Consider the following 110675-nt stretch of genomic DNA (forward strand, 5'->3'; position numbering starts at 1 on the left):
CCAGCATCGCATCGAAGATCGACTTCAGCGCGTCCTGGTGGCTGTCCTGCACCTTGCGGCCATGCTCGAACATCTGGTTGAGCGCATCGAGGCCGATAGAGCCCGGTCCCGTCTCGCCGGAGGGCGCCGGCTGCTCGGGCTCCGGCTCCGGTTCCGGCTGGCGCCGCTGCGGTGCGGGCTTGGCCCCCTCCTGCGACGGCTGGCCGCCGCCGAACATGCCGGTCAGAATCTGGCCGAAGATATTGCCCATATCGGCCGGGTTGCCGGGCATCGGCGCGCCGCCGAACGTGCCGCCGCCTTGCGCCTGCCCGGCCGCCGGCGTCTGACCGCCGAACAGGCCGCCGAGAATCGCTTCGAGCGGGTTGCCGGGGCTGGCCTGCATGCCCGGCTTCGGCTGGCTCGGCGCCTGCCCGCGCATCATCTCGGCGAACTGGCCGAGAATGCCGCCGAGCCCCTGATTGCCGGCCGATCTGGACAGCCCGCCCATCACCATCGCGGCGATCACCGGCAGCATCTGCTTCAGAATCGCCTGGCCGACGCCGCTGGTCGCGGCCGCCTGGGCGGTGATGGCATTGCTGACCTCCTTGGAGCCGAAGAGCTGGCTCAGCACATCATTGCCCATCGGCGCCGCGGAATCGGGAATGCCGTCGCCATCGGTATCGTACATCTGGCCGAAGGGCGTCGCCGTCATCATCTGCGCGAGATTGCCGAAGGCGTAGGGGTTCTGCGTCTGGCGCTGCAGCCCCATCGAGAAGGCCGGCAGCAAGGCGTCGAGCGCGGCCTGGGTCTGTTGCTGGGAGAGGCCGTATTGCCGCGCCAGGTTCTGCATGGCCTGGCCGTTCTGAGCCGACTGCATCATCTCGAACAGGTTCATCATGGCATGCTCCCTTGCGGGTTCGGTCCCGCCACCGGCGCGCTTTCCGTTCGACCGGGATCGGTCGAACCGTCGGAGTTCGCGCCAGCCATTGCCCGGACGATATCAGCCGGGTGGCATCAGGCAAGCGAGGCCGTCTGTGCCGCCGCCCGCCGCTCCAGCTTGCCGATCGCGCGATAGGCGAAGACCAGCGCCAGCACGCCGAACAGCACCGCACCGAGCGCGACCCCGGCGAGTGCGCCCTTCGGCCCGGCATAGTGTGCGCCGATGAACGCCATCGGCACGGTGCCGAGCGTTGCCCGGCCCCAGCTGAACACCGTCGAATAGAGCGGCATGCCGAGATTGTTGAAGGCGGCGTTGGCGACGAAGAGCGCGCCGACGAAGAGCCACATCGGGCCGGAGATCAGGCAGAAGAACACGACGATCTCCGCCGTCTCGCCGCTCGCATCGAACAGGGTGGTGAGCGGATGGCGCAGCAGCACCAGCATCAGCCAGGCGAGGGCGACGCAGCCGGCGGCGAAGCAGACCGAGTCGGTCAGTGCCCGGCGCATCCGGTCGAAGCGCAGCGCCCCCCAGTTCTGGCCGAGGATCGGCCCGATCGCCCCGGACAGAGCGAACAAGGCACCGAACGCCACCGGCACGAGCCGGTCGATGATCGCTGTGGCGGCGATCGCCTGGTCGCCGAAGCGGGCGATGATGCTGGCGAAGAAGGCGTTGGCGATCGGGGCCGAGAGATTGGTCAGGATCGCCGGCGCGGCGATCGACAGGGAGCGGCCGATATCGGCGCGCACCGCGGCAAGCGTCGGGCGCGCCACGATGCCGTGGACCTTGACCGCGCCATGATAGCCGACCGCGACCAGGACCAGCCGCGAGATCACTGTCGCCATGGCGGCGCCGTCCGGTCCGAGCCCGAGACCGAAGATCAGCAGCGGATCGAGTCCGGCGATGACGATGCCGCCGGAAAGCGTGACATACATCGCCCGCCTGGCGTCGCCGACGGCACGCAATATGCCGGAAAAGCCCATGCCGAGCGCCATCAGCACGTTCGCCGGCAAGGTGATCCACAGGAAGGAGTGGGCGACGGCATAGGCCTCGCCCTGCGCGCCGAGCCGTGTCAGCAGCCAGGGCAGCAGCGGCATGATCAGGCCGCTCAGCGCAAAAGCCGCGGCGCCCATCAGGGCGAGCGATGACGCCGCCAGCCGGCGTGCGCCGGCGCGGTCCCCGGCGCCGAGAGCACGCGCCGTCAGGGCGGTCACCGCGATCATCAGCCCGACATTGAAGGAGACGACGAGGTAGAGGACGATGGTGGCGTAGCCGACGCCGGCCGTCGCCGCCGGCCGGCCCAGCCGCGAGACATAGAGCAGCGACAACAGGTCGACGACGAACACCGCCATCAGGCCGACGGAGGCGGTCGCGGTCATCACCGCGACATGGCGCAGGGTCGAGCCGGTGACGAAGACGGCAGGGCTTTGGCTGGGTGCGTTCACTCGGCGGGCTCTCCCACACCCCCGACCGCGACTTCGGCGCCGCCATCCTCGATGACCTCGCGGGTCTCCTCGGAGAGCGCCTTCGGCTTGGCCTTGGGCTTGACCAGCGGCTCGGGCGAGACGCGCGGCACCTTGTGCAGCCCGGCGGCGATGCCCTCGCTGAACTGGATCTCCATGCGCTGGGCGTCGCGTTCGCGCACATTCTCGATGATCAGGCTCGCCTCCTCATAGTCGAGCCCGAGGCCCTCCAGGGTCACGCGGCTGAAGCCGAGCGCCGATTCGAAGGTCTCGCGCATCAGATAGTCGACATCGGCGCGCATCAGGTCGATGGCGTGGACGCGGTCGAAGGCGCGGGCATGCAGGCGTACCGTCGGGAATTCCGCCTTGGCCATCTCGACGATCCGCAGCGCCGCCTCGCGGTCGTCGATGCAGATGCAGACGATCTTGGCCTTGCCCGCTCCGGCGGCGCGCAGCACGTCGAGCCGCGTGCCGTCGCCGTAATAGATCTTGAAGCCGAACTTGGCGGCGGAGCGGATGCGCTCGACATCGGCATCGATGACGGTGACGTCGATGTGCTGCAGCAGCAGCGCCTGCGTCACCACCTGGCCGAAGCGGCCGAAGCCGATCACCAGCACGGAAGGCGCGGTGCCGCTGAAATCCTCCTCGATCGTCTCCGGCGGTGCCGCGCGCGCCAGCAGCCAGGCGTCGATCAGCTTGGCGAGGATCGGGCCGATCAGCATGCTGAGCGCGGCGAGCGCGGTCGCGATTGCGCCGTGATGCGGGCTCAGCAGGCCGAGCGAGGCGGCCATCGGCAGCAGCACGAAGGCGAATTCGCCGGCCGGTGACAACAGGGCGCCGGCCCGGATCGCCTCGCTCCAGGTCGAGCAGGAGGCGCGCAGGATCGCGGCGGCGGCGGCGATCTTGAACAGCACCAGCGCCGGTGCGGCGAGCGCCAGCAGCAGCGCATTGTCGAGCACCAGCTTGAGGTCGATCGACATGCCGACCGCCATGAAGAACAGGCCGAGCAGCACGCCGCGGAACGGCTCGATATCGGCTTCCAGCTCATGGCGGAAATGCGAATCCGCCAGCAGCACGCCGGCGAGGAAGGCGCCCATCGCCATCGACAGGCCGACATTCTCCATCACCAGTGCCGCGCCGAGCACGACGAGCAGGGCGGCCGCGGTCATCACCTCGCGGGCGCCGGACTTCGCCAGCAGCCGGAAGAACGGGTTCAGCGCATAGCGGCCGGCGAAGACGAGCGCCGCGACCGCGAGCAGCGCCAGGCCGAGCCCGGCCAGCGCCTGCATCGCGCTCTGGTCATTGGCAGCGCCGGTCGTTGCCAGGAGCGGCAGCATGGCGAGGATGGGCGCGATCGCGATGTCCTGAAAGAGCAGGACGGAGAAACAGCGCCGGCCATAGGGCTCGGCGCCGTCGCCACGCTCCTCGAGCAGTTGCAGGGCGATCGAGGTGGCGGAGAGGGCGAGCGCCAGACCGACCGCGACCGCGCCGCCGGGGCTGAGCCCGAGCCACCAGGCGATGGCGCCGATCACGCCCGCGCTGAGCACCATCTGGGCGAGGCCGGTGCCTAAGATGTCTCGCCGCATCGAATAGAGCCGCGCGGGCTGCAATTCGAGCCCGACCAGGAAAAGCAGCAAGACGACGCCGATCTCGGCGGTGCTGCGGATCGCATCCGCATCCTTGATCACGGCCAGCAGCGAGGGGCCGATGGCGATGCCGGCGGCGAGATAGCCGAGCACGGCTGAAAGCCCGAAGCGCCGGAACAGCGGCACGGCGACCACCGCCCCGGCACAGAAGGTCAGGATCGGCGGCAGATAGCTGACATGCGAGGCATCGGCCATGAGGAATCCGTGCTGACGGGAGCGGCCTGGCGCGAGCGCGGGGTCGATCGGGGTTATCTAGGCGTTCTCCGGCGCGCCGGGGAGGGCGGCTGGCGCGGGGGGCTTCTGCGGCCTGCGGCGAGCCGCTTCCTTGACATCATTCGCGTGAGACCGAAAGAAGGCGCAGCCCTTACCGGAGCCTTCGAGACCTCGTGACCGCCGCGCCGAAACCGCCGCTCGATATCCTGCTCTGCGCCCCGCGCGGCTTCTGCGCCGGCGTGGTCAGGGCGATCGACGCCGTCGAGAAGGCGCTCACGCTGCATGGCGCGCCGGTCTATGTCCGCCACGAGATCGTGCACAACAAATACGTGGTCGAGTCGCTGAAGCGGAAGGGCGCGGTTTTCGTCGCCGAATTGTCCGAAGTTCCCGATGCCAGCCGGCCGGTGATATTCTCGGCCCATGGCGTGCCGAAATCCGTGCCGGCGGAGGCCCAGGCTCGCAATTTCTTCGCCATCGACGCGACCTGCCCGTTGGTCACCAAGGTACATCGCGAGGCCGAGGTCCACCATAAGCGCGGGCGGCACATCCTGCTCGTCGGCCATGCCGGCCATCCCGAGGTGATCGGCACCATGGGGCAATTGCCGCCGGGCGCCATCACGCTGATCGAGACGCTCGAGGACGTTGCCACCCTGTCCCCACCCGCGGGCAGGCCGCTGGCCTATGTCACGCAGACGACGCTCTCGGTTGACGATACCCGCGGCATCGTCGAGGCGCTGCAGACGCGTTTTCCCGCGCTGATCGCGCCGCACAAGGAAGACATCTGCTACGCCACCACCAACCGGCAGGAGGCGGTCAAGCGCGTCGCCCCGCTGGTCGACGGGCTGATCGTCGTCGGCTCGCCCAATTCCTCGAATTCGCAGCGCCTGCGCGAGGTCGCCGAGCGGGCCGGCTGCCCGGTTTCGCGCCTGGTGCTGCGCACCGACGAGATCGACTGGTCGCTGTTCGGCGATATCCGCCGGCTCGGGCTGACGGCCGGCGCCAGCGCGCCGGAAGTGCTGGTCGAGGAGATCATCGACGCCTTCGCCGAACGCTACGAGGTCACTGTCGAGACCGTCTCGACCGCCGATGAGAGCGTCTTCTTCCCCCTGCCGCGCGAATTGCGCGGTGAGCCGGCTGCGTCCCCGGCCGAGTGAGCCCAGGAATTCTCAAGCGTGGCCGTCTATACCGAAGTACCCGATGACGAAATGGCCGCCTTCGTGGCGCGCTATGGCATTGGCGACCTGTTGTCCGCCAAGGGCATCGCCGAAGGCGTCTCGAATTCCAACTTCCTGCTGCATACCACGCAGGGCTTCTACATCCTGACGCTCTACGAGGAGCGGGTCTGCGCCGACGATCTGCCCTTCTTCATCGGGCTGATGGAGCATCTGGCGCAGCGCGGCCTTATCTGTCCGCAGCCGCTACGGACCGGCGACGGCGCCGCCGTCGGCCGGCTCGCCGGGCGCCCGGCCGCGATCGTCACCTTCCTCGACGGTCTCTCCGTCCGCCGGCCCACGGTCGCGCATTGCGGCGAGGTCGGGCGCGGGCTCGCCTTGCTGCACGAGGCCGGCCGGGATTTTCGCATGCAGCGCGCCAATGTCCTGTCCGTGCCCGGCTGGCGCCCGCTCGCCGAGCAGGCGGGGGCGGAGGCCGACACGGTGCTGCCCGGGCTGTCGCAACGCATCTTCACCGAGATCGAGGCGCATGAACGGAACTGGCCGCAGGGGCTGCCGAGCGGCATCATCCATGCCGATCTCTTCCCCAACAATGTCTTCTTCATCAAGGACCAGCTCTCGGGGCTGATCGACTTCTATTTCGCCTGCACCGACGCCTTCGCCTACGACCTCGCGATCTGCCTGAATTCCTGGTGCTTCGAGGCCGATGCCTCGTTCAATCTGACCAAGGGCCAGGCTCTGCTAGCCGGCTATGAGAGCGTGCGGCCGCTCGAGACGGCCGAGGTCGAGGCCCTGCCGGTGCTGTGCCGCGGCTCGGCTCTGCGCTTCCTTCTGACCCGTCTGGTCGACTGGCTGAACGTGCCCGAAGGCGCCTTCGTCAAGCCCCTCGACCCGCTCGAATACGATCGCAAGCTCGCCTTCCACCAGCGCGTCACCGATGCGCGCGAATACGGGCTGCGGCGATGAGCGAGGTCGTCGAAGTCTGGACCGACGGCGCCTGCTCGGGCAATCCGGGCCCTGGCGGCTGGGGTGCGATCCTCAGCTACAAGGGCAAGGAGCGCGAGCTTTCGGGTGGCGAGGCGCTGACCACCAACAACCGCATGGAGCTGATGGGCGCGATCTCGGCATTGGAGACGCTGACCCGGCCCTGCACCGTCGCGCTCCACACCGACAGCCAGTATCTTCGCCAGGGCATCACCGCCTGGATCCATGGCTGGAAGAGGAACGGCTGGAAGACCGCCGACAAGAAGCCGGTCAAGAACGAGGAGCTCTGGAAGCGCCTCGACGCTGCCCTCAAGCAGCACAAGATCGAATGGAAATGGGTCAAGGGCCATGCCGGCGACGAGATGAACGAGCGCGCCGACGCGCTCGCCCGGGCAGGGATGGCGCCGTTCAAGCCGGGGCGGTAGGCGAGGGCGGAACGCCGAGCCTCGTCGCACGCGACGCGACACCAAGATTCCGAGAAGGCCTCGCACCTGCCGACGCCGCGTACGCGCCAGCCGGATGCAGGCTTTCACGCATGTGGTCGCGAGGTTGAGCAGTGTTGGCGCCGCCGCTCAGGGCGACGCCTGCGCCTGCCGGGTCGCGCGCAGGACCTCGCGCGGCAGCACGCCGGTCTGACGCTCGACCATGCGGTGCACGACCGGCGGCTCAGGCCCGATATGCAGGCCCCTGACCCGGTCGCCGATCTCGGCATCGGCCTGGGTAGCGCGCTGGGCTTGGCGGAGATATTCGACCCAGGTCGGGCTGTCATAGCGCTCGATCCAGAGCTCGGCATCGGTCAGGTCGCGCAGCAGCGACCAATGGCGGGCACCATCGCGGCGGCGGATGCGCCGACGCTCCTCCATCGCCTTCAGGAACTCGACCACGTCCTCCTGCCGGATTCGCCATTCGATGGTGACGAAGACCGGGCCGCTGCGCGGTTCGATATCGACCGCGACCGTCGGCTCTCGCCAGCGGCTGAGCGGATCGAGATTGAGCGCCTCGAGCGGGGGGAGCTGGTAGCGCAGCCCGGCTGCCGCGCCGAGGACGAGTGCGACCGCCGCTGCGGTGAGGCCGCCGGCCGGGCCGGAATGGAGGGTGACCCAGCCCCAGGCCCAGCTGCCCGCGGCCATGCCGCCGAAGGCCGCCATCTGGTAGAGCGAAAGCGCGCGCCCCACCACCCAGCGCGGCGCCGAGAACTGCACCGTCGAGTTGAAGGTCGAGAGTGCCAGCACCCAGCAGGCGCCGCCGACTGCGAGCGCCGGCATGGTGAGCCACATGGTCTGGCTCGCGGCCACGACCAGGGCCGCGGCCGCATAGGCCAGAAAGGTCAGACGCGCCAGGGTCTCGGTGCTGAACCGCCGGCGCAGACGGGCACTGACGAAGGCTCCGCCGACCGCGCCGGCGCCGAAGGCTCCCAGCAGGATGCCGAATGTCAGCGGACCGCCGCGCACGAGATCCCGTGCGATCAGCGGCATCAGGGCGAGGCCGACGACGCCGCCGAAGCCGAAGAGGAAGGCCCGCAGGATGACGGCGCGGATATTCGGCGACATCGCGACATAGCGGAGGCCGGCGCTCATCGCGAGCCAAAGCGTCTCGCGCGGTAGCAGGCGCTCGACGCGCGGCGGCTGCCAGCGGGCCAGCACGACGAGCAGCCCGATATAGCTGAAGGCATTGACGATGAAGGCCGCGACCGCGCCGAAGGCGGCGACGATCGCGCCGCCGATCGCCGGGCCGACGCTGCGCGCGATGTTGAAGGCGACGCTGTTCAAGGTCACCGCCGCCGGCACCTCGGGTCGCGGCACCATGTCGCCGACCGAGGACTGCCAGGCAGGATTGTTGAGCGCGTTGCCGCAACCGAGCAGGAAGGTGAAGGCGAGCAGCAGCCAGGGTGAGAGCAGCCCGAACCAGGCGAAGACCGCCAGCATGATCGAAACCGCGAGCATGAAGCTCTGCGCCGTCAGCAAGATGCGGCGGCGATCGTAATTGTCCGCGATCGCGCCGGCGGCGAGCGAGAAGATCATGACCGGCAGCGTCGTCGAAGCCTGGACGAGCGCGACCATGTCCGGCGAATCGGAGAGCGAAGTCATCAGCCAGGCGGCGCCGACCATCTGGACGAGGCCGCCGAAGTTCGAGGCGAGGCTTGCGATCCAGACCGCACGGAAGATCGGCTGGCGCAATGGCGCAAAAGCCGAATAGCGCCCGTCATGGGGCTTCAGGCCTGCGGCGGTGAGGTCGGCTTCGGCGGTCTCGGCCGTGGTCTGCGTGGCGGGCTCTTGCGGCATACCACAGTTAGAGCATGCCGGTGGACGATGTGAAGCAGGGCTTCGTCATTGTCCGTCGTCAGATGATTTGAGAGCGCTTTCGGTTTTCAGCAGGTTTGGAGGCGCCTCCCGCCGATGGCGCCCCCCTGTGTTCCAGGCTGGGCGCTATGGGCGGTCGAGCTTCGGCCAGTAGGCGCAAGGTCCACCGGCATGACGCGCTGCGTGCCGTTGAAGCCGCGGGCCAGAGGCGACACGCCCTGGCCCCGCCCCCTCAACGCCAGCCCAGCCCCGGCGCGACATGCTTCAGGATCGCCTCGATGACATGGGCGTTGTAGTCGACGCCGAGCTGGTTCGGCACCGTCAGCAGGAGCGTGTCGGCCTCGGCGATCGCCTCGTCCTTCTTCAGTTCCTCGATCAGCCTGTCCGGCTCGGCCGCGTAGCCGCGGCCGAAAATGGCGCGCGTGCTGTCGTCGATATAGCCGATCGAGTCGCTGCCCTGGCCGTCGCGGCCGAAATAGGCGCGGTCGCGATCGTCGACCAGGGCGAAGATGCTGCGGCTGACCGAGACGCGGGGCTCGTGCTGATGGCCGGCCTCCTTCCAGGCCTGCCGGTAGCCGCGGATCTGCTTCGCCTGCTGGATGTGGAAGGGTTCGCCGCTCTCATCGGTCTTCAGCGTCGAGCTCTGCAGGTGCATGCCGACCTGCGCCGCCCAGACGGCGGTGGCATCCGAGGCCGCGCCCCACCAGATGCGCTCGCGCAGACCCTCGGAATGCGGCTCAAGCCGCAGCAGGCCGGGCGGGTTGGGGAACATCGGGCGCGGATTGGGACGCGCGAAGCCTTCGCCGCGCAAGACGTCGAGGAAGACCTCGGCATGCCGGCGCGCCATGTCGGCATCGCTCTGTCCCTCGGCTGGCTGGTAGCCGAAATGGCGCCAGCCATCGATGACCTGTTCGGGAGAGCCGCGGCTGATGCCGAGCTGTAGGCGGCCGCCTGAGATCAAATCGGCGGCGCCGGCGTCCTCCGCCATGTAGAGCGGGTTCTCATAGCGCATGTCGATGACGGCCGTGCCGATCTCGATGCGGCTGGTCCTGGCACCGATCGCGGCCAGCAACGGGAAGGGCGAAGCGAGCTGGCGGGCGAAGTGATGCACCCTGAAATAGGCGCCGTCGGCGCCCAGTTCCTCGGCCGCGACGGCGAGTTCGATCGACTGCAGCAGCGTGTCGCCGGCCGAGCGGGTCTGCGATTGCGACGAGGGGGACCAGTGCCCGAAGGAAAGGAAGCCGATCTTCTTCATGATGCAGCGCCTGTGAATGACCGCGAGCGCGGAGCCGTTCCGCGAAAAGGAAAACGCCCGGCCGGCCGGCGCCGTCGGGCGTGCTTGTCCCTCATATAGGCGCGTTCCGCAGCCTCGCTTTGGCGTTCGCGCATTGACGCCAATGTACCGATGCAATCTCGGCGGCACCGGCGCAGCGGGCCAGCAGCCGGGATTCGTTTCTCGGGGCAACCCGGTGCTTGCGCCAGGAGATGGGGTCTTGCCCCGCGCTGCCGGGCGCACCGGTCTCGCAAGCGGGTTCGCGCTCTGTCGTGCTCAGGCGCGCTCCTGGGCATCATTCTCGTGTTCGAGCTTGTCGCGCAGCGCTGCCATGACGCGGTGCGCGGCTTCGAGGTCGGCTTCCGAAAGACCCTGCGCCAGCCTGTCTGCCTTCGGATTGTAACTTTCCACGGCAGCGTCGTAGGCCTGCTGCCCCTGCTCCGTGAGCAGGACGAGCTGGGCGCGCCGGTGATGCGGGTTCGGCGCGAAGGCAACCAGCCCTTCGCCGTGCAGGTCGTTGACGATGCGCTGGACGTTCTGGCGGTTGGCGCCGAGGTCGCGGGCGAGCCACGATACCGGCTGCGGCCGCCCCGCGGCGACGATCGCGCCGAGGATCTGCCAGCGCGCGCTGGTCAGGCCGAACGGCGCCACGAGCTTGTCGCCCCAGCTCAGCGTCAGGTTGTTCACCCGGAACAGGAGCAGGATGAGGCCGGTCAAGGTGTCTCGGGCGTGCGGGTTCGATGTCTCGCTCATAAGGCATCTTAAAAACGATTTGACATCATGATGTCAAATGACATAAGTGTCTCCGGGTCAAATTGACAACATAATGTCATTTAGAGGTAATGATGTCATGATCAAAGCCGTCCATCCCGTCGCAGGCATGGTCGCGCTGCTCACGATCGCGAGCTTCTGGCTCTCGACGGCGCTGGCCGAGCTGTTCGCTTCCGAAGCGACCGTGGTCGCGATCAAGAGCACGATCCCATGGGGTTTCCTGCTCCTCGTGCCGATGCTGGCCGCAGCCGGTGGAACGGGCTTCGCATTGGCAAAAGGCCGGCGCGCCGGGCTGGCCGGAGCCAAGGCCAGGCGCATGCCGATCATCGCGGCGAACGGCATCCTGGTCCTCATTCCGGCGGCGCTGTTCCTTGCGGACAAGGCTGGTCATGCCGAGTTCGACAGCGTCTTCTATGGCGTTCAGGCGCTGGAACTGGTTGCCGGTGCGGTCAATATCACGCTGCTCGGGCTGAACATGCGTGATGGTCTGAAGATGAGGGGCCGGCTGAGACGCCGCCCCGCCTGATCGTCGTGCTTCCCTTCAGGAAGAACTGCGCCGGGCCGATCGCGGAGCCATCGGCCGGAACGCCCGGCGCCCGGCTCAGCCCAGCGGCTGCCGGTAGACGACGAAGCCCGATTTCTGCGCGACCTTGTCGTAGAGTTCCTGCGCCTGCAGGTTGCTCTCATGCGTCTGCCAGTAGACGCGGAAACAGCCCTTGTCCTCGGCCATCTGCCTGACAGCCTCGATCAGCTTGCGACCGACGCCGCCGCCGCGCGCCTCCTCGCTGGTGAACAGGTCCTGCAGATAGCAGATTTCCTTCGGGCTCCAGGTGGTGCGGTGCAGCACATAATTGACGATGCCGACCGCCCGGCCGTCGCGTTCGGCGATGAAGCCGCCCATCGGCTCGGCTCCTCCGGTCAGGCGAGCGAAGGTGGTGTCTGATGTCTCCGGGGCGAGCGAAGCCTTGTAGAAGGTCAGGTAGCCCTGCCAGAGCGGCTCCCAGGCGGTGCGGTCGCCTGCTGCGAGCGGGCGGATGGTGATCTCGGACAAGGGCTCCTCCATGAATGGGCGGGAGGCTAGCGCGAGCCGGGCGCGTCTGTCTCATGACAAGCGCAGATCGGACCGATCGGATTCCCTGCTGAAATATCGCAGGCGTCATGCTCGGGCTTGATCCGGGCATCCCAGGCTGGAGAAGGCGCCAGCAGGCGCCTTCTCGTCGCGAGGTTCTCGGGTCGACGCTACGCGTCGCCCGAGCAATGACGGCCTCGCCTCAGAGCTGGGCGAGCAGGGCCTCGGCGCCGGAGGCTTCGGCCTTGCCGGGGGCGTCCTCGACATTGAGCGCCGTGACCACGCCGTCCTCGACGACCATCGAATAGCGCTGCGAACGCGTGCCGAGGCCGAAGCCCGAGCCGTCCATCGACAGGCCGATCGCCTTGGCGAAATCGGCGTTGCCGTCGGAGAGGAAGCCGATCACGCCGGCGCCGCCGGTGGCCTTCGACCAGGCGTCCATCACGAAGACGTCGTTGACGCCGGTGACGAAGATTTCCTCGATGCCCTTGGCCTTGATCTCGTCGGCCTTGGCGAGGAAGCCGGGCAGATGGTTCTTGTGGCAGGTCGGCGTGAAGGCGCCGGGCACGGCGAACAGCACGACCTTGCGGCCCTTGAACAGCTCTTCTGTCGTCTTCGCGGCCGGGCCTTCGGCCGTCATCACCCGAAACGTCGCCTGCGGAAGCTTGTCACCGACCTTGATCGCCATCGTGCCGTTCTCCATCCTCGCGCTCTCCGTTCGGCCGGGCATGGCCGAACGACCAGAATTCGCGCTAGCTCACTATTGGTGGAGCATGTCCGCATCACGAAAGTGGCGCCCACTCTCGCGGAACATGCTCGCGGCCGATGGCCGCCCCGCTGGCAGGGTTACGGCTTGCCGGCGCCGATGTCGAGTTCCAGCCGCGTCTCGACTGCGGCCGGCTTGCCGCTCAGCGTCACGATGAAGGGGGTTAGGCCGCTGGCGCCCTTCGGGCGGTCGACGATCTTGAGTTTCGCAGCGATGCTGCCGTCGGGCAGGGGCGTGAACTGCGGTCGGCCGAAGGACCATTGCCCGGCCCCCTCGACGAAGACGTCCTCGATCACGCCGCCTTCCGGTGCCTTGAGGATGAGCTTGAGCGCAGGCTCGCTTTCCTTCTCCCCGCGCGTGACTTCGAGGATCGAGAGGCGGTCGCGTGCGGGTCCGAGCTTGACCGGCTGCGGAATGCGCGCCTCGAATTCCTCGAGCCTCGGCGACGTCACCGAGGTGACGCCGGGTTCGAGCCAGAGCCGCGCCTCGCCTTTGGCGGGCACACAGATCTTGTCGCAGACGGCATAGTCGAGCTTCAGCGCCACGGTCACCGGCCGTGTCGGGTCGATCGGCTGGACCGAAACCGGCACGACGATCTCGCTGACATAGCCGATGCCGGAGCCGTTCGCTTCCTCGAAACGTTCGGGGGCCGGCCAGCGCACGTCGAGCCCGCCGACATTCGCCGAGCCGCTCCAGTCGAAGACCGGCGGAACGCCGGAGTCGCCGGGGCTGCGCCAATAGGTCTTGTAGCCGGGCATCATCACGATCTCGACGCCGACACGCTGCTTGCCCGAAGCGGCGGTCGCGCCGGCGATCAGGCGCATCGAGGAATGGGTGCTTTTCGACCAGGGCGAGACAGCCGCCTCCTGCGCCCAGGCCGCGGTGCCGAGCGTCAGAAGGGTCAGGGTGAGGGCGACGAGGCGTTTCACCACGGCAGATTTAGGCGATCCCGAAGAGAATGGCGAGAAACACGCGGTCGCGACCTCAAACATTTGCGTTACGATCCTCGCAGGCGAATGCGGCACAACCGGGTCGCGACGATTTGGTTGCGCTACCCCGTTCCCACCCGGCTCGCAAAGGCTTAGCATGGCGCCATGAAGATCGGTTCGAACCAGCGCGTCAGCGGTCGCAGCTATCTCGACGGGCAGTGCCTGATCGCGATGCCGGGCATGAACGATGCGCGCTTCGCCCGCACGGTCGTCTATCTCTGTGCTCATTCCGAGGACGGGGCGATGGGCATCATCGTCAACAAGCGGGCTGCCGATACGCGTTTCCCCGAACTGCTGGTCCAGCTCGACGTGATCCCGCCCGACCAGGCGATCCTCCTGCCGAGCCAGGTCGAGCGCGTTCAGGTGCTGCGTGGCGGCCCGGTCGAAACCAAGCGCGGCTTCGTGCTGCACAGCGCCGACTTCTTCCTGGAATCGGCGACCTTGCCGATCGATGACGGCATCTGCCTCACCGCGACGCTCGACATCCTGCGCGCCATGGCGCTCGGCAGCGGCCCGGAGAATGCGGTGCTGGCGCTCGGCTATGCCGGCTGGGGCGCCGGCCAGCTCGAGGCCGAGATCCAGTCCAATGGCTGGCTGCACTGCGAGGCCGATTTCGACCTGCTCTTCGACGACGGGCTCGACACCAAATACGAGCGGGCGCTGAGCAAGCTCGGCATCGATCCGGCCTTCCTCTCGAACCAGGCCGGCCACGCCTGAGCGGGCGAAGCGCGTCGTCTTTCCGGGGCAGGCCGACAGGCCTGAGCCCGGAACCCATGAACACCGTGATTGCGAGGAATACTGGCGGCTCCCGGCGCGGCATCAGGCAGCGTCGTGGTCGTGAGTTCCGGGCTCGCTGCTTCTTAGCGCCCCGGAATGACCTTAAATGCGGGTAGTTAAGCCGCCTCGGTCGAGGCGCTCGAGGCGCCCACCAGTCGCCGCGCTTCCGCCGCCGTCATAGGCTGCCCGAAAGTGTAGCCCTGCGCGTACTGGCAGCCGAGCTGGTAGAGCTCGATCGCGTCCGATTCGGTCTCGGCGCCTTCCGCCACGACGTCCATGCGCAGATCGGCGGCGAGCTGGACGATCGAGCGCAGGATCACCGGCGGGCGGCCATTGCCCATCTGGCGCACGAAGCTCTGGTCGATCTTGATCGTGTCGAAGGGGAAGCGCTGCAGATAGGACAGCGAGGAATAGCCGGTGCCGAAATCGTCGAGCGAGAGGCCGGCGCCGAGATCGCGGATGCGCGACAGCATCTGCGCGGCATATTCCGGGTTCTCCATCACCAGGCTCTCGGTGATCTCGAGCTTCAATGTACCCGGCAGCACGCGCCGGCGGGCCAGCACCGATTTGACGTCGCGCAGCAGATCGTGGCGCAGCAGCTGGCGGCTGGAGACGTTGACGCTGGCGAAGATCGGCGGCTCGACTTCGAGCGCGGCCTGCCAGGCGGCGAGCTCGCGCGCGGTGCGGTCCATCACATAGACGCCGAGATCGACGATCAGGCCGGTTTCCTCGGCGATGGAAAGGAAGTCCTGCGGCAGCAGGCGGCCTTCGCGCGGATGGTCCCAGCGCATCAGCGCCTCGAAGCCGGCGATGGTCCGATCCTCGAGTCGCACGATCGGCTGGTACATCACCTGGATCTCACCGCGCTCGATGGCGCGGCGCAGATCGCTTTCCAGCGCCAGCCGGTCGTTGCGGTCGTTGCGCATCGCCGGCACGAAGACCTCGACGAGATTGCCGCCCTGGTTCTTGGCATGGGCCATGGCGAGCTCGGCGTTCTTCAGCGCGTCGTCCTTGCGGGCGGTCGGTGTGCCGTCGAACAGCGCGAGTCCGATCGAGGGCGTCAGCACGATCTCGCGCTCGGCGAAGGTGACGGGCGTCGAGACGGCGCGGCGCACCAGCTCGGCAAGGGCGAGGATGCGCTCGGGCTCGCGCTCGGAGACGAGGATCATCGCGAAGATGTCGCCGCCTATGCGGGCCAGCGTGTCCTGCGCCCGCAGCAGCCGGCCGAGGCGGCGCGCCAGCGTCAGCAGGATCGAATCGCCGGCCGAGAAGCCGACGGATTCGTTGACCTGCTTGAAGCGGTCGATGTCGATAACGATGACGGTCGGCCGGGTGCTCTCATCGGCGCGGCAGAAGCCGAACACGGCGGCGAGCCGGTCCTGGAAGAGCTCGCGATTGGGCAGGCCGGTCAGGTTGTCGTGCACGGCGTCGTGCAGCATGCGATCCTGCGCCGTGCGCTGCTCGGTGACGTCGGCGAGCGTGCCGATGACGCGGATGACTTCGCCATCGGAGCCGATCACCGGCCGCGCCTTCAGGCTGAACCAGTGATAGGCGCCATTGCCGGCGCGCAGACGGAAGTCGAGCTGGAGCTTGCCGCGACGCTGCTCGAGCACGGCGTCGAGCGTGACGCGGTAGCGGTCGCGGTCGGCGACATGCATGTATTCGAGCCAGCGCGCGGCCGAGCCCTCGAGCGCGCCCTTGGGCAGGCCGAGCAGGATCTCGGTCTGCGGCGAGACGAAGATCTTGTCGGCGCTCACGTCCCAGTCGAAGACGAGATCGCCGGAGCCCGAGAGTGCGAGGGCCCGTCGCTCAGTGTCGGAAACCAGGCCCTGGGCCAAGGCGCCGCCGGCGAAGGCGTGCTGCACCACGGTGAAGCCGATCAGCAATACGATCAGCACGAGCCCGCCGATCAGCGCCGGCGGCACGAGGTCGCGCACCAGCTGGCCGGTCACGGTGAAGCCGGCGGCCGTGACCCAGACCGCGAGCAGGAACCAGGTCGGGATCAGCATCACCGCACGCTCATAGCCATGGGTGGCAAGGTGCAGGATCAGCACGAAGCCGACCGCCGCGACCGCCGCGATCGAGATGCGTGCGACGCCGGAAGCCATCGGCGCATCGACCACGGCAAGGCCGACGAGACAGGCCAGGCCGAGCATCCAGACCAGCGTGATGTGACTGTAGCGCACATGCCAGCGCGACAGGTTGAGATAGGCGAACAGGAAGACCAGTAATGTCGCCGCCAGCACCACCTCGGCGCCGGCGCGATATATTCGCTCGATCGCCGGCGTCAGCGGAAAGATGCGCTGAAAGAAACCGAAATCGAGCCCGGCATAGGCCAGGACCGCCCAGGCCAGCGCGGCCGCCGCCGGGAAGATCACGGCGCCCTTGACCACGAAGATGATGGTCAGGAACAGTGCGAGCAGGCCGGCGATGCCGATGATGATGCCCTTGTAGAGCGTCAGCCCGTTGGTCTTCTGACGATAGGCCTCCGGCTCGTAGAGATAGAGCTGCGGCAGGTTCGGCGATTTCAGCTCGGCGACGAAGGTCACGGTGGTGCCGGGGTCGAGCGTGATCTGAAAGACGTCGGCGTCCGGTGAATCCTCGCGCTCCGGCCGCAGACCTTGACTGGCCGTGATCGCCTCGATGCGGCGGTCGCCGAGATCGGGCCAGATCACGCCGGAGCCGATCAGCCGGTGGAAGGGGGCGACCAGCAGCCGGTCGATCTGCTCGTCGGAATCATTGGTCAGCGCGAAGACGATCCAGTCCGGGCGCGCTCCGGATTCGCGTGCCCGGACCGCGATGCGCCGGACGATGCCGTCCGGCCCCGGCGCGGTCGAGATCTGGATGACGTCGCCATCGGATTTGTTGCGCTCGACGACATCGGTGAGGTCGAGCACGGGCACGTCGACCGGCACGCGCTGCGCCTCGATCGCCAGCGCCGGGCGCAGCGCCGAGAACAGGGTCAGCACCAGGAGGCCAGAAATGGCGATGCCGAGCCGGAGGAAACGGTGCGTCGATGACAAGGTGGGCTCGGTCTTTCGGGCGGGTCTGAATGTTTAAAATTTGTCGGGTCAGTCGTATCGGCCGGGCGTGGCGAGGGCAAGGCGGCCTTCCCACTCTTCCTCACCCCTTGCGGAGGTCGGCGGCGAGCATCCCATAGAGCAGGTGGTCGGCCCAGACGCCGTTGATCCGCAGATAGCCGCGCGCCTCGCCTTCGGGCTGGAAGCCGACGCGCTCGAGTAGCCGGCGCGACGGTGTATTGTGCGGCAAGCAGGCCGCCTCGACCCGGTGCAGCGCGAGTTCCGAGAAGGCGAAGGCGAGCGCGCCGCGGACCGCCTCCGTCATATGGCCCTTGCCCGCATGCCGCTCGCCCATCCAGTAGCCGAGCGTGCAGGCCTGCGCGACGCCGCGTCTGACCAGGCCGAGCGTCAGCCCACCGAGCAGCGTTTCCGTGCGGGCATCGAGGACGAACAGGCAATAGGCCTCGTCGGAGGCGACTTCGCGGGCGGCCCGCTTCACCCGCAGCCGGAAGGCGTTGCGGGTGAGGTCGTCCTCGCTCCAGACCGGCTCCCACGGCGTCAGGAAATCGCGGCTCTCCCGCCGTAACGCCGCCCAGGCGGCGAAGTCATTGGCGTGCGGAGGGCGCAATACGAGATTTTGTGTCCGGATCAGCGGCCGCGTCGGCGGGTCGGTCGCGAAACGGAACAGGGCCATGGCGGTCAGGCCGGGCGTGCGAGCGCGGCGCGCAGGGCTTCCGCCGGCGCCAGATCGTCGAGCGGGCCGATGGCGGCGACGGTGGCGTGGCCCTCGAGCAGGCTGCGGCCGGCGGCGCGCACATCATCGAGGCTGACCGCATCGAGCCGGCGCGCCAGCTCCTCGCGCGGGATGGCGCGGCCGAAGACCAGCACCTGCCGCGCCATCTGCTCGAGCTTACCGCCTGGGCTCTCGAGCGAGGCCAGCAGGCCGACCTTCATCTGCGCCCGCGCCCGCGCCATTTCGACTTCGCTGACATCCTGCACGGCCTGTCGGAGGCAGTCGAAGGCGACATCGACGAGCTCGCCGACATCCTCAGGCGCCGTGCCGGCGCTGATGCCGAAAACGCCGCAATCGGAGAATGGCCAGTGGAAGGAGTCGACCGCATAAGCGAGGCCGCGCCGCTCGCGCACCTCCTGGAAGAGCCGCGACGACAGGCCGCCGCCGAGCACGGCAGAGAAAATCTGAAGCGGATAGTGCGCGCCATCCTCGAACGGCTTGCCGGGGAAGCCGAGCACGACATGGACCTGCTCCTCGTCGCCGTCGATGCGGGCTTCGCCGCCACGATAGACTGCGAGGTCGCGTGCCGGCGGCGGGACTGACGGTCGCAGAGGCAGCGGGGCCAGGGCCTTTTCGGCAAGGGCGACCAGCTCCGCATGGTCGACGGCGCCGGCCGCGGCCAGCACCATGTTGCCGGCATGGTAATTCCGCGAGAGATAGGCACGGATCGCTTCCGGGGTGAAGCTGTTCACGGTCTGCGCCGTGCCGAGGATCGGTCGGCCGAGCGGCTGGTCGGGGAAGGCCGCCTGGAGGAAACGGTCGTAGACGAGATCGTCCGGCGTATCCTGGACGGCGCCGATCTCCTGCAGGATGACGCCCTTCTCGCGCGCGAGCTCTTCCTCGGTCAGGGCCGGGGCGGTCAGGATATCGGCGAGGATGTCTACCGCCAGCGCCAGGTCCTGGCCGAGGACGCGCGCCGTGTAGCAGGTGTACTCGACGGATGTCGCCGCATTGAGGTCGCCGCCGACGCTCTCGATCTCCTCGGCGATCTGCCGGGCCGAGCGTCGCGCCGTGCCCTTGAACGCCATGTGCTCGAGCAGATGGGCGAGGCCGTGCTCATGCGGCAGCTCGTCGCGCGAGCCGGCGCCGATCCAGATGCCGAGCGACACCGTCGCGGCATGCGCCATATGTTCGGAGACGATACGCAGTCCGGAGGGCAGGGTCGTCAGGCTGACCGCGGGATCGTGCGCGAGCGCCTGTTCCTCGCGCTTGGCGGGCTTGGGCTTGCCGGCCCTGGCGTTGAGTTTGCTCATGCGGCGGCACTCCGCACGGCCCTTGCCCGCTCGGCGATGAAGCGTTCCAGTCTGCCATGGTCGTTGGGCAGCAGGCTCGAGCGTTCCTTGCGCGCCATCAGGTCGGCGAGATGGGCTGGCAGTGCCGGCCGCACGCCACAGGCCGCCTCGACGGCGGCGGGGAACTTGGCCGGGTGGGCGGTGCCGAGCGCGACCACCGGCGTCGCCGGGTCGGCCTTCAGCGCTGCGCGTGCAGCGCGCACGCCGATCGCACTGTGCGGGTCGAGCAAGTAGCCGGCATCGCGCCAGGTCGCGCCGATCTCGGCCGCGACGGCAGCCTCGTCGATCGCGACGGCGTCGAAATCGGCGCGGATGCGCGCGAGCGGGCCGGCCGCGATCTCGAAGCGCCCGGATTGCTGGAGTGACTGCATCAGCCGGCGCACGGCGGCGCTGTCCCGGTCATGCGCCTCGAACAGCAGCCGCTCGAAATTCGAGGAGATCTGGATGTCCATCGAGGGCGAGGTCGTGGCGGCGACGCCACGCATCTCGTAGACGCCGGTTTCGAGCGTGCGCGCCAGGATGTCGTTGCTGTTGGTGCCGATCGCCAGCCGCCCGATCGGCAGGCCCATGCGCTTGGCGATCCAGCCGGCGAGGATGTCGCCGAAATTGCCGGTCGGCACTGCGAAGGAGACCGGCCGGTGCGGGCTGCCGAGCGCGCTCGCCGCCGTGAAATAGTAGACCACCTGCGCGGCTATCCGGGCCCAGTTGATCGAGTTGACGCCGGAGAGGCGCAGCTCGTCGCGGAAACGGTGATGGTTGAACAGCGCCTTCACCAGGTTCTGGCAGTCGTCGAAGGTGCCCTCGACCGCGATGGCGTGGACGTTTCCGGCCTCGACAGTGGTCATCTGCCGGCGCTGCACGTCCGAGACGCGGCCCTCGGGGTAGAGAATGAAGATGTCGACCCGTTCCAGCCCCTTGAAGGCGTCGATCGCGGCGCCGCCGGTGTCGCCGGAGGTGGCGCCGACAATGGTGGCGCGCTCGCCGCGCTGGGCGAGGACATGGTCCATCAGCTGCCCGAGCAACTGCATCGCCACGTCCTTGAAGGCGAGGGTCGGGCCGTGGAAGAGCTCGAGCGAGAACAGGTTGTCGCCGAGCTGGACCAGCGGGCAGACGGCCGGGTGCCGGAAGCTGGCATAGGCCTGGCCGATCATCGTCTTCAGCGCGCCGCCCTCGATGTCGCCATCGGCGAGTGCGCCGACGATCTGCTCGGCTACCGCCGCATAGGGTTTGCCGGCGAGGCCGGCAATCTCGGTCGTCGAGAGCTGCGGCAGGGCTTGCGGCAGGTACAGGCCGCCATCGCGGGCGAGCCCGGCGAGCAGCGCGTCGGCGAAGGAGAGCGAGGGCGCATCGCCCCGGGTAGAGATATGCAGCACGGCGGTTCCGTTTCGAGTTTGTCCTGATCCTATAGGCCCGTTGGCGGGGGAGGGCAAAACCAAAGGACAGGTCCGGCTGGGTTCACGCGTCGGTGCGCATCCGCCTCGCCTGGAGGGCATAGGCGCCGAACACACCGATCAGGGTCAGCGCCAGCCCGAACCAGGTGAGCGCATATTGCAGGTGGTTGTCGGGTATGCGGGCGATCAGTTCCCTGACGTCGACGCCGGCGGGCGGGGTCATGCCGTCGCCGCTGCGTTCCGCCTCGAGATAGAACGGTGCGCCCGGCAGGCCGAGCGAGGCGGCGATCGCCTCGGGATCGCGGGTGTAGAACTCGCGCTTGCCGGGCAGGTCCGCGGGGGTGAAGCTGTTGCGGGCCTCCGGTGCGCGCAGGAAGCCGGAGACGGTCGCAGGGCCGCTGGCCGGCTTCATGGCGCCGTAGAGCGCCTCGGGCACGAAACCGCGATTGACCAGGATGGTCGCTCCGTCCTCGAGGCGAAAGCCCTGGAACACCCAGCGGCCGAAGCCGGAGAGCTGGCGCGTGCCCGGCGGGCCGGCTGCGATGGTGGTGCGCACGCCGGCGATGCCGTCTTCCAGATAGGTGCCCCTGGCCTCGACGCGTTGCAGGTCGAGCTGCGCCGGGTCGAGGCTCGCCCATTTGGTCGAGGGCGGCAGGGCGGAGGCAGGGCCCTTCGCCTGGGTCTCGAGCCGTTCGATGAAGCCGTGCTTCTCGGTCATGCGCTGGAGCTGCCAGGTGCCGAGCGTGCAGAGCACGCCGACACCGATGACGGTCAGCAAGGCCGGCAGGAGGAGTTTCGGGCGGGCTGGAGTGGAAGGGGGCGCGGCGTTCACTTCCTTATCCTGCCTTCCTGTGCCCGGTTCACATATTGCAGTGCGACCGCCAGCCCCTTCATCGGCCGCAGCAGGCCGAGACAGGTGATGAGCGCCAGTGGCAGCCAGAGCGTGAGATGCAGCCAGATCGGCGGCTCGTAGGCGATCTCGACATAGAGCGCGAGGCCGAGCACGAAGAAGCCGGCGACCAGCATGATGAATACGGCCGGCCCGTCGGCTGAATCGGCGAAGGCGTAATCGAGGCCGCAGGCGGCGCAGCGCGGGCGCAGCTTCAGATAGCCGTCGAAGAGCTTGCCTTCGCCGCAGCGCGGGCAACGGCCGCCGAGGCCGGTCGAATAGGGCGAGGGCAGGCTGGCTGGCGGCGTTGTCATGCGCTTCTCCTCAAATGCAAAGGGGCGGCCTGGCGGCCGCCCCTCGATTCTGCGACCGCGATCGGTCCCGCTTCAGTGGGCAGCCGGCGCGCCGGCGCCCCAGACATAGATCGCGGCGAACAGGAACAGCCAGACCACGTCGACGAAGTGCCAGTACCAGGCGGCGAACTCGAAGCCGAGATGCTGGTTCGGCTTGAAGTGGCCGAGATAGACCCGGTAGAGGCAGATCGCCAGGAAGATCGTGCCGATCAGCACATGGAAACCGTGGAAGCCGGTCGCCATGTAGAAGGTCGCGCCATAGATATGGCCGCTGAACGCGAAGGTGGCGTGCGAGTACTCATAGGCCTGGACGATCGTGAACATGCCGCCGAGGATCAGGGTCAGCCACAGCGCCTGCTTCAGCCCGGCGCGATCATTCTTGATCAGCGCATAATGCGCCCAGGTCACGGTGGTGCCCGAGGTCAAGAGGATCAGCGTGTTGAGCAGCGGCAGATGCCAGGGATCGAAGGTCTCGATGCCCTTCGGCGGCCAGTGGCCGCCGGTGAACTCGGCGCGGGCGTACTGGATGGTCTCGCCGGTGAACAGGCTGGCGTCGAAGAAGGCCCAGAACCAGGCGACGAAGAACATCACCTCGGAGGCGATGAACATCAGCATGCCGTAGCGGTGATGGATCTGGACGACGCGGGTATGGTGGCCCTCATGCTCGGCCTCGCGGACCACGTCCATCCACCAGGCGAGCATGGTGTAGAGCACGCCCAGAACACCGGCGCCGAAGACCAGCGGGCCGAGCTGCATGCCGGCGACCGGCATGTGCTTCATCCACATCACGGCGCCGATCGCCATGATCGTGGCGGAGGTGGCGCCGACCAGCGGCCACGGGCTCGGATCGACGAGGTGGTAGTCGTGGTTCTTGGTATGGGCCTCGGCCATCGTGGTCGTCTCCGCGTCCGATAGAAGTGCAGCGCGCTGGCTTGCTGCTTATAGGCTTGATTTGGCTGCGTCACCCTTGCTTTCCGCGACCGGTTGTCCGGATTTCGACGGGAAGTAGGTGTACGACAGGGTGATTGATTTCAGGCTCGAGAGCTCCCGGTTCCCCTCGATTTCAGGGTCGATGTAGAACACGACCGGCGCCTCGATGCTCTCGCCGGGCTGCAGCGTGTTCTCCGTGAAGCAGAAGCACTGGATCTTGACGAAATGCGCCGCAGCCTGGGAAGGCTGGACATTATAGGTCGCGATCCCGGTGACGGGCCGCGAGGAGGTGTTGGTGATCTTGTAGAATACCGTCTGCGTCTCGCCGATGCGGGCGGTGATCTCGGTCCGCTCGGCCTCGAAGCGCCAGCCCAGAGCCGGCGAGACATTGGCGTCGAAGCGCACCGCGATCGTGCGGTCGATGACGCGGCTGGCGCCGGTCGTCCCGACCAGGGGCGTGCCGCCGAAGCCCGTCGCCCGGCAGAACATGTCGTAGAGCGGCACGGCGGCGAAGGACAGCCCGGTCATGCCGAGCGCGACGGTGCTGCAGATCAGCACGATGCGGCGATTCTTGGCGGATGCGGCGGTCATCGCGTCACAGCGGACGGTTGAGGATCGCCGGCCCGGTCTTGGCCAGCGTCACCACGAAGAAGAACAGGACCAGACCCGCCAGGACCAGGGCGAGCGCGATCGAGCGGCGCCTGCGCCGGGCCATGTCCTCCGGCGAGAAGGCAACCGGCGGCGCGGGCTGGGGCGGTGCGTCCTGGCGCTGCGGGTTCTCGCTCATCCCAGCACCTTGGGCAGGGCCCACATCAGGCCGAGTCCGTTCTCGGCCAGAAGCACGGCGAAGAGCAGGAAGAGATACAGGATCGAGAAGCCGAAGAGCTGGTAGGCCGCCTTATAGGCCGCCTCGCCCTCCGTGACCTTCAGCACGCGCAGAGACAGCGCGATCATCATCAGTCCGGTCACGACCGAGACCAGGAGATAGATCGCACCACCGAAGCCCATCAGCGCCGGCAGCACGGCGACCGGGGCCAGTACGAAGGTGTAGGCGACGATCTGGCGCCGCGTCGCGGCCGGGCCGGCGACATTGGGCAGCATCGGGATGCCGGCGCGGGCATAATCGCCGGACTTGACCAGCGCCAGGGCCCAGAAATGCGGCGGCGTCCACAGGAAGATGATCGCGAAGAGCACGATCGAGGTCAGGCCGAAATCGCCGGTCACCACGGCTTCGCCGATCATCGGCGGGAAGGCGCCGGCGGCGCCGCCGATGACGATGTTCTGCGGCGTCGCCCGCTTCAGCCACATCGAATAGACGACGGCGTAGAAGAAGATCGTGAAGGCGAGCATCGCCGCCGAGAGCAGGTTGGCGACGAGGCCGAGCACCAGCACCGAGCCGATCGACAGCACGAGGCCGAAGGCCAGCGCTTCCTTGGCCTGGATCCGCCCGGCCGGAATCGGCCGCTGCGCGGTGCGCGTCATCACCGCGTCGATATCGGCGTCCCACCACATGTTGAGCGCGCCGGAAGCGCCGGCCCCGACCGAGATCGCGAGCAGGGCGGCGAAGCCGATGACCGGGTTGATCGCGCCGGGAGCGGCCACCATGCCGCCGAGCGCGGTCACGATGACGAGGAACATCACGCGCGGCTTCAGCAGCGCGAAATAGTCGCCGGCCTCCCCGGTGGAGGTCGGAACGGCGCCGTCACGGTGCGGGGCGATCTGATCGAACGCAGCAGACATCGGTACTTGGTCTTCGTCTCGTCTCAAAGGGCCCGAAGCGGGCCGTGATTTGCAAGGAACTCCGGTGGCTGGGCGCCGCCCGCCTCCGGAAAGCCCGTTTCCAGGCTCTCGGGAGATGGGCGGCGGCGGGGCCGGCCCGCCGCCGCTTTATTCTCAGTGGTCGGAGCCGGCGATGCGCGGCAGGGTCTCGAACTGGTGGAACGGAGGCGGCGAGGACAGGGTCCACTCCAGCGTCGTCGCACCTTCGCCCCACGGATTGTCGCCGGCCAGTTCCTTCCTGGTGAAGGCGACGATCACGCCATAGATCCAGACCAGCAGGCCGGCGGCGAAGATGTAGGAGCCGATCGACGACCAGAAATGCCAGCCGGCGAAGGCGTCGGGATAGTCGACATAATGGCGCGGCATGCCGGCGATCCCGAGGAAGTGCTGCGGGAAGAACAGCAGGTTCGCACCGATGAAGGCGATCCAGAAGTGCAGCCGGCCGATCCAGTCGGGGATCACATAGCCGCTCATCTTCGGGAACCAGTAGTAGAAGCCCGCGAAGATGCCGAACACGGCGCCGAGCGACAGCACGTAGTGGAAGTGCGCGACGACGTAGTAGGTGGCGTGCAGCGAGCGATCGAGGCCGGCATTGGCCAGCACGACGCCGGTGACGCCGCCGACCGTGAACAGGAAGATGAAGCCGATCGCCCAGATCATCGGCGCGGTGAAACGGATCGATCCGCCCCACATCGTCGCGATCCATGAGAAAATCTTCACGCCCGTCGGCACCGCGATGACCATCGTCGCGAAGACGAAGTAGCGCTGCGTGTTGAGCGACAGGCCGACCGTGTACATGTGGTGGGCCCAGACGATGAAGCCGACGACGCCGATCGCGACCATGGCGTAGGCCATGCCGAGATAGCCGAAGATCGGCTTCTTCGAGAAGGTCGAGATGATGTGGCTGATGATGCCGAAGGCCGGCAGGATCATGATGTAGACTTCGGGATGGCCGAAGAACCAGAACAGGTGCTGGTAGAGCACCGGGTCGCCGCCGCCGGCCGGATCATAGAAGGTCGTGCCGAAATTGCGATCGGTCAGCAGCATGGTGATCGCGCCGGCGAGGACCGGGAGCGAGAGCAGCAGCAGGAAGGCGGTGACCAGCACGCCCCAGGCGAACAGCGGCATCTTGTGCATGGTCATGCCGGGCGCGCGCATGTTCAGGATCGTGGTGATGAAGTTGATCGCGCCGAGGATCGAGGCCGCGCCGGCGAGATGGAGCGCCAGGATCGCGAAGTCGACGGCCGGGCCCGGATGGCCGGCGGAGGAGAAGGGCGGATAGACCGTCCAGCCCGTGCCGGGGCCTTGGGCGCCGGGGGCGCCTTCGGTGAACAGCGAGATCAGCAGCAGCACCAGGCCGGAGACGGTGAGCCAGAACGAGATGTTGTTCATCCGCGGGAAGGCCATGTCCGGCGCGCCGATCATCAGCGGCACGAACCAGTTGCCGAAGCCGCCGATGACCGCGGGCATGACCATGAAGAAGATCATGATCAGGCCGTGGCCGGTGACGAAGACGTTGTAGCTCTGGCCGTTGGCGAAGATCTGCAGCCCCGGCTCCTGCAACTCGATGCGCATCATGATCGACAGGAAGCCGCCGATCAGGCCCGCGATCACCGAGAAGATCAGGTAGAGCGTGCCGATGTCCTTGTGGTTGGTCGAGAGCAGCCAGCGCCGCCATCCGGTCGGATGGGCGTGTGCGTGGGCGTCGTCGTGCCCGTAACCCTGGGCGTGGGGAGCCGAGGTGGCCATGAGGTTCGTCTCCTCCTGCGAAGTCGGTTCGCGTGAGTTCAAGTCAATCGGGTTCAACGGGTCGCTTCAGCGACCTTGCCGGCGGCATCGGCCGCATTGGCGAATTTCTGCTTCGATTCCGCGAGCCACGCGGCATAGCGCTCGGCGCTGACGACCCGGAAGGCGATCGGCATATAGGCGTGGTTCTGCCCGCAGATGAACGAGCACTGGCCGTAGAAGATACCTTCGCGGTCGGCCCGGAACCAGGTTTCGTTGAGGCGGCCGGGGATGGCGTCGATCTTCACGCCGAAAGCGGGAACCGTGAACTTGTGGATGACGTCGGCGGCGGTGACCTGCACGCGCACGATCTTGCCGACCGGAACCACCGCCTCGTTGTCGACGGCGAGCAGGCGCGGAGCCTCGGCCGCGGCGATCTTCTTCGAGCTGATCGCCTCGGCGCGCTGCTTCTCGTCGAGCATCAGCGAATCGAAGCCGAAGGCGCCGCCTTCCTGCGGGTACTCATAGGACCAGTACCACTGCTTGCCGGTCACCTTCACGGTGATGTCGGCCTTCGGCACTTCGAGCTGCAGCTTGAGCAGGCGGAAGGAGGGAATCGCGACGACGACCAGGATCAGGACGGGGATGATCGTCCAGGCGACCTCGAGCAGGGCGTGGTGCGTGGTCTTCGCCGGCACCGGGTTGCGGCGCTCGTTGAAGCGGTAGGCGACATAGACGATCAGCGCCAGGACGAAGACCGAAATGGCGACGATCAGGATGTTAATCCAGTCGTGGAACCAGTGGATGAAGGTCGCGACTTCGGTCGCTGCGGGCTGAAGATTCATCTGCCAGGGCTGCGGCATGCCGTTCTGGGCCGATGCGGCGGCCGGGAAGAACGCGATCAACGTCGCGGCGGCAGCCGCGGCGGCGTCCCTGAGGGTCGAGGTCACAAATCGCATCGGTCCGACATAGCTCCTGTGATGCCGCGCCGGCCCCCGGTTCCGCCTGGGTCGGCTTGCACGCGTCCAGCCAGCCCTCGCAGGCTGACTTTCGTTCTTCGGCATTGCGATAAATCAAAGATCACGCTTGCGCCAGTGGGGCAATGATAGGCTGGCGCAAGGGCCGTGCGGCATAAGCACGCGAGGAGGTGCGGCATGAGCCGCACCTGGCCGATGGTTGCCCATGCGGCAGGTCGGCCGCGGGCATGCTTCGTCTTGACAGAAAAGGGGCCACATGGTCCCAACGCAGGTCTCGACTGGAGAGAACTCCCGGCCCCCGCCGCCGCTCGCGCGCGGCGCCCGACAGAGAGGAATGACAGGGATGCGCCATCTTTTTGGCCCCGCCGCAGCAGCCCTGGCGGTCGCCGGCTGGCTCTGCGCCGCGGCGCAGCCGGCCCAGGCGCAGGGCGCGGTGCGCTCCACGCATGGCGATTGGCAGATGCGTTGCGAGGTGCCCCCCGGCGCCAAGACCGAGCAATGTGCGCTGGTTCAGAACGTCGCCGCCGAGGACAGGCCGAATCTGACCTTGCTGGCGATCGTGCTCAAGACGGCCGATCAGAAGAGCCGTCTCCTGCGCGTCGTGGCGCCGCTCGGCGTGCTGCTGCCCTCCGGCCTCGGCCTCAAGATCGATGATAAGGATATCGGCCGCGCCGGCTTCGTGCGCTGCCTGACCACCGGCTGCGTCGCGGAGGTGGTGATGGACGATACGCTGCTCGGCCAGCTCAAGGGCGGCAAGAGCGCGACATTCATCGTGTTCCAGACGCCGGAGGAAGGGGTCGGCATTCCGGTTTCGCTGAATGGATTCGGCCCCGGCGTGGAGGCCTTGCCGTGATTGATATGCTTACCGGCCGCAAGGCCTGGCTCATTATGCCTGTGCTCGCCGGCGCGCTCGCCGGTTGCGGATCGTCGAGCTCCACCGGCGGGCCGAGCGCGATGCAGACATTCGGCAACATCATCGTTTTCCAGTCGACGACGCCGCCGCCCGTCGACCAGTTGCCCAAGGATCCCGAGGAAGAGTTGATCTGCCCGAGCGTGATCATCGCCGAAGGCGGGGCGGCGATCCGGGCCCAGTCGGGGCCCGACAGCGGGAGCCTGCGCCATCAGATCTCGATCCAGACGGTCGCTCGCGAATGCAAGGCCACCGGGCCGGGTGGCGGCTTCACCCTCAAGGTCGGGGTCGAGGGGCGCGTTCTGGCCGGGCCGGCCGGTGGTTCGGGCAGCCACAGCGCCACCTTGACGACGCAGGTGATCCGCAATGGCCAGGTCTTGGCCCGGCGTGCCTCGCGTGTCGGTGCGACACTCTCCTCCAGCCAGACCGGCGCCGACTTCACGCATGTCGAGGACAATATCGTCGTGCCGGCGGGCTCCGGCGAAACCGAGATCGTCGTTTCGCTCGGCACGGGCGGGGCCGATCCTGCGCGTCGCCGTCGCCGCTAGATCGCTGCGCGTCCGGCTGGGCGCGAAATCGCGATTCCCTTAGTTTTCAAGCATCGGGCCGGAGGTGGAAAGCCGCTTCCGGCCCGATTCGTTGGTGGTCGTCGCAGCGCGTCCGAAGCCGGCCGTGGACAGGCCGGCATCGGAGCGCCGGCTCGATTGACTTAAGATAGCTCTCAGCTATTGCTGCTCCAGCCGCATCATCCCCGCGGGAGAGACCGGAAACGGAGCAGTCCGTTTCCGGCGCCGAAGGCGCAACCGCCCCGGAAACGCTCAGGCAAACGGACCGCGTGGGAATTGGCGCTCTGGAAAGCGGCGAGCCGTAAAGGCTCGCCCACCGACGGGGGTAACCTTCCGGCCTGAGGCCGGTGGGGAAATCTCTCAGGTCCCGAGACAGAGGGGGCGCGCTCCGGACGATTCCGTTCGGGGCTCGCGCTCGATTCTGGAAGGGACGCCATGGCTGCCGAAGCCCGAGAGGCCGACGGAAACTCCGCAAGCGCCGAGGCGCTGCTCAAGACGCCGCTTCATGCCCGCCATGTCACGCTCGGTGCCCGGATGGTGCCTTTCGCGGGCTACGACATGCCGGTGCAGTATCCCAGCGGCATCCTGACCGAGCATGTCTGGACGCGCGAGAATGCCGGGCTGTTCGACGTCTCGCATATGGGCCAGGCCTTCCTGATTGGGCCCGATCACGAGACCACGGCGCGCGCTCTCGAGGCGCTGGTCCCCGCCGATATCGTCAATCTCCAGCTCGGCAAGCAGCGCTATACGCAGCTCCTGAACGAGGATGGCGGCATCATCGACGATCTGATGGTGACGCGCTCGGCCGATCCCGACGAAGACGGCGCGCTGCTTCTCGTCGTCAACGCCGCCTGCAAGCTCACCGATTATCCTCATATCGAAGCCCGCCTGCCGGCCAATGTGAAGCTGGTCCGGGCCGAGCATCGCGGTCTGATCGCGCTGCAGGGGCCGAAGGCGCAGGAGGCGCTGGCGGCGCTCAACCCGGAAGTCGCCGAGATGGGCTTCATGACGATGCGCACGCTCAAGCTCGGCGGCGTCAAGGCGAACGTCACCCGCTGCGGCTATACCGGCGAGGACGGCTACGAGATTTCTGCTGCCGCCGAGCGGATCGGCGAGATCTGGGATGCGCTTCTGCTGGATGGCCGGGTCAAGCCGGTCGGTCTTGGGGCCCGCGATTCCCTGCGGCTCGAGGCCGGCTTGTGCCTCTATGGCCATGACATCGACACAGCGACCTCGCCGGTCGAGGCCGGGCTGAACTGGTCGATCCAGAAGCGCCGGCGCGAGGAGGGCGGCTTCCCGGGGGCGGCCCGCATCCAGCGCGAATTTGCCGAGGGCACGGCGCGCGTCCGTGTCGGCCTGCTGCCGGAAGGGCGCGCCCCGGCCCGCGAGGGGGCCGAGATCGCGCTCGCCGACGGCACCATTGTCGGCAAGGTCACCTCGGGCGGTTTCGGTCCGACCCTGAACGGCCCCTGTGCCATGGGCTATGTCGCCAGGGAGCATGCGGCTCCCGGTACGAAGCTCGACCTGATCGTGCGCGGCAAGCCGCTGCCGGCGACGATCGCCGCCATGCCTTTCGTTCCCAACAACTACAAGCGCTGAGCTTCACCCTATTTCGCCGGAGGAAACCATGGCCGAGACCCGCTACACCAAGGACCACGAATACATCCGCATCGAGGGCGATACCGGCACGGTCGGTATCTCCGATTTCGCCCAGGGCCAGCTCGGCGACGTCGTCTTCGTCGAGCTGCCGGCAGTCGGCAAGGCGCTGGCGAAGGGCGCCGAGGCGGCGGTCGTCGAAAGCGTCAAGGCGGCGTCGGAGGTCTATGCCCCGGTGTCCGGCGAGATCGTCGCCGTCAATAGCGAACTCGAGGCCGCTCCCGGCACGGTCAACGAGGACCCGGCCGGCAAGGGCTGGTTCGTCAAGATCAAGCTCAAGGACCCGGCCGAGCTCGAAGGCCTGCTCAGCGAGGCCGAATACCAGGACTACGTCAAGACGCTCTGAAACCGTCATTCCGGGGCGGCCGCAGGCCGAGCCCGGAACCCATGACCACGACGCTTCGGAAAGAGGCGGCGCAGGTCGAACTGGCTTTCAACGACCTGAGTTCATGGGTTCCGGGCGCCTCGCTGCGCTCGGCCCCGGAATGACCCGAGGATGCTCCAGAATGCGCTATCTGCCCCTGACCGATACCGACCGTGAGGACATGCTGGCGCGCATCGGCGTGCCCGATGTCGATGCGCTCTTCTCCGATGTGCCGAAGGGCAAGCTGCTCAAGGACCCGCTCGACCTGCCGCGCGCCAAGGGCGAGCTCGAGGTCGAGCGCATCCTTGGCAAGATGTCGGCCAGGAACACGGCGGCCGGCGCAGTGCCGTTCTTCGTCGGGGCAGGGGCCTACAAGCATCATGTCCCCGCGACGGTGGACCATCTGATCCAGCGCTCGGAATTCCTGACCAGCTATACGCCCTACCAGCCCGAGATCGCCCAGGGCACGCTGCAATATCTCTTCGAGTTCCAGACCCAGATCGCGGCGCTGACCGGTATGGAGGTCGCCAACGCCTCGATGTATGACGGCTCGACCGGCACGGCCGAGGCGGTGCTGATGGCGCACCGCGTTACGCGCCGGCGCAAGGCGGTGCTCTCCGGCGGCCTGCACCCGCACTACACCCAGGTCGTCGAGACCCTCTCCGAAATGGCCAGCGACGAGGTCGTTGCGCTCGAGGCCGACGTCCGCGCTACCGAGGACATTCTCAGTCAGATCGACGACAGCGTCTCTTGCGTCGTCGTCCAGTCGCCCGACGTCTTCGGCAATCTGCGTGACCTCAGGCCGATCGCCGAGAAGGCGCATGCCCATGGCGCGCTGCTGATCGCGGTCTTCACCGAGGTCGTCTCGCTTGGCGCGGTGGTGCCGCCAGGCGCGCAGGATGCCGACATCGTCGTCGGCGAGGGTCAGTCGATCGGCAACGCCCTGAATTTCGGCGGCCCCTATGTCGGCCTCTTCGCCGCCAAGTCGAAATATATCCGCCAGATGCCGGGCCGGCTCTGCGGCGAGACCGTCGACGCCGATGGCCGCCGCGGCTTCGTGCTCACGCTCTCGACCCGCGAGCAGCATATCCGTCGCGACAAGGCGACCTCGAACATCTGCACCAATTCCGGCCTCTGCGTGCTGGCCTTCACCATCCACATGACGCTGCTCGGCCAGGCCGGCCTCTCCCGCCTCGCCGACGTCAACCACGCCAATGCGGTGAAGCTCGCCGATGCGCTCGCCGGCGTGAAGGGCGCCGAGGTGCTGAACGAGAGCTTCTTCAACGAGTTCACCGTGAAGCTCGCCAAGCCGGCCGCCGAGGTGGTTGAGGCGATGGCTGCGAAGGGCGTGCTCGCCGGCGTGCCGGTCTCGCGTCTGCTGCCCGGCGCCGGTCTCGACGATCTCCTGATCGTCGCCAATACGGAAGTGAATACGGATGAGGATCGGGCGGCCTTCGTGGCGGCGCTCGCGGAGGTGCTGTGATGCTGAACCGTCAGGGACGCCCGACTGCCGCCGGCGAGGCCGAGAGCCGCAGCCATGAGACCTTCACCGGCAATCGCGCGCTGCAGCAGATCGAGCCGCTGATCTTCGAGATCGGCCATCGCGAATCGACCGGCGTCGACATCGAGAAGCCGGCGCCGTTCAAGAGCCGCCTCGGCAAGCACGCCCGTCAGGGCGAGATCGGCCTGCCCGGTCTCTCCGAACCCGAGGCGATGCGCCATTATGTGCGCCTCAGCCAGAAGAATTACGGCATCGACACCGGGCTCTTCCCGCTCGGTTCCTGCACGATGAAGCACAATGCCCGCCTCAACGAGAAGGTGGCGCGTCTGCCAGGCTTCTCGGACGTGCATCCGCTGCAGCCGACCTCGACCGTGCCCGGCGCGCTCGAGCTGATGCTCGAGCTCGCCCGCTATCTGATGACGCTGACCGGCATGCCGGCGGTGGCGCTCTCGCCCAAGGCCGGCGCCCATGGCGAAGCCTGCGGCATGATGGCGATCAAGGCCGCGATCGCCGCCAAGGGCGAGGGCGCGACCCGCAATGTCGTGCTCGTGCCGGAATCGGCGCATGGCACCAATCCGGCGACGGCCGCCCTGATCGGCTTCTCGGTCAAGGCGGTCCCGGCCCGTCCCGACGGCACGGTCGCGGTCGAGGACGTCAAGGCGCTGCTCGGCCCCGAGGTCGCGGCGATCATGCTGACCAACCCGAACACCTGCGGCATCTTCGAGCCTGAGATCGTCGAGATCGCCGCGGCGATGCACGAGGCTGGCGCCTATTTCTACTGCGACGGCGCCAATTTCAACGCCATCGTCGGCAAGGCCCGGCCGGGCGATCTCGGTGTCGACGCCATGCACATAAACCTGCACAAGACCTTCTCGACCCCGCATGGCGGTGGCGGCCCGGGCGCCGGCCCGGTCGTGCTGTCGGAGCGGCTGGCGCCTTTCGCGCCCGTGCCTTTCATCCATGTCGAGGGCGGCAAGTCGCGTCTCGTCGAGCACAAGGGCGATGCCCCCGAGGGCAACGATCCGTTCGGACGGATGACCGCCTTCCACGGCCAGATGGGCATGTATGTCCGGGCGCTCGCCTATATGCTGAGCCATGGCGCCGACGGCATGAAGCAGGCCTCGGAAGATGCGGTGCTGAACGCCAACTATATCCGCGCCAGCTTGTCCGACCTGATGTCGCTGCCCTTCCCGGACCACCCCTCAATGCATGAGGTGCTGTTCGACGATGAGTGGCTGAAGGGCACCGGCGTCTCGACGCTCGATTTCGCCAAGGCGATGATCGACGAGGGCTACCATCCGATGACTGTCTATTTCCCGCTCGTCGTCCACGGCGCCATGCTGATCGAGCCGACCGAGTCGGAGTCGAAGGCGGCGCTCGATCTCTTCGTCGCGACCCTGCGCGATCTCGCCATCGCGACCAAGGGCAACGACAAGAGCCGCTTCACCGCCGCCCCGCATCACGCCCCGATCCGTCGTCTCGACGAGACCAGAGCCGCGCGCCAGCCAGTGCTGAAATGGGAAAAGCCCGCGCCTGTGAAGGAAGCGGCGGAATAGATTTCGCTGGCGGCGGGAGCGAAGAGCGCCCGCCGCTGCCCTTTCGTAACCTGCTTGGGCCTGCCTTAAGGCTTCCTTGACCATGTGCGAGGAATGCTTGGTTCCGTGCGTATTCTCGCACGCTGGAATCGGCTCATGCAGTGCGTTCGCCTTCGCCATTCTTTCGCCGCCGTGGTCGCCTTCGCGGCGATGCTGACGGCTTCGCGGGCCGAGGAGCCGGGCTATGGCCCGAAGACTTATGACCGGACGCTGGATGCGCTGGTGGCGCATGAGGACATCGCCAATCGCGGCGGCTGGCCCAAGGTGCCCGCGGGCGCGACCGCACTGAAGCCGGGAGTGCAAGGGCCGGATGTCGCGTTGCTCAAGCAGCGCCTGATGCTGAGTGGCGACTTGCCGCCGGCTTCGCTGCCGGGCGACATCTATGACGAGGCGGTGGTCACGGCGGTTAAGCGCTTCCAGAAGCGGCATGGCCTCTCGGAGCTCGGCACGGTCGGCCGCTTGACCCTGAAGGCGCTCAACGTCCCGGTCGAGGTTCGCCTCAACCAGCTTACCGCGACGCTGGAGCGGTTGAAGGGCAACGGCTTCAATTTCACCGAGCGCTATGTCGTGGTGAACATTCCCGGCGCCAGCGCCGAGGCGGTCGAGAACGGTCTCGTCCAGCGCCGCCATCTCGCCATCGTCGGGCGGCCGGACCGGCCCTCGCCGGTGCTCCAGACCAGCATCACCTCGGTCAACCTCAACCCATACTGGACGGTGCCGATGTCGATCGTGAAGGCCGACATCATCCCGCATATGCGCAAGGATCCGAACTTCATCGCCAAGTCAAACATGAAGCTGCTCGGCGCCGAGAACCGCGAGATCGATCCTGCGAGCGTCAACTGGGCCAGCCTGACCAACCCCTATTTCTACGTCCGCCAGGAGCCTGGCCCGACCAACTCGCTTGGCCAGATGAAGATCGACATGCCGAATGGCGAGGCGGTCTACATGCACGACACGCCGAAGAAGACTCTGTTCCGCAACGATGTCCGCTTCAACTCCTCGGGCTGCGCGCGCATCGAGGGCGTGCGCGATCTCGCGAGCTGGCTGCTCGAGGGCACCGAGTGGAACCTGCCTGCGATCGAGGCCGAGATCGCCAAGGGCGAGCGTAAGAACATCGTGCTGAAGAAGCCGGTTCCGGTCGCCTGGGTCTACATGACCGGCTGGCAGGACGCTGCGGGGCTGGTGCAGTTCCGCGACGATATTTACGGGCTCGATACGCCGCAAGGGATCGTCACTTCGACGATCCAGCCGCGCCGGCCGAAGCCCAAGCCGGCGGCGGTGCCGGCTGCCGGGGCAAGACCGGTCGCCGCCCGGCCGGCGGCGATGCCGATCCCGGCGGCGCGGCCGATCCTGCCGACGGCCTTGGCGGTTCAGTAAGGGGCGGGGAAGGGGGCTGGCGCGCAGCGAAGGCCCCCAGGGTTTTCCTTTGCCCAACTGCATTCCAATCCAGCTTAGAACTTCGTCATTCCGGCTGGAGCGAAGCGGAATGCCGGAATCCATCGTAAGGCTCGGCTTGCCCTTGGATGGATTTTGGAGCTGCGCCGCTTTGCGGTTTGTCCGGATCGGCGGCTCTGCCCGAACCAAGCTCCGTCTCCAGCGCGGCAAGAGAACAGGCGGGGTCGGGCGTTCGCTGAAGACTTTGCAGTGGTTCGCGGGCTCGCCGGCGGATGGCGAGCGAGATCCTGATCAGTAGAAGCGGGTCCCTAAACGAAGACGCCGCGGTCGTTGGACCGCGGCGTCTTCATTCGTTTCAGTCGCTTGCGCGTGGCGGCTCAGTTGAGCTTGGCCTTGACGTCCTTGAGGCCGGCGGCGACCAGATCGGCGCCGGCCTTGCCGGCGACCTGGCCTCGCAGGATGACTTCGGCAGCCAGGGTCGCGGCCTCGGCGGCGGCGGCGCGGACTTCCGCGGTCGCCTGGCTTTCGGCCTGGGCGATCTTGTCCTCGGCCGATTTGGTCCGCCGGGTCACGAACTCCGCCAGCTTCGCTTCGGCGTCCTGGGCGAGGCGCTCGGCCTCTTCCTTGGCGTTGGCGACGATGGTCTCGGCCTCTGCCTCGGCGGCCTTGCGCTTGGCCTCGTACTCGGCGAGCAGCTGCTCCGCCTCGTGCCGCAGCCGGCGCGCCTCGGCCAGTTCCTTGGCGACCAGTTCACCGCGCGCATCGAGCCCGGCGAGGATCTTCTTATGGCCGCCGACATAGACGACGATGCCGACGAAGACGAAGAACGCGATGCCTACCCAGAAAGTATCCATCTGTTCCTCCTCAGCGCGCCAGAGCGCTGTCGATGGCCTTGGCGGCCTCGGCGGCACTCGGTGCCTTGCCGGTCAGCTTCTCGACGATCGCGGCGGCCGTCTCGGCACCAAGATCGCGAACGCTTTCCATCGCCTTCGCCTTGGCGGCGGCGATCGAAGCTTCCGCCTGGCTGGCCTTGGCCGAGAGCTCGGCTTCGACCGTCTTGCGGCGCTCGTCCGACTGCTTGGCGCTGGTCTCCCGGGCGGTCTGGGCGATGCCCTGCGCACGCGATTGGGCCTGCGCCAGAGCCTGCTCATAGGCCTTCGCGCTGGCTTCCGCCTTCGCCTGGGCGCCGGCGGCTTCGTCGAGATCGCGCGACAATGCCGCGGCACGGTCGGCGAGAATCCCGCCGATGCGCGGCAGCGCCACCCTGGACATCAGCCAGTAGAGCGCGCCGAAGGAAACCGCGAGCCAGAAGAGCTGGCCGGGATAGGTCTTGCTGTCGAAGGGCGGGAAGGCGCCCTTGGCAGCACCGGTATCGCTCGCCGCGAGCGCCACCTCCGGCAGGATGAAGACCGCAGCGACCAGGGCGGTCGCGGCCGTCGTCCGGACGAGGTTCGTGGCAATGCCGATTTGCATCACGACGCCTTTCAGGCTCATCGGATTAGACACGCTCCCGCCGGGCGCGAGGGCCCTGCGGGAGCGGATGAAGTCGTCGTCCTCAGACCACGAAGAGCAGGATCAGCGCCACCACGAAGGCGAAGATGCCCAGACCTTCGGCGAGCGCGGCGCCGATGAAGGCGCGGCCGAACTGGCCGTCAGCGGCCGACGGATTGCGCAGGGCGCCCGACAGGAACTGGCCGAAGATGTTGCCGACGCCGATGGCGGCGAGGCCCATGCCGAGACAGGCGATACCGGCAGCGAGGTACTTGGCCGCAGTGAAATCCATGGTCTTTCTCCGAGTGAACTTAGGGCGGGTAAGGGGTGTTTAACTCTCGCGACGTCTGCGGGCCTTAGTGGCCCGGGTGCAGCGCATCGTTGAGATAGACGCAGGTCAGGATCGTGAAGACATAGGCCTGCAGGAACGCGACGAGGAACTCGAATGCGGTGAGCGCGATCGCCAGCAGCATGGGCAGCGGCGCGAGCACGATGCCGACGCCGATCGTGCCGGTCAGCATCACCACGAAGCCGCCGAACACCTTGAGCGCGACGTGGCCGGCCAGCATGTTGCCGAACAGACGCAGGCTCAGCGAGATCGGACGGGAAACGAAGGAGACGGCCTCGATCAGCACCATGAAGGGCAGCAGCCAGCCCGGCGCACCCTTCGGCACGAACAGGCCGAAGAAGTGGCTGCCATGCTTGACAATGCCATAGACCAGCACCACGCCGATCACCAGGAAGGCGAAGGCGGCGGTGACGACGATATGGCTGGTGACGGTGAACGAGCCGGGGATCATGCCGAGCAGGTTCGCGGTCAGCACGAACATGAAGAGCGAGAAGACGAAGGGGAAGAAGCGCATCCCTTCCTTGCCCATCACGCCCGTCAGCGTCGAGGCGACGAATTCATAGGACAGTTCGGCGAGCGATTGCAGCCGGCCGGGCACCGTGGCGCGCTGGCGCGAGCCGAAGAGCGTGATCAGCGCGATGACCGCGACGGTCAGCACCATGAACAGCGCCGAATTGGTGAAGGAAAGATCGAGTCCGAAGAGCTTCAGGCCGACGATCGGCTTGATCTCGAATTGGTGGATCGGATCGATACCGCCGCCGGCCGCCATTCTCTCAACCCTCTCAATGCGGCACTGGGCCGCGAAAAACTCAATCCTTGGGAGCGTTCTGCGCCCGTCCGGAGGTCGGCCGCGCTCCCAGTCGATAGACTGACCGGAAACCGGCGATGGTGCCGATCACCAGGAAGGCAATCAGCAGGAACGGCGAGGTTCCCAGCCACCGGTCGCCCAGATAGCCGATCAGGCCACCTGCGATGACGCCGCCAATGAGATCCGTCGCCGCACGAAAGCCGGAGGACATCGCGCCCGCAAGCACCTTGTCCCTGTTCTCCGCCTCGACCTTGGCCTCTTCGGCCTTTTCGGTCTGCCGCAAGGCGGCGGAGAGCGATTCCAGTCTCGTGCGCAACTCCGGATCACTAGGTGTCTTGTCCGGTTCGGACATGCCGGGCCTCTTCGTTTGACCGTGAGATTGGCACGGTCACGCCAAAAACCTTCGCACACCCATCCCGGCCCGTTCACCGAGCCGTCGTCAGCACGGCCTCCTTTATTGGCCGCCCATAAAGCTGTCAAGGCAGGGGTTTGGCATTCAACTAATTGAAGTAATTATATATTTTGCCGAGGTGCGGCATTTTTGCTGCATTGTCGCGCCGATTCTGCCCGATTCAGACGGCCTCGCGGATGCGCTCGGCGGTGTCGAGGTCGACCGAGACCATCTGGCTGACGCCGCGTTCAGCCATAGTGACGCCGAACAAACGGTCCATCCGCGCCATGGTGATCGGGTTGTGGGTGATCAGAATGAAGCGCGTCGCGGTATTGCGCGCCATCTCGTCGAGCAGGTCGCAATAGCGCTCGACATTGGCGTCGTCGAGCGGCGCATCGACCTCGTCGAGCACGCAGATCGGCGAGGGATTCGTCAGGAATACCGCAAAGATCAGGGCGGTCGCGGTCAGTGCCTGCTCGCCACCGGAGAGCAGGGTCATGACCTGCGGCTTCTTGCCCGGCGGCCGAGCGATGATCTCGAGCCCGGCTTCGAGCGGATCCTCCGAATCGACCAGGGAAAGCTCGGCCTTGCCGCCGCCGAACAGCACGCCGAAAAGCTGCTGGAAATGGCCGTTGACCACCTCGAATGCGGCAAGAAGCCGCTCCCGGCCTTCACGGTTCAGCGCGCCGATCGCCTGGCGCAGGCGCCTGATCGCCTCGGTCAGGTCATCCCGTTCGCTCGCCAGGCCCGAGCGCTTGCCCTGGACCTCCGAGAGCTCGTCCTCGGCCCGCAGATTGACGGCGCCGAGCCGCTCGCGCTCGGCTTTCAGCGCGGAAAGTCGCCGCTCGGTGGCCTCGAATTCGGGCAGTGCCGCTCCGGGCGCGAGACCGGCGAGCCCCCTGAGGCCGGCAATGTCGGTGTCGAGGCTCTCGACGATCTGGCGCACAAGGCCGGCGAGGCGTTGCCTGGCGGCTTCCAGCCTGGCCTCGGCGCTGGCCCGGCCCTCGCGCGCGCCGGCGAGGCCCTCCAGCGCCGCACGTGCCTGCCTGTCGGCCTCGGCCAATGCCGATTCGCCGGTGGCGAGCGCATCGGCCTCCGCTTTGCGCGCCTGCTCCGCCGATTCGATCCCGGCGAGCAGGCGCCGGCGCTCGACCAGGAAGGTGTCGGGCGCATCGAGCAGGGTCTGGCGTTCGGCCGTCGTCGTCGCGATCCGGCTCCTGGTCTCGGCGGCCGTCTGCTCGCTGGCGCCGGCCCGCTCGCGCCAGGCGCGGATGTCCTGCGCGATCGCTTCGCGCCGACGCGAGCGCAGCTCCGCCTCGCGGCCTTGCGTCTGTACAAGGGCTCGCGCTTCGGTGGCCGCGCCGCGGCGCTCGGCGAGTTCGGCCCGGACGGTCAGCAGGGTGTTTTCCAGCTCCACGGCCGGGGCCAGGGCGGCAAGGTCCTTTGCGGCGGCTTCAGCCTGGGCACCGACATCGCCGATGTTCTGGCCGAGCCGGTCGATGGCTTCGGTCAGGGCCGAGCGACGCGAAGCCGTCTCGCCCGCCTTGCGCTCCGCCGCGGCGGTGCGTTCGCGCGACTGGTCGAGCCGGCGCCTGGCTTCGCGCACCGATTCGAGCGCCTTCGTTTCCGCCTGGCTGGCTGTGCGGGCCCGTTCCGTCGCCGTGTCGAGCCCGGAGCGGGCCTGCTCGACCGCTTCGCGGGCGCGCTGCGCCGCGATCTCGAGATCGCCGAGCCGGTTTTTCTCGCTGAGCCGGCGCGCCGCCGGGGAGGGGGCTTCGGCCGCGCTGGTCAGCCCGTCCCAGCGCCAGACATCGCCTTCGCGCGACACCAGGCGCTGGCCGGGTAGCAGCGACGCACGCAGCCGGGCGCCGTCGCTACGGCTGACGAGCCCGATCTGGCGCAGCCGGCGCAGCAGGGCGGCGGGACCGCGCACATGCCGGCCGAGACTTTCTGCCCCTTCGGGCAAGGGCGGATCGGAATCGCCGGCGCCGGTATCGTCCCAATGCGCCGGTGCGGCAGGGTCGGCCGAGGCGTCGAGGTCGTCGCCCAGCGCGGCGGCGAGGGCTGCCTCGTAGCCCTTGGCCACGGTGATCACGTCGAGGATCGCCGGCCATCGGCCGCCGCTCGCCGGTGCGAGCAGCTTCTGGAGGGTCCGGGTTTCGGTATCGAGCCGTTGTGCCGCGCGGTCGGCCTCGGCCAGCGGCGTGCGCAGCCGGGTTTCCTCGTCGCGCGCGGCTGCCAAAGCGGCCCGGGCGGTGGAGGCAGCGCGATCGGCAGCCCGCATCGCGGTCTCGCCGGCGGCGACCTCGCGGCGTAGCCCTTCCAGAGTTACGGCGGTGCCGTCCTGATCGAGCGCCGCCTGGTCGCGCAGCAGCCGGTCGCGTTCGGTGGCATGGCGGGCCTCGCGCTCGCGGGCCTCGCGGATCGTCCGTTCAAGGGCGCCGCGCCGGGCCGTCAGTTCCGACAGGCGCTGCTGGACCGCCGCATGCTCGGCCTCGGCCGCGCTGAGCCGCATCTCGGCTGCAGCCAAACCGGATGCTGCCGACGGACCGGCCGTGGCCGCGGCTTCCGTCTCGCGCCGCAGCGCCTCGTCCTCTTCGCTCAGCCGGGCGAGCGACTGGCTCGCATCCCGACCGAGATTCTCCTGGCGGGCGAGATCGGCCTGCAATTCCGTAAGGCGCCTGCCGAGTTCCTCGCTGCGTTGCCTGGCCCGCCGGTTCTCGGCCTCGAGCTCGTCGAGCCCGCGTTTCAGCCGGACCAGGGCAGCGGCGGCCGCCGCCTCGTTCTCGCGCAGTTGCGGCAGGGCACGGGCGGCGATCGCCTGAAGGCGCGAAGCTTCGGCCTGGGCGCCGGTGCGCATGGCGACCTCGCGGACGGCGGCCTCCAGCGCGCGTTCGGCGAGCGCATCCTGCTCGCGCGCTTCGCCATGGGCGATCAGCGCCAGCACGGCCTCGGCCCTGCGGATGTCGGCGGCGAGGCTGCGATAGCGCGAAGCCTGCCGCGCCTGCCGCTGCAGCGCATCGACTTGGCCGTCGATCGCGGCGAGCACGTCCTCCAGCCGGGTGAGATTGTCCTCGGCGCCGCGCAGGCGCAGCTCAGCCTCGTGCCGGCGGCTGTGCAGGCCGGCGATGCCGGCGGCATCCTCCAGGATGCGCCGGCGCGATTGCGGCTTGGCGGCGATGATCTCGCTGATCTGGCCCTGGCGCACCAACGCCGGCGAGCGCGCGCCGGTGGCGGCGTCGGCGAAGAGCAGCTGGACGTCGCGGGCGCGGACCTCCTTGCCGTTGACGCGATAGGTCGAGCCTTCCTCGCGCTCGATCCGGCGCGTCACCTCCAGCACCTCGGCATCGTTGAAGGCAGCCGGGGCCTTGCGGTCGCTGTTGTCGAGGGTGAGGGCGACCTCGGCCATGTTCCGCGCCGGCCGCTCCGAGGAGCCGGCGAAGATCACGTCGTCCATGCCCGAGCCGCGCATGTTCTTGAACGAGCTTTCGCCCATCACCCAGCGCAGGGCTTCGACGAGATTGGACTTGCCGCAACCATTGGGCCCGACGATCCCGGTCAGCCCGGGCTCGATCGGGAATTCCGTCGGCTCGACGAAGGTCTTGAAGCCGGCGAGCTTGAGGCGCGTCAGATGCATCGGCGCGCCTCAGGCATTGCCGCGGGATCAGCTGCCGAGCAGCGGCTCGATGATCTTCTCGAATTCAGCGATGCTGAGTGCACCGGAACGCTTCTGCCCGTTGATGAAGAAGGTCGGCGTGGAGTCGACGCCGGCCTTGGCGCCGCCATCCTTCACCTGATTGATGGCTTCGTAAATGTCCTGGCGCTTCAGGCAGGCCTCGAACGATTCCTGGGTGAAACCGGCCTGCTTGACCATGTTCGACAGCGCGTCGACCGGCTTGTCGGTGAAGGCCCAGTTGCGCTGCTGGGCGAACAGCAGATCGGTCATCGGGTAATATTTGTCGTTGCCGTTGCAGCGCGCCAGCATGAAGCCGGCGGTGGCGAGCGGATCGAGCGGGAATTCGCGCAGGACGAAGCGCACTTTGCCGGTGTCGATATATTTGGACTTCAGGGCCGGCCAGGTGTCGCGATGGAAGGTGGCGCAATGGCCGCAGGTCAGCGACGCGTATTCGATGATCGTGACCTTGGCGTCGGGCTTGCCGAGCCAGACATCGCCGAGGGGGCCAGCGACACCGATGTCCTGCGCCTGCGCGCTATGGACGGACAGAAGGGGAGAAAGGGCCAAGGCGGCGGTGCCGAGCATCACTTGGCGGCGGCTGGTCATGGGCAGTTCCTTGATGGCGATGTCAGGTTGCGGACCATAATGGCCGCGAGGATTGTGGCAAGATCGGTTCGGGTCACTGCTGCGCCACTCACGAAGCCGTGTCGTCGCGGGCGTCCCGGCGCCGCTGGGCGATGCCCTGTCCCAGCCGGGCCAGGGCATCGCGCAGGCCGGCATCCTCGACCTGGGCCACCTGGGCCGCGATCCGGGCGAGTGTGGCCGCGTCCGGCGGGGCCGGAGGCAGGGGGCGGGGCGGCGGCGCGACCGGGCCCTGCTTGAGCACGAGCTTGCCGACGGCGCGCCAGCCGAGATGGGTGTTGACCCGCTCCAGCACCAGCGGCCCGAGTTGCTGCATCTCCAGTGCGAAGGCGCTCTCGACGCGCACCACCAGCGTCGCCGGATCGGCGGTCTCGCCGGGCGCGTTGCGCCGGCGCGGCCAGTCGATCTTGAGCGGTCGCGTCCGCTCGGCCAGGCGCTCGCCGACGATCTCCGGCCAGTAGGTCACGACCGAACGCCCGGCGAAGCCCTGCGCGGCCAGCGCCGGGGCGAGGCAGTCATCGATCAGTTCGGCGAGGGGTTTTGCGGCCATCCGCCATTTTGCGCGAGCAGCCGGGGGCATGGCAAGCCGATCCGGTCGATCACCCGCAAGCATCGGGCAGGTCGGGACGGCAGTATCGGGGGCAGGGGGTATGCCGGTAGATGCGTCAACGGCCGCCGCCCGGAAGCGGGCAGGTGTGGGCTGGGAGAGGGCCGCGGCCCCGGAGCGTCTGCCATTAAAGGTGGATTTACCGACCCTTCGTTTTTTCTCCGTGCTTTCGGACGCCTTCGCGCCTCCGTCCCGTGCCATTCACCGTTGTTGCAGATGTTGTCCTTAGGAAATGGCCGTGCATCAAACACGGAGAAAAATCGTATGCGCCCTTGGGTTCGAGGCCTCGCCAAGCGGGCCACCGCGGTGGTCCTGGCAGGCTGGGCGGCTGGCGTCATGCCGGCTCAGGCCTGCACCAATATCTTGCTGATGGCGGCTGACGGAACGCCGGTCTACGGCCGCACGCTGGAATACGCGCTCGAAACCCAGTCCGACGTCGTCGTCGTGCCGCGCAACCACCAATTCGTCGGAACCCGCCCGAACAACGTACCGGGCGCCAAATGGACCTCGCGCTACGCTTTCGTCGGCGTCATGAGCTTCGGCCAGCCTTTCGTCTCTGACGGCATGAACGAGAAGGGGCTCGCTGGCGGCGCCCTCTATTTCCCCGATTTCGCCAGCTATACTCCGCCGGCCAAGGCCGACCCGAATACTGCGCTCGCGCCATGGGAGTTCCTGAGCTGGGTCCTGTCGAATTTCGCGACCGTCGCCGAGGTCAAGGCCGCGCTCGACAAGGCGGTGATCGTCGATCTGCCGGCGCCGATGGTGAACTTCACGCTGCCCTTCCATTTCCCGATCCATGACGCGACCGGCGCCTCGATCGTGATCGAGCCGATCGACGGGAAGCTGAAAGTCTACGACAACCCAATGGGTGTCCTGACCAATTCCCCGCCCTTCGACTGGCACCTCAACAACATCCGCAACTACGTGAAAATGTCGCCGGTCGCGGCCGATCCGTTGAAGATCGGCGGAAAGACCTTCGAGCCGTTCGGCCAGGGCTCGGGCCTGCTCGGCATCCCCGGCGATCCGACGCCGCCTTCGCGCTTCATCCGCGCCCTCGGCTATGCCGCTTCCGCCAAGCAGCAGCCCGACGGCCCGCAGACCGTGCGCCTGGTCGAGCACATCATGAACAATTTCGACATCCCGATCGGCTTCATCGATTCGGCCGCGAAGGGTGGCGAGCTCGAATACACGCAGTGGACTTCGGTCGCCGACCTGCGCGCCAAGAAGTACTACATCAAGGGCTACCGGGATCAGGTTCTGCGGATGGTCGATCTCAGCAGCTTCGATCTCGATGCCAAGGGGCTGCGCGTCGCGCCGTTCAAGATCAACCTGACGCCGCCGCCGCTGGAATTCGCCAAGCCCTGACCTGGCGTATCGGTTCCGGGCGCGACATTACCCGTGGGCCCGGAGTCAAACTGAAGTTCTGAACGGCCGCGCCGGTTCTGCCAGCGCGGCCGTTCGTCAATCGCTCATCGCGCCGCTGACAGGGGGAGCGAGACCGTGAGCAGTCCCACGGTTCCGCGCGCCCGGTTCTCGACGCTGAATTCGCGCAGCACCTTGCTGCGGGTGGAGATCGGCGTCTCGCCGAGCTGGAAATTATAGGCGACCGTTCCGCCCAGGGCGGTGGTTCGGCCCTTGTACGGACCGAGCTGCGCACCGGCGCCGCTGTCGCCCGTGACCTGCTGGTAGTGATAGCCAATAACGCCTGCCGAAAGCGCGCTGGTGAGGGCCTTCGAGGCCGCCCATTCGACATGGAACTCGGTTCCTGTCCGGTAGTCTGTCGCGCGGTTCGTGCCGTTGAAGGTCACGCCGACGGCCGTGGAAAGGTCGATGCCCGTCTCGGGATCGAACCAGGTCAGGGCGCCGGAAAGATCACTCGCCCAGCGGTGGAAGGCGAGGTTGGCGAGCTGTCCGTCGCGATAATCGCCAGCCGGGGCATTGACCAGCGCGGTCGTGCTCCAATGGAATTTGCCGGAATGCCAGCCCAGAGTGGCGGACAGGACGGGATCGCCGACCATGGTTGCCGTGTCGCGTAGCGAGCTCCCGATGATGGTCCTCGTACGCGGCGAATCGATCTCGACGCCGGCCGAGACCGCGACGCGCCCGACGGGTAGGACGGCACCGACCGCGAAATTGCCGCCGAAAAACTCCCAGGGCGTCACCCAGGTCCCGTTCAGAAAGTCGGCGCGGGCCTGGCTGCGCACGTTCGCGATCACTCGGCCGCCCGCCGGAAGCGACTTCCGGGCATCGAGCTTGGCGTCGTAGGAATAGGTATCGCTCTCGAAATAGAAGCCGGGCGGTGGGAGGTACCCCGCCATCGGTCCGCGGCCTCCGAGCAGATAGAAGCCCGTGCCGTTCTCCGCCGCCCGTGCCGCATCAGGGGCCAGCGCACCACAAGCGGCGACACCCAGCACGGCAAGCGCCTGCGCCATCCGCAACCCGGACGGTTGCCGCCGGGCTCCTCTTCGCCGAAACATCCCCGTAGCCCCTGATCGCAACGTCGCCGTTGCCTCGGCGAATCGTTGTCGCGACGCTACTGGCTGAGACTTGCAGAAACCAGCGCGCGCCAGGCGTCGCACACGTGTTTCCGCAAGGTCGGGCGCTGCCTTAGGGAGCGATGCCGCGGCAGGCCCAGGCGGTGGCCGCGAAGGAGCGCGCGCCGTCCGGCTTTCCGGCTTCATAGGCGGCCCTGACGGCCTGGTTGAGCGTCGTCCGGCGCGTCTCATCGAGCCCCGCGACATATTTGCCGATCGGTCCCTCGCCGGCCGAGATCGGCTCCCAGTAATCGGCGAAATTCTCGTAGTCCATCCGGATCGTCAGTGCGCTTTCCGTGACGTCGCGCAGGCCCCGGGCGACGAAGCTCCGGCGCATCTCGCCGGGCCCGGTCATCGGCTGGAAGCAGTAGCGGCTGCGCGGTGCTTGCGCCTCCTCGTCGAGGGCCGCCGCCGTATCCCAGAGCATGCGCATGCCCGACATCCCACCGAAATGGTCCCAGACCGCTGCGGCGACCACGCCGCCGGAGCGTACGACCCGGCGCATCTCGGCCACCGCCTTGTCGGCCTCGGGCACGAAATGCAGCACCAGCAGCGAGAGCGCTCGGTCGAAGCGCCCATCCTCGAAGGGAATGGCCGTGGCGTCGCCTTGCCGGATCGTGACGCGCGCGTCGCGATTGCGCTGCTGCGCCTCCTCGACGAAGACCGGCGAGAAGTCGATCGCCGCGATCTCGCCGATCGCGGCCGCCTGCGGCAGCGCGAAGGTCAGGCTGCCGGTGCCGCAGCCGACATCGATGACCCGCTCGCCATCCTCGAGACCGGCGAAACGGATGAAGGGCTCTGCAAGCAAGCGACTCCAGCGGCCCATGAGGCGCTCGTAGCCGGCGGCGCTGCGGACATTGAAGCTCGACGACATCGTGCTGCTCCCTGCTCGCCCGGAAGCCCCGCTGCCGGTTCCGTGCCGCGGCGCGCAGCCGGCGGCGGGCGTCGGCGCACCCTTCGGAACCGGAGCGGGAGATTTTACCAGTCCGGGCGCCGGCGCAATGCGTCTTCGCTGGCAATTCAGGCTGAGGCGGATCGGTGCGCGCTCTTGCGGCCCGCCCGGCGCGCGTTAAACCGGGACCATGGACGCCATCGTTCGCCAGCCCGACGCCGCCGACCTTCTCGCCTGGTATGACCGGCATCGCCGGGTGCTGCCCTGGCGCGCCTTGCCGGGTGAGCAGGCCGACCCCTACCGGGTCTGGGCCTCCGAGATCATGCTGCAGCAGACCACCATCACGGCGGTGAAGCCCTATTTCGAGCGCTTCATGGCGCGTTTTCCGACTGTCGAGGCACTGGCCCAGGCGCCGTCGGACAGCGTGATGCAGGCCTGGGCGGGCCTCGGCTACTATTCCCGCGCCCGCAACCTGCATGCCTGTGCCAAGGTCGTGGCCAGCCAACATGGCGGCCGTTTCCCCGACACCGAGGAAGGCCTGCGCGAATTGCCCGGCATCGGCGCCTATACGGCCGGCGCCGTGGCCGCGATCGCCTTCGACCGGCCGGCAGCGGCCGTCGACGGCAATGTCGAGCGAGTGATGACCCGGCTCTTCGCGATCGAGGAGGAGATGCCCGGCGCCAAGCCGCTGGTCCGCGGGCGCGTGCTGGCGCTGATGCCGGATCGTCCCGGCGATTTCGCGCAAGCCCTGATGGATCTCGGCGCGACGATCTGCACGCCGCGCTCACCAGCCTGCGGGCTCTGCCCCTGGCGCGAGCCCTGCCGGGCCCGCATCGCCGGCACGCAGGAGACCTACCCGCGCAAGGCGGCGAAGAAGACCGGCAAGACCCGCTATGGCGCGGCCTTCGTCGCGCGGCGCGAGGATGGCGCCGTGCTGGTGCGCACCCGTCCGGTCAAGGGGTTGCTCGGCGGCATGGTCGAGGTTCCCGGAGGCGAGTGGCGGGCCGACTATCCGCTCGGCGAGGCTTTGCGCGATGCGCCCCTGGCCGCGCAATGGCGCCGGCTGATGGTACCGGTGCGGCACGTCTTCACGCATTTCCCGCTGGAGCTGACGGTCTTCGTCGCCGCGCTGCCATTGGACGCGCAGGCGCCCGATGGCATGCGCTTCACCCCCTTCGCGAGGTTGCGGGAGGAAGCCTTTCCGAGCGTCTTCCTCAAGGCGCTCGAAGCCGGGCTGGAGGCGCTGCAGCGACGTTGACGGCATGGAAGGCCGGTGGCCTGTCCCGTCACCACATGTTCTAATCCCGGTGCCGGCATTGCTGCCGCAGGACGAAGCGCGCCATCTGGCTGGCCGCACGAATTGCCAGAGGCCGCGATGACCGAAGCCGAGCAACCGATCGCCGGGCCCGAGCTTCACAGCGAGATCACCTGCCCGGAGTGCGGACACCGCAAACGCGAGGCGATGCCAGAAGGCGCCTGCCAGTTCTTCTATGAATGCGAGTGGTGTGGCAGCGTGCTGCGGCCGAAACCGGGCGATTGCTGCGTGTTCTGCTCTTACGGCTCGGTGCCCTGTCCGCCGATCCAGCGCGATGGGCGGTCATCCGGCGCAGGCGGTTGCTGCGCCGGATGATAATTCAGTCCGTCAGGCCGCGGCCATCTGTGCCCGGATCTCGCCGCGCAGCGCGTCGAGCAGCACGGGTTCGCCCTCGCGCTCGACATGCCAGAAGGTCCAGCCATTGCAGGCCGGCAGTCCCTGCGCCAGCGCGCCGACCTTGTGGATCGAGCCGACGACCGGATCGAGCAGCAGCGTGCCGTCGGCGCGGATCAGCGCCTCGTGACGCCGCTTCACGTCGAACACCCGCTCGCCTGCCTTGACCAGCCCGGCCTCGACCAGGCTGAGGAACGGCACGCGCGGCTCGCTGCGCTTCGACGGCGCCGTGGCGAAGGCGGCCGGCGGCAGCGGCTCGACCGCGTCGATGCGGGCACGCGCCGCACGGGCATAGGCCTGCTCGCGCTCGATGCCGATGAAATGCCGGCCGAGCGCCTTGGCGACGGCCCCGGTCGTCCCGGTGCCGAAGAACGGGTCGAGCACGACATCGCCGGGATTGCTGGCCGAGAGCATCACCCGGGCGAGCAGGGCCTCGGGCTTCTGCGTCGGGTGGACCTTGGCACCGTCCTTGTCCTTGAGGCGCTCATCCCCGGTACACAGCGGCAGGTACCAGTCCGAGCGCATCTGCAGGTCGTCATTGCCACCCTTCAGCGCCTCGTAATGGAAGGTGTATTTCGACTGCTCGCCGCGCGCCGCCCAGATCAGCGTCTCATGCGCGTTGGTGAAGCGCCGGCCACGGAAGTTCGGCATCGGGTTGGCCTTGCGCCAGACGATGTCGTTCAGCATCCAGAAGCCGAGATCCTGCAGGATCGAGCCGACGCGGAAGATGTTGTGATAGGAGCCGATCACCCAGAGCGCGCCATCGGGCTTGAGCACCCGGCGGCAGGCGGTGAGCCAGGCCCGCGTGAACGCGTCATATTCGGCGAAGGACGAGAACTTGTCCCAGTCGTCGTCGACGGCGTCGACGAGGCTGTCGTCGGGCCGGCGCAGATCGCCGCCGAGCTGGAGATTATAGGGCGGGTCGGCAAAGACCATGTCGACGCTGGCCGCAGGCAGCGAGTCGATCGCCGCGACGCAGTCGCCGACGATGACCTGGTCGAGAGGCAGTGCCGGAAAAAGGCCCGTTTTGGATGGAAGGCTCTTGGCCTTCATCCGGGCCCCCAATGCGGGCCGTCCGGTACGCGAGACTTGAATCCGGACGGCGGCATTGGCGGTCCCGGTACGCGAGATACTCATGACGCCCAGACCGTTACGCAACTTCAACGGTCATGATCTTGGGCCGGTCAGGGTAAAGACCGGGTTTCCGGCTTGAAAAAAATGCGTCCCATTCTGGGGCTGCAAGATTTGCCTAGTCCGTTGAATATGTTGATGAATCGGTAACGGAAGTTAAGGAAGGGTAAGCGGTGCCTGCCTGCCGTTGCGGCAGTTTGGAAAGCCGCTTCGCTTGCCGTCGCGTGCCGATCGAGAGATCGGATTTCGCCTGGACGCAGGCGTCAACGCGTCCAGACGCCCTTCACCGGTGCGAAGGAGTAGCGATGCGCCGGGCAGGGGCCGTGCTCCTTGATCGCGGCGCGGTGCTTCGCGGTGCCGTAGCCGGCATGACAGGCGAAGCCATAAGCCGGATAGCGCTGGCCGAGCCGTGCCATCATGCGGTCGCGCGTCACCTTGGCGATGATCGAGGCGGCGGCGATCGAGCAGACCAGGGCATCGCCGCCGATGATCGCCTCGCAGGGGCAGGGCAGTGCCGGCGGGTCATTACCGTCGACGAGGACGAGGCCGGGCGCGAGCGACAGGGCCGCAACCGAGCGTCCCATCGCCAGCAGCGTCGCCTGCCGGATGTTCAGCCGATCGATCTCGATTGCCGAGGCGCTGCCGATGCCGACGGCGAGCGCCTGCTGGAGGATGGTGTCGAACAGCACCTCGCGCCGCGGGGCGCTGAGCAGCTTCGAATCGGCGAGCCGGTCCGGGATCGCCTGCGGATCGAGAATGACCGCTGCCGCCACGACCGGGCCGGCGAGCGGACCGCGGCCGACCTCGTCGACGCCGGCGACGAGTTGGCATCCCTGCGCGATGGCGCGCGCCTCATGGCTGAAATCGGCGAACATGGCGGCAGCCTATGCCAGATCGCGCCGCTGCGGTCTGCCCTGACGAGGCCGGCTTCCACAGTGCAGCACCGGCCGGCTTCGTCAGAACAGGCTGAGCTGCGCCTTCTCCTTCTCGGGCTTGACGAAGAGGTCGCTGCGCAGCCGCAGCCGCGCCGTGTTGAAGCCGAGGCGTTCGGCCGCCATCTCGAAGCGCCGGCCGATCATCCAGGCATAGGGGCCGGAGCCGACCTGGCGCTGGCCCCAGGCCGCGTCGTAATCCTTGCCGCCGCGCGTCGAGCGGATCAGCGAGACGACATGGCGCATCTTGTCGGGATGGTGGGTGACGAGCCAGTCCTGCACCAGGTCCTTGACCTCGAGCGGCAGGCGCAGAAGCACATAGCCGGCCTCGCGTGCCCCCGCCGCCCTGGCGGCGTCGAGGATGCGCTCGATCTCGTGCTCGTTCACCGCCGGAATGATCGGCGCCACCAGCACGCTCACCGGAATGCCGGCCTCGGACAGCTTGCGGATTGTTTCCAGCCGCTTCGACGGCGCTGCCGCCCGCGGCTCCATGCCGCGCGAGAGCTTGGCGTCGAGTGTCGTCACCGAGAGCGCGACCTTGACCAGACCCTTCTCGGCCATCGGCGCGAGGATATCGATATCGCGCTGCACCAACGCCGATTTGGTGACGATGCCGACCGGGTGGTTGAACTTGGCCAGGACCTCCAGGATCTGGCGCATGATCCGCAGCTTCTTCTCGATCGGCTGATAGGGATCGGTATTGGTCCCGATCGCGATCGTGCGCGGCTGGTAGCTCGGCGAGGACAGCTCCCTTTCGAGTAGCGCCGCCGCATCCGGCTTGGCCGTCAGCTTGGTCTCGAAGTCGAGGCCCGGAGACAGGCCGAGATAGGCATGGCTCGGCCGGGCGAAGCAGTAGACGCAGCCATGCTCGCAGCCCCGATAGGGATTGATCGAGCGGTCGAACGAAATATCCGGGGAGTCGTTGCGTGTGATGATGGTCCGCGGCTTCTCGAGCGAGATCTCGGTCTTGAACGGCGGCAATTCGCCGAGCGAGCCCCAGCCATCATCCTCGTCGAAGCGCTGCTCGGCCTCGTAGCGACCGCCCGGATTGAGCGTCGCGCCGCGCCCGCGCCGCCGCTCCGGATCGATGCGGTGGCCGGCAAACGCCAGCGGGTCGACCGGCGCGATCCGGGCGGAGATCGAGGCCGGCTCGGCATCGCGGCGCTTCAGCGCCTGCGTCGTCGGCGGTCTCGCGGAGGGGCGAGCTTGGGCCATGGGATTTCTCCTTGCCGGAATCGCCGGCTTCACGATGAATGAATGTGAACAAAAAGAGAACATATGGCAAGTGGCGGGATTGCGACATGTTGCGCTGCGGCATAGGCTCAGGCCCATGCTCTCAGCTGTCATTCGCGCCAATGGCCGTACCGAAGCGCTGGCCGCGACCCTGTCGGTCCTGATTCCAGCGGTGGCGGGCGGCACGATCGGCCATGCCGTGGTGATCGGCACGGGCGACGACAATGAAACCGAGCGGCTCGCTGATGTGACGGGGGCGAGCTATGTCGCAGCCCGCAACGGCGCCGGCTGGGCGCCCGGGGTCGAGCGGGCGCGGGGCGACTGGGTGCTCCTGCTCGAGGCTGGCGACCTGCCCGAGCCAAATTGGACCGAAGCCGTGGAGCGGCATCTGATGACGGCTGCGGCGACGCCGGCCCTGATGCCATTGCGCGGCATCGCCGCGCTACGCGAATGGGGGGCGGTTTCGCTGCGCTCGCGCGGAGTCCGGGCCGGGCTGATCGCGTCGAAGAAGCAGCTTCTCTCCGGCCGCCTGCCGGCCTCGCCGCGCCGGCTCGCCGTGCGCCGCGGCCGGGCGCAGGCGTAAGACCCGCGAGCCGGGTTTCGTCAGAGCCGGTCGGTCTGGAAGGTGTTGCAGGCCTGCATCGAGCCTGAATTGAAGCCGGCGTTGAACCAGCGCATGCGCTGCGCCGACGAGCCGTGCGTGAAGGAATCCGGCACTACGGCGCCACGCCCGGCCTGCTGCTGCAGCTTGTCGTCGCCGATCGCGGCGGCGGTGCGCATCGCCTCCTCGATGTCGCCGGGCTCGATACGGTCCATCGCCTTGATATTGTAGGCCCAGACGCCGGCGAAGCAGTCGGCCTGCAATTCGACGCGCACCGAAAGCTGGTTCGACTCGCGTTCGGAGAGCCGCTCGCGCATCTGGTTCACCTTGGGCAGGATGCCGAGCAGATTCTGGATGTGGTGGCCGACCTCGTGGCCGATCACATAAGCATAGGCGAAGTCGCCGCCGCCGCCGAGCTTGCGCTGCATCTCCTGGAAGAAGGAGGTGTCGAGATAAACGCGCTGGTCGTTCGGGCAATAGAACGGCCCCATCGCCGATTGGGCGGTGCCGCAGCCCGAGCGCGTCACGCCGTCGAAGACGACGAGGCGCGGCGGCTGGTATTTCCGGTTGGCCTGCTGCGGCAGAACCTTCGACCAGATGTCCTCGTTCTGCGCCAGCACCGCCGAGATGAAGCGGCCCATCTCGTCCTTCGGCGGGCCGGCGGATTTGCGCTGCTCCTGCGTCGGTGCGCTGCGCCCGCCGATGCCGCCGATCATCTCGGCGCCGCCGATCAGGATGCGCGGATCGATGCCCAGCGCCCAACCGACCAGCCCGAGCACCACCATGGTGCCGATGCCGATGCCGCCGCGGCCGCCCGGCAGGCCGGCGAACTCGCCGCCGCCGCCACGCCTGTCCTCGAGGTTTTCGGACTGGCGGTAATCTTCCCAACGCATCGTGAGGCCCTTGCTGAAGCCGTGCCAATCTCCGGCAGGCGCGGCCGGAACTCAAGCCTTCATTCGGCTTCGTCCCGCTTGGGCCGATGCGTCGAGGCGCTCAGTGATAGCCGCTATCGGCTTTCACCTTGCCGCGGAAGGTCCAGTACACGAAGGCGGTGTAGAACAGGATCATCGGCAGCAGGAAGCTCACCCCGATCAGCACGAAGATGTGCGAGCTCGGCGCTGCCGCAGTGTCCCAGATCGTCAGGCCGGGCGGCACCAGATATGGGAAGTTCGAGATCGCCAGCCCGAGGAAGCAGAGCACGAAGATCGCGATCGTGAAGGCGAAGGGCGTGAACTCGTGGTTCCCGCGCAGCCGCTTCCAGACCATGTAGCCGCAGAAGGCGGTCAGCACCGGGAAGGGCCAGAGCAGCATGAGGTTCGAGGGCGTGAACCAGCGCTCGGCGATCCGCGGATGGGCATAGGGCGTCCACAGCGAGATCAGCGCCGCGAAGGCGAGCAGGCCGAGCAGCAGGACCTTGGCCTGCCGACGGGCCCGGTCGGCGACCGGACCTTCGGTCTTGAAGACGAGCCAGGTCGCGCCGAGCAGGGCATAGCCGACGACGACGCCCGCCCCGCACATCAGCGTGAAGGGCGTCAGCCAGTCGAAGGGGCCGCCGGCGAACTGGTTGTCGACGACCTTGATGCCCTGGATCAGCCCGCCGAGGATGACGCCCTGGGCGAAGGCGGCGCTGGTCGAGCCGAGCCAGAAGGCGAGATCCCAGATCCTGTGCTTCGGCTTCGCCACCCAGCGGAACTCGAAGGCGACGCCGCGGAAGATCAGCGAGAGCAGCATCAGCGTCACCGGCAGATAGAGGGCCGGCATGATCACTGCGTAGGCCAGCGGGAAAGCCACCCAGAGGCCGGCGCCGCCGAGCACCAGCCAGGTCTCGTTGCCGTCCCAGAACGGCGCGACCGAGTTCATCATCTGGTCGCGCTCGCCTTCGTCCCCGGTCGTCGGGAACAGGATGGCGATGCCGAGGTCGAAACCGTCCAGCACGACATAGAGCATCACGGCGGTGCCGATCAGCCCGGCCCAGATCACGGGGAGATACCATTCCATCTGGGGTCTCCTCAGAGCGCCGGCTGGATCTTGTCGTCGCCGGGCTTGCCGTCGCCGAACAAATGGGAGGCAGGCCCCTGGGCCGCCTTCAATGTCCGCTTCGAGGGCTGCTCGGGCGGATCCTCGGGGCTGATCTCGTCGGGTCCCTTGGCGATCAGGCGGTTGATCAAGAGGATGCCGGCGGTGAACACCACGCAGTAGACGAAGACGAACAGCGCCAGCGAGATCGCGACCTCGGCGGTGGTGATCGGCGACACCGCATCCTTGGAACGCAGGATGCCGGTCGCGATCCAGGGCTGGCGCCCGACCTCGGTGACGAACCAGCCGGCGAGGATGGCGACGAAGCCGGCCGGCCAGGTGTACTGGGCGATCCAGAGCCAGCGTCGCGATTCGAAGATCCGGCCGCGCCACCAGAACCAGGCGCCGACCCAGCCGAACAGGATCATCAGCGTGCCGAGCCCGACCATCAGGCGGAAGCCGAAGAAGGGGATCAGTACCGGCGGCCTGTCCTCGACCTTGAAGTCCTTCAGGCTCGGGAACAGCGCGTCCATGCTGCCATGGGTGAGCAGGCTGGCGACGCCGGGGATCGAGATCTCGAAACGGTTCAGCTCGGCCTTCTCGTCGGGCCAGGCGAAGAGCACGAGCGCGCCGGGCTTCGAGGAATCCCAGTGCGCCTCGATCGCGGCGAGCTTGGCGGGCTGGTAGATCGCGGTCTGCTTGCCGTGGAAGTCACCGATCAGGGCCTGTAGCGGTGCAGTCAGCGCGATCATGAGGATCGCCATCCGCACCATCGTCTTGGCCGATTCTGTGCGGTGGCCGGCGAGCAGATGGCGCGCCCCGGTCGCCAGCACCACGAAGGCGGTGGTGAGATAGGCCGCCGTCATCATGTGCGCATAGCGCAGCGGGAAGGTCGGGCTGAAGACGATCTTCATCCAGTCGACGGGATAGGCGATGCCGTCGCGGACCTCGTGGCCGACCGGGTACTGCATCCAGCTATTGGCCGAGAGGATCCAGAAGCCCGACAGCGCCGTGCCGCCGGCGACGATCACTGCCGAGAGGAAATGCAGCCAGGGCGGCACCCGCTTCCAGCCGAAGAGCAGCACGCCGAGGAAAGAGGCTTCCAGGAAGAAGGCGCTCAGCACCTCGTAGCCGATCAGCGGGCCCAGCACATTGCCGGTGACGGCCGAGAACCGGCTCCAGTTCGTGCCGAACTGATAGGAGAGCACGATGCCGGAAACCACGCCCATGGCGAAGGAGACGGCGAAGATCTTGGTCCAGAAGCGGGCGAGAAGGTGGAATTTCTGGTCGCCGGTCTTCAGCCAGAGGCCGAGCAGCGTCGCGATATAGGCGGAGAGGCCGATCGTGAAGGCCGGGAAGACGATATGGAATGAGATCGTGAAGGCGAATTGAATGCGGGACAACAGAAAGGCGTCGATTTCCATCGCGTCGCTCCGGTAATCCGGCCAGATACATCAGGCCGCGAGGCCCTGCGGGCCACAGGGTCTACTTAGAAACCTGATTAATCAAGGCGAGACGCGCGGGCAGCGCCCGACGATGCCGCAGCGTCGCGATGTCGCGATGCGTCACAATGCGTCGATCGCCGCTTTCAGGGTCCGCAGATCCCGCCAGGCCAGGCGCTTGTCGAGCGGGCTGCGCAAGAGATAGGCCGGGTGCAGGATCGGCAGGGCAGGGATGGTGCGGGTGCCATTGTCGTATTCCAGCCAGCGCCCGCGCGCGGCCATGATGCTCTTGACGTCGAGCAGCGCCATCGAGGAGGGCCGGCCGACACAGACCAGGATGGCCGGATCGACAAGCTCGATCTGGCGCTGGATGAAGGGCAGGCAGATCGCCACCTCCTGCGGCGTCGGCGTGCGGTTCCCCGGCGGCCGCCAGGGCAGGAGATTGGCGATGTAGACCTGCTCGGCTCGTGTCAGCCCGATCGCTGCCAGCATCCGGTCCAGCAATTGCCCGGAGCGGCCGACGAAGGGCAGGCCGGCGCGGTCCTCGTCGGCGCCGGGCGCTTCGCCGACCAGCATCACCCGGGCCGCCGGATTGCCATCGGCGAAGACCAGGTTCTTGGCCGTGGCCTTCAGCGCGCAGCCTTCGAAACCGGCCATGGCGGCCTTGAGTTCGTCGAGCGTCCGCGCCTCCCGCGCCAGAGTCCGCGCCGAAACAGCCGCCTCGTCCGGTGCGGTCGCCGCGGCAGCATGGCGCAGCGGCGCCGCCGGTACCGGGGCGAGAACCGGGCGGGGCGCTGGCCGGGGCGCGGCGAAATGGTTGTGCGGCGTCTCGTCGAGCGCCTCGGATACGCCCATTTCGGCATACCAGGCGATGATTTCGGCGGGATGCGGCGTGGCTGGCGACATGGCGTCGTGAGCTAGCACGGATCGTACTGGTGAGGCGACCCGTCCGCCGCCCTTGCTCGCATCGATGCTGCCGAGAGCCGGCGGATCAGGCAGGCTGCACGTCTCACGGCCACCTCGTCGTCATGCCTTTCGCAGTTGCAAATTGCCTCTTACGCCCGGATAGAAGGTTTCCAATCTCGATACCGCCCGATCTTGCGCGGGCGTTCATGATCGTTCACATATAAACTATCCTGCGGATCGGGACAGGTCGGGCCGTTGGCGGAGGGCAGAATGACACTCGAGGAAGCGCAGAGCACCCCGCGCGAAAGCATGGAATACGACGTCGTCATCGTCGGCGCCGGTCCCGCGGGGCTTGCTGCGGCCATCCACCTGAAGCAGCTCGACGAGAATATTTCGGTCGTCGTGGTCGAGAAGGGGTCCGAGGTCGGCGCCCATATCCTCTCCGGCGCGGTGATCGATCCGCTCGGCCTCGACAAGCTCCTGCCCGACTGGCGTGAGGATGAGGCCCGCCCGCTGCACACCCAGGTCAGCGAGGACGTCTTCTACTTCCTCGGCCCGGCCGGCGGCGCCCGCCTGCCGAATTTCGCCATGCCGAAGCTGATGAACAATCACGGCAATTTCGTCGGTTCGCTCGGCCTGGTCGCGCGCTATCTCGCCGCTCGCGCCGAGGCGCTCGGGGTCGAGATCTATCCGGGCTTCGCCGCCGCCGAGCTCCTGTTCAACGAGGATGGTTCGGTCGCCGGCATCGCCACCGGCGACATGGGCATCGCCAAGGACGGCAGCGTCTCGGACCGCTTCACCCGTGGCATGGAGCTGCGCGGCCGCTATACGCTGCTCGGCGAGGGCGCCCGCGGCTCGCTCTCCAAGATCGCGATCAAGCGCTTCGCCCTCGACGAGGGCCGCGAGCCGCAGAAATTCGGCATCGGCCTCAAGGAGATCTGGCAGGTCAAGCCGGAGAAGTTCAGGAAGGGGCTGGTGCAGCACTCCTTCGGCTGGCCGCTCGACATGTCGACCGGCGGCGGCTCCTTCCTCTATCATTTCGACGACAATCTGGTCTCGGTCGGCTTCGTCGTCCATCTCAACTATACCAACCCGACTCTCTCGCCCTTCGACGAGTTCCAGCGCTTCAAGACGCATCCGATGATTCGCGACGTCTTCGAGGGCGCCAAGCGGCTCTCCTACGGCTCGCGCGCGATCACCGAGGGCGGGTTCCAGTCCGTGCCGAAGCTGACCTTCCCGGGCGGGGCGCTGCTCGGCTGCGCCGCCGGTTTCGTCAACGTGCCGCGCATCAAGGGCAGCCACAACGCCATCCTGTCCGGCATGCTGGCGGCGGAGCATCTCGTGCCGGCGCTGGCCGCCGGCCGCGCCCATGACGAGGTCGCGGAGATCGAGGCGAGCTGGCGCGATTCCGAGATCGGGCGTGATCTCAAGCCGGTGCGCAACGTCAAGCCGCTCTGGTCGAAGCTCGGCACCTTCGGCGGCGTCGCGCTCGGCGGCATCGACATGTGGCTGAACCAGCTCTTCGGCTGGTCGCCCTTCGGCACGATGGCGCATGGCAAGCCCGATTACGCCACGCTGAAGCCGATCAGCGAGGTCACGCCGATCGTCTACCCGAAGCCCGACGGCAAGATCTCCTTCGACAAGCTCTCCTCGGTCTTCCTCTCGGCGACGAATCACGAGGAGGACCAGCCGGCCCATCTGAAGCTGACCGATCCCAATGTGCCGGTGCTGCGGAACCTGCCGCTCTATGGCGAGCCGGCGCGGCTCTACTGCCCGGCCGGCGTCTATGAGATCGTCTATGCCGATCCCGAGGCCAAGACCGAGCCGCGCTTCGTGATCAACGCGCAGAACTGCGTGCACTGCAAGACCTGCGACATCAAGGACCCCGCCCAGAACATCACCTGGACGGTGCCGGAAGGGGCAGGCGGCCCGAACTATTCCAACATGTAGAGCTCGCGTTTCCCGGAGCGCTTGACGCTTCTGGCGGGTGGAATTCTGCAGTCTTCCACCCGGTACAAGAAAAGCCGCGCCGGCTGGACCGGCGCGGCCTTGAAGCAGCGGCGGGCCCGCGAATCAGCCCTTGCGAATGACCGGAGCGGTTTTTTCGGGCGCAGGCGTCGCGCAGCCGCCAGCGAGGCTGGCGAGAGCGAGGACGGCCGCGAGCGCAAGCGAGACCTTCTTCATTCGAACTGTCCCAAGCGAATCGTCGCGAAAGGCCGCGACAGCTCGGAAGACTACGCCCGATTTCTTCATGAAATCTGTCGGGAATGCCGATAGTTTCTCGCGGCCCGCCCTTTCACGTCAGCGTGGCGCGTCTTCTGCAATGCAGCGGCAGGCTTGTCGGGCCGCCCGGAAACAGCCATGTTGCGCGCTTAACCGATCAGGTCACGGTCCAGTCCACGGACATGCTCCCGGCGGCGGGCGAGGGGCGGACCGAGGGAGAATGGTAAACGTGACGTTCAAGTGCGACGGCCGCGGCCGCAGCGCCGTGTTGGCGCTGGCTTTCCTGGCGCTTCTGCAGAGCGGCGTGCCATTTTCGGCGCAGGCTCAGGCGCGCCCCGTCGAGAAGTTCGAAGCGGCGGAAAGCCTCGAAGGCAATTATCTCGCGGCAGTGGTCGCAGGTGCGGGGCGCGACCTTGCCGCCGCATCCGCTTATCTGCGCGAGGCGATCAAGGATGATCCGCAGAACAGCGATCTACTCGAGCGGGGCTTCGTGGCTTTCCTCGCCGACGGAGCCATGGGCGACACCTTCCGCGCTGCCGAAAAATTGGTGCAGCGCGATCCCTCGAACGGCCTGGCGCAGCTGGCGCTCGGCGTGCGGGCTCTGAAGCAGAAATCCTACGCGACAGCCCGCAATCAGCTGCAGCGCGGCGGGCGCGGCCGCTCGGCCGACATCACAGCGACATTGCTGGCGGCCTGGGCCTATTCCGGCTCGGGCGACACCAAGCGTGCGCTGGATACCCTGGAGCGGCTGCGCGGCGAATCGACCTTCGACCGCTTCCGCGACTTTCATGCCGGGCTGATCCTCGACATTGCCGGGCGCAAGAGCGAATCGACCCGCCGGCTCAAGGCGGCCTATGAGGCCGAACGGACCAATCTGCGCCTGGTCGATATTTGGGCGCGCCATCAGGCGCGGGCCGGCGATCGCGAGGCCGCTCTGGCGACGCTCAACGAATTCGAGCAGCGCGTCCGTCCCAACCATCCCGTGGTGCGCGATGCGCTTGCCAAGGTCGGTGCCAAGGAGCCGCTGCCGCGCATCGTCGCCAGCACCCAGCAGGGCGCGGCCGAGGTGCTCTATGGCCTGGCCAGCGCCGGAATCCTGCAGGGTGACGAAGCCACGGCCCTGCTCTACCTCAGGCTCGCGGTCTATCTCGACCCCAGCCATGATCTCGCCGTGCTGACGCTCGGCGACATCCTCGAACGTGCCAAGCAGAGCGAGGACGCGGTCGATGTCTATCGGCGCATGCCGGAGAATTCCGCCTTGCGTCCGGTGGCCGACATCCAGATCGGACTCGGCCTCGAGACGCTGGGCAAGACCGAGGAGGCGGTGAAGCATATGGAGGCGCTGATTGCGGCGCGTCCGGACGATGTCGAGGCGATTTCCGCCCTCGGCAACATCTACCGCTCGCGCAAGCGCTTCGAGGAGGCGGCCGACGCCTACAACAAGGCGATCGGCAAGCTGGCCTCGCCCGGCCGCTCGAATTGGGATCTCTTCTATTCGCGCGGCATCTCCTATGAGCGCACCAAGCGCTGGCCGGAGGCGGAAGCCGATCTGCGCAAGGCGCTGGAGCTGATGCCGGAGGCCCTCGGCCGCGAGCGGGCGCTGGTCCTCAACTATCTCGGCTATTCGCTGGTGGACCGGAACCTCAAGCTCGACGAGGCGCTCGGCATGCTGCGCCGCGCCGTCGATTTGCGGCCCCGCGACGGCTACATCATCGATTCGCTGGGCTGGGCGCATTACCGGCTCGGCCGCTATGACGAGGCCGTGGTCGAGCTCGAGCGCGCCATGGAGTTGCGCCCCTCCGATCCGGTGATCAACGACCATCTCGGCGACGTCTACTGGCGCACCGGCCGCCCGCTCGAGGCGAGGTTCCAGTGGAACCATGCCCGCGATCTCGGCCCGGAACCGGAGGATCTGGAGAAGATCCTGCGCAAGATCGAGAAGGGGCTCGACGAGGCGCCGCCCTCGGCGAGCGCCGCCGAGCCGAAGAAGGATGGCGGCTGAGCCTTGCAGGCTCGTCTCACCACCCGCGCCCCGGCCAAGGTCAACCTCAGCCTGCGCATCCTCGGCCGGCGTGCCGACGGCTACCACGAGCTCGACAGCCTCGTCGCCTTCGCCGGTGTCGGCGACGCGCTGACGCTGCTGCCGGGCGCGGAGAGCGGGATCGCGATCTCCGGCCCCTTCGCTGCCGGGCTTTCGGTGGCAGCCGACAATCTGGTGCTGAAGGCGGAAAACGCCCTGCGCGATCAGGTGCCGGGACTGCGGTCCGGCCGTTTCCTGCTCGTGAAGCGCCTGCCGGTCGCATCCGGCATCGGCGGCGGCTCGGCCGATGCCGCTGCCGCGCTGCGCCTGCTCGCGCGGCTGAACGGGCTGCCAGCGGAGGCGCCCGTGCTCTATGCCGCCGCGGCGCGCATCGGCGCCGATGTCCCGATCTGCCTCGCGGCGAAGACGCGCATCATGCAGGGCATCGGCGAGCGGCTCGGCCCGCCGCTGCGACTGCCGCGCCTGTTCGCGCTGCTGGTCAATCCGGGCGTCGCGGTGGAAACAGCTGCGGTGTTCCGCGATCTCGGTCTCCTGCGGGGGCAGGAGCATGCGGCAGGGGCGAGCGCCTTCGCGCTGAATGGCCAACATGCGGCCTCGCAGGAGGCCTTTGCCACCGCGCTGGCTGTGTCGGGCAATGATCTGGAGGCGCCAGCCAGGGCGGTCGCGCCGGTCATCGGCGAAGTCCTGGCGCTGCTCGCCGCCTTGCCCGGATGCCGGTTGGCACGCATGTCGGGCTCGGGCGCGACCTGCTTTGCCCTGTTCGATGATTGTCGGGCGAGCGCGGCAGCGGCCAGGGCGCTTGCGCGCCGGAAGCCGGGCTGGTGGATCAGGCCGACGGTGCTTGGGTAGCGGTCCGCACCGGCGATCTAGCGGCCGGTCACCCCGAAGCCCGGCAGCAGGCCCTTGAGCGTCAAGAGCCCGATTGCGGCGACCGTGGTCGCGTCTCTGATGGCGCCGTTCTCGATCATCGCTGCCACCTCGGCAGCGGAGAAGCGCCGCGTGACCAGGCCCTGTTCCTCATGGTCGAGTTGGCGCGGCACCGCACTGAGCTGCCGCGCCAGGAAGATGCGGCAGCCCTGGTTCGAGTAGCCATAGCATTCGTAGAGATAGCCGGCCTGGATCATCTCGCCGGCCTCGAGCCCACATTCCTCGCGCAACTCGCCGCGGGCGACGGTGAGCGGGTCGGCCTCCGGCAGGTTCTCCCAGGACCCCTGTGGGATTTCCCAGAAGCGGCCTCCGACCGGATAGCGATACTGCTCGACGAGATGCAGGTCGCCATTCGCCTCGACGGCGACGATGGCGACGAAATCCGTCTTCTCGACGACGCCGTAGATTCCTCTGGAGCCGTCCTGCCGGAGGATCTCGTCCTCCCGCACGCGCATCCAACGATTCTCGTAGACGAGGCGGGATGACAGCGTGGCGATCTCGGCCGGCTGTTCCTGCATCTTGCCGGAAGGCGTTCCGGGAGCGTCGTTCAATGGGCCCGCGCCACGCAGAAATCGACGGCGTCGTTGAGCGCCTGCTTCATCGGCGATTGCGGGAACAGGCCGAGCGCGTCCTTGGCCATCTTGGCGTAGTGGCGGGCGCGCTCGACCGTGTCCTCGATCGCCCGGTGCTTGCGCATCAGCGCCTGCGCTTCTGCCAGATCGCCTTCGCCGATCTGGCCTTCCTGCAGAGTGCGGCGCCAGAAGCCGCGCTCGCTCTCATCGCCGCGCCGGAAGGAGAGCACCACCGGCAAGGTGATCTTGCCCTCGCGGAAATCGTCGCCGGTGTTCTTGCCGAGCGCGCCGGACGAGCCGCCATAATCGAGGGCGTCGTCGATCAGCTGGAAGGCGATGCCGAGATTGAGCCCGTAGCTGCGGCAGGCCGCGGCATCGGCCTTGGGCGAGCCGGCGATCACCGGCCCGACCTCGCAGGCGGCGGCAAAGAGCTCGGCGGTCTTGCCGCGGATCACGGCGAGATATTCGTCCTCGGTCGTCTCGGTATTCTTGGCGGCGGCGAGCTGCATCACCTCGCCCTCGGCGATGACGGCCGCGGCGGTCGAGAGGATGTCGAGCGCGCGCAGCGAGCCGACCTCGACCATCATCTTGAAGGCCTGGCCGAGCAGGAAGTCACCGACCAGCACGCTCGCCTCATTGCCCCAGAGCATGCGGGCGGCGGCCTTGCCGCGGCGCATGTCGCTCTCGTCGACGACGTCGTCGTGCAGCAGCGTCGCGGTGTGCATGAACTCGACCGAGGCCGCGAGCTTGACATGCCCCTCGCCGGCATAGCCGCAGAGCGCGGCCGTCGCGAGCGTCAGCATCGGGCGCAGACGCTTGCCGCCCGAGGAGATCAGATGGTTGGCGACCTCCGGGATCATCGTCACCTGGGAGCCCGTCCGCGACAAGATCATCGCGTTGACGCGTTCCATATCGGCGCGGGTCAGGCCGACCAGGGCCTCGATCCCGGCCTTGCCGGCTTCCTTGTCCTCGAAGGCTACGACGACGCCCACGCTCAAACTCCGACTTTTCCGGCGCGGCTGATGCGCCCTGTCTTTGCTGCAATGCCCTTTGCCACGAGCGTCGCATGCGTGACCAGCCCCGGCAATCACCGTCGCGCCGCACTATCTGGTGCGTTGGTGTCGCAGCGCGGCGATTTTGCGCTTGCGCGGCTTATCGGCCACGGGCTCCATGGCGCCATGCACGAACTGGTCCGCTCCAATGATCTCGTCCTGCTCGGCGCCATCGAGGCGCTGCTGGCCTCGGCCAATCTGGACTGCCTGATCGCCGATCAGCACATCAGTGCGCTCGAAGGCATGATCGGCGCCTTTCCGCGCCGGCTGCTGGTGCGCGAGGCCGATCGCAAGCGCGCCCGGGCCCTGCTGGTCGAGGCCGGCTTTGGCGGCGAATTGCGACCGGAATGACATGCCATGACCGGTGAGAGCATGACCTATGAGATCCTGCCGGGCCTCGGCGCGATCGGCGAAGATCGCCTGCTGGGCGGCCAGCTTCGCCTGCTGCAACCGAAAAAGGGGCACCGCGCCGGTTCGGATGCGATTCTGCTGGCCGCCGCGCTGCCGGCGCTGGCGGAAGGGCCGCTTGTCGATTTCGGTGCCGGGGTCGGCACGGCCGGCCTCGCCGCCGCGACACGTCAGCCTGCACTCTCGGTCGTGCTGCTCGAACGCGATCCGGAGCTCGCGGCGCTTGCGGCGCGCAATGCCGGCCTGAACGGCCTCGATCAGCGCGTCCGGGTCGTCCTCGCGGCGATCGGCGAGCGCGGGGACGGCGCCTTGCTGGCAGGGCTGCCGGACGGATCGGCCGCCTGGGTCGCGATGAATCCGCCGTTCTTCGAAGCGGGTGCGACCCGGGCCTCACCGGTGCCGAACCGGCGCGCCGCCCATGTCGCCGACACGCCGCTGACCCTCTGGTTGAAGGCGGCAAGGCGGGCTCTACGACCGCGAGGCGGGGTGACGATCATCCACCGCGCCGAAGCGCTGGGCGAGATCCTGGCCGCGCTGGCCACGGGGTTCGGCGAGGTCGCGATTCGGCCGGTGCAGGCGCTGGCCGAGCGCCCGGCGATCCGCGTCATCGTCTCGGCCCGGCTCGGCAGCAGAAAGCCGGCAGTCTTGCTGCCGGCTTTGATTCTGAATGGGCCCGATGGCCGTTTCACCCCGCAGAGCGAGGCGCTCCATCGCGGCGAGGCCTATCTCACCTGATCAGCGGCAGATGCGCCGCTCGCGCACGACCCAGCCCCAGCCATCCCAATAGCGCACCGGGCGGTAGAAGCAGCGCGGCCCGTAATAGGGGCGGCCATAGCCGTAGCCGGGACGGCCATAGCCGTAAGAGGGCCGGTCATAGCCGCCGCCCCAGCGTGGCCCCGCATAGTAGCCGTCGCTGAAGGGCTGGGCCATGGCGGGGGTCGGCATGGTCGAGGCGAGGCCGGCGACGCCGAGGGCAGCCGCGGCCGAAACGCCGAGAAGCAGTTTGCGCAGCACGTTCTGGTCCTCCTTCGCGATGTCCATGGCGTCTGCCTGAGCAATCGCGTGTTGCTGTGGGAGGCAATCTGCGGCCTGGCGGCTGAACGGCGGTGGAGCGAGCCGTTCAGCCGGCCTTCATTTTCCGGACGGGTTATCGGCAGACGCGCACCGGCCGGATCACCCAGCGATAGCCGTTCCAGACGCGCCGGTCGGTATAGAAGCAGCGCGGCCGATAGACCGGGCGGCCATAATAGCGCGGCCTCGGGCGGTAATGCGGCCGGCCGTAATGCCAGACCTGCTGGAGCAACCCGCCATCGGCGCTGGCGCTGGCGGCGGGCGCACTACCTGCGCCGACCGGCGCTGCCGAGGCGGGAGCGGCGATCAGCGCCGCGGAAAGGAGGACGCCGGCGCCGAGCATGGCGGCGGCAAGACGGTTGGACAGCATCGCAAATCTCCTGCTGCTGGACGCTGGTCCGGCTCAAGCGTTCGCCCCGAACGCCGCGGACCGCGATGGCTCGCATATTAGGTACGCCTTAATGAACGCAGACCTTTCGTCGAGGTTCAGCTGGGGTTCATGCGTCCGCGCTTGACCTGCCGCGCCGCCAGACCCTAAGCACACCGCCTGTTTCCTGAAATTTCGAAGGCTTGAGCCCTTGGCCGCGTCGCCCTCCGCTTCGATGAATCCGACCCGCTCCTTCCAGGGGCTGCTGCTGACCTTGCAGCGCTTCTGGGCCGAACGCGGCTGCGTCATCCTCCAGCCCTACGACATGGAAGTCGGGGCCGGCACCTTCCATCCGGCGACGACCTTGCGCGCGCTGGGTCCCAGGCCGTGGAACGCGGCCTATGTCCAGCCTTCGCGCCGCCCGAAGGACGGGCGCTATGGCGAGAACCCCAACCGGCTACAGCATTACTACCAGTTCCAGGTCATCCTGAAGCCGTCGCCGCCGGATCTGCAGCAGCTCTATCTCGACTCGCTCAAGGCGATCGGTGTCGACCTTGCCCTGCACGATGTCCGCTTCGTCGAGGATGACTGGGAGAGCCCGACGCTTGGTGCCTGGGGGCTCGGCTGGGAGTGCTGGTGCGACGGCATGGAAGTCAGCCAGTTCACCTATTTCCAGCAGGTGGCGGGCGTCGAATGCGCGCCGGTCGCCGGCGAATTGACCTATGGGCTCGAGCGCCTGGCGATGTATGTCCAGGGCGTCGAGAACGTCTACGATCTCAACTTCAACGGCCTCGAGGGTGAGGATCGCGTCAGCTATGGCGACGTCTTCCTGCAGGCCGAGCAGGAGTTCTCGCGGCATAATTTCGAGCATGCCAACACCGAGATGCTCTTTCGCCACTTCGCTGACGCTGAAGCCGAGTGCAAGGCGCTGCTCGCTGCTGGCGAGGCCGATGGCGGCGCCAGGCACCAGCTCGCTCTGCCCGCCTATGACCAGTGCATCAAGGCGAGCCATGTCTTCAACCTGCTCGATGCGCGCGGCGTGATCTCGGTCACCGAGCGCCAGAGCTATATCCTGCGCGTGCGCGAGCTCGCCAAGGCCTGCGGCGCCGCCTGGCTGAAAACCGCCGGCGGGGGAGCGAACTGATGCCTGATCTCCTGCTCGAACTCTTTTCGGAAGAGATCCCCGCCCGCATGCAGCGCAAGGCGGCGGAGGATCTGAAGAAGCTTGTCACCGATGCGCTGGTCGAGCGCGGCCTGGTCTATGAGGGGGCGAAAGCCTTCGCCACGCCACGCCGGCTGGCGCTCACCGTCGCTGGCCTCCCCGTGCGCGGGCGCGATGTCCGCGAGGAGCGCAAGGGGCCGCGCGTCGGCGCGCCGGACGCCGCGGTGCAGGGCTTCCTCAAGGCTGCCGGCCTCGCCTCGCTCGGCGAAGCGACCATCGTCAGCGATCCGAAGAAGGGCGATTCTTACGTCGCGATCATCGAGAAGCCCGGGCAGGAGACGATTGCGGCCATCGCCGAGATCGTGCCGGCGGTGATCCGCGCCTTCCCCTGGCCGAAGTCTATGCGCTGGGGCAAGGCCTCGGCCGCCGGCGCCAGCCTGCGCTGGGTACGTCCGCTGCACTCGATCCTCTGCACCTTCGGCGCCGAGACCGAGGATCCGGAGATCGTCGCCTTCGAGGTCGATGGCATCACCTCCGGCAACACCACTTATGGCCACCGCTTCCATGCGCCGGGGCCGATCACGGTCCGCCGCTTCGACGACTATGTCGCGAGCCTGGAGCGGGCGAGGGTCGTGCTCGATGCCGACCGCCGCAAGGAGATCATCGCGACCGACGCCAGGAACCTCGCCTTTGCCGCCGGACTCGAACTGGTCGAGGATGAGGGGCTGCTGGAGGAGGTCGCCGGGCTGGTCGAATGGCCGGTCGTGCTGATGGGCTCCTTCGAGGAGCGCTTCCTCGACATCCCCGGCGAGGCGATCCGGGCTACCATCCGCGCCAACCAGAAATGCTTCGTGCTGCGCGATCCCGCGACCGGCGAGCTGGCGAACCGCTTCATCCCGGTGTCGAACCTCGTCGCCAGCGATGGCGGTCAGGCGATCACCGCCGGCAATGGCCGGGTCGTGCGCGCCCGGCTCTCCGATGCCGCCTATTTCTGGGCGACCGATCGCGGCCCGCTGCCCGATCTCGATACGCTGAAGGCGAGCGCGGAAAAACTCGACCTCCAGCTGGACAAGCCGCTCGACCAGCGCATGGCCAAGCTCGACAAGCTCGGCGTCGTCTTCCACGCCAAGCTCGGTACGCAAGGCGAGCGCGTCCAGCGCATCGCGGCGCTGGCCAGGGAACTGGCTCCAATCGTCGGCGCCGACCCGAAGCAGGCCGAGCGTGCGGCGAAGCTCGCCAAGGCCGATCTACCGACCGAGATGGTCGGCGAGTTCCCGGAACTGCAGGGGCTGATGGGCCGCAAATATGCGGAGCTGCAGGGCGAGGATGCCTCGGTCGCGGCAGCCATCGAGGAACATTACAAGCCGCTCGGCCCCTCCGACCGCGTCCCGGCCGATCCGGTCTCAGTTGCGGTGGCGCTCGCCGACAAGCTCGACACCCTCGTCGGCTTCTGGGCGATCGACGAGAAGCCGACCGGCAGCAAGGACCCCTATGCGCTGCGCCGCGCGGCTCTGGGCGTGATCCGGCTGGTGGTGGAGAATGGGGTGCGGCTGCCGTTCATGAAGTTGGCCGTACAACTTCAAATTAGAATCATCAGGCAATTGGCGGATTCTCATCGTAGAACGCTGATGGCTCCTTTGATCGCTTATGATGAGATTGCGGAGATGCCGGTCACTGAAATTCGTGATGGCTCGCTAAATTTCATTTTTAGGAGGCTCGAAAAGACAAACGCTTCTGTCGCAGAGGCTGTCTATGAGGGACTTCAGGATCTCCTCTCTTTCTTCCACGACCGCCTGAAAGTGATGCTGCGCGACCAGGGCGCGCGGCATGATCTGGTCGATGCGGTGCTGGGGGAGGGCGCTTCCGGCAATGACGACCTGCTGCTGATCACCCGCCGCGTCGCCGCGCTCGGCCGTTTCCTCGAAACGGAGGACGGCAAGAGCCTGCTCGCCGGCTACAAGCGCGCCGCCAACATCCTCAAGGCCGAGGAGAAGAAGGATGGCGAGGGCGCTTTCGCGGCTGCCGCCGATCTCCAGCTGATCGCCGCTGCCGGTCTGATCGAGGAGAAGGCGCTCGCCGTCGCGCTGGCGCAGGCGACGCCGAAGGCCGAAGCCGCCATCGCCGCCGAGGATTATGAGGGCGCCATGGCGGCGCTCGCCGAGCTGCGCCCGGCGGTCGATGCCTTCTTCGACAAGGTCACGGTCAACGATCCCGACCCGGCCCTGCGCGCCAACCGCCTCAAGCTCCTGAACCAGCTCCGTGAGGCGACACGCGCCGTGGCGGATTTCGGGCGGATTGCGGGTTAAGCCGCTCGTCATGCTCGCCCTTGTGGCGAGCATCCACATCTTGGACACTGTCTTGGACCAGCGAAGCGAAGACGTGGATGGTCGGGACAAGCCCGACCATGACGGCATCAAGTGCTTTGTCTAAAGCCCAAGCCAGCGATCCTCTCGGAACCTTTTCCCTAGGCTCCACGTTGTCTTACCGAGTGCTATGCTTGCGATCGGCTGGCAAGCAGTGCCTCGGGGGGCCGGCTTTCGGCCGCGACAAGAGGATTTGAGCCATGGGTCTTTTGATTTCGCTTTTCATCACCGTGCTGGTCATCGGCCTGGTGCTTTATCTCGTGCGGATGCTGCCGCTCGACGGCAACATCAAGAACATCCTCCAGATCATCGTCATCATCATCGGCATCATCTCGCTGCTGCGCTATCTCGCGGTGTTCTAGTAGGGGGCCGCCGTCACTCCCGCCTTCGCGGTGGGTGTCCACGAGCAGGCGTCGATCAGACAACAACGTGGCGCGGCGTGGATGGCCGAAGAATGTCGGCCGTGACGGCGAGCGGCGCAGGAGTCTGCCGGAACCCGCCGATTGACGGTTGCATCGCGCTGATCCACTCTTTCGAATGGTCCAAAAGGGCCCCGGGGCGCTGCGCGTCACGGGGCCCTTGTCCATTCGAGAAGCGAAGCTGCCGATGACGTCGCAGAACCGCACGAGCCATATCCGACTGACCTCCCATCCCGAGCCCGGCGGTGCCGCGGCCCGTTTCCCGATCCATTGGGGCGCGGCGACGCCAGAGGAGCGCGGCCCGGTCATCGCCTCGACCACCAACCCCGCCGATCGCAATGTCATCGGCGCCCATGGCGGCTCCTATTCGGTTTATCGGGCGCTCGCGATCTCGGCCCGCGCCATGAATCCGGCACAGCGGCCGGACCTGACCAACACCCACCCGACCGCCGAGATCCTGCCGCAGCCGCAATGGTTCGAGCCCGGGAAGATCGTCTCGCTCGACCCGTTCGGCCATCGCGTCGCTCAGGATTTCGGCCAGTGGATCGGCGAGGGCGTCGACATCCGCCCGACCATCGCCGTCACCAAGGCGAGGCTCAACCTGCCGGAAATCCTCGCCGCCATGGCTGGGCACCGGCTCGCCGCCGACGGCCATATCCTGCACGGCTCCGGCGACATCAGCGTCACCAAGATCGCGGTCGACCCGGTCTGGCATCTGCCGGGCATCGCCGAGCGCTTCGGCACCAGCGAGAACCTGCTGCGCCGCACCCTGTTCGAGCAGACCGGTGGCATGTATCCGGAATTGGTGACGCGGCCCGACCTCAAGGTCTTCCTGCCGCCGATCGGCTCGATCACCGCCTATGTCATCGGCGAGGTCGCGGCGATCGCCGATCCCGGGCGCAAGCTCGCCTGCCGCGTCCATGACGAGTGCAACGGCTCCGATGTCTTCGGTTCCGACATCTGCACCTGCCGGCCTTATCTCGTGCACGGTATCGAGGAGGCGGTTAAGGAGGCGCAGGGCGGCGGCGTCGGCCTGATCGTCTACAACCGCAAGGAGGGCAGGGCGCTCGGCGAGGTCACCAAGTTTCTCGTCTACAACGCCCGCAAGCGTCAGGAGGGCGGCGATTCCGCCGCGACCTATTTCGAGCGCACCGAATGCGTCGCCGGCGTGCAGGATGCCCGCTTCCAGCAATTGATGCCGGATGTGCTGCACTGGCTTGGCGTCAGGAAGATCGACCGGCTGATGTCGATGTCCAACATGAAGTATGACGCCATGGTCGAGAGCGGCATCGAGATCGGCGAGCGCGTCGCGATCCCGCCCGAGCTGATCCCGCCCGACGCCTCGGTCGAGATCGAGGCCAAGAAGGCCGCGGGCTATTATTCGCCGGACGGCACGCCCGGCGACAACGCGCTGAAATCCACGGTCGGCCGCGACCTCGAGAAATTCTGAGTGCCATGCCTGACTCCAATCCCGAAGCCGTCCGCCAGTTGCTGAAGCCAGCCGTCATCCGCGAGCGGGCGCAGGAGATGCTGCAGCTCGGCCTCGACGGCCGGCTCTCGCATTTCAGCGTGCATCCCGAACGGCTCGATGTCTGCGCGGATTATGTCCTGGCGACGATCCGCAAGAACTATCCGACGCTCGATATTCCCTTCCATGCGCGCTGGCGGCATTTTGTCGTCGCCGGCGTCGACCGTTGGCGCAGCCTCGACGAAGCCGCCGGGTTCGCCGATGCCGGTGCGCGCGGCCGCGCCGCCTATGACCTCGCCATCGTCAGCGTGCTGCTCGACGCCGGCGCCGGCCCGGCCTGGCGCTATCGCGACGGGCTGACCGGTATGCTCATCGGCCGTTCGGAAGGGCTGGCGCTGGCTTCGCTCGACATGTTCGCCGCCGGCTTGTTCTCCGGCGATCCCGCCGACCCGCTACGCGTCGACAGCGACGTGCTGAAGCGGCTCGATGCGGCGAGCTTGGCCGAAGGCTTCCAGGCCGGCGAGGCCAATCCGCTGGTCAGCCTCGAAGGCCGCGCCGCCCTGCTCAACCGGCTCGGAGAGGAGCTCGAAAAGCATGGGCTCGACCGGCCCGGCGGCCTGTTCGACCGGCTGTTCGCGGCGGCCGAGGGCGGCACGCTCCGCGCCAGCTATATCCTGTCGCAGGTGCTGGAGGTGCTCGGCGGCATCTGGCCCTCGCGCCTGAGCTATGCCGGCATCCCGCTCGGCGACAGCTGGAAGCACCCGCTGATCGCGCAGGGCAGCGTCACCGCCGGCATCATGCCCTTCCACAAGCTTTCGCAATGGCTGAGCTATTCGCTGATCGAGCCGCTGCAATGGGCCGGCATCGAGGTCGTCGACATCGACGAGCTCACGGGCCTGCCCGAATATCGCAATGGCGGCCTGTTCCTCGATCTCGGCGTGATCGCGCTGAAGCAGGAGGAGGATCGCTCCGGCGCCCATGCGGTCGGCTCCGAGATCGTGGTCGAATGGCGGGCGCTCACCGTCGCCCTGCTCGACCGGATCGGAGCGCTGGTGCGCGAGCGTCTTGGTCTGACCCGCGAGCAATTGCCGCTCGCCAAGGTGCTCGAAGGCGGTACCTGGTCGGCCGGGCGCCGTATCGCCGCCGAGAAACGCGAAGGCGGCGGGCCGCCCTTGACCATCGTCAGCGACGGCACGGTATTCTAAACCTCGATGAGGTAAAGGCTCGGAAATCTGCCGTCATCCCGGACGGCCGCAGGCCGCTCCGGGAGCCATCGAAGGGCGGAGAACTCTATGATGGATCCCGGCGCTCCGCTTCGCTGCGGCCGGGACGGCAGCTTTGCTTCAGGGAACCTATCCCATCGCCGCTACAAGGGGGCATAACGAATGACCACGCATTCCGACGGCGTCACCGTCGTCGACCATCCGCTGGTGCAGCACAAGCTGACGCTGATGCGCGAAAAGGAGCGCTCGACCAAGAGCTTTCGTCAGTTGCTGAACGAGATCGGCATGCTGCTCTGCTACGAGGTGACGCGCGACCTGCCGACCGAGATGATCGAGGTCGAGACGCCGCTGCAGAAGACGATGCAGCCGGTGATCTCCGGCAAGAAGCTGGTCTTCGCGCCGATCCTGCGCGCCGGCGTCGGCTTCCTCGACGGCATGCTCGAACTGGTGCCGGCCGCCCGCGTCGCCCATATCGGCCTCTACCGCGATCCCGAGACGCTGCAGGCGGTCGAGTACTATTTCAAGGCGCCCTCCGACATCGCCGACCGCATGATCGTGGTGATGGACCCGATGCTGGCGACGGCCAACTCGGCCGTCGCCGCCGTCGACCGGCTGAAGGAGCGCGGCGCCCATGATCTGCGCTTCGTCTGCCTGCTCGCGGCGCCCGAGGGCATCGCCCGCATGCGCGACGCCCATCCCGATGTCCGGATCTGGACGGCGGCCATCGACGAGCGTCTCAACGATCACGGCTACATCGTCCCCGGCCTCGGCGATGCCGGCGACCGCATGTTCGGGACGCGCTGAGCGCCTGTCCTTGTCGTTTTGGCGATATGCCCCTATTCTGTAGGCATATTGCCAGGGAGACGATGGTGACGACGATCCGTGCAGTGGACGTGGTGGGTGGCCCGGAGGTGATCGGTGCTCCGCTCGACAGTGCGCGCGCGATCATCGCGGCGGTCCGGCGCGGCTTTCCGGTGGCGGCGGTGGAACATGTCATCGCCAGCGGCCGCATGACGCTGGCCGAGATCGACGAGGTCGTGCTGCCGCGCAAGACGCTCAGCCACCGGCGCAAGATCGGCACCTTGACCAGCGAGCAGTCCGACCGGCTGGTCCGGGCCGCCCGGGTCATCGCAGAAGCGGAGGAGACCTTCGGCTCGCAGGAAAAGGCCGGCAGATGGCTGCGCCGGCCGACCGAGGCACTGGGCGGCGAAAAGCCGATCGCGCTGCTCGACACCAGCGCGGGTGCGGCCGAAGTCGAGACGCTGCTCGGCCGGATCGCGCACGGCATCGCTGCCTGATGCGGGTCTGGCGCGTCTGCCGCGCCGCCTTCGCCGATCTCGGCGGGGAGGGCGCGAGGCTTTATGGCGGGCGCTGGAACTCGCCGGGGCGGCCGGTCGTCTACACCGCCGAGAACCCCGCCCTGGCCATATTGGAGGTCCGCGTCCATCTCGATCTCGAGCCGGACCTGATCCCCGATGATTATGTCCTGATCGAGATCGACCTCGCCGGGGCCGCTTGCGAGGAGGTGGCGGCCTTGCCGGAGGATCCGAAGCAGGTCGGCGACGCCTGGCTGGCGGAAGGCCGCACGCCGGTGCTGAAGGTTCCCTCTTTCGCCGCACCGCGCAGCGCCAACTTTCTGATCAACCCTGCCCATGCCGGCCGGAGTTCCGTCGCTGTGATCGGGCAAGAGAAGTTCAGCTTCGACCGTCGCCTCTGGCTGCCGCTATCCGGCACGATCTTGTAAGTGCGGCGCGCCTGTCATGCGAAAGGCCCGCCCATTTCTGGGCGGGCCCCCGCTGCCGGCTTTCACTCAGGCCGCGATGGCGCGAGCTCAGCCGGAGCTCCGAAACCGGCCGCTTATTCGATGATCTGGACGATGCGACGGGACTGCGGATCGACCAGGACCGTGCGATCGTTGACGACGGTGTAGCGGTAATTGGTCTCGCCGAACTCGCGCGGCACCTCATAGTAGCGGACGCCCTCGCGCGGCAGCGTCGCGCCGACGACCACCGGCTCGGCATAAGTATAGGACGGGACGCGCTGCTCGACCACATAGGTCTTGAAGCGTGGGGTGTTGTCGCCGATGATCGCGCCGACCACGGCACCGCCGACGCCGCCGACGACGGCTCCGACCGGGCCGCCCACCACCGCGCCGCCGACCGCGCCGGCCGTGGCACCGCCCAGAGCGCCGCCCTGGGCGCCCTGAGGATTCTGCTGGGCCAAGGCCGCGGCCGGGGTGATGGCGAGGGCGGTAACGAGCGCAAGCTTCTTGATCATGTCCGTTCTCCTTCTGAGGGAAACCTCGGCAGCAAGAACGGCAAAGGCGAGCGCGGGGTTCCGCCCATACGCGTTCACGAGCTGTGACGATTCGTGAACGCGCCTGAGGTTTTTCCCGTCTTGTCAGGGGCTTGTGTCGATCACGACGTCGATGCCCACCGCCGCGAGATCATGGACCTGAGTCCGTTGCGGCGGTTTGCCGGCATTGGCGAAGAGCTCGTCGACGGTGGCCTCCTCGGAGAGGAAGAGGAAATCGGCATAGGCCCCGACCTCTGGATAGGCGTCGATGGCGTGCCAGGTGCCGCGATGGAACATCACGCCGGTGCGGTCGAGGCGGAAGGCGCGTAGCGCTTCGGGCGCAGGTGGCGTCTCGGCAGGCTCTCCGACCACGATGATCGCCGGGGGCCCGCCGAGCGGCAGGCGCGCCTCGGTGACGCAGAGATGGCGTTCGATCACGCCGACGGTGAATGGCCGGGCGTGATAGCGCACGATCTGCAGGCGCGGCCGGGTTTCGGCTGCGAAGGGCTGGAGCCAGATGTCGTAGCCGTCGCGGCCGGCATCGCGCGGGCCGTCCGGCCACAGCAACCGGCCATAGGGCGCGAAGGCCTCCGGCGTCAGCGGCGCAACGGCAATGCGAATCGTCCGGTTCATCATGTCTCCTCCGGAAGCACATGGGCCCCGCTAGATCGCCGCGCGTCCGAACGGACGCGCTCACGGTGATTTATCTCATTGTTCTCGCATAGGAATTGTCAGAAAAGTGGATTCCACTTTTCGGTCCGTTGCTATAGGGCCCAAAAGCAAACGGCGGACCTTGCGGCCCGCCGTGACGATGCTGTGCGGGTTCGGCGCCCGGAGCTTACTTCGACGCGGCGGAGAGCACCGGCGCGAGCTTGTCGGCGTCGCGCTTGATCAGCGCGGCAAAGCCGGCGGGGGTGCGCTCTTCCTTGGTCGGGATCACCGTGCCGAGATCGAGCAGACGCTTCTTGACGTTCTCGTCGTTCAGCGCCTTGTCGAGCGCGTCGACGAGCTTGTCGACGACCTCCTTCGGCGTGCCCTTCGGCGCAGCGAGGCCGTTCCAGGCTTCGATCTGGTACTCGGGCAGTCCGGCTTCCTTGGTGGTCGGGATGTTCGGCAGGGCCGGCGAGCGCTCGGCCGAGGCGATGGCATAGGCCTTGATCGTGCCGGCCTTGACCTGCTCGGAGACGCTGACGATCTGGTCGCACATGAAGTCGATCTGGCCCGAGACCAGGTCGTTCAGTGCCGGACCGGTGCCGCGATAGGCGACGGAGTTCAGCTTCGGCACGCCGAGCTGGCCCTTGAGCAGGGTGCAGGTCGTCCAGGAGACCGAGCCGACGCCGGCATGCGCTTCGTTGAGCTTGTCCGGGCTCGCCTTCACGAGCGCGACGAACTCCTTCAGGTCCTTCGGCGCGAGATCCTTCTTGGCGACGATCAGGATCGGCGTGCCGCCGGCGAGGCCGATCGCCTGCATGCCGTTGATCGGGTCGTATTTCAGCCCGGGATAGGTCGCAGGCGCCGCCGAGAAGGTACCGAGATGGCCCATGGCGATGGTGTAGCCGTCCGGTGCCGCGGTCAGCGCGCGGGTGATGCCGGTGGTGCCACCGGCCCCGGCCACGTTTTCGACCACGACCTGCTGGCCGAGCGTCTTCGACATGCTCTCGCCGACGATGCGGGCGATGATGTCGGTCGGGCCACCGGCCGCGAAAGGCACGATCATGGTGATCGGCCGCTCCGGATATTTGGTCTGCGCCTGGGCCGGGGCGGCGAGCGCCAGTGCGGCGACGACGCCGAGGGCGAGCTTCTTCATGCGTATTCCTCCCATTAAGCGGTTATCCAGAGATTTGCGGCGCAGGGCCGCCGAGGCAACCCCGTCATTCGGTGAAGACCTCGTCGCGCTTCTTCGCCATCGAGGGCAGCAGCGCGATGACCAGGATCGCGACGGCCACCAGCAGCAGCCCGGCCGAGATCGGCCGCTCGATGAAGGTCATGAACGAGCCGCGCGAGATGATCAGCGCCTGGCGCAGCTTCTCTTCCATCAGCTTGCCGAGCACGAAGCCGAGCAGCATTGGCGCCGGCTCGAAACCGAGCTTGATCAAGAGGTAGCCGAACAGGCCGAACAGCGCGGTGAAGGCGACGTCGACCGGCTGGTTGTTCACCGAATAGATGCCGATCGAGCAGAAGATCAGGATCGCCGGGAACATCAGACGGTAGGGCACCTGCAGAAGCTTCACCCAGACGCCGACCAGCGGCAGGTTGATGATCAGCAGCATCAGATTGCCGATCCACATCGAGGCGATCATGCCCCAGAACAGCTCCGGGTTCTTGGTCATCACCTGCGGGCCGGGGATGATGCCGTGGATGGTCATCGCGCCGACCATCAGCGCCATCACCGCATTCGGCGGGATGCCGAGGGTGAGCAGCGGGATGAAGGCGGTCTGGGCGCCGGCGTTGTTGGCCGATTCCGGACCGGCGACGCCCTCGATCGCGCCCTTGCCGAAGCGCGAGGGATCCTTGGCGATCTTCTTCTCTAGCGTATAGCTGGCGAAGGGGCCGAGCACGGCGCCGTTGCCGGGCAGGATGCCGAGCGTGCCGCCGATGAAGGTGCCGCGCAGGCATGGCGCCGTCGACTGCTTGATGTCTTCCCAGCTCGGCAGAAGCCGGCCGATCTTGGCCTTGACGACGTCGCGCGCCTCGGGATTTTCGAGGTTGCGCAGCACTTCGGCGAAGCCGAACACGCCCATCGCCAGCACGGCGAAGTCGATGCCGTCGGCGAGCGGCGGGAAGCCGAAGGTCATGCGCTCCTGGCCTGTCTCGAGGTCGGTGCCGACGGTCGAGAGCAGCAGGCCGAGCATGATCATGCAGAAGGCCTTGAGGATCGAGCCGCGCGCCAGCACGACAGCGAAGCACAGGCCCATCACCATCAGCGAGAAATACTCTGCCGGGCCGAACAGCAAGGCGAGCTTGGTCAGCGGCGCGCCGAGCGCGGCAATGATCAGCGTCGCGAAGCAGCCGGCGACGAAGGAGCCGATCGCCGCCGTGCCGAGCGCCACGCCGGCCCGGCCCTGCTTGGCCATCTGGTGGCCGTCGAGCGTGGTGACGACGGCGGTCGCCTCGCCGGGGATGTTGACCAGGATGGCGGTCGTCGAGCCGCCATATTGCGCGCCGTAATAGATGCCGGCGAGCATGATCAGGGCGCCGACCGGATCGAGCCCGAAGGTGATCGGCAGGAGCATGGCGATGGTGGCGACCGGGCCGACGCCCGGCAGTACGCCGATCAGCGTGCCGACGAGGCAGCCGACGAAGGCGAGGGCGATGTTCTGCAGGCCGAGCGCGACCGAGAAGCCGAGCCCGAGATTGGCGATCATGTCATGCATCGTGTCAGATCCCGAAGAGCCAGGGCGCCAGCGGGATCGGCAGGCTCAGCGCATATTTGAACAGGAGGGCACAGGCGATCGTCATCGCGATCGCGAAGATCGTCAGCTCCTTGAGCTTGACGTCCTCGGCGGCGAGTCCGGAGACGAAGACCACGATCGGTCCGGAAACCAGCATGCCGAGCGCGGGAACCTTAAGCGGGCCGATCTCGAAGCCGCGGATCGTCAGGCCGAACAGGCAGGCGGCGCCGAGCACGAACAGCACGCCGCGCCAGGACCAGCCTGCCAGCTTCTCGCCCTTGTAACGCAGCGAGTTGATGCTCAGCAGCAGGCCGAGGGCGGCGCAGATCACCGCGAAGGATTTCGGCAGCATGCCCGGGCCGAGCTGGCGCAGCGTGCCGGTCGCCAGATCGCGTGAAAGGAACAGCGCGAGCCCGGCCAGGACGATCATGAACAATCCCGCCGCGAAATCCTGGGTCGAGCGGATACGCAATCCCTGCGCCGACTCGATCTTGTTCAAACTCATCAATAACCTCCGGCTTGGGTCGCGACGGCGCGCATCGCGGGCTTTCGGGCGTGCACCGGCACGGTGAAGGGTAGGGTTATACGTTCGTCGATCAGCGTGACGCTCTCTCGCAGGATGGCGAGAAAATCGTCGCGCGCGGACAGCTTCTGCTGCGGCCGCCAGGCGACGCCGACGAGCGCACCGGGCGGCGGCGGGTCGAGCAGCGCGCCGCGCAGGCGGCGCATGGTGACGCCGGGAAAGCTCAGCCGCGACACCCAGTCCGGCGCCAGCGACATGCCGAGCCCGGCGGCGACCGCCGACATCATCGCCGGCTTCTCGGTCGCCTCGATGATGACGTTGGGGACGGCGCCGACGCTCTCGAAATAGGCCATGACGAGGTCGTAGGCGAAGGGCCGTATCCGCTTGGATGGCACCACGAAGGGCTCGCCGACCAGATCCTGCATCGTCAGGTCGTCACGCGCGGCGAGCGGGTGCGCTTCGTTCAGAACGACGATCGGGCGTTCGACCCGCAGCACCTCGAAGGCGCAGTCGGTCGGCTTGCGCGGCGGGCGCAGCAGCGCGAGGTCGAGCTTGCCGGCCTCCAGCATCTGCACCAGCGGCACTGTCATCGCCTCGACGAACTTGATATCGATGCCGGGATGGTGGGCGCGGAACGTGACCAGCGCTTCCGGCACGAAGCTCGAGGAGGCGGCATCGATCGCGCCGACGCGCAGGACCTTGCTCGAGGCCAGCGAGGCTTCGCGCACAGAGCGCGAGGCGCGCTCCATCCTGACCAGGATCGCCTTGGCTTCCTCGAGCATGATCAGGCCGGCGCGGGTGAGGGCGACCTGGCGCGTGGTCCGCGTCAGCAGGGTGACGCCGAGGCCGTCCTCGAGCGCGCTGATCTGGCGCGACAATGCCGGTGGCGCGAGACCGAGCCGCTCGGCCGCCCGGCCGAAATGCAACTCCTCCGCCACCGCGATGAAGCATCGCAGTTGCCTCAGATCCATGGTCGTTGCCGCTCCCCGCTGACGTATCGCTTTTTGTGATATCGTTCAGCTAATTCCGTGATGCCCTTTAGCCTCAATCAGTCATCATGTAACCCTAGAGCAATTCATAATTTATTGGCAATAAAGCTCGCTGCCACGCTGGCGGCGTCCACAGCGTGAACGTCGCCCCCCGGCCGGGTGATGCGGTAATGGCTTGCTCTTGGAAGGGCTGTGCTCGGCCGAGGCCGGTCAAGCGGTCGGGGCACCCGCTCGTCCGGCTCTCCACGAGGTGGTGAGGCGGCCGTCGATCAGCGCGAGCCCGACGAAGATCGCGGCCATCCCGGCGAAATGGCGCGGCAGGAGCTCTTCGCCGAGCAGGCCGGAGCCGAGCAGGATGGCGCTGACCGGGATCAGGAAGGTCACGAGCATGACGTTGCTGGGCCCGGCGGTGCGCATGATCCGGAAGAAGATGACATAGGCGAGCGCGGTCGACACCAGCGCCAGGCCGGCCAGCGCCAGGACGACCTGCAGGGAGGGCAGCGGCAGGGTCCAGGGCGGGTTGACGAGGAGGACGATCGGGAGCGTCATCAGCGTCGAGGCGCTGAGCTGGCCGGCGGCGGTGACCAGCGGCGGCAATTCGCGGAAGCGGCGGCCATACAGGCCCGAAAAGGCGTAGGAGACCGTCGCGGCGACGCAGGCCAGTTGCGCGATGAGGTTGAGCCCGAGGCCACCGAGCGCGTCCGGGCCCATCAGGATGGCGACACCCGCAAGGCCTGCCAGCACGCCGGCGATTTTCGGTCCGGTCGCCCGTTCATTCCCGAAAATCTGCATCACGATCACGCTGAAGATCGGCGTCATCGCGTTCAGGATCGAGGCGAGGCCGCTGGCGATCTGCTGCTGCCCCCAGAGGAACAGGCTGAACGGGATCAGATTGTTGAGAATGCCCATGCCGAAAAAGGCGAGCCAGATCGGCCGGCCGACCGCCATGGAAAGCCCGGACAACCGCACGGCCAGTTGCAAAGCGAGTGCCGCCAGACCAACCCGGGTCAGCAGCACGGCGAGGGGCGGCCATTCGGCCAGGGTAAGCTTGTTGAAGAAGAAGGACCCGCCCCAGAGCACCGAGAGGATCGCAAGCAGGAGCCACTCGATCGGGCCCATGCGCAGGGAGCTGGTGGAGGGCGGTGTTGTCATCGCGCAGTCTGTCTTCGCAGGGCGGGTCAGCCTGCGTCAGTAGGCAGTCGGGCTGGGCCCGGCCACCCGTATTCTGAAGAGTTTCAGGCGGTGTCGAGAGCTGCGCCTGGGAGCGGTCGAGCCTCCCCGTCATTCCGGGACGGCGCGCCCCGGAATGACGGTGGAATGTCCGTCGTTTACGCCGCTTCTGCCTCGCGCGCCGCCCACATCGCCTTGAAGGCCGGGCGGGCATGGCAGGCCTCGAGCCAGGCCTTGACGTTCGGGGCCGCGTCGAAGAGCTGCGTCGCCGGCTTGGCGTAGCGGATGACCTCGGCGACGTTGATGTCGGCGACGGTGAAGCGCCCGCCCATGACGTAGCCGCCGCCTTCCGCCAGAGCCTTGTCGAGGACGGCGAAGGGGGCCGGCAGGGCGGCGAGCGCGGCGGCGACGATGGCCGGATCGCGCTTCTCCGGCGGGTAGGCGGCGAGGTGATAGGTCAGGTTGAGCGCATGGGTCTCGCATTCGGTCGCGGCCCAGAGCGACCACATCGCTGCGAGCCCTTCCTCCTGCACGTCCTTGGGCGCCAGCGGCCCGCCATGCTTGCGGGCGAGATAGAGGTTGATCGCCAGCGATTCGTGCAGGACGAAGCCGTCATCGTCGATCGACGGAATATGTCCGTTCGGATTGACCTTCAGGAATTCGGGGCTGCGGGTGTGGAGCGGCGCGCCGGGGGCGTCTGGATCGGCGAGGCGATAGGCCTGGATCACCGGCACCTGCTTGAACGCGATGCCGAGCTCGTTGGCGAGCCAGACATTGCGCGTCGCGCGCGAGCGATGGCAGCCATAGATGGTCAGGGTCATGGGCGTTTCCGTTTGGTTGAGGCTGACTATTCTCGGTCGTTCCGGACCTGCGCTTTGCTTGCCGGGAACGACGAAGGCGGGTTTCAGCCGAGCTGGCGCAAGGTCTCGCGGGCGATGATCAGGCGCTGGATCTCGGAGGTTCCTTCATAGATTCGGGTGATCCGGGCGTCGCGCGCATAGCGCTCGACCGGGAAGTCGCGGCAATAGCCGGCGCCGCCATGGATCTGGATCGCCGCATCGGTGCAGCGATGCGCAGCCTCCGAGGCGAAGAGCTTGGCCATCGAGGCTTCCTTGGAGAACGGTTCGCCGCGGTCCTTCTTCGCGGCAGCGTCGAGGATCAGCAGGCGCGAGGCGTGCAGGTCGAGCTCGCGATCGGCGATCAGCCATTGCAGTCCCTGGAATTCGGTCAGCGCCTGGCCGAACTGCTTGCGCTCGCGGGCATAGGATTTGGCGGCGTCCATCGCCGCCCGGGCGATGCCGAGCGAGACCGAGGCGACGCCGATGCGCCCGCCGGCGAGTTCGCCGACCGCGACGCGGAAGCCGTCATTCTCCTTGCCCATCAGCGCGTCGGCGGGGATGCGGGCGCCTTCGAATCTGATCGTGTTGGTGGCCGAACCGGTCTGGCCCATCTTCTTCTCGGCCTTGCCGACGCTGACGCCGGGCGTATCGGCGGGCACGAGGAAGACCGAGATGCCCTTGCCCTTCGGCGCGTCCGGATCGGTCACCCCCCAGACGACGAAGAGCCCGGCATATTCGCCCGAGGTGATGAAGATCTTCTCGCCGTCGAGGACATAGGCGTCGCCCTCGCGCCGCGCGCGCAGTTTCATCGCGGCCGGGTCGGAGCCGGCGCCGGCCTCGGTCAGGCAGAAGGCGCCGGCCGGATAGGTGCCGTCGGCGAGCTTCGGCAGATGCTCGGCCTGCTGCCGCGAGCTGCCGACGGCCTGGATCACCTCGCCGACCATGTTGGTCACCGAGGTCGTTACCGCCGTCGAGGCGCAGGCGGCCGCCAGCTCCTCCAGCGCCAGCGCGAAGGCGACGGTGCCGGCCTCCGAGCCGCCGAAGCCGGCCTGGATGTTGAGGGCCATGAAGCCGTTCTCGGCGAGCAGCTTCAGATTGCCGAGGAATTCGGCCCGGCCTTCGCCGCGGTCGAGCGTCTCGGCGAGCGGCGCGAGCCGGTCGGCCGCGAGCTTGCGGGCGCTGTCGCGGATCAGCTCTTCCTCTTCGCTGAGGGCAAAATGCATGCGCGTTCGCTCGCTCGCCGTGACAGGTCGCGCTGAGCTTAGAACGCCGGGCCGCCCGCGCCAACGCGTGGCGGCGCCCGGCGGCCTTGCAGTTTCTCCCGCTCGCCGGTGCGGCCGGGAGGGGGCTTGACGCCGGCTGCCAACCGGCCCATGTCGGCTGCGCCCGCCAGCCTGCAGCCCGATGCTGGCCGGCGGCTCCACAGGAACCTTTGAACCCCATGCCAAGCGACAGTCCCGGTCGACAGTCCTTGCCGTCTCCGGCCCGCCCGGGCGCCTGACCCATGAGGGAAGCGAGCCATGAACGCCGCAATCACCGAAATCCTGCCCGCCGAAGCCGTCTCCGCTCCGGTGCTGGCCGCGGATCTAGCCCGGCGCCATGTCGCCGACATCGTCGTCAGCCTGAACGAATACGAGGCGGCCTTCGTCGCCGCCGTGCTGCTCGAACTGCCGAGGGCGCTCGCGGCCGACGTCCTCGACCAGCCGGAGCTCTCCCGGATGGCGGCGATCCTCAAGGCGATGCCACTCGATCGCGCCGTCGGGCTGATCGAGGAGATGTCGGCCGACCGCGCTGCCGACCTGTTCCGCTATGATCTCTCCGAGCCGGAGCGCCATCGCTTCGTGGCGAAGCTCGATGCCGCGACCAAGGCCGAGCTGGTTTGCCTGCTCGCCTATCCCGAGCACAGCGCCGGCGCGATCATGACCACCGAATTCGTCAGCGTGCCCGACGATTGGACGGTCGCGCGCACGCTGGAGCATGTCCGCACCGTCGAACGCAGCCGCGAGACGGTCTATGCGATCTATGTCGTCGACCCCGAGATCGGCACGCTTCGGCAGGCGGTTTCGCTGCGCCGGCTGATCGCCGCCGAGCCCGGCGCTCCGGTCGGCTCCGCCGCGGCCCGGCGCGAGCCCGTCTCGGTCTCTCCCTTGACCGATCGCGAGGAGGTGGCGCGGCTGATCGCCAAATACAATCTGCTCGCCGTGCCGGTGGTCGACGAAAAGCAATGCGTGCTCGGCATCGTCACGGTCGACGACGTCATAGATGCGATGATCGCCGAGACCACCGAGGACGTGCACAAGCTCGGTGGCATGGAGGCGCTCGGCCTGCCCTATCGCGAGATCGGCTTCTTCAGCATGATCCATAAGCGCGCCGGCTGGCTCAGCGTGCTGCTGCTCGGCGAGATGCTGACCGCCTCGGTGCTGCAGCACTATGAGGGCGCGCTCGAGAAGGCGATCGTGCTGACCCTGTTCATTCCGCTGATCATGAGCTCGGGCGGCAATTCCGGCTCGCAGGCGACCTCGCTGATCATCCGGGCGCTGGCCTTGCGCGAGCTTGCGCCGGGCGACTGGTGGCGCGTCGCGCTGCGCGAACTGCCGACCGGGGTCACCCTCGGCGCCATCCTCGGGGCGATCGGCTTCGTCCGCGTCGTGCTCTGGCAGAAGCTCGGCTTCTACGACTATGGCGAACACTGGCTGCTGGTGGCGGCGACGGTGGGGGCGGCCCTGCTCGGCATCGTCACCTTCGGCTCGCTGACCGGCTCGATGCTGCCCTTCGTGATGACGCGGCTCGGCTTCGATCCGGCCAGTGCCTCGGCGCCCTTCGTCGCGACCCTGGTCGATGTCTCCGGGCTGGCGATCTATTTCAGCATCGCCTCGCTGATCCTGAGCGGGACGTTGCTTTAGATCATTCCACCGTTGCGGAGCCTGGCCCGAATGCGAGGTTCCCGCCGGCTCAGCCGGCCAGGACCCGTTGCGGCGGGAAGGTGACCTCGACCAGCGTGCCTTCCTTCTTGACGCTGGTGATGGTCAGCGCGGCGCGGTTCGCTTCGACCAGCGCCTTGGTCAGCGGCAGGCCGAGTCCGGTGCCGCCGGCCTTGCGCGTCGTCTGCACGCGGCGGAAGGGTTCGAGCGCCAGCGCGATCTCCTCGTCGTCCATGCCGATGCCGGTGTCGCGCACCCGCAGGATCGCCTCGCCCTGATCGCCGAGCGCGGTCGAGACGATCACCTGGCCGCCGGCATCGGTGAACTTCACCGCATTGGAGAGCAGGTTGAGCACGATCTGGCGCAGCGAGCGCTCGTCGGCGACGACGGGCGGCAGCTTCGGTGCCAGCCCCGAGCGCAGCACGACGCGTCCGCGCTGGGCTTCCGGCTGGAGCAGGTTCACCGCCGACAGGGCGATGTCGTTCAGGCTGACGCTGACGAAATCGAGGTCGAGCTTGCCGGCCTCGATCTTGGCGAGGTCGAGCAGGTCGTTGACCAGGCTGATGACATAGCCGCCCGACTGGTGGATGTCGCGCAGATATTCCTTGTAGCGCTCGTTCTCGATCGGCCCGAAGCGCTCCTCTGCCATCACCTCGGCGAAGCCGATGATGGCGTTGAGCGGCGTGCGGATCTCGTGGCTGATCTTGGCGAGCACGTCCGATTTCTGGGCGCTGGCCTTTTCGGCGGCCTTGCGGGCCTCGACCAGCTCGCCCTCGGTCTTCTTCCAGGCGGTGATATCGCGCAGTACGGCGCAGAACTTGCTGTCCGGGCCCTCGGCGATCCGTCCCATGGTCATGAACAGCGGGATGCGGCCGCCCTGGCGGACGCGGCCGACGACTTCGCGGCCGTCGTTCATCAGCGAGGCGACGCCGCCGCCGATCAGCCCGTCGAGATAGTCGAGCGCCGGCGAATGGCTTTCCGGCGCAAAGAGCAGAGTGAAGAGCTCGCCCGCGACTTCGCGCTGATCATAGCCGAACAGCGCCTCGGCGCTCTTGTTGAGCGAGAGGATGCGGCCACGCCCGTCGACCGTGACGACGCCGTCGGTCGCCGTGTCGAGCACGGCACTGAGCTCGGCGACGCGCGATTCATTGGCCGAGCCTTCGAGCTTCAGCGAGGCGACGCGCGCCGCGACCTCTTCCTCTTCGGCCTCGAATTCGGCCGCGAGCTCCTGCTGCTCCGCCTCTTCCTCGGTCAGCAGCTTGAGGTCACCGCCCGGCACGCTGTTGCGGAAAGCCATCAAGGTCGCCGGCTCGCCCTGCCAGCCGATGCTGGAAAGCCTGCCGTCGACGCTGACCAGCCCGCCCTTGCGGTCGACCAGGATCATGGCGCCGCCGGCGCTGCGGTTGGCGCCCTTGATCAGCTGGCTGACGCCGCCCGCCGCCGCCAGATCGTCGAGATCGGCATAGTCGAGCAGGTCGAGCAGGGTGCGATTGGCGTAGAGCGCCGTTTCGTCGCGGTTGACCAGCACAGCGATCGGCAAACGGTCGAGAATCTCGGCATGGGCATTGGCGAGGCGCGGCCGGCCTTCGGAGACGGCAGGCACGGCATCGCTGACAGCAGCCGCGCGCTGCGTCGGCGCAGCCGTCTCGGATGCCGCCGATCTTTCGTCCCGGGCGACCTTGAGAGGCGTCGCCGCCGGCAGGCGTGGTTCGCCTTCGTCATCGCCGGCGATCCGGGCGCCGAGAGCCTTGGCGATCTCGCGGAAGGCGTTGCGCTCGGCCGACGACAAATGGGCTTTCGACGGTTCGAGCACCGGACGAACCGCGGCGAGCTGGCCATTGCGCAATGGCACGACATTGCCGGGCGCCGGCTCGGCATCCGAATCCTCGGAGCCGGCAGCGGCCTCGCCGGCCGGTTCGGAAGGCTCGGCCTCGGCGGCCTCGGCGTCAACGGCCTCTGCCTCCGGCGTCTCGTCGACGGCGGCGGGCTGTTCGGTGACCGGCGAATCGGCCGTCGCCGCGCCGCCGGCTTCGACGTTGTCCACAGCTTCGGCAACGTCCGTGATGCTGCTGTCAGCGCTCGCGACATCGGCCTCGCTGGCAGGCCGGTCCTCGCCGGTTGCAACAATCGAGGCTTCGTCCGTGGCGCTCTCGGCGCCGCTTGCCGGCTCGGCTTCCTCGGCGGCCGGCGCGGCCGCTGTCGTCTCGGCCTCGCGCTCGGGGAAGTCTTCGTTTTCAGCGTGCCGGACCAGGCCGAAGCCGCGGAAACCGGCCGGGGCGCGCGCCTGGTCGAAGAGCGGGAAGCCGGACAATTCGACTCGCGCGCCTTCGCCCGTCGTGACGCGCCAGAGGACGGCGTGTCCGCTCCAGGTGGCGGCGCTTGCCAGGCGCTGCGCAAGGTCGCCGTCGAGATCGAGGACGTCCCGGTCGAGGAGTTCGCTCCAGCGACGGCCGGGCAGGGCGGCTGCCGCATCCGGCCCGGCGAGTTCGGCAAATTCAGGTGAGGCGCTGGCGAAGCGGCCTTGCGCATCGCTTGCCCAGAGGAAGCGCAGATTGGCGCGGCGCTGGCCTGTGGCCGGGCTGGTCGGCTCCGCTGCTGCAGCTTCGCCCGCGATAACCTCCTGTTCCGCGGGCAGGAAGGTGTCCGGCGCGGCATTCAGCGCTGCGATGTCGATGCCGAGGCGGCGCAATTCCGAACCGGCGATGCCGAGTGCCAGCGCCTTTCCGGGCGCCCCCTCGACCAGCAGGCAGGCGCAGGTGACGAGGCCGGAAAGTCCCGTGCCGAAGCGCAGGCGCTCGAGCCGCACGGCCTGGCGTGCGGCTAGGCCGCTGCCGAGCAGGCGCAGCCGGTCTTGCAAGCCAGCCGGCAACATGGCAGGGCCTTGGGCGAGCAAGGCCTTGCCCGCCGGATTGGCGTGCAGCAGTTTCTGGCCATCGACGGACCAGAGCAGCAAAGCGCCCCCCGCTGCGAACGGCGCAAGCGCGCCGTCCAGCGCCAGCGCGCTGCCCAAGGTCGTCCAATCCTGTTCGGATCCGCTCATTCCGTCCCGTTCTTCCGGCGACTCTGCAATCCGGCGTGATTATGCCTAACAAAACTTTAATAGCGACCAAATCCTTGTGAAGCCATGCGGGAACCCGCGCTCTCCCCTGACGTTTCCAAACAGCGTTAATGTGCCGGCTGCCGCCCGGTCCGTGCGGCGTTGTCATCGCAGTGCAAAAATGATATTGCAGTGCACAATAGAGCTTGCCGATCTGTGCGGCGGCCCGGCCTCAACCCAGCAGGAGGATCGATCATGGACGGCAAGACCCCTTACGAGGTTCCTACCGAGATGCGCGAATTCGCCGAGAAGAGCGTCGACCAGGCGCGCAAGGCTTTCGACGGCTTCATCAATGCCGCTCACAAGGCCGTCGACAGCGTCCATGGCTCCGCCGAATCGGCCCGCGTCAGCACCCAGGACGCCACCCGCAAGGCGATCGGCTATGCCGAGGCCAATGTCGCGGCCGCTTTCGAACTCGCCCAGAAGCTGGTGCGTTCGCGCGACGTCAACGAGGTGCTGCAGCACCAGTCCGAGTTTCTGAAGTCGCAGATGGCTTCTTTCCAGACGCAGCTCAAGGAACTGGGCTCGGTGGTCCAGGAAGCCGCCGCCAAGACGGCCGAGACGGCGGCCAAGGCCACGAAGGCCAAGTGAGGCCGGCTGGCAAGTAGCCGGCCGACTGATACCGCCTGCTGCCAGGGCGGCATGGATCTTGCGGGGCGTAGCCGGGCCTTTGTCCGGCCGCCATTTGAGCAGGTCCACCTTGCCCGAAACATGAAGGAGAACGGTGATGGCGAAGCAGACTATGCCTGGCAAACCTCCGATCAGCCTCGCTCCGGTCAAGGCGATGAGCGAATCGCAGCCCATTCCAGCCAACATGGTTGCACGGGCGAGCCCGCCGGCTCCCGCGCCGGTCGCTCAGGCTCCCGCCAAGGTCGAGCCGGCTCCGGTCGCTCCCAAGCCCGCCGAGAACCCTGCCGCGACCGTTCCGCTCAAGCCGGCGCCAGCGGCCACCGCCAGCGTCGTGGCCGGCCCTGTCGTGGCGAAGACGGTGCCGGCCAGCCCGGCCCCGGTCGCTGCGAAGCCGGCCATCGCCGACGCCGTCGCCGCCATTGTTGCCCGGCTCCCCGTTTCCGTTGCGCCGACGAAGCCCGCCGAAGCGCCGTCGGCTATCGCGCCTGCGCCGAAGGTCGTGGCCGAGAGCGCCGGCAAGATCGTTGCCGAGAAGACCGCCGCGGACTCCCCCCGCAAGGCCGCTGCGAAGTCGCCGCGCGCAAAGGCCGCGCCGGACCGTAAGATCGCGGCCAGCGGCGTCGCCAAGGTCGCTGCCCCGCGCAGCAAAGTCGACGCGCCGAAGGCGGCCAAGCTGGCTCTGGCCAAGCCAGTCCCGACAAGACCTGCTGCGGCCATTCCTGCTGTCACGCCTGTTGCGCAGCCCGCCGCTGTGACGAAGTCCGTCGAGGCCGCCGTTCTGCCACCCCCGGCCACGCCGCCGAAACCCTTCATCGCCGCGATCGAGGTCGCGGCCGAGCCGGTTGCTCCCTGGCTGAGCCAGACCCTGGCGCTGACCCGCGCCTTCGGCGCGATCCAGGCCAAGGTGCTTGACCATGCCTGCGCCGAGCTAAAGGCGACGCTGGGCGAGATCGAGACGCTGGCGCACACCCGCAGCGCAGCCGATGCGGTCGCTCTCCAGGCCAAGGCCTTCCGCCGCGGCTACGAATCGCTGTCGAGCCATCTCGGCGATCTCGCCGCGACCGCCCGCAAGGAGCTTCCGCGTCCCTGATCCCGCGGCCGGCACAGCTTCTGTGCGCCGGCCTCAATTTCCCCGTTGCATTCGGCGCGGCACGGCACTAGGTTCCGCGCCGTCGCTGGATCGGGATCGAGCCGGCGCCCGCCGGCCATGTCGGCAGGGATATGCATCGCGAGTTTCGCGAAGCCGTGCAGCCATAGCTCAGTTGGTTAGAGCGCTAGATTGTGGATCTAGAGGTCCCCCGTTCAAGCCGGGGTGGCTGTACCATCCCCTCCACCGAGGCAGACATCCTTCGATTGCAGCGCGCCGCTCCGGCAGCCTAGGCTGCCATACCGCTCCGCAGCCCACGGGCATGCGCCGCGCTTCGAATCTCGGGGTTTGTCCATGCCGGTGAAGATCGACCGCATCAATCCAGCCGCGCTCGCGCCGCCGGGGCGTTACTGCCATGTCGCGGTCGTCACCGCCGGCAGGCAGGTCCATATTTCCGGCCAGATCGCGCTCGACGCGATGGGGCAGGTGGTCGGCGAGGGCGATCTTTCGGCCCAGGCCGAACAGGTCTTCGCCAATCTCGCCGCCGGGCTCGCCGCAGCCGGCGCCGATTTCTCGAAGGTTTTCAAGACGGTCAGCTATGTCGTCGGCCTGGCGCCGGAGAAGGCTGCGGCGATCCACAAGGTACGGGTGAAGTATCTCGGCGAAGGGCCTTATCCTGCCAGCACCATGGTCGGCGTCACCGCGCTGGTCGATCCGCGCCTGCTGCTCGAGATCGAGCTGATCGCGGCCCTCGATTGATCCGGGCCCGGTTGCGGGCTTGAAGCTGTGGCGGCCGCTCGCCATATCGTCAGCACGCAGTGGGGTTCGCCCGCTGCCGGCAGGGTGCTGCGCCAGCGGGCCCTGCGATCTCCGAGAGGCGCCTTTCAAAGGGCTTCGTGATGACGCGTCCGCCTAGCCTGTCGCATCCTTTCCTGCTCGGCTTCGATGATATCGAGCGAGCGCTCGACCGGGTCGCCAAAGGCGCCGGAGAGGGGTATCCGCCCTACAATATCGAGCGCCTGCCGCGCACGGAGGATGAGCCCGACAAGCTCAGGATCACGCTCGCGGTGGCGGGTTTCTCGCGCGAACAGCTCGAGATCACGCTGGAAGAGAACCAGCTCAGCATCCGCGGCCGCCAGATCGACGACAAGACGCGCCAGTTCCTGCATCGCGGCATCGCCGCGCGGCAGTTTCAGCGGTCCTTCCTGCTCGCCGACGGCATGCAGGTGCTCGGCGCCGATCTCTCGAACGGGCTGCTGGCGATCGACCTCGCTCGTCCGGAACCGGAACGGCTCGTCCGGCGTATCGATATCATGAGCCGCGACTGAAGGAGGTCGGTTCGGTGAAAGGCATGCGGTTTGCCTTCCGTTCATGATCACGAGTGCACAATCAAACCGCCTCGCACTGCTCTGAAGGAGGGCGCGATGACTGAGACCAGAAACAACCCCCTGACCACCGCGGAATTCGCCGCCCTCGGCGCCGGACAGGTCGCCTATCTCAAGCCGATGACCTCGGACGAGCTGGCGCGGATCTTCCCGCAGGCGCCGCATATCGAGCCCGGCTTGCAGCTCTTCGCGCTGCTCTCGGCCGATGGCGCGCCGATCCTGGTGACCGATTCGCGTGAAGCCGCGACGGCCAATGCCTGGGAGCACGACCTGAAGATGGTCAGCCTGCACTAGATCACGCTGCATTTGGACGGAAACATCCAAATGCAGATAACGTGATCGATTTTATGAATTAGAGCATGCTTGGCGCGAAAAACCGGGGCCACTTTTTCGCAGCATGCTCTAGGCGCCCACGCCGCTCGGCCTTTCGGCCGGGCGGAAAGGGCGCCGGGCAGGGCCTCAGACGGCTGCCGGGGCGCTGCCCTCGACGGCCGCGACGAGGCGCCCGATGTCCTCCGGCGTCGACAGGCGGTGGTCGCCATCCTTGACCAGGGTCAGCACCACCGGATCGTGCGGCAGATGCTCGACCAGCTTGAGCGCCTGACCATAGGGCACGTCGGGATCCCTCATTCCTTGCAGGATATGCACCGGGCAGCCGGTTTCGATCGGCTGGCCGAACATCAGGTGATTGCGCCCGTCCTCGATCAGCGCCCGCGTGATCGGGGTCGGCTCGGGAGAATAGTCAGACGGGCGCAGCCAGACGCCGTCATCGAGGATCGTTCGGCGAATCGCCTCGGGCATCTGTGCCCACATCAGCTCTTCCGAGAAATCGACCGCCGGCGCGATCAGCACCAGCCCGGCCGGTGCGCGTTCGGGGGCGATCTCGCGCAGCCGCCGCGTCGCCAGCAATGCGAGCCAGCCGCCCATCGACGAGCCGACGAGCACGGCCGGCCCGTCGACGCGGGCAACGAGCACGGCGAGCACGTCGTCGAGCCAGTCCGACAAGGTCCATTCTGCGAAATCGCCGCCTGATTCGCCGTGGCCGGCATAGTCGAAGCGGATGAAATGACGCCCCTTCGCCTGTGCCCAGCCGGCGAGCGCCTCGGCCTTGGTCGCGCGCATGTCGGACCGGAAACCGCCGAGCCAGACCACGGCCGGACCCTTGCCGGGTTGGGTCAGGACGGCGATCCTCCGGCTGCGCGCGCCCTCGCCGACGCTCAGAAATTGCGGTTGAGCCATATTCACCCTATCTCTCCTGTGACGAGCCGCGGGAATCTGCGCCGGGCCGCTGTGCTTCGCGCAAGCGCTATGCCCATCATGGCGCAGATAGCAAACCCGCCGTCTGCAAGAAGGCCCTTTCGAACGGTGACGACCAGTCTGCGCTCCGGCGCGCCACTTTCGCTACCCTCCACCGAAACCCACCCGCTGAGTGGGCGCACGGTGCTGCAGATCATCCCCGAGCTTGAAGCGGGCGGGGCCGAGCGTACCGCCGTCGACATCGCGGAGGGGCTGACCGAGGTCGGCGCCCGCGCCTTGGTCGCGACCGAGGGCGGACGACTCGTCGCCGAATTGCAGGCCAAGGGCGGGATCTGGCTGCCTTTCCCAGCGGCTTCCAAGAACCCGCTCGCCATGGCGCTGAACGTGCGCAAGCTCGCAAGGCTCTGCCGGCAGGAGCGGGTGGACCTCGTCCATGCCCGTTCGCGCGCCCCGGCCTGGGTCGCGCTGGCGGCGACGCGGGCCTTGAGACTGCCCTTCGTCACCACCTATCACGGCTCCTACAACAGCCGCTCGGTGGTGAAGAACCACTATAATTCGGTGATGGCGCGCGGCGACGTCGTGATCGCCAACTCCGCCTATACCGCCGATCTCATCCTGGCGCGGCACGGCTTCGCGCGCGATCGCATCCGCATCGTCAACCGCGGTACCGATTTCTCGGCCTTCGCGCCGGCGGCCGTCGGCCCCGAGCGGGTCAGTGCATTGCGCCGCGCCTGGGGCGTCGAGCCGCATCAGCGCATCGTCCTCCTGCCCGGAAGGCTCACCGGCTGGAAGGGGCAGAAGGTGATGATCGAGGCGGCGCGGCTGATGCGCGATGCCGGTGACGAGGATACCGCCTTCATCCTCGCCGGCGACGCCCAGGGCCGCGACGGTTATGTCCGTGAACTCGATGAGCAGATCGCCAGGGCCGGGCTGGAGAAGCGCGTGCGCCGGGTCGGCCATTGCACCGACATGCCCGCCGCGATGCTCGCGGCCGCGATCGTCGCCGTGCCTTCGACCGAGCCGGAGGCCTTCGGCCGAGTCGCCGTCGAGGCGCAGGCGATGGGCGTCCCGGTCGTCGTCTCCGATCTCGGTGCGGTGCCGGAGACGGTGCTGGCGCCGCCGCAGGTCGCGCCTTCCGAACGTACCGGCTGGCGCATTCCGCCCGGCGACGCGCCCGCATTGGCGGCTGCGCTGCAGGAGGCGCTGGCGCTGCGGCCATCCGCGAGGGACGCGCTGGCGCGACGGGCGCGCCTGCATGTCGAACGCCATTTCTCGCTGGCCTCGATGGTCAACGAGACGCTCGATGTCTATTGCGCCCTGCTCGGGCGTTGAGGCGCTGAACGGCTGATCCGGCTTTGCCGCTCCGCGCCGGCGGTGGAGCCTGGAATCCTTCGTTTTCGCTCACCATTTGACTTTGCCGTCCATTGACAACGCTACGCGTTGTGCAATGTGTCTGTTCAACGGCGCCCGAGGCGCCAGTCACAGGAGAATACAGCCATTCGTCGTCCGTTCCGTGCAGCACCCACCCCGACCAAGGACGGTCCCCGTTCCAACCGCGACATTCGTGGCGTGCGCGATGTTCAGCTCATCGATGATGTGGGCGTCAATCGCGGCGTCGTCTCGTTTTTCGAGGCGTTGAAGATCGCCGAGGATGCCGGTCTCGATCTGGTCGAGATCGCCCCGAACTCGGAGCCGCCCGTCTGCAAGATCCTCGATTATGGCCGCTTCCGCTTCCTCGAGCAGAAGAAGGCTTCGGAGGCGCGCAAGAAGCAGCGCACCATCGAGATCAAGGAGATCAAGCTGCGCCCCGGCATCGACAAGCATGACTACGACGTCAAGATGAAGGCGATGCACGGCTTCTTCGAGGAAGGCGACAAGGTCAAGGTGACCCTGCGCTTCCGCGGTCGCGAGATGGCTCACCAGGATCTGGGCGTGAAGGTGCTCGAGCGCGTCAAGGCCGATCTGGTCGACATCGCGAAGGTCGAGAGCGACTGGCAGCTCGAAGGCCGCCAGATGGTGATGGTGCTGGCGCCGAAGTGAGCTGCCGCTCCGTCATGCGAATCCCGACAGGCCCGGCCCGCGCGCCGGGCCTTGTCATGTCTGGTTGAGGTCGTCACCCTCGGACCTGATCCGAGGGTCTCATTGTCGAGAGATGGTCGGGTCACGCCCGACCATGACGCGGACCGACCCGATGCCCCAGCCGACCATGACCGAACAGCGCCGCGATCTTGCCGCCGCCTTGCGCCTCGCCGCCAGATTCGAGCTCAATGAGGGTATCTGCAATCATTTTTCGGTGGCGCTGCCGGATGGCCCGGACGGGCGCCCGCGCTATCTGATCAACCCCTATGGTGTGCACTGGTCGGAGATGCGCCCCTCCGACCTGCTGCTAATCGACGAGCACGGCCAGGTGCTGGAAGGCGAGGGCGAGGTCGAGGCCACCGCCCGCAACATCCATGTCGCCGCCCACAAGGCCAATCCGCGCCATGTCGCCGTGCTGCATGTCCACATGCCCTATGCCACGGCGTTGACCATGGTCGAGGGCGGCCGGCTGGAAATGGCGCACCAGACCGCCTGCCGCTTCCATGGCCGCACCCTTTACCAGGACCATTTCGGCGGGCTCGCGCTCGATGAGGGCGAGGGCGAGGCGATCGCCGCGGCCAATCGCGAGCAGGGCCATGTCGACATCACCTTCCTCGCCCATCACGGGGTCACCATCGGCGGGCCGTCGGTCGCGGTCGCCTTCGACGACCTCTATTTCCTCGAGCGTGCCTGCCGTCAGCAGGTGCTGGCCATGTCGACCGGGCGGCCCCTGAAACTGATTCCGGAGGGCGAGATCGAGGCCACGGCGCGCGAATGGCGCCAGGTGCTGGTCTATCAGGCGACCAAGCATTTCGAGGCGCTGCGCCGGATGGAAGGACTCTGAGCGGCGCTCAGCCCAGCAGCCGCCTCAGCTTCCTGACCGCGCTCTCCGGCGTCGTCAGCACCGGCTTTCCGGTCGCGGTCGCGACCGCAGGCGCAGCCCGTGCCAGGCTAAACTGGGCGAGCGCGATCACATCGCAATCCGCCAGCTCGCCCGCCGCCTGCGCCGCCAGCCGGTCATGCTCCGGCCCGTCGCCGCGGTCGAGCGCTGCGAGCGCACCCTCGGCCAGCTTGGGCATCACCGTCAGCGACGCCGGAAACTCCGGCGGCATCGACTGAAGCGTCGGCGCGAAGCTGGCGAGCAGGCCGATGCGGCCACCGAGCGCCTCCGCCTCCTCGATCATCGCCTCGTTCGGCTTCAGAACCGGCATCGGCGCAAGTTCGCGCTGCACCGCCTCGATGCAAGGGCCGAAGGCCGAGCAGGTGAAGAGGATGCCATCGGCCCCGGTGGCCTTCGCATAGCGGGCGAGGCTGAGGAAGCGCCCGGTCATCGCCTCGGAGATTCCGCCATCGCGGGCGAGATCGGCCGAGAGGCTGTCGTCGAGCAGGTTCATCAGCCTGGCTTCAGGCCACAGCCGCGCAAACGCCGCCTCGATCGGCGGCGGCGAATGGCGCAGGGCATGGATCAGTGCGATTCGCATTTGGAAGCCAGTCCCTTCGGCTCAGGTGGTTCAGCCCGGCATAAGTCGCGCCGGCGCATGCGGCCGGCGCGGTGTGTTTCGCGGAAGCCGCCGCTTCAGCGGATCGGGTGCGGGTATTGCAGCCCGCCCTTCGAGGCGAGATCGTTCAGCCCGCGCTTCAATTGCAGCTTCGAGCCCATGCCGACGTTGCGCTCGAAGCTCTCGCCGTAATTGCCGACATGCTTGATGATCCGGTAGGCCCAGTCGTTGCTCAGGCCGAGGCCTTCGCCGAACTTGCCCTCGACGCCCAGCAGGCGCTTGATCTCGGGATTGGTCGATTTCAGCATCTCGTCGACATTGGCCTTGGTCACGCCGAGCTCTTCGGCGTTGAGCATGGCGTAGTGCGTCCACTTCACCAGATTGAACCAGCTCTCATCGCCGCGCTTTACGGCCGGGCCGAGCGGCTCGCGCGAGATCAGGGTCGGCAGGATCATGAATTCGTCGGGCTTGGCGAATTTCAGCCGCTCGGCGGCAAGCCCGGAGGAATCCGTGGTGAAGGCGTCGCAGCGTCCCGCCTCCAGCGCCTTGACCCCTTCCTCATTGGTGGCGAAGCCGATGATCTCGTATTTCAGATTATTGGCGCGAAAGAAGTCGGCGAGATTGAGCTCGGTGGTCGTGCCCTGCGTCACGCAGATCGAGGCGCCGCTCAGCCCCTTGGCCTCGCTGACACCGAGGGACTTGCGCACCATGAAGCCCTGGCCGTCGAAATAATTGATGATCGGCCAGGACATGCCGGCCGAGGTGTCGCGCGACATGGTGTAGGTGGCGTTGCGGGCGAGCATGTCGACCTCGCCCGATTGCACCACCAGGAAGCGCATTTGCGGCGTCGTCGGAATGAACTTGATCTTGTTCGGGTCGTTGAAGATCGCCGAGGAGACGGCCCGGCAAAGGTCGATGTCGAGCCCGTCCCAGCGTCCGTCCGGACCCTGCAGGCCGAAGCCGGGCAGGGCGATATGGTTGCCGCAGATCAGCTCGCCGCGCGCCTTGACGCGGTCGAGCGTTCCCGACTGCGCCGCGGCCGGCGTCGAAAGCCCGATGGCTGCGAGGCCGATTGCGGCGAGGCCCGCCTGTTTCAGTCGTTTCACGCTCAGTTGTTTCATGGCAGTTCCCCTTGGTTGAGGCGGGCTCTTTGGCGGCCCGCCTGGTGGTCTTTTCAGGCCGGCTGCACCGCCCCCAGCGCCGCGTCGACCGCGTCGCCCAGCCGCTCGACGATGGTGTCGACGGTCGCGGCATCGATAATGAAGGGCGGGGCGAGCAGGACATGGTCGCCCGCCGTGCCGTCGACCGTGCCGCCCATCGGATAGATCATCAGGCCGCGCTCCATCGCCGCTTCCTTGATCCGGGCATTCAGTTTGAGTGCGGGGTCGAACGGCGTCTTGCTCGCGCGGTCGGCGACGATCTCGACGCCCCAGAAATGGCCACGCCCGCGAATGTCGCCGACATGGTGATGATTGCCGAAGCGCTCGCGCAGGCGCTGTTCCAGCCGGGCGCCCTGGCGCCGGACATTGGCGAGGAGGTCGTCGCGCTCGATCACCCTCTGCACGGCGAGCGCTGTGGCGCAGGCGAGCGGATGGCCGACATAGGTCTGGCTGTGCGGGAAGATGCCCGAGCCTTGCCGGACGGCTTCCGCGATCCGCTTCGAGACCAGCATGGCGCCGATCGGCGCATAGCCGCCGCCCAGCCCCTTGGCGATCGCCATCAGGTCCGGCGCCACACCCTCCTGCTCGCAGGCGTGCAGCGTGCCGGTGCGGCCCATGCCGCACATCACCTCGTCCAGGATCAGGAGCACGCCATGGCGGTCGCAGATCTCGCGGATGCGCTTGAAATAGCCGGGTGCCGCGGTCGCCGCGCCCAGGGTCGCGCCGACCACGGTCTCGGCGACGAAGGCGCAGACGGTTTCAGGGCCGAGCTCCAGGATTTTCGCCTCGAGTTCGTCCGCGACGCGCAAGCCGTATTGCTCGGCGGTCTCATCGGGGCGGCGGCCGCGATACTCGAAGCAGGGCGAGATGTGATGGCCCGGCATCAGCATGTCGGCGAAGGCGGCGCGGTCCTTCATCCGGCCGCCGACCCCGAGCGCGCCCAGCGTGATGCCGTGATAGCTCTGCCGCCGCGAGATGAAGTTGACGCGTTTCAGCTCGCCCGTCTCGATGAAGTAGTGCCGCGCCAGCTTTAGGCAGGCCTCGATCGCCTCCGAGCCCGAGCTGCAGAAATAGACCGAGCCCATGCCGGCGGGCGCCCGCGCGATCAGGTGGTCGGCGAGTTCCTCGGCGGCGTCGCTGGTGAAGAAGCTGGTATGGGCATAGGCGAGCTTGTCGATCTGCGCATGCATCGCGGCGAGCACATCGGGATGGCCATGGCCGATGCAGGAGACCGCGGCGCCCCCCGAGGCGTCGATATGCTCGCGGCCGTCGCGGTCGCGCAGCAGGACGCCGGTGCCGGAGGCGGCGACGGGATAGGTCTTGCCGAGGACCCGGTGCAGGACATGGCTCATTTGCGGCCTCGCTTGGCGGCTCTGGGTTGGTGGAAGGTGCCGGCGGCGTGAAGCTCCGCCTCGTGGCGGGCGATGGCGGCGAGAGCGGCTGTGCCCTTGTGCGCTGTCATCAGCGCCGCCAGGCATTCGACTGCGGCGAAGGCCGGCGTCATCGTGTGGAAGAAGGACGGCGTTTCGGTCCGCACCAGCACCGTCGCATCGGCGAGAGCGGCGAGCGGCGAGAGCGGGCTGTCGGTCAGCGCGACGAGTTTGGCGCCCTTGGCCTTGGCCAGTTCGGCGGCTTGCAGGGTCAGGCGTGTGTAGGGCGAGACCGACACGGCGAAGAAGACGTCGTCGGGGCCGATCCGCCGCAGCGCATCGATGCCGCGTCCGCCCGTGCCGTCCGCAAGCACCGAGCCGGCGCCGATCAGGTCGCGAATATAGTCGAGCATATAGGCGGCCGGGAAGGCCGAGCGCAGCCCGAAGCAGAACACCGTCCGGGCCTCGGCCAGCAGGATGGCGGCCCGTTCGAGCCGAGCCTGTGCGTCCGGTTCGCGCAAGGCCCTGAGATGCTCGGCGAGCGCTGCGAACATGTCCTGTGCGATCGCGCCGGCGCCCTCGTCGCCATGGCGCTGCATCAGTTCGCCGGCGCGGCCGGCAAAACCTTCCGGGCGCTGCCGCAGGGCGGTGGCATGGATCGCCCGCAACTCGTCATAGCCGGAAAGGCCGAAGCGCTGGGCGAGACGCGTCAGGGTCGCCGGCGAAAGGCTCGCCCGCTTCGCCTGCTCGCGCGTCGTCAGCAGCGCCACATCGGCGGGATGATCGAGCACCCAGCGCGCCGCCGCCTGCAATTGCTGCGGCAATTGCGCGAAACCTTCGGAGAGGGCGGCGGTCAGATGCGACTGGTCCACGCGCCGACGCTAGCAGGTCGGGTCTTGATATGAAACATCCAATTCAGAAGCCAGAAATGCGCGCGTTTGTTTCGTTTCCGCGAGGCGTCAGGGTCGGACCAGCAATCCTTCGAGCAGGGCGTCGAAGGCTGCGATCGCCTTCTCGGACGCGGCGCGGCCATCGGCTGCATGGGCGATCCACTGTGCCGCATGCAGCGTCGCGCCCGCGATCAGCCGGGCGGCCGCTTCGGGGTCGATGGGAAGGATGACGCCGGCATCGCGCAGCTTGCCGAGGCTGTCGGTCATCGAGCTGATGCACGCGCTCTGCGTCGGCCAGGTCCAGGGGTCGCCGAGCACTGCCGGTCCGTCGCGTAGGACGATGCGCTGGATCTCGGGTTCGAGCGCCATCTCGACATAGGCGGCGCATTCGTCGCGGAAACCGGTCCAGGGGTCCGCGGCGCGCGCGGAGACGGCGTTCAGCCGCTCGTTCATCTCGGCGTCGATCTCGGCGATCACCGCGGCGAGCAATCCCTTCTTGTCGCCGAAATGATGGTAGAGCGCGCCGCGCGTCAGCCCTGCCGAGGCCGTGAGATCGTCCATCGAGGTCTCGGCATAGCCCACCGTGCCGAAGGCGGCGCGTGCCGCCTCGATCAGCTTGGTGCGGGTCTCGGCGATCATCAGCTGGCGCGGCCTGCGGCCCATTCATGTCTCCTTTCGCATACGTCTCGTATGTTAATTGACATACGAAACGTATGCAATTAGACGTTCACATACGCGCCGTATGAGAATATCGCTGCGTCGCGACGGAGAATCTCAGTCAATGCCCAATCCTTACCGCGAGATCTTCCGGGCGCCCGGCGCGATCGGCTTCTCGGCTGCCGGCTTCGTCGCCCGCCTGCCCTTGTCGATGGTGACGATCGGCATCGTCACCATGCTTTCGCAGGCGCGCGGCGAGTACTGGCTGGCCGGTAGCGTCGCCGCGACCTTCGCGCTCGCCAATGCCCTGATCGCGCCGCAGATCTCGCGCCTGGTCGACCGTCATGGCCAGAGCCGCGTGCTGATCCCCGCGACGCTCGCGACCCTGGTCGCGCTCGCGGGGCTGATGCTGGCGACGCGCCTCGAGGCGCCCAGCTGGGTGCTCTTCCTGTTCGCCGCGCTTGCCGGTCTGGAGCCGAGCATGGCGGCGATGGTGCGAGCGCGCTGGACCGAGATCTATCGCGGCACGCGGCATTTGCGCACTGCCTTCGCCTTCGAATCGGTGGTCGACGAGATGGTCTTCATGATCGGCCCGGTGCTGGCGATCGGCCTCAGTGTCGCCTGGTTCCCGGAAGCCGGCCCGCTCGCCGCTACCATCCTGCTCGCCGTCGGCATGGCGCTTTTCGTCTGTCAGCGCGCGACCGAGCCACCCGTGCATCCCCAGGCGGCCAGCGCCGAGGGCTCGGCGATCCGACTCGGAGCCGTGCGTGTCGTCGCCCTGGTGATGGTCGCCGTCGGGGCGATCTTCGGCACGTCCGAGGTCACGACCGTCGCCTTTGCCGAGGCACAGGGCGACAAGGCGGCCGCCAGCCTGGTGCTCGCCGCCTATGCCGCCGGCTCGCTGATCGCCGGCCTCATCTTCGGCGCCCTGCATCTGCGCCTCTCGCTGGCGCAGCAATTCGTCCTCGCCATCGCCTTTTCGGCGGCGACGACCCTGCCGCTGCTCGCCATCGGCTCGCTCTGGTCGCTGGCCGCGGTGCTGTTCGTCGCCGGGGCCTCGATCTCGCCGACCGTCATTGTCGCCATGGCGCTGGTCGAGCGCCACGTGCCGCCCTCCAAGCTGACGGAGGGGATCACCTGGGTCATGACCGGTGTTGGCGTCGGACTGGCCCTGGGTTCGGCGGCGTCGGGTTGGCTGATCGACAATTACGGCGCAGCAGCCGGTTTCAGGGTGTCGGTCGCCGGCGGCTTCTCCGCGCTCGCCATCCTGCTGCTCGGCCTGCGCAGGCTGTCGGGCGACGCCTCGGACAGGGCGCGTCCGGCACTGGTCTGAGCGGGCGGAACGGCCGCGCTTGCAACAAGGCGGCCTTTCTGTCATATGCCCAGCCTTCGATCGCCCGGCTGATAAGGGCTGCCGTGGCGATCGTTATTTGCTTCCCGAAGCAAAATTCAAGCGGCGCCATTCGCGCGCTCGCGACCTATGAGGAGCTGAAATGCCCAAGATGAAGACCAAAGCGGCCGCCAAGAAGCGGTTCAAGATCACCGGAACCGGCAAGGTGCTCGCAGCCCAGGCCGGCAAGCGTCACGGGATGATCAAGCGGACCAACAAGCAGATCCGCAACCAGCGTGGCACGACGACCCTGTTCGAGGGCGATGCTGCCAACGTGAAGAAGTTCTTCCTCCCCAACGGCTGACGCCTGACAACCTTTCCGGAGATCAAACATGGCTCGCGTGAAACGGGGCGTTACGTCCCACGCCAAGCACAAGAAGACACTGAAGGCCGCCAAGGGCTTTTATGGCCGCCGCAAGAATACGATCCGCGCCGCCAAGGCGGCCGTCGATCGGTCGATGCAGTATGCCTATCGGGACCGCAAGAACCGGAAGCGCACCTTCCGCGCCCTCTGGATCCAGCGCCTGAACGCTGCGGTGCGTGAGCACGGCCTGACCTATTCGGTCTTCATCGGCGGCCTGACCAAGGCCGGCCTCGAGCTCGACCGCAAGACCCTGTCGGCCCTCGCGATCGACGATGCCGCTGCCTTCGCCGCGGTCGTCGAGACGGTCAAGGGCGCGCTCGGCGCCGAGGCCCAGGCCGCCTGAGCGGTCTGACCTGATTGGATTGCGAAAGGCCGGCGGAAACGCCGGCCTTTTTCTTTGCGTGGTTCGCAAGCTCGGCCCTCATCCTGAGGAGCGGACGAGGTCCGCGTCTCGAAGGATGATCGATGAGGCTCGCGAACTATCTGGACCATCCTGAGGCGCTGCTTTGCAGCGCCTCAGGATGAGGGCTGTGAGAACAGGCGGCCGCTAGGTCTGCACATTGTCGGCTGCGGCCGGGATCCAGTCGTCGCCGGCGCCCTCGACGATCCTTGCATAGGCCTCCTCCGGCGAGTCGGCGTAGCAGAACAGTGCGAGGTCTTCCTTGCGGATCAGCCCGGCTTCGGCCAGCCGCTCGAGATTGAACAGGCCCTTCCAGAAGCTGCTGTCATAGAGAATGACCGGAACGGGCGACATCTTGCCGGTCTGGGTCAATGTCAGGATCTCGAACAATTCGTCGAGCGTACCGAAGCCGCCGGGGAAGGCGACCAGCGCCGCAGCCCGCATGGCGAGGTGCATCTTGCGCATCGCGAAATAGTGGAAGCGGAAGGTCAGGTCGGGCGTCGAGAAAGCGTTCGGGTCCTGCTCGTGCGGCAGGGTGATGTTGAAGCCGATCGATACCGCGCCCGCGTCGCCGGCGCCGCGATTGGCGGCTTCCATGATCCCGGGGCCGCCGCCTGTGGCGATGACGTGATGGCGGCCGCCGGGGCCCTCGTCGAGCGCGCCGCCGCGCTCCGAGGCGATCCGGGCAAAGGCGCGCGCCGCCTCGTACCAAGGCTCGCCCTCGCGCACCCGGGCCGAGCCGAAGACGACGATGGTCGAGAGAATGCCGCGCGCCCTGAGATGATCCTCCGCCTTCTGGTATTCGAGCATGAAGCGCGCCCCGCGGGTGGAATCGCCGAGGATGAAGTCCTGGTCGAGCGCGGCGAGGCGATAGGAAGGCGAGTTCTTCTGGGCGCGGTTCTCGGTCATGTCGGCATCTCCATACTGTCCTCCTGCATAGCCGGGCAGGGGGGCGGCTGTCGCCCCTGCCAGCCGCATGCGTGTGCTGACTGCGACGGTCTTGTCATGAAGGGCCGGCGAGCAGGGGCGAATGCGCGAAAACATCGCGATCGACACGCTTTGCCAGCGCAATTCGGGCTGGCATCCGCATGGCCGAAGCCATAGAAGATGCCACGCCGGCATGCGCTCCGGCATTCTTATGGTGGTGCGAACTGCCTTCAGCCGGTCGTTCCGGCCGGGCGGCGTGCGCGCTAGCGGAACAGATCAGGCATGAACGAGATCGATACCCTTCGCGATTCCCTTGTCGGTGAGATCGCCGCGGCGCAGGACGAGGCGGCGCTGGAGCAGTTGCGCATCGCGGCGCTCGGCAAGTCCGGCTCGGTCTCCGCCTTGCTGAAGACGCTCGGCGCGATGACGCCGGACGAGCGCAAGGAGAAGGGGCCGCTGATCAACGGCCTGCGCGACGGCGTCCAGCAGGCGCTCGCCGCCCGCAAGGAGGCACTGGGCGAGGCGGCGCTGGAAACGCGGCTCGCCGCCGAGCGGCTCGACATCTCGCTGCCGGTGCGCGAAGGGCCGGAGGCGCGCGGGCGAATCCATCCGATCAGCCAGGTCATCGACGAGATCACCGCGATCTTCGGCGATATGGGCTTTGCCGTCGCCGAGGGGCCGGATGTCGAGACCGACGACCTCAACTTCACCAAGCTGAACTTCCCGGTCGGCCATCCCGCCCGCGAGATGCACGACACCTTCTTCTTCGCGCCCGACGCCAATGGCGAGCGCAAGCTCCTGCGCACCCACACCTCGCCGGTCCAGGTCCGCACCATGCTGGCGCAGGAGCCGCCGATCCGCGTGATCTGCCCGGGCCGGACCTACCGCATGGATTCCGACCAGACCCACACCCCGATGTTCCATCAGGTCGAGGGCCTCGTCATCGACAAGAAGACCCATTTCGGCCACATGAAATGGGTGCTGGAGGAGTTCTGCAAGTCGTTCTTCGAGGTCGAGAGCGTCAAGATGCGCTTCCGTCCCTCCTTCTTCCCGTTCACCGAGCCCTCCGCCGAGGTCGACATCCAGTGCTCGCGCAAGGGCGGCGAGATCCGCTTCGGCGAGGGCGACGACTGGCTCGAGATCCTCGGCTGCGGCATGGTCCACCCGAACGTGCTCCGGAATTGCGGGCTCGATCCGGACGTCTATCAGGGCTTCGCCTGGGGCATGGGCATCGACCGCATCGCCATGCTGAAATACGGTATGCCGGATCTGCGGCCGTTCTTCGAGGCCGATATCCGCTGGCTCTCGCATTACGGCTTCCGCCCGCTCGACCTGCCGACCCTGACCGGCGGCCTGTCGTCGTGACCAGGGCGGGCTAGGAGAGGAAAGGGCGGATGAGCGCGGCGCATTGGGCCGGCCTGATCGCGGCACTGCTGGTGGCGGCCAATCTCCTGTGCCTGGCCATCGCCTTCCTGCGCCTGCGTCGCAAGCCGGCCGAATCCAGCCTGCTGCGCCAGCGTCCACCGGTGACGATCGTGCGGCCGGTCTGCGGCCTGGAGAGCTTCAGCCGGGAAACCCTGACCTCCGGCCTCGTCCTCGACTATCCCGATTACGAGACGATCTTCTGCGTCGCCGACGGGCAGGACCCGATCGTGCCGTTGGTCGAGGAGCTGATCGCCAGCCATGGTCCGGAGCGCGTGCGCCTGATCGTCGGCGATGTCGCGGTCAGCGCCAATCCCAAGCTCAACAACTGCGTCAGGGGCTGGGAGGCGGCGCGGCATGACTGGGTCATCCTCGCCGATTCCAACGTGCTGATGCCGAAGGACTACATCCAGCGGATGATGGCGGCCTGGCGCGACGATAGCGGCCTGGTCTGCTCGACGCCGGCCGGCTCGCGCCCGCTCTGCTTCGGCGCAGAGGTCGAGTGCGCCTTCCTCAATACCTTCCAGGCGCGCTGGCAATATGCCGGCGAGGCGCTCGGCTTCGGCTTCGCCCAGGGCAAGTCGATGCTCTGGAACAAGCCCTTCCTCGATGCCCGCGGCGGCATCGCGGCGCTCGCCGCCGAGATCGCCGAGGATGCGGCGGCGACCAAGCTGGTGCGTTCCGCCGGCAAGCATGTCCACCTCGTCGACCAGCCCTTCGAACAGCCGCTGGGCCGCCGGCATCTGCGCCATGTCGTGCAGCGCCAGTTCCGCTGGGCGCGTCTGCGCCGCGTCACCTTCCTGCCCTTCTTCGCGCCGGAGATCCTGGTCGGTCCGCTGGTGCCGGCCGTGCTCGCCGCCTTCGCGGCCCCGGCCTATGGCCTTGCGGGCTGGCAGGCCGTGCTGCTCGTGCTGGCGATCTGGTACGGCGCCGAGATGGCGCTGGCGAAGGGCGTCGGCTGGTTCGTCAACTGGCGCACGCCTTTGGCCTATCTCATCCGCGATCTCGTCTTCCCCGGCATCTGGGCCTATGCCTTCCTCGCCGGCGAGGTCAGCTGGCGCGGCAACGCCATGAAGATCAGGACGGATGGCGACGACCGGCTGAACGACAATGCCCCGGCGCTGTCGACCGCGAGCGCGCGGCGGGATGGGACGGCGTGACCTTGGACATGACGACCATCCCCGAACGCTATCGCGACTGCCGGAGCTTCTCCTTCGGCGACGGTCCCCGGCTCGCGACGGAGTTGGCGGCGCTCGTCGTCAACGGCCGCAAGACCGCGACCGTGAGCACGCCGGACGAGCCCGATGCCTCGACGGTCGGCGAGTATTGGATCGTGCTCGACGGCGAGAAGCGCCCTGTCTGCGTGATCGAGACGCTCGAGCTCATGCTCCGGCGCTTCGACGAGGTCGACGCGCAATTCGCCTTCGAGGAAGGCGAGGGCGACCGCAGCCTCTCCTATTGGCGCGAAGCCCACGAAACCTATTTCCGGCGCCTCGGCGTCTTCAGCCCCGACATGACCCTGCTTTGCGAGCGCTTCCGCCTGGTGGAAGTGCTCGCTCCGATGGACTTAAACGCATGAAATTCACGCTCTCCTGGCTCAAAGACCATCTCGACACCACCGAGACGCTCGACACCATCTCCGAGACCCTGACCCGCGTCGGGCTCGAGGTCGAGGCGGTCGAGGACAAGGCCAAGGCGCTTTCGGCCTTCACCATCGCCTATGTCATCGAGGCCAAGCAGCATCCCAATGCCGACCGCCTGCGCGTCTGCATGGTCGACACCGGCTCCGGCGAGCCCGTGCAGGTGGTCTGCGGCGCGCCCAATGCCCGCACCGGCATGAAGAGCGTGTTTTCGCCGCCCGGCACCTATATCCCCGGCAAGGACATCACACTCGGCAAGGGCGTGATCCGCGGCGTCGAGTCGAACGGCATGCTCTGCTCCGCCGCCGAGCTGCAGCTCTCCGAGGATCATGACGGCATCATCGACCTGCCGCAGGATGCGCCTGTCGGCCAGCCCTATGCCGCCTATGCCGGCTTCGACGATGCGATGATCGAGATCGCCGTGACGCCAAACCGGGCCGATGCGCTGGGTGTCTCAGGCGTCGCCCGCGACCTTGCCGCCGCCGGTCTCGGCACGCTGAAGACGCCCTCGGTCGCAGCCGTGCGCGGCAGCTTCCCATGCCCGGTCGACGTGAAGCTCGACTTCGCCGCCGGCGACGAGAAGCTCTGCCCTGCCTTCGCCCTGCGCCTGGTGCGCGGCGTCAAGAACGGCCCGTCGCCGGAATGGCTGCAGGCGCGCCTGCGCGCCATCGGCCTGCGGCCGATCAATGCGCTGGTCGATATCACCAATTTCATGACCTATGACCGCAGCCGGCCGCTGCACGTCTTCGACGCCGCCAAGGTCCATGGCGACCTGACGGTGCGCCGCGCCAGGGCCGGCGAGCAGATCCTGGCGCTCGACGGCAAGACCTACACGCTGACCGATGAGCAGGTCGTGATCGCCGATACGGAGGGCGTCGAGTCGCTCGCCGGCATCATGGGCGGCGAGGCTTCGGGCTGCGACGAGAACACCGTCGACGTTCTGGTCGAGAGCGCGCTCTGGGACCCGCTCAACGTCGCCCGCTCCGGCCGTGCGCTCGGCATCACCTCCGATGCGCGCTACCGTTTCGAGCGCGGCGTCGACCCGGACTTCACCCGTCCCGGTCTCGATCTCGCGACGCAGATGATCATCGAGCTCTGCGGCGGCGAAGCCTCCGAGATGGTCTTCGCCGGCGAATTGCCGGAAAGCGGCGGCGCCATCGATTTCCCCTGGTCTGAAGTCAAGCGCCTGACCGGCCTCGATCTGCCTCAGGTCGAGATGAAGCTGGCTCTGACCTCGCTTGGCTTCCATGTTTCGGGCGCCGGCGAACGGGTCAAGGTCGCCGCTCCCTCCTGGCGCAGCGATGTCGAGGGCAAGGCCGATCTGGTCGAGGAGATCCTGCGCATCGCCGGGCTCGACCGCGTCGAGCCGGCGCCGCTGCCGCGGATCAAGGGCGAGGTCGTCAAGCCGGTGCTGACCGTGCTGCAGAAGCGCACGCGTCAGTCCAAGCGCCTGCTCGCCAGCCGCGGCCTGGTCGAGGCCGTGACCTGGTCCTTCATCTCGCACGACGCCGCCAAGCTCTTCGGCGGCGGCTCGCGCAAGCTCGTCCTCGCCAATCCGATCGCCGCCGATCTCTCCGACATGCGGCCTTCGCTGCTGCCCGGCCTGATCCGCTCGGCCCAGGCCAATGCCGATCGCGGCTTCGGCGACGTCGCCCTGTTCGAGGTCGGTCAGGTCTTCCAGAGCGACGAGCCCGAAGGCCAGCTGATCGCCGCGGCCGGCCTGCGCCGCGGCACCGCCAGGCTGGAAGGCGCCGGCCGCCATTGGGACGGCGCGGCGAAGCCGGTCGATGCCTTCGACGCCAAGGCCGACGTCATGGCGCTGCTCGCCGGGCTCGGCGTGCCTGTAGGCGGCCTGCAGATCGTCGCGGGCGGTCCGTCCTGGGCGCATCCCGGCCGGTCCGGCACGCTCCAGTTCGGTCCCAAGGGAGTGGTCGGCACCTTCGGCGAGCTGCACCCGCGCGTGCTCAAGGCGCTCGACGTCAAGGGCCCTCTGGTCGCCTTCGAGATCCATCTCGATGCGCTGCCGCTGCCGAAGTACAAGCCGACCAAGGTCAAGCCGAAGCTGGCGCTTTCCGATTTTCAGCCGCTGACGCGCGATTTCGCCTTCATTGTCGACAAGACGGTGGCGGCCGGCGACATGGCGAAGACCGCCCAGAACGCCGACCGCAACCTGATCGCCGAGACCAGCGTCTTCGACATCTATGAAGGCGCCGGCGTCGAGCCCGGCAAGAAGTCGGTCGCGCTGGCGGTGACGCTGCAGCCGGTCGAGAAGACCCTGACCGAGGCCGAGATCGAGGCCGTTGCGGCCAAGATCGTCGCCGAGATGACCAAGCGCTACAAGGCGGCGCTGCGCGGCTGACAATGCGTCATGATCGGCTTGGAGCCGATCATCTCAGGACAGAAAAGGCGCCTTCGGGCGCCTTTTTTGTTGCGGGGAGCCGAGTCCTGGGCTTCGCTTCGTTTGTGAGTGATCACCGGCCAAGCGTCGCCGCCATCTCGTTATTGATCATAATTATGAAATAATCGACGCACGCAATCGTTTGAAAATGCGGGTATCGGCTCCGATTGTTGCAATCAGAGAGGCTGAATGTCGCTCATCGAACTCCCCGTCGAAGATCGCTTCTTCCCCGGCTTCAGGCTGCTCGACGTCGCGACCTCCGGCGCGCGCATTCGCGTCCGGATCGGCGGGGAGGGGCCGCCGCTGCTCCTGCTCCACGGTTATCCGCAGACCCATATCATGTGGCGGCGTATCGCCCTGGCGCTGGCGCGGCGCTTCACGCTCGTCTGCCCGGATCTGCGCGGCTACGGCGATTCGCAGAAGCCGGCGACCGCCGCCGATCATTCTCCCTATGCGAAGCGCGCCATGGCCCAGGACATGGCCGAGGTGATGAGCGCGCTCGGCCACGAGCGCTTCTGCGTCGGCTCGCATGATCGCGGCGCTCGCGTCGGGCACCGGCTGGCGCTGGACCATGCCGGACGGGTGCTGAAGCTCGCGACCCTCGACATCGCACCGACACGCGAGATGTATCGCGACACCAGCGACGCTTTCGCGCGCGCCTATTGGCACTGGTTCTTCCTGATCCAGCCGGCTCCGATGCCGGAGAAGATGATCGGCGCCGATCCGGAGTTCTACTGGTCGAGCCGCCGCGCCTCCGACATGCGGCTGTTCGAGCCTGAAGCGCTCGCCGAATATCTCCGCTGCTTTCGCGACCCTGCGATGATCCATGCCAGTTGCGAGGATTACCGCGCCGCGGCGACGATCGACATCGCCCATGACGACGCCGATGGCGGCCGGAAGGTCGAGTGCCCCATGCTGGCCCTGTGGGGCGAGCGGGGAGCCGTCGGAAAATGCTTCGACGTGCTCGGGCTCTGGCGTGAGCGGGCTGTGGATGTGCGTGGGAAGGCATTGCCGGGCGGGCACTATCTGGCCGAAGAGATCCCCGATCTCGTCGCCGCAGAATTTGCTGCCTTTTTTGGAGAAGTCGCATGAGCCGGACCAATCGCGTCTATCGCATCGCCGTGATCGCCGGAGACGGCATCGGCAAGGAGGTGATGCCCGAAGGGCTGCGCGTGCTCGAGGCAGCCTCGAAGAAATACGGCTTCGAACTGCGGCTCGACGAATTCGATTTCTCCTCCTGCGACTACTACGCCAAGCACGGCAAGATGCTGCCTGACGACTGGAAGGAGAAGATCGGCGGCCATGACGCGATCTATTTCGGCGCCGTCGGCATGCCGGCTCAGGTGCCGGACCATGTCTCGCTCTGGGGCTCGCTGCTGCTCTTCCGGCGCGAATTCGACCAATACGTCAATCTGCGCCCCGTCCGCCTGATGCCGGGCGTGCCCGGCCCGCTCGTCGGCCGCAAGCCGGGCGATATCGACTTCTTCGTCGTCCGCGAGAACACCGAGGGTGAATACTCCTCGGTCGGCGGGCGCATGTTCGCCGGCACCGAGCGTGAGATCGTCATGCAGGAGACGGTGATGAGCCGCGTCGGCGTCGACCGCGTGTTGAAATATGCCTTCGAGCTGGCGCAGCGCCGGCCGCGCAAGAAGCTGACCTCGGCGACCAAGTCGAACGGCATCTCGATCACCATGCCCTACTGGGACGAACGGGTGAAGGAGATGGCGAAGAGCTATCCGGGCGTCGCCGTCGAGCAGTATCATATCGACATCCTGACCGCGCATTTCGTGCTCAATCCGGACCGTTTCGACGTGGTCGTCGCCTCCAACCTGTTCGGAGACATCCTCTCCGATCTCGGCCCGGCCTGCACCGGCACGATCGGCATCGCCCCGTCGGGCAACATCAATCCGACCGGCGACCATCCCTCGCTGTTCGAGCCGGTCCACGGCTCGGCGCCGGACATTTACGGCCAGGGCATCGCCAACCCGGTCGGCATGATCTGGTCGGGCGCGATGATGCTCGACCATCTCGGCGAGACCGAGGCCGCCAAGGGCATCGAGGCCGCGATCGAGCGGGCGCTCGGCGACGAGCGCACCCGTACCCGCGACCTCGGCGGCAAGCTCGGCACCGAGGCCGCCGGCAAGGCGATCGAGCAGGCGCTGGGTTGACGGCGACGCGCCAGCGTGACCACAAGCTCGGTTCCGGAAGGAACAAGACCAGAGAGGGAGTGAAAATGCCCGATCCGTCGACTTTCTTGCTGTCCGGCCGGGTCAGGCCCGGGCAGCGCCGGGCCGCTGGCTCCTGATGTTTTCGGCGCGGCGGGAGCATTCCGCATGTCTCGCCGCGTTTTCTTTCGACCAATGCCGATCCGGCCCACTAGCACGGGACTGACAGAATAATGGACCTCCTATCCTCGACCTTCTGGGCCTCGCTGCTCCAGATCATCTGGATCGACCTGCTGCTCTCCGGCGATAACGCGGTCGTCATCGCGCTTGCGGTCCGCTCGCTTCCCGAGAAGCAGCGCAAGCTCGGCATTCTGCTCGGCGCCGGCGCCGCTGTCGGCCTGCGCATTCTTTTCGCGATCGTCGTCTCCTACCTCCTCAACATCCCCTTCCTGAAGGTGGTCGGCGCGCTGCTGCTGTTCTGGATCGCGATCAAGCTCGCCAAGGGCGAGGATGAGGAACATGGCGACATCGCCGCCAGCGACAATCTCTGGAAGGCGGTGCGGACGATCGCCATCGCCGACGCGGTGATGAGCCTCGAC

108 protein-coding genes, 1 tRNA gene and 2 riboswitches (2 of these 111 running past the window's edge) are annotated in these 110675 nt (G+C 67.5%); of the genes, 49 read left to right on the forward strand and 60 right to left on the reverse strand.

Annotation, left to right across the window (positions count from 1 at the left end):
- The 3 genes from J0J10_RS02245 to J0J10_RS02255 all read right to left on the reverse strand — a co-directional run.
- Positions 1-877, reverse strand: the 5' portion of a protein-coding gene (locus tag J0J10_RS02245) for a DUF937 domain-containing protein (protein ID WP_291644934.1). 23 nt of this gene lie to the left of the window's left edge; 877 of the gene's 900 nt are visible here — the first part of the coding sequence; its start codon is at positions 875-877; its stop codon lies beyond the left edge, outside the window.
- A 116-nt stretch (positions 878-993) separates the two neighbouring features.
- Positions 994-2361, reverse strand: a complete 1368-nt coding sequence (locus J0J10_RS02250; RefSeq protein ID WP_291644936.1) for an MATE family efflux transporter — start codon at positions 2359-2361, stop codon at positions 994-996.
- A complete protein-coding gene (locus J0J10_RS02255) occupies positions 2358-4220 on the reverse strand; it encodes a monovalent cation:proton antiporter-2 (CPA2) family protein (protein WP_291644938.1) in 1863 nt (620 codons plus the stop codon). Before J0J10_RS02255 ends, J0J10_RS02250 begins: the two co-directional genes overlap by 4 nt.
- Positions 4221-4411: 191 nt before the next feature.
- Here J0J10_RS02255 and ispH point away from each other — a divergent pair, with 191 nt between their 5' ends.
- From ispH to rnhA, 3 genes are read left to right on the forward strand one after another with little or no spacing between them, the layout of a single operon-like run.
- Positions 4412-5392 carry a 4-hydroxy-3-methylbut-2-enyl diphosphate reductase gene (ispH, locus tag J0J10_RS02260; RefSeq protein ID WP_291644940.1) on the forward strand — a complete coding sequence of 327 codons (981 nt, stop codon included), beginning with the start codon at positions 4412-4414 and terminating at the stop codon, positions 5390-5392.
- A gap of 18 nt (positions 5393-5410) precedes the next feature.
- Positions 5411-6376 carry a homoserine kinase gene (locus J0J10_RS02265; protein WP_291641230.1) on the forward strand — a complete coding sequence of 322 codons (966 nt, stop codon included), beginning with the start codon at positions 5411-5413 and terminating at the stop codon, positions 6374-6376.
- Entirely contained in the window at positions 6373-6819 is a 447-nt protein-coding gene (gene rnhA / locus J0J10_RS02270; protein ID WP_291641232.1) for a ribonuclease HI, read from the forward strand. Before J0J10_RS02265 ends, rnhA begins: the two co-directional genes overlap by 4 nt.
- 147 nt (positions 6820-6966) lie before the next feature.
- On the opposite strand, the gene J0J10_RS02275 is transcribed toward rnhA, so the two are convergent.
- The 3 genes from J0J10_RS02275 to J0J10_RS02285 all read right to left on the reverse strand — a co-directional run bounded on the left by J0J10_RS02275 (position 6967) and on the right by J0J10_RS02285 (position 10720).
- Positions 6967-8676 (reverse strand): MFS transporter, encoded by a 1710-nt coding sequence (locus J0J10_RS02275; protein ID WP_291644942.1) that lies wholly within the window; start codon positions 8674-8676, stop codon positions 6967-6969.
- A gap of 250 nt (positions 8677-8926) precedes the next feature.
- The gene (locus J0J10_RS02280; RefSeq protein ID WP_291644944.1) at positions 8927-9949 is read right to left on the reverse strand and encodes an LLM class flavin-dependent oxidoreductase; all 1023 of its coding nucleotides are present in this window, start codon (positions 9947-9949) and stop codon (positions 8927-8929) included.
- Positions 9950-10243: 294 nt separating this feature from the next.
- The gene (locus J0J10_RS02285) at positions 10244-10720 is read right to left on the reverse strand and encodes a MarR family winged helix-turn-helix transcriptional regulator (RefSeq protein WP_291644946.1); all 477 of its coding nucleotides are present in this window, start codon (positions 10718-10720) and stop codon (positions 10244-10246) included.
- 97 nt (positions 10721-10817) lie between these two features.
- Between J0J10_RS02285 and J0J10_RS02290 the strand changes: the two genes are divergently transcribed.
- Positions 10818-11264, forward strand: a complete 447-nt coding sequence (locus J0J10_RS02290) for a hypothetical protein (RefSeq protein ID WP_291644948.1) — start codon at positions 10818-10820, stop codon at positions 11262-11264.
- A gap of 75 nt (positions 11265-11339) precedes the next feature.
- Here J0J10_RS02290 and J0J10_RS02295 read toward each other — a convergent pair whose 3' ends face one another.
- From J0J10_RS02295 to J0J10_RS02305, 3 genes are all read right to left on the reverse strand, one after another.
- Positions 11340-11789 (reverse strand): GNAT family N-acetyltransferase, encoded by a 450-nt coding sequence (locus tag J0J10_RS02295; RefSeq protein WP_291641244.1) that lies wholly within the window; start codon positions 11787-11789, stop codon positions 11340-11342.
- A gap of 220 nt (positions 11790-12009) precedes the next feature.
- Entirely contained in the window at positions 12010-12495 is a 486-nt protein-coding gene (locus J0J10_RS02300; RefSeq protein ID WP_291644950.1) for a peroxiredoxin, read from the reverse strand.
- A gap of 158 nt (positions 12496-12653) precedes the next feature.
- Positions 12654-13505, reverse strand: coding sequence for a protein-disulfide reductase DsbD domain-containing protein (locus tag J0J10_RS02305; protein ID WP_291644952.1), 852 nt, complete (start codon positions 13503-13505; stop codon positions 12654-12656).
- A gap of 162 nt (positions 13506-13667) precedes the next feature.
- On the opposite strand from J0J10_RS02305, the gene J0J10_RS02310 reads away from it, so the two are divergent.
- Positions 13668-14279 carry a YqgE/AlgH family protein gene (locus tag J0J10_RS02310; RefSeq protein WP_291641248.1) on the forward strand — a complete coding sequence of 204 codons (612 nt, stop codon included), beginning with the start codon at positions 13668-13670 and terminating at the stop codon, positions 14277-14279.
- 176 nt (positions 14280-14455) lie between these two features.
- Here J0J10_RS02310 and J0J10_RS02315 read toward each other — a convergent pair whose 3' ends face one another.
- From J0J10_RS02315 to coxB, 12 genes are all read right to left on the reverse strand, one after another.
- On the reverse strand, positions 14456-17362 hold the full coding sequence (locus J0J10_RS02315) for an EAL domain-containing protein (RefSeq protein ID WP_465247143.1): 2907 nt from the start codon (positions 17360-17362) through the stop codon (positions 14456-14458).
- 100 nt (positions 17363-17462) lie between these two features.
- Positions 17463-18053, reverse strand: coding sequence for a GNAT family N-acetyltransferase (locus J0J10_RS02320; protein ID WP_291638344.1), 591 nt, complete (start codon positions 18051-18053; stop codon positions 17463-17465).
- 5 nt (positions 18054-18058) lie between these two features.
- Positions 18059-19405 (reverse strand): M16 family metallopeptidase, encoded by a 1347-nt coding sequence (locus J0J10_RS02325; RefSeq protein ID WP_291644954.1) that lies wholly within the window; start codon positions 19403-19405, stop codon positions 18059-18061.
- Positions 19402-20817 carry a threonine synthase gene (thrC, locus tag J0J10_RS02330; protein WP_291644957.1) on the reverse strand — a complete coding sequence of 472 codons (1416 nt, stop codon included), beginning with the start codon at positions 20815-20817 and terminating at the stop codon, positions 19402-19404. The genes J0J10_RS02325 and thrC overlap by 4 nt, the downstream gene beginning before the upstream one ends.
- 82 nt (positions 20818-20899) lie before the next feature.
- Positions 20900-21667, reverse strand: coding sequence for an SURF1 family protein (locus J0J10_RS02335; protein WP_291644959.1), 768 nt, complete (start codon positions 21665-21667; stop codon positions 20900-20902).
- Complete coding sequence (locus tag J0J10_RS02340) at positions 21664-22038, reverse strand: DUF983 domain-containing protein (RefSeq protein ID WP_291638340.1); 375 nt, start codon at positions 22036-22038, stop codon at positions 21664-21666. Before J0J10_RS02340 ends, J0J10_RS02335 begins: the two co-directional genes overlap by 4 nt.
- A gap of 72 nt (positions 22039-22110) precedes the next feature.
- A complete protein-coding gene (locus J0J10_RS02345) occupies positions 22111-22968 on the reverse strand; it encodes a cytochrome c oxidase subunit 3 (protein ID WP_291638339.1) in 858 nt (285 codons plus the stop codon).
- Positions 22969-23016: 48 nt separating this feature from the next.
- Positions 23017-23598 carry a cytochrome c oxidase assembly protein gene (locus J0J10_RS02350; protein ID WP_291644961.1) on the reverse strand — a complete coding sequence of 194 codons (582 nt, stop codon included), beginning with the start codon at positions 23596-23598 and terminating at the stop codon, positions 23017-23019.
- A gap of 4 nt (positions 23599-23602) precedes the next feature.
- On the reverse strand, positions 23603-23794 hold the full coding sequence (locus J0J10_RS02355; protein WP_291644963.1) for a hypothetical protein: 192 nt from the start codon (positions 23792-23794) through the stop codon (positions 23603-23605).
- Positions 23791-24747 carry a heme o synthase gene (locus J0J10_RS02360; RefSeq protein WP_291638336.1) on the reverse strand — a complete coding sequence of 319 codons (957 nt, stop codon included), beginning with the start codon at positions 24745-24747 and terminating at the stop codon, positions 23791-23793. Before J0J10_RS02360 ends, J0J10_RS02355 begins: the two co-directional genes overlap by 4 nt.
- Positions 24748-24900: 153 nt before the next feature.
- Positions 24901-26535: a cytochrome c oxidase subunit I gene (gene ctaD / locus J0J10_RS02365; RefSeq protein WP_291644965.1), complete on the reverse strand. Its 1635-nt coding sequence runs from the start codon at positions 26533-26535 to the stop codon at positions 24901-24903.
- Between the two features lie 53 nt (positions 26536-26588).
- Positions 26589-27470 (reverse strand): cytochrome c oxidase subunit II, encoded by an 882-nt coding sequence (gene coxB, locus J0J10_RS02370; protein WP_465247144.1) that lies wholly within the window; start codon positions 27468-27470, stop codon positions 26589-26591.
- A 361-nt stretch (positions 27471-27831) separates the two neighbouring features.
- Between coxB and J0J10_RS02375 the strand changes: the two genes are divergently transcribed.
- The 7 genes from J0J10_RS02375 to J0J10_RS02405 all read left to right on the forward strand — a co-directional run bounded on the left by J0J10_RS02375 (position 27832) and on the right by J0J10_RS02405 (position 35457).
- Positions 27832-28341, forward strand: a complete 510-nt coding sequence (locus tag J0J10_RS02375; protein ID WP_365877702.1) for an invasion associated locus B family protein — start codon at positions 27832-27834, stop codon at positions 28339-28341.
- Positions 28338-28946: a hypothetical protein gene (locus J0J10_RS02380; protein ID WP_291644967.1), complete on the forward strand. Its 609-nt coding sequence runs from the start codon at positions 28338-28340 to the stop codon at positions 28944-28946. Before J0J10_RS02375 ends, J0J10_RS02380 begins: the two co-directional genes overlap by 4 nt.
- A 196-nt stretch (positions 28947-29142) precedes the next feature.
- A riboswitch (glycine riboswitch) is annotated at positions 29143-29242 on the forward strand.
- Positions 29243-29246: 4 nt separating this feature from the next.
- Positions 29247-29342: riboswitch (glycine riboswitch) on the forward strand.
- A 57-nt stretch (positions 29343-29399) separates the two neighbouring features.
- The gene (gene gcvT / locus J0J10_RS02385; protein ID WP_291644969.1) at positions 29400-30563 is read left to right on the forward strand and encodes a glycine cleavage system aminomethyltransferase GcvT; all 1164 of its coding nucleotides are present in this window, start codon (positions 29400-29402) and stop codon (positions 30561-30563) included.
- 28 nt (positions 30564-30591) lie between these two features.
- On the forward strand, positions 30592-30966 hold the full coding sequence (gcvH, locus tag J0J10_RS02390) for a glycine cleavage system protein GcvH (RefSeq protein WP_291644971.1): 375 nt from the start codon (positions 30592-30594) through the stop codon (positions 30964-30966).
- A gap of 160 nt (positions 30967-31126) precedes the next feature.
- Entirely contained in the window at positions 31127-32467 is a 1341-nt protein-coding gene (gcvPA, locus tag J0J10_RS02395) for an aminomethyl-transferring glycine dehydrogenase subunit GcvPA (RefSeq protein ID WP_291644973.1), read from the forward strand.
- Positions 32467-34041, forward strand: a complete 1575-nt coding sequence (gcvPB, locus tag J0J10_RS02400; protein WP_291638329.1) for an aminomethyl-transferring glycine dehydrogenase subunit GcvPB — start codon at positions 32467-32469, stop codon at positions 34039-34041. The genes gcvPA and gcvPB overlap by 1 nt, the downstream gene beginning before the upstream one ends.
- A gap of 135 nt (positions 34042-34176) precedes the next feature.
- On the forward strand, positions 34177-35457 hold the full coding sequence (locus J0J10_RS02405; RefSeq protein ID WP_291644975.1) for a L,D-transpeptidase family protein: 1281 nt from the start codon (positions 34177-34179) through the stop codon (positions 35455-35457).
- Positions 35458-35852: 395 nt separating this feature from the next.
- On the opposite strand, the gene J0J10_RS02410 is transcribed toward J0J10_RS02405, so the two are convergent.
- From J0J10_RS02410 to J0J10_RS02445, 8 genes are all read right to left on the reverse strand, one after another.
- A complete protein-coding gene (locus J0J10_RS02410) occupies positions 35853-36329 on the reverse strand; it encodes a F0F1 ATP synthase subunit B family protein (RefSeq protein WP_291638325.1) in 477 nt (158 codons plus the stop codon).
- A 10-nt stretch (positions 36330-36339) separates the two neighbouring features.
- The gene (locus J0J10_RS02415) at positions 36340-36969 is read right to left on the reverse strand and encodes a F0F1 ATP synthase subunit B family protein (protein WP_291638324.1); all 630 of its coding nucleotides are present in this window, start codon (positions 36967-36969) and stop codon (positions 36340-36342) included.
- A 61-nt stretch (positions 36970-37030) separates the two neighbouring features.
- Complete coding sequence (locus tag J0J10_RS02420) at positions 37031-37258, reverse strand: F0F1 ATP synthase subunit C (protein WP_066468155.1); 228 nt, start codon at positions 37256-37258, stop codon at positions 37031-37033.
- Positions 37259-37322: 64 nt separating this feature from the next.
- Positions 37323-38084, reverse strand: coding sequence for a F0F1 ATP synthase subunit A (locus J0J10_RS02425; RefSeq protein ID WP_291644977.1), 762 nt, complete (start codon positions 38082-38084; stop codon positions 37323-37325).
- A gap of 40 nt (positions 38085-38124) precedes the next feature.
- A complete protein-coding gene (locus J0J10_RS02430; RefSeq protein ID WP_291644979.1) occupies positions 38125-38475 on the reverse strand; it encodes an AtpZ/AtpI family protein in 351 nt (116 codons plus the stop codon).
- 220 nt (positions 38476-38695) lie between these two features.
- Positions 38696-42151 (reverse strand): chromosome segregation SMC family protein, encoded by a 3456-nt coding sequence (locus J0J10_RS02435; RefSeq protein ID WP_291644981.1) that lies wholly within the window; start codon positions 42149-42151, stop codon positions 38696-38698.
- Positions 42152-42178: 27 nt separating this feature from the next.
- Positions 42179-42796, reverse strand: coding sequence for a DsbA family protein (locus tag J0J10_RS02440; RefSeq protein ID WP_291638320.1), 618 nt, complete (start codon positions 42794-42796; stop codon positions 42179-42181).
- Between the two features lie 88 nt (positions 42797-42884).
- Positions 42885-43382, reverse strand: a complete 498-nt coding sequence (locus J0J10_RS02445; RefSeq protein ID WP_291644982.1) for a DUF721 domain-containing protein — start codon at positions 43380-43382, stop codon at positions 42885-42887.
- A gap of 321 nt (positions 43383-43703) precedes the next feature.
- Here J0J10_RS02445 and J0J10_RS02450 point away from each other — a divergent pair, with 321 nt between their 5' ends.
- Complete coding sequence (locus J0J10_RS02450; protein WP_291644984.1) at positions 43704-44804, forward strand: choloylglycine hydrolase family protein; 1101 nt, start codon at positions 43704-43706, stop codon at positions 44802-44804.
- Between the two features lie 104 nt (positions 44805-44908).
- Here J0J10_RS02450 and J0J10_RS02455 read toward each other — a convergent pair whose 3' ends face one another.
- A complete protein-coding gene (locus tag J0J10_RS02455) occupies positions 44909-45757 on the reverse strand; it encodes a SphA family protein (protein WP_291644986.1) in 849 nt (282 codons plus the stop codon).
- A 289-nt stretch (positions 45758-46046) separates the two neighbouring features.
- On the reverse strand, positions 46047-46847 hold the full coding sequence (locus J0J10_RS02460; RefSeq protein ID WP_291644988.1) for a class I SAM-dependent methyltransferase: 801 nt from the start codon (positions 46845-46847) through the stop codon (positions 46047-46049).
- 208 nt (positions 46848-47055) lie between these two features.
- Between J0J10_RS02460 and mutY the strand changes: the two genes are divergently transcribed.
- Together mutY and J0J10_RS02470 are read left to right on the forward strand one after the other, a co-directional pair.
- Positions 47056-48123, forward strand: coding sequence for an A/G-specific adenine glycosylase (mutY, locus tag J0J10_RS02465; protein WP_291644990.1), 1068 nt, complete (start codon positions 47056-47058; stop codon positions 48121-48123).
- Between the two features lie 117 nt (positions 48124-48240).
- The gene (locus J0J10_RS02470) at positions 48241-48495 is read left to right on the forward strand and encodes a GDCCVxC domain-containing (seleno)protein (RefSeq protein WP_291644992.1); all 255 of its coding nucleotides are present in this window, start codon (positions 48241-48243) and stop codon (positions 48493-48495) included.
- A 12-nt stretch (positions 48496-48507) separates the two neighbouring features.
- Here the strand turns inward: J0J10_RS02470 and J0J10_RS02475 are convergent, their stop codons facing one another.
- From J0J10_RS02475 to J0J10_RS02485, 3 genes are all read right to left on the reverse strand, one after another.
- Positions 48508-49710 (reverse strand): site-specific DNA-methyltransferase, encoded by a 1203-nt coding sequence (locus J0J10_RS02475; RefSeq protein ID WP_452116624.1) that lies wholly within the window; start codon positions 49708-49710, stop codon positions 48508-48510.
- A gap of 257 nt (positions 49711-49967) precedes the next feature.
- Complete coding sequence (locus J0J10_RS02480; protein ID WP_291644994.1) at positions 49968-50579, reverse strand: ribonuclease HII; 612 nt, start codon at positions 50577-50579, stop codon at positions 49968-49970.
- A gap of 81 nt (positions 50580-50660) precedes the next feature.
- The gene (locus J0J10_RS02485) at positions 50661-51851 is read right to left on the reverse strand and encodes a PA0069 family radical SAM protein (RefSeq protein ID WP_291644996.1); all 1191 of its coding nucleotides are present in this window, start codon (positions 51849-51851) and stop codon (positions 50661-50663) included.
- Between the two features lie 115 nt (positions 51852-51966).
- Between J0J10_RS02485 and J0J10_RS02490 the strand changes: the two genes are divergently transcribed.
- A complete protein-coding gene (locus tag J0J10_RS02490; RefSeq protein WP_291644998.1) occupies positions 51967-52452 on the forward strand; it encodes a glycosyltransferase family A protein in 486 nt (161 codons plus the stop codon).
- 20 nt (positions 52453-52472) lie between these two features.
- Here J0J10_RS02490 and ypfJ read toward each other — a convergent pair whose 3' ends face one another.
- The 4 genes from ypfJ to J0J10_RS02510 all read right to left on the reverse strand — a co-directional run bounded on the left by ypfJ (position 52473) and on the right by J0J10_RS02510 (position 56834).
- The gene (gene ypfJ, locus J0J10_RS02495) at positions 52473-53363 is read right to left on the reverse strand and encodes a KPN_02809 family neutral zinc metallopeptidase (protein WP_291645000.1); all 891 of its coding nucleotides are present in this window, start codon (positions 53361-53363) and stop codon (positions 52473-52475) included.
- A 100-nt stretch (positions 53364-53463) separates the two neighbouring features.
- Complete coding sequence (gene cydB / locus J0J10_RS02500) at positions 53464-54468, reverse strand: cytochrome d ubiquinol oxidase subunit II (RefSeq protein ID WP_291645002.1); 1005 nt, start codon at positions 54466-54468, stop codon at positions 53464-53466.
- Between the two features lie 11 nt (positions 54469-54479).
- On the reverse strand, positions 54480-55910 hold the full coding sequence (locus J0J10_RS02505; protein ID WP_291645004.1) for a cytochrome ubiquinol oxidase subunit I: 1431 nt from the start codon (positions 55908-55910) through the stop codon (positions 54480-54482).
- 141 nt (positions 55911-56051) lie between these two features.
- Entirely contained in the window at positions 56052-56834 is a 783-nt protein-coding gene (locus tag J0J10_RS02510; protein ID WP_291645006.1) for a uracil-DNA glycosylase, read from the reverse strand.
- Between the two features lie 270 nt (positions 56835-57104).
- On the opposite strand from J0J10_RS02510, the gene J0J10_RS02515 reads away from it, so the two are divergent.
- On the forward strand, positions 57105-58784 hold the full coding sequence (locus tag J0J10_RS02515; RefSeq protein WP_291645008.1) for an electron transfer flavoprotein-ubiquinone oxidoreductase: 1680 nt from the start codon (positions 57105-57107) through the stop codon (positions 58782-58784).
- 123 nt (positions 58785-58907) lie between these two features.
- Here the strand turns inward: J0J10_RS02515 and J0J10_RS02520 are convergent, their stop codons facing one another.
- Positions 58908-59087 (reverse strand): hypothetical protein, encoded by a 180-nt coding sequence (locus J0J10_RS02520; RefSeq protein ID WP_291638305.1) that lies wholly within the window; start codon positions 59085-59087, stop codon positions 58908-58910.
- A 190-nt stretch (positions 59088-59277) separates the two neighbouring features.
- Here J0J10_RS02520 and J0J10_RS02525 point away from each other — a divergent pair, with 190 nt between their 5' ends.
- Positions 59278-61059, forward strand: coding sequence for a tetratricopeptide repeat protein (locus tag J0J10_RS02525; RefSeq protein WP_465247145.1), 1782 nt, complete (start codon positions 59278-59280; stop codon positions 61057-61059).
- 3 nt (positions 61060-61062) lie between these two features.
- The gene (locus J0J10_RS02530; protein ID WP_291645012.1) at positions 61063-61947 is read left to right on the forward strand and encodes a 4-(cytidine 5'-diphospho)-2-C-methyl-D-erythritol kinase; all 885 of its coding nucleotides are present in this window, start codon (positions 61063-61065) and stop codon (positions 61945-61947) included.
- A gap of 17 nt (positions 61948-61964) precedes the next feature.
- Here J0J10_RS02530 and J0J10_RS02535 read toward each other — a convergent pair whose 3' ends face one another.
- Both J0J10_RS02535 and J0J10_RS02540 read right to left on the reverse strand, forming a co-directional pair.
- The gene (locus J0J10_RS02535) at positions 61965-62576 is read right to left on the reverse strand and encodes an NUDIX hydrolase (protein ID WP_366824716.1); all 612 of its coding nucleotides are present in this window, start codon (positions 62574-62576) and stop codon (positions 61965-61967) included.
- On the reverse strand, positions 62573-63589 hold the full coding sequence (locus J0J10_RS02540; protein WP_291645014.1) for a polyprenyl synthetase family protein: 1017 nt from the start codon (positions 63587-63589) through the stop codon (positions 62573-62575). Before J0J10_RS02540 ends, J0J10_RS02535 begins: the two co-directional genes overlap by 4 nt.
- A 78-nt stretch (positions 63590-63667) precedes the next feature.
- Here J0J10_RS02540 and J0J10_RS02545 point away from each other — a divergent pair, with 78 nt between their 5' ends.
- Both J0J10_RS02545 and J0J10_RS02550 read left to right on the forward strand, forming a co-directional pair.
- Positions 63668-64000, forward strand: a complete 333-nt coding sequence (locus J0J10_RS02545; protein WP_465247146.1) for a putative signal transducing protein — start codon at positions 63668-63670, stop codon at positions 63998-64000.
- 6 nt (positions 64001-64006) lie between these two features.
- On the forward strand, positions 64007-64792 hold the full coding sequence (locus tag J0J10_RS02550; protein WP_291645015.1) for a tRNA1(Val) (adenine(37)-N6)-methyltransferase: 786 nt from the start codon (positions 64007-64009) through the stop codon (positions 64790-64792).
- Here the strand turns inward: J0J10_RS02550 and J0J10_RS02555 are convergent, their stop codons facing one another.
- Together J0J10_RS02555 and J0J10_RS02560 are read right to left on the reverse strand one after the other, a co-directional pair.
- On the reverse strand, positions 64793-65098 hold the full coding sequence (locus J0J10_RS02555; RefSeq protein WP_291645017.1) for a hypothetical protein: 306 nt from the start codon (positions 65096-65098) through the stop codon (positions 64793-64795).
- Between the two features lie 106 nt (positions 65099-65204).
- Positions 65205-65498: a hypothetical protein gene (locus J0J10_RS02560; RefSeq protein WP_291645019.1), complete on the reverse strand. Its 294-nt coding sequence runs from the start codon at positions 65496-65498 to the stop codon at positions 65205-65207.
- Positions 65499-65730: 232 nt separating this feature from the next.
- On the opposite strand from J0J10_RS02560, the gene J0J10_RS02565 reads away from it, so the two are divergent.
- From J0J10_RS02565 to J0J10_RS02600, 8 genes are all read left to right on the forward strand, one after another.
- The gene (locus tag J0J10_RS02565; RefSeq protein WP_291645282.1) at positions 65731-66639 is read left to right on the forward strand and encodes a glycine--tRNA ligase subunit alpha; all 909 of its coding nucleotides are present in this window, start codon (positions 65731-65733) and stop codon (positions 66637-66639) included.
- The gene (gene glyS / locus J0J10_RS02570; protein WP_291645021.1) at positions 66639-68963 is read left to right on the forward strand and encodes a glycine--tRNA ligase subunit beta; all 2325 of its coding nucleotides are present in this window, start codon (positions 66639-66641) and stop codon (positions 68961-68963) included. Before J0J10_RS02565 ends, glyS begins: the two co-directional genes overlap by 1 nt.
- Before the next feature lie 257 nt (positions 68964-69220).
- The gene (locus J0J10_RS02575; protein WP_291638297.1) at positions 69221-69382 is read left to right on the forward strand and encodes a Thivi_2564 family membrane protein; all 162 of its coding nucleotides are present in this window, start codon (positions 69221-69223) and stop codon (positions 69380-69382) included.
- Between the two features lie 244 nt (positions 69383-69626).
- Positions 69627-70889 carry a GTP cyclohydrolase II gene (locus J0J10_RS02580; RefSeq protein WP_291645023.1) on the forward strand — a complete coding sequence of 421 codons (1263 nt, stop codon included), beginning with the start codon at positions 69627-69629 and terminating at the stop codon, positions 70887-70889.
- Between the two features lie 5 nt (positions 70890-70894).
- Positions 70895-72112, forward strand: a complete 1218-nt coding sequence (locus tag J0J10_RS02585) for a URC4/urg3 family protein (RefSeq protein WP_291645025.1) — start codon at positions 70895-70897, stop codon at positions 72110-72112.
- A 180-nt stretch (positions 72113-72292) separates the two neighbouring features.
- Entirely contained in the window at positions 72293-72934 is a 642-nt protein-coding gene (gene upp, locus J0J10_RS02590) for a uracil phosphoribosyltransferase (RefSeq protein WP_291645026.1), read from the forward strand.
- A gap of 65 nt (positions 72935-72999) precedes the next feature.
- A complete protein-coding gene (gene parS, locus J0J10_RS02595) occupies positions 73000-73428 on the forward strand; it encodes a type II RES/Xre toxin-antitoxin system antitoxin (protein ID WP_291640674.1) in 429 nt (142 codons plus the stop codon).
- Positions 73428-73874 (forward strand): RES family NAD+ phosphorylase, encoded by a 447-nt coding sequence (locus J0J10_RS02600; protein WP_291645030.1) that lies wholly within the window; start codon positions 73428-73430, stop codon positions 73872-73874. The genes parS and J0J10_RS02600 overlap by 1 nt, the downstream gene beginning before the upstream one ends.
- A gap of 113 nt (positions 73875-73987) precedes the next feature.
- On the opposite strand, the gene J0J10_RS02605 is transcribed toward J0J10_RS02600, so the two are convergent.
- The 9 genes from J0J10_RS02605 to J0J10_RS02645 all read right to left on the reverse strand — a co-directional run bounded on the left by J0J10_RS02605 (position 73988) and on the right by J0J10_RS02645 (position 82561).
- Positions 73988-74407 (reverse strand): DUF1236 domain-containing protein, encoded by a 420-nt coding sequence (locus J0J10_RS02605; protein ID WP_291645032.1) that lies wholly within the window; start codon positions 74405-74407, stop codon positions 73988-73990.
- 123 nt (positions 74408-74530) lie between these two features.
- Positions 74531-75058 carry an ureidoglycolate lyase gene (locus tag J0J10_RS02610; protein WP_291645034.1) on the reverse strand — a complete coding sequence of 176 codons (528 nt, stop codon included), beginning with the start codon at positions 75056-75058 and terminating at the stop codon, positions 74531-74533.
- 205 nt (positions 75059-75263) lie between these two features.
- Positions 75264-76232, reverse strand: coding sequence for a tripartite tricarboxylate transporter substrate-binding protein (locus J0J10_RS02615; protein ID WP_291640682.1), 969 nt, complete (start codon positions 76230-76232; stop codon positions 75264-75266).
- 64 nt (positions 76233-76296) lie between these two features.
- Positions 76297-77799 (reverse strand): tripartite tricarboxylate transporter permease, encoded by a 1503-nt coding sequence (locus tag J0J10_RS02620; protein ID WP_291645036.1) that lies wholly within the window; start codon positions 77797-77799, stop codon positions 76297-76299.
- Between the two features lie 4 nt (positions 77800-77803).
- Positions 77804-78322: a tripartite tricarboxylate transporter TctB family protein gene (locus J0J10_RS02625; RefSeq protein WP_291640686.1), complete on the reverse strand. Its 519-nt coding sequence runs from the start codon at positions 78320-78322 to the stop codon at positions 77804-77806.
- The gene (locus J0J10_RS02630; protein WP_291645038.1) at positions 78322-79311 is read right to left on the reverse strand and encodes a LysR family transcriptional regulator; all 990 of its coding nucleotides are present in this window, start codon (positions 79309-79311) and stop codon (positions 78322-78324) included. Before J0J10_RS02630 ends, J0J10_RS02625 begins: the two co-directional genes overlap by 1 nt.
- A 228-nt stretch (positions 79312-79539) precedes the next feature.
- Complete coding sequence (locus tag J0J10_RS02635; RefSeq protein WP_291645040.1) at positions 79540-80481, reverse strand: DMT family transporter; 942 nt, start codon at positions 80479-80481, stop codon at positions 79540-79542.
- A gap of 176 nt (positions 80482-80657) precedes the next feature.
- Positions 80658-81320 (reverse strand): glutathione S-transferase family protein, encoded by a 663-nt coding sequence (locus tag J0J10_RS02640; RefSeq protein WP_291645042.1) that lies wholly within the window; start codon positions 81318-81320, stop codon positions 80658-80660.
- A gap of 83 nt (positions 81321-81403) precedes the next feature.
- Complete coding sequence (locus J0J10_RS02645) at positions 81404-82561, reverse strand: acyl-CoA dehydrogenase family protein (protein ID WP_291645044.1); 1158 nt, start codon at positions 82559-82561, stop codon at positions 81404-81406.
- 297 nt (positions 82562-82858) lie between these two features.
- Here J0J10_RS02645 and mgtE point away from each other — a divergent pair, with 297 nt between their 5' ends.
- A complete protein-coding gene (gene mgtE / locus J0J10_RS02650) occupies positions 82859-84241 on the forward strand; it encodes a magnesium transporter (RefSeq protein ID WP_291640698.1) in 1383 nt (460 codons plus the stop codon).
- Between the two features lie 49 nt (positions 84242-84290).
- On the opposite strand, the gene J0J10_RS02655 is transcribed toward mgtE, so the two are convergent.
- On the reverse strand, positions 84291-87299 hold the full coding sequence (locus J0J10_RS02655) for a PAS domain-containing sensor histidine kinase (protein ID WP_291645046.1): 3009 nt from the start codon (positions 87297-87299) through the stop codon (positions 84291-84293).
- A 252-nt stretch (positions 87300-87551) separates the two neighbouring features.
- Between J0J10_RS02655 and J0J10_RS02660 the strand changes: the two genes are divergently transcribed.
- The 6 genes from J0J10_RS02660 (at position 87552) to J0J10_RS02685 (ending at position 90752) form a co-directional block, all read left to right on the forward strand.
- The gene (locus tag J0J10_RS02660; protein WP_291645048.1) at positions 87552-87947 is read left to right on the forward strand and encodes a phasin; all 396 of its coding nucleotides are present in this window, start codon (positions 87552-87554) and stop codon (positions 87945-87947) included.
- A 136-nt stretch (positions 87948-88083) separates the two neighbouring features.
- Positions 88084-89076: a hypothetical protein gene (locus J0J10_RS02665; protein ID WP_291645050.1), complete on the forward strand. Its 993-nt coding sequence runs from the start codon at positions 88084-88086 to the stop codon at positions 89074-89076.
- A 157-nt stretch (positions 89077-89233) separates the two neighbouring features.
- Positions 89234-89310: transfer RNA gene (locus J0J10_RS02670), tRNA-His, on the forward strand.
- 117 nt (positions 89311-89427) lie between these two features.
- Positions 89428-89832: a RidA family protein gene (locus J0J10_RS02675; RefSeq protein WP_291645052.1), complete on the forward strand. Its 405-nt coding sequence runs from the start codon at positions 89428-89430 to the stop codon at positions 89830-89832.
- 140 nt (positions 89833-89972) lie between these two features.
- On the forward strand, positions 89973-90401 hold the full coding sequence (locus tag J0J10_RS02680) for an Hsp20 family protein (RefSeq protein ID WP_291640707.1): 429 nt from the start codon (positions 89973-89975) through the stop codon (positions 90399-90401).
- Between the two features lie 96 nt (positions 90402-90497).
- Positions 90498-90752: a BQ00720 family protein gene (locus J0J10_RS02685; protein ID WP_291645054.1), complete on the forward strand. Its 255-nt coding sequence runs from the start codon at positions 90498-90500 to the stop codon at positions 90750-90752.
- Positions 90753-90917: 165 nt separating this feature from the next.
- Here the strand turns inward: J0J10_RS02685 and J0J10_RS02690 are convergent, their stop codons facing one another.
- Positions 90918-91697, reverse strand: a complete 780-nt coding sequence (locus tag J0J10_RS02690; RefSeq protein WP_291645283.1) for an alpha/beta hydrolase — start codon at positions 91695-91697, stop codon at positions 90918-90920.
- A 126-nt stretch (positions 91698-91823) separates the two neighbouring features.
- On the opposite strand from J0J10_RS02690, the gene J0J10_RS02695 reads away from it, so the two are divergent.
- The 3 genes from J0J10_RS02695 to J0J10_RS02705 all read left to right on the forward strand — a co-directional run bounded on the left by J0J10_RS02695 (position 91824) and on the right by J0J10_RS02705 (position 94638).
- Positions 91824-93047: a glycosyltransferase family 4 protein gene (locus J0J10_RS02695; protein ID WP_291640710.1), complete on the forward strand. Its 1224-nt coding sequence runs from the start codon at positions 91824-91826 to the stop codon at positions 93045-93047.
- Between the two features lie 165 nt (positions 93048-93212).
- Positions 93213-93755, forward strand: coding sequence for a translation initiation factor IF-3 (gene infC / locus J0J10_RS02700; protein ID WP_291640733.1), 543 nt, complete (start codon positions 93213-93215; stop codon positions 93753-93755).
- Positions 93756-93906: 151 nt separating this feature from the next.
- Positions 93907-94638, forward strand: a complete 732-nt coding sequence (locus tag J0J10_RS02705) for an aldolase (RefSeq protein WP_465247147.1) — start codon at positions 93907-93909, stop codon at positions 94636-94638.
- 7 nt (positions 94639-94645) lie between these two features.
- On the opposite strand, the gene J0J10_RS02710 is transcribed toward J0J10_RS02705, so the two are convergent.
- The 5 genes from J0J10_RS02710 to J0J10_RS02730 form a co-directional block, all read right to left on the reverse strand.
- Entirely contained in the window at positions 94646-95275 is a 630-nt protein-coding gene (locus tag J0J10_RS02710) for an aspartate/glutamate racemase family protein (protein ID WP_291645057.1), read from the reverse strand.
- 95 nt (positions 95276-95370) lie between these two features.
- Entirely contained in the window at positions 95371-96414 is a 1044-nt protein-coding gene (locus J0J10_RS02715) for an amino acid ABC transporter substrate-binding protein (protein WP_291645059.1), read from the reverse strand.
- A gap of 53 nt (positions 96415-96467) precedes the next feature.
- Positions 96468-97805, reverse strand: coding sequence for an aspartate aminotransferase family protein (locus tag J0J10_RS02720; RefSeq protein WP_291645061.1), 1338 nt, complete (start codon positions 97803-97805; stop codon positions 96468-96470).
- Positions 97802-98695, reverse strand: a complete 894-nt coding sequence (locus J0J10_RS02725) for a MurR/RpiR family transcriptional regulator (RefSeq protein ID WP_291645063.1) — start codon at positions 98693-98695, stop codon at positions 97802-97804. The genes J0J10_RS02720 and J0J10_RS02725 overlap by 4 nt, the downstream gene beginning before the upstream one ends.
- 87 nt (positions 98696-98782) lie before the next feature.
- On the reverse strand, positions 98783-99376 hold the full coding sequence (locus J0J10_RS02730; protein WP_291640724.1) for a TetR/AcrR family transcriptional regulator: 594 nt from the start codon (positions 99374-99376) through the stop codon (positions 98783-98785).
- 118 nt (positions 99377-99494) lie between these two features.
- Here J0J10_RS02730 and J0J10_RS02735 point away from each other — a divergent pair, with 118 nt between their 5' ends.
- From J0J10_RS02735 to rplT, 3 genes are all read left to right on the forward strand, one after another.
- Positions 99495-100703, forward strand: a complete 1209-nt coding sequence (locus J0J10_RS02735; RefSeq protein WP_291645065.1) for an MFS transporter — start codon at positions 99495-99497, stop codon at positions 100701-100703.
- Between the two features lie 160 nt (positions 100704-100863).
- Positions 100864-101064, forward strand: a complete 201-nt coding sequence (rpmI, locus tag J0J10_RS02740; protein ID WP_066468280.1) for a 50S ribosomal protein L35 — start codon at positions 100864-100866, stop codon at positions 101062-101064.
- Between the two features lie 28 nt (positions 101065-101092).
- Positions 101093-101467: a 50S ribosomal protein L20 gene (rplT, locus tag J0J10_RS02745; protein WP_291645067.1), complete on the forward strand. Its 375-nt coding sequence runs from the start codon at positions 101093-101095 to the stop codon at positions 101465-101467.
- A 204-nt stretch (positions 101468-101671) separates the two neighbouring features.
- On the opposite strand, the gene J0J10_RS02750 is transcribed toward rplT, so the two are convergent.
- Complete coding sequence (locus tag J0J10_RS02750; RefSeq protein WP_291639197.1) at positions 101672-102433, reverse strand: LOG family protein; 762 nt, start codon at positions 102431-102433, stop codon at positions 101672-101674.
- Positions 102434-102733: 300 nt separating this feature from the next.
- Between J0J10_RS02750 and pheS the strand changes: the two genes are divergently transcribed.
- The 7 genes from pheS to J0J10_RS02785 all read left to right on the forward strand — a co-directional run.
- Entirely contained in the window at positions 102734-103816 is a 1083-nt protein-coding gene (gene pheS / locus J0J10_RS02755; RefSeq protein WP_291645069.1) for a phenylalanine--tRNA ligase subunit alpha, read from the forward strand.
- A 29-nt stretch (positions 103817-103845) separates the two neighbouring features.
- Positions 103846-105033: a glycosyltransferase gene (locus tag J0J10_RS02760; protein ID WP_291645071.1), complete on the forward strand. Its 1188-nt coding sequence runs from the start codon at positions 103846-103848 to the stop codon at positions 105031-105033.
- 8 nt (positions 105034-105041) lie between these two features.
- The gene (locus tag J0J10_RS02765) at positions 105042-105452 is read left to right on the forward strand and encodes an ASCH domain-containing protein (RefSeq protein ID WP_291645073.1); all 411 of its coding nucleotides are present in this window, start codon (positions 105042-105044) and stop codon (positions 105450-105452) included.
- Complete coding sequence (pheT, locus tag J0J10_RS02770; RefSeq protein WP_291645075.1) at positions 105449-107872, forward strand: phenylalanine--tRNA ligase subunit beta; 2424 nt, start codon at positions 105449-105451, stop codon at positions 107870-107872. Before J0J10_RS02765 ends, pheT begins: the two co-directional genes overlap by 4 nt.
- Before the next feature lie 228 nt (positions 107873-108100).
- Entirely contained in the window at positions 108101-109003 is a 903-nt protein-coding gene (locus tag J0J10_RS02775; RefSeq protein ID WP_291645078.1) for an alpha/beta fold hydrolase, read from the forward strand.
- Positions 109000-110079, forward strand: a complete 1080-nt coding sequence (locus tag J0J10_RS02780) for a tartrate dehydrogenase (RefSeq protein WP_291639206.1) — start codon at positions 109000-109002, stop codon at positions 110077-110079. Before J0J10_RS02775 ends, J0J10_RS02780 begins: the two co-directional genes overlap by 4 nt.
- Before the next feature lie 230 nt (positions 110080-110309).
- Positions 110310-110675 carry the 5' end (the start) of a TerC family protein gene (locus J0J10_RS02785; RefSeq protein WP_291639208.1) on the forward strand. The gene runs 378 nt beyond the window's last position, so only the first 366 of its 744 coding nucleotides appear in the window; its start codon is at positions 110310-110312; its stop codon lies beyond the right edge, outside the window.

The organism is Allobosea sp. (assembly GCF_017308075.1).
In the GTDB taxonomy this organism is placed as follows: Bacteria; Pseudomonadota; Alphaproteobacteria; order Rhizobiales; family Beijerinckiaceae; genus Allobosea.

Bases quoted from the DNA above. Each gene is read 5' to 3' on its own strand.
- J0J10_RS02425 (WP_291644977.1), bottom strand. From the start codon at position 38,084: ATGGCGGCCGGCGGCGGTATCGATCCGATCCACCAATTCGAGATCAAG.
- ctaD (WP_291644965.1), bottom strand. From the start codon at position 26,535: ATGGCCACCTCGGCTCCCCACGCCCAGGGTTACGGGCACGACGACGCC.
- J0J10_RS02735 (WP_291645065.1), top strand. From the start codon at position 99,495: ATGCCCAATCCTTACCGCGAGATCTTCCGGGCGCCCGGCGCGATCGGC.
- J0J10_RS02450 (WP_291644984.1), top strand. From the start codon at position 43,704: ATGCGCCCTTGGGTTCGAGGCCTCGCCAAGCGGGCCACCGCGGTGGTC.
- J0J10_RS02620 (WP_291645036.1), bottom strand. From the start codon at position 77,799: ATGCATGACATGATCGCCAATCTCGGGCTCGGCTTCTCGGTCGCGCTC.
- J0J10_RS02665 (WP_291645050.1), top strand. From the start codon at position 88,084: ATGGCGAAGCAGACTATGCCTGGCAAACCTCCGATCAGCCTCGCTCCG.
- J0J10_RS02580 (WP_291645023.1), top strand. From the start codon at position 69,627: ATGACGTCGCAGAACCGCACGAGCCATATCCGACTGACCTCCCATCCC.
- upp (WP_291645026.1), top strand. From the start codon at position 72,293: ATGACCACGCATTCCGACGGCGTCACCGTCGTCGACCATCCGCTGGTG.
- J0J10_RS02615 (WP_291640682.1), bottom strand. From the start codon at position 76,232: ATGAAGAAGCTCGCCCTCGGCGTCGTCGCCGCACTGGCGCTCGCCGCC.
- J0J10_RS02715 (WP_291645059.1), bottom strand. From the start codon at position 96,414: ATGAAACAACTGAGCGTGAAACGACTGAAACAGGCGGGCCTCGCCGCA.
- J0J10_RS02565 (WP_291645282.1), top strand. From the start codon at position 65,731: ATGAATCCGACCCGCTCCTTCCAGGGGCTGCTGCTGACCTTGCAGCGC.
- gcvT (WP_291644969.1), top strand. From the start codon at position 29,400: ATGGCTGCCGAAGCCCGAGAGGCCGACGGAAACTCCGCAAGCGCCGAG.
- J0J10_RS02720 (WP_291645061.1), bottom strand. From the start codon at position 97,805: ATGAGCCATGTCCTGCACCGGGTCCTCGGCAAGACCTATCCCGTCGCC.
- J0J10_RS02760 (WP_291645071.1), top strand. From the start codon at position 103,846: ATGAGCGCGGCGCATTGGGCCGGCCTGATCGCGGCACTGCTGGTGGCG.
- rpmI (WP_066468280.1), top strand. From the start codon at position 100,864: ATGCCCAAGATGAAGACCAAAGCGGCCGCCAAGAAGCGGTTCAAGATC.
- J0J10_RS02350 (WP_291644961.1), bottom strand. From the start codon at position 23,598: ATGACCGCCGCATCCGCCAAGAATCGCCGCATCGTGCTGATCTGCAGC.
- glyS (WP_291645021.1), top strand. From the start codon at position 66,639: ATGCCTGATCTCCTGCTCGAACTCTTTTCGGAAGAGATCCCCGCCCGC.
- J0J10_RS02685 (WP_291645054.1), top strand. From the start codon at position 90,498: ATGACTGAGACCAGAAACAACCCCCTGACCACCGCGGAATTCGCCGCC.
- gcvPA (WP_291644973.1), top strand. From the start codon at position 31,127: ATGCGCTATCTGCCCCTGACCGATACCGACCGTGAGGACATGCTGGCG.
- J0J10_RS02775 (WP_291645078.1), top strand. From the start codon at position 108,101: ATGTCGCTCATCGAACTCCCCGTCGAAGATCGCTTCTTCCCCGGCTTC.
- J0J10_RS02510 (WP_291645006.1), bottom strand. From the start codon at position 56,834: ATGTCGCCAGCCACGCCGCATCCCGCCGAAATCATCGCCTGGTATGCC.
- J0J10_RS02340 (WP_291638340.1), bottom strand. From the start codon at position 22,038: ATGACAACGCCGCCAGCCAGCCTGCCCTCGCCCTATTCGACCGGCCTC.
- J0J10_RS02575 (WP_291638297.1), top strand. From the start codon at position 69,221: ATGGGTCTTTTGATTTCGCTTTTCATCACCGTGCTGGTCATCGGCCTG.
- J0J10_RS02515 (WP_291645008.1), top strand. From the start codon at position 57,105: ATGACACTCGAGGAAGCGCAGAGCACCCCGCGCGAAAGCATGGAATAC.
- J0J10_RS02360 (WP_291638336.1), bottom strand. From the start codon at position 24,747: ATGTCTGCTGCGTTCGATCAGATCGCCCCGCACCGTGACGGCGCCGTT.
- J0J10_RS02490 (WP_291644998.1), top strand. From the start codon at position 51,967: ATGCTCTCAGCTGTCATTCGCGCCAATGGCCGTACCGAAGCGCTGGCC.
- J0J10_RS02420 (WP_066468155.1), bottom strand. From the start codon at position 37,258: ATGGATTTCACTGCGGCCAAGTACCTCGCTGCCGGTATCGCCTGTCTC.
- J0J10_RS02445 (WP_291644982.1), bottom strand. From the start codon at position 43,382: ATGGCCGCAAAACCCCTCGCCGAACTGATCGATGACTGCCTCGCCCCG.
- J0J10_RS02605 (WP_291645032.1), bottom strand. From the start codon at position 74,407: ATGATCAAGAAGCTTGCGCTCGTTACCGCCCTCGCCATCACCCCGGCC.
- coxB (WP_465247144.1), bottom strand. From the start codon at position 27,470: ATGCGATTTGTGACCTCGACCCTCAGGGACGCCGCCGCGGCTGCCGCC.
- J0J10_RS02300 (WP_291644950.1), bottom strand. From the start codon at position 12,495: ATGGCGATCAAGGTCGGTGACAAGCTTCCGCAGGCGACGTTTCGGGTG.
- mutY (WP_291644990.1), top strand. From the start codon at position 47,056: ATGGACGCCATCGTTCGCCAGCCCGACGCCGCCGACCTTCTCGCCTGG.
- J0J10_RS02505 (WP_291645004.1), bottom strand. From the start codon at position 55,910: ATGGAAATCGACGCCTTTCTGTTGTCCCGCATTCAATTCGCCTTCACG.
- pheS (WP_291645069.1), top strand. From the start codon at position 102,734: ATGAACGAGATCGATACCCTTCGCGATTCCCTTGTCGGTGAGATCGCC.
- J0J10_RS02320 (WP_291638344.1), bottom strand. From the start codon at position 18,053: ATGGCCCTGTTCCGTTTCGCGACCGACCCGCCGACGCGGCCGCTGATC.
- J0J10_RS02440 (WP_291638320.1), bottom strand. From the start codon at position 42,796: ATGACCAGCCGCCGCCAAGTGATGCTCGGCACCGCCGCCTTGGCCCTT.
- J0J10_RS02410 (WP_291638325.1), bottom strand. From the start codon at position 36,329: ATGGATACTTTCTGGGTAGGCATCGCGTTCTTCGTCTTCGTCGGCATC.
- ypfJ (WP_291645000.1), bottom strand. From the start codon at position 53,363: ATGCGTTGGGAAGATTACCGCCAGTCCGAAAACCTCGAGGACAGGCGT.
- J0J10_RS02730 (WP_291640724.1), bottom strand. From the start codon at position 99,376: ATGGGCCGCAGGCCGCGCCAGCTGATGATCGCCGAGACCCGCACCAAG.
- J0J10_RS02355 (WP_291644963.1), bottom strand. From the start codon at position 23,794: ATGAGCGAGAACCCGCAGCGCCAGGACGCACCGCCCCAGCCCGCGCCG.
- J0J10_RS02520 (WP_291638305.1), bottom strand. From the start codon at position 59,087: ATGAAGAAATCGGGCGTAGTCTTCCGAGCTGTCGCGGCCTTTCGCGAC.
- J0J10_RS02560 (WP_291645019.1), bottom strand. From the start codon at position 65,498: ATGCTGTCCAACCGTCTTGCCGCCGCCATGCTCGGCGCCGGCGTCCTC.
- J0J10_RS02325 (WP_291644954.1), bottom strand. From the start codon at position 19,405: ATGAGCAAACTCAACGCCAGGGCCGGCAAGCCCAAGCCCGCCAAGCGC.
- J0J10_RS02275 (WP_291644942.1), bottom strand. From the start codon at position 8,676: ATGCCGCAAGAGCCCGCCACGCAGACCACGGCCGAGACCGCCGAAGCC.
- J0J10_RS02290 (WP_291644948.1), top strand. From the start codon at position 10,818: ATGATCAAAGCCGTCCATCCCGTCGCAGGCATGGTCGCGCTGCTCACG.
- cydB (WP_291645002.1), bottom strand. From the start codon at position 54,468: ATGGAATGGTATCTCCCCGTGATCTGGGCCGGGCTGATCGGCACCGCC.
- J0J10_RS02345 (WP_291638339.1), bottom strand. From the start codon at position 22,968: ATGGCCGAGGCCCATACCAAGAACCACGACTACCACCTCGTCGATCCG.
- J0J10_RS02455 (WP_291644986.1), bottom strand. From the start codon at position 45,757: ATGGCGGGGTACCTCCCACCGCCCGGCTTCTATTTCGAGAGCGATACC.
- mgtE (WP_291640698.1), top strand. From the start codon at position 82,859: ATGAACGCCGCAATCACCGAAATCCTGCCCGCCGAAGCCGTCTCCGCT.
- J0J10_RS02640 (WP_291645042.1), bottom strand. From the start codon at position 81,320: ATGACCCTGACCATCTATGGCTGCCATCGCTCGCGCGCGACGCGCAAT.
- J0J10_RS02375 (WP_365877702.1), top strand. From the start codon at position 27,832: ATGCGCCATCTTTTTGGCCCCGCCGCAGCAGCCCTGGCGGTCGCCGGC.
- J0J10_RS02550 (WP_291645015.1), top strand. From the start codon at position 64,007: ATGACCGGTGAGAGCATGACCTATGAGATCCTGCCGGGCCTCGGCGCG.
- J0J10_RS02405 (WP_291644975.1), top strand. From the start codon at position 34,177: ATGCAGTGCGTTCGCCTTCGCCATTCTTTCGCCGCCGTGGTCGCCTTC.
- J0J10_RS02675 (WP_291645052.1), top strand. From the start codon at position 89,428: ATGCCGGTGAAGATCGACCGCATCAATCCAGCCGCGCTCGCGCCGCCG.
- J0J10_RS02480 (WP_291644994.1), bottom strand. From the start codon at position 50,579: ATGTTCGCCGATTTCAGCCATGAGGCGCGCGCCATCGCGCAGGGATGC.
- J0J10_RS02610 (WP_291645034.1), bottom strand. From the start codon at position 75,058: ATGAACCGGACGATTCGCATTGCCGTTGCGCCGCTGACGCCGGAGGCC.
- J0J10_RS02645 (WP_291645044.1), bottom strand. From the start codon at position 82,561: ATGCATTTTGCCCTCAGCGAAGAGGAAGAGCTGATCCGCGACAGCGCC.
- gcvPB (WP_291638329.1), top strand. From the start codon at position 32,467: ATGCTGAACCGTCAGGGACGCCCGACTGCCGCCGGCGAGGCCGAGAGC.
- J0J10_RS02435 (WP_291644981.1), bottom strand. From the start codon at position 42,151: ATGCATCTGACGCGCCTCAAGCTCGCCGGCTTCAAGACCTTCGTCGAG.
- J0J10_RS02765 (WP_291645073.1), top strand. From the start codon at position 105,042: ATGACGACCATCCCCGAACGCTATCGCGACTGCCGGAGCTTCTCCTTC.
- J0J10_RS02780 (WP_291639206.1), top strand. From the start codon at position 109,000: ATGAGCCGGACCAATCGCGTCTATCGCATCGCCGTGATCGCCGGAGAC.
- J0J10_RS02430 (WP_291644979.1), bottom strand. From the start codon at position 38,475: ATGTCCGAACCGGACAAGACACCTAGTGATCCGGAGTTGCGCACGAGA.
- J0J10_RS02525 (WP_465247145.1), top strand. From the start codon at position 59,278: ATGGTAAACGTGACGTTCAAGTGCGACGGCCGCGGCCGCAGCGCCGTG.
- J0J10_RS02690 (WP_291645283.1), bottom strand. From the start codon at position 91,697: ATGGCTCAACCGCAATTTCTGAGCGTCGGCGAGGGCGCGCGCAGCCGG.
- J0J10_RS02285 (WP_291644946.1), bottom strand. From the start codon at position 10,720: ATGAGCGAGACATCGAACCCGCACGCCCGAGACACCTTGACCGGCCTC.
- J0J10_RS02460 (WP_291644988.1), bottom strand. From the start codon at position 46,847: ATGTCGTCGAGCTTCAATGTCCGCAGCGCCGCCGGCTACGAGCGCCTC.
- J0J10_RS02255 (WP_291644938.1), bottom strand. From the start codon at position 4,220: ATGGCCGATGCCTCGCATGTCAGCTATCTGCCGCCGATCCTGACCTTC.
- J0J10_RS02280 (WP_291644944.1), bottom strand. From the start codon at position 9,949: ATGAAGAAGATCGGCTTCCTTTCCTTCGGGCACTGGTCCCCCTCGTCG.
- J0J10_RS02710 (WP_291645057.1), bottom strand. From the start codon at position 95,275: ATGCGAATCGCACTGATCCATGCCCTGCGCCATTCGCCGCCGCCGATC.
- J0J10_RS02475 (WP_452116624.1), bottom strand. From the start codon at position 49,710: ATGAGTATCTCGCGTACCGGGACCGCCAATGCCGCCGTCCGGATTCAA.
- J0J10_RS02655 (WP_291645046.1), bottom strand. From the start codon at position 87,299: ATGAGCGGATCCGAACAGGATTGGACGACCTTGGGCAGCGCGCTGGCG.
- J0J10_RS02625 (WP_291640686.1), bottom strand. From the start codon at position 78,322: ATGAGTTTGAACAAGATCGAGTCGGCGCAGGGATTGCGTATCCGCTCG.
- pheT (WP_291645075.1), top strand. From the start codon at position 105,449: ATGAAATTCACGCTCTCCTGGCTCAAAGACCATCTCGACACCACCGAG.
- J0J10_RS02555 (WP_291645017.1), bottom strand. From the start codon at position 65,098: ATGGACATCGCGAAGGAGGACCAGAACGTGCTGCGCAAACTGCTTCTC.
- J0J10_RS02585 (WP_291645025.1), top strand. From the start codon at position 70,895: ATGCCTGACTCCAATCCCGAAGCCGTCCGCCAGTTGCTGAAGCCAGCC.
- J0J10_RS02750 (WP_291639197.1), bottom strand. From the start codon at position 102,433: ATGACCGAGAACCGCGCCCAGAAGAACTCGCCTTCCTATCGCCTCGCC.
- J0J10_RS02635 (WP_291645040.1), bottom strand. From the start codon at position 80,481: ATGACAACACCGCCCTCCACCAGCTCCCTGCGCATGGGCCCGATCGAG.
- rplT (WP_291645067.1), top strand. From the start codon at position 101,093: ATGGCTCGCGTGAAACGGGGCGTTACGTCCCACGCCAAGCACAAGAAG.
- rnhA (WP_291641232.1), top strand. From the start codon at position 6,373: ATGAGCGAGGTCGTCGAAGTCTGGACCGACGGCGCCTGCTCGGGCAAT.
- J0J10_RS02600 (WP_291645030.1), top strand. From the start codon at position 73,428: ATGCGGGTCTGGCGCGTCTGCCGCGCCGCCTTCGCCGATCTCGGCGGG.
- J0J10_RS02680 (WP_291640707.1), top strand. From the start codon at position 89,973: ATGACGCGTCCGCCTAGCCTGTCGCATCCTTTCCTGCTCGGCTTCGAT.
- J0J10_RS02660 (WP_291645048.1), top strand. From the start codon at position 87,552: ATGGACGGCAAGACCCCTTACGAGGTTCCTACCGAGATGCGCGAATTC.
- J0J10_RS02470 (WP_291644992.1), top strand. From the start codon at position 48,241: ATGACCGAAGCCGAGCAACCGATCGCCGGGCCCGAGCTTCACAGCGAG.
- J0J10_RS02630 (WP_291645038.1), bottom strand. From the start codon at position 79,311: ATGGATCTGAGGCAACTGCGATGCTTCATCGCGGTGGCGGAGGAGTTG.
- J0J10_RS02310 (WP_291641248.1), top strand. From the start codon at position 13,668: ATGAAGATCGGTTCGAACCAGCGCGTCAGCGGTCGCAGCTATCTCGAC.
- gcvH (WP_291644971.1), top strand. From the start codon at position 30,592: ATGGCCGAGACCCGCTACACCAAGGACCACGAATACATCCGCATCGAG.
- J0J10_RS02705 (WP_465247147.1), top strand. From the start codon at position 93,907: ATGCCCCAGCCGACCATGACCGAACAGCGCCGCGATCTTGCCGCCGCC.
- J0J10_RS02485 (WP_291644996.1), bottom strand. From the start codon at position 51,851: ATGGCCCAAGCTCGCCCCTCCGCGAGACCGCCGACGACGCAGGCGCTG.
- J0J10_RS02415 (WP_291638324.1), bottom strand. From the start codon at position 36,969: ATGAGCCTGAAAGGCGTCGTGATGCAAATCGGCATTGCCACGAACCTC.